We start from the raw sequence: 115,343 nt of genomic DNA, 5'->3' as shown, positions 1-115,343 counted from the left end.
CATTTTTTAAGCCAGGCAAAATCTCTGCGAGATTCAACTCCGGCCAAACCAGGTCCTACTATTTGTTCGTTAGTAGCAGCATGACATTGGGCACAGTTACCTTTAAATAATTGTTCTCCTTTTGCTGCATCGCCTCCCCCAGCAGGAGCTGCTGTAGTAGCTGTTGAATCTTGTGCAAATGCGTTGCTGAAAGAAATTGTAACAACAACAGCAAGAGCTAAAAGTGATTTATAAAAATTACGAATCATATTATATGTAAGTAGTATAACCTAATTTTCTGACTGCAAAACTACGCCACGATTGTTTTCAATCAAATAGGTTTTTTAACTTTTTTTATTTTTTACAGTAATTTAGAATAATTTTAAATAAAAACATAAACACCTGATTACAAGTAATTTAACAAAAAATACCATTCCGCAATTCACGTATGGTGATAGAGCTGGAATGGTATTTTTGCAAGATTATACACGCATCTGAAACGTATATTCATCAGTGATTGTTAGTTTTTTTTAGTTCAGGTAAGGGTTTATTCCTGGTGCAAATATACAGCCAAGCACTCGCTATTACAATAGTTCCGGTTAATTTTCTACTTTTTTAATCTTTCTCTCTTTTTTTATCAGCATTTTTCTTCACTATAATTCTGCTCAACTCATTCAATATAAATATTTTGTATTTTTACTAACTATTATACGTTTACTGAATTTTAAAGCATTTTTAAGGAAAAACTAATATGCCGCTCATCTACAAAACCGATGTAATACCCACTTCCGAACAAATTATTGAGCTATACGAAAATGCCGGATTACCCAGACCTACGCACGATACTGAACGAATTGGCAAAATGTATGCCAATGCCAACTTAATAGTTACAGCCTGGGATAACGAATTGCTGATTGGTGTTTCACGTGCAATTACCGACTGGGTATGGTGCTGTTATCTGGCCGATTTAGCTGTACGGAAAGACTATAAAGCGTCTGGTATCGGAAAGCAATTGGTAAAACTTACCAAAGAAAAAGCAGGCGAACAATCAATGGTTTTGCTGCTATCAGTACCAACAGCTATGGAGTATTATCCGAAAATAGGAATGGAAAAAGTGGATAATGGCTTTATCATTTTCAGAGAAAAATAATTTTTCACTCCGACTTCACATTTATAAAGAAGCAATAATTCCACAAGCAGCTTTGAAAAACATCAGCCCATCAATGATAATGAGGTAGAAAAATATATTCCGCCTTTCCTTCAAAGCATAACATACGCTTATCATAGCTACAAAAGGCAGTACATTCAGGATAAGTCTTGTTTGTGAGAAATGGTTAAAAGTACCAAAAATCAGAAAACTTATTAATCCGGCAATGGTTAAAGGCAGAATAATACTAAAAATAGTAAACCTGAGCCCTTTCTTTACCACAAAGGTTTTAACATTATGGTTAGAATCAGTAGCATAGTCTTTAATATCAAACATAATACACAAGACAGATACAAACATGAAATTTTTCAGCAGTAACCACCACCCTATTGGACTGATACCCTGCCCGCTCTGGTGGGTAAGGTTATAAAAAATAATAGGTGCAATGGTAATAAGCCCTGCCCATGTAAAACCTATGACAAAAGGTTTGAGCCAGCCTATTTTTCTTAAATTGTATCTGGGTAAGAAACTAAGACCATAATAAAATATAGCAGCTAATGGCGTCAGTAATAAAGGAATTAGTTGATTGAGGCGAATATGCCATAACTCGTGCCAATAAGTATAAACAATATAGAGACCTACGATGATACCAAGTAACAGGCAAAATAACTGACTGTATTTAACAAAAGTCTTATGCTGAATATACCAGTTAGTTCTTGGATTTTTAGACGAGCTTAAAGCGGGGTCGGTAATGTAAGCTAATGTATAAAACCAGACTGTAAGCGCAAAGACCAGTCCATAATAATAGGGTTTATTCAATGGATATTCCTGTTGCAAGGCCGCTTCTATTGAAAGCGCTACGGCACATATCCCATAAAAATAGTTACCAAAGAAAAACCCTTTTATCACCGACTGAAACATCTAACCCATTTTAATAATCCGACTCTCTGCTAACGCATCTGAAACCTTTTTTGTTTCGGATTTCAATGCCTCTACTTTATAAAACGGTTTCTTAATCGTTTAGCAATCTCCATAGGTCGCTCTGCTTTCATTTCGTTCGGCTGAATCATAATCCTGTTATTTGTGTGTGAACATGAAATATTCTTTTATTCATTGATTGCTCTATTGATCTAAATAGGGGTTGTTTCTGCTACTTTCTGTAAATCTTTCCAACCATACCCTCCATGAAATTGCCGGTTAGCACCATACAATCTTTTTCCGCCCATAGCCTCATGAAACCCACAGGAAGGATTTTCGGGAACGCCAAACAAAACCATTGAAGCAATGCCATTATCAAGGAAACGCCTGGAAACATGCCCTACCAATTTAGCACCAAAGCCTAATCGCTGATAGTTTCTTAGTACATAAATCTTATTGAGTTCGCCTGCATAATCAGGCAGGTCTCCTGAGGCATATGGCTTGCCTTTGGCATACCCTATCAGCCGATTTGTATGGGTATTTTCAATAACAAAACAAAACCACCCCTCATTTGTTCGACTGAAAAAATCTTTCCAGTGCCGATGGATATACTCACGGGATAGTTTATGTTTTGAATTAGAATAGGTTTCGTACCAGGTCTGGATATGCAGGGTTACTAAATCATCAATGTCTTTCGCAACTGCTTCACGGATGATGAAAGATGAAAGCGTTTCTCCATTTTTGTGGAGCAAACGTTTATTGGTACTACTGGACGGTCGTTTAAGCCCCAGTATAAACCGAAGAACGGAGTTTGTAAAGTTTTTCATAATTTGTATTTTAGCTATACGTAAAAATACAAATTTTTGGAAAAAGGAAACATTATTCCCTATTATTATTAATTACAGGTTGCCATTCTTTTTTATCAATAGTTGTTGTATCAACTGGCCATCTGAAATTGAATAGCGGCGTAATTGGCTTTAAATACAATATGTCATAATCATTATCGGTTGTTGCGCCACAGTCAAAACTTCTTTTTACGATTTTTTCATTTCCATTTGTTTTAATGTACAAATCACGGACTTCACGATTTTTACAAAGACCGATAGCAAATATAGAAAAGGCTATAATAGAAATGATAAGAATCGGAATTGTTATAAGTGCCTTAATCCATGTTTTTAGATTGGCATTTTTAAGATAGAAATAAATCATAAGCCACACGAATATTGCAACTACTAAACCTAAGTTATGATAGTATTTAAAGGCTTCTCTGAATTGAAAGGATTTGAACTCAACAGGAATTAAAAGGCTTATTACTTTCATTGAAAAAAGTATAAGACATAGACGGTCAACAATATTACTGACTGCTATTTTTGAAATTTTGCTTGACATAAGAAGAAGTCACATCTAATATAGAAAGTACTTCAATGTAGCAATTTCTATCATTTCAACTCATAGAATTTTCAGATTTATTTGATACCTGAAATCACATTTACTCGCCCCGTTAGCAATAGTATCAGTGCGTATCATGGATAACCCTGCTAAACTGGTTGTATATTTATCAACCTCGCACAAAATTGAGACGTATTTCTGGTAATTATGTTTTTTGAAAAGTTTACAGATACCACATTCTATAATATCAACGCCATAGCCCAAGCCGTTTGTCTGTTTTTTATCGGTAATAATATGGGCAACAAAACCTTCAGGGTTTCCTCTCTGCCCGACCTTTTTTGCAAAAGCTTTAATCATATATCTGCCAAAAGTGGTTCTTACCAGTTTAACGGGTAATTTTTTTAAAACCGCCTGCCACTGGGTTTTAGGGCGTAGATATTCTGTAATGGTAAAAAGAGCTACTTCTCTTATTTTTTCAAAACTTTCCCCTGCTTTATCTAATACTATAATTAATGCCAGAAAATAAGCTGATAAATCAAGTCGCCTGTCCATCGGATTAGCTGATGTTTTAGCAAAACTGACGTCTTCTTTTAATTCCTTGTATTGGGCATCAATATCGTCTGCTAATTCCTTGGCATATTTTGGATAGAAGCTATCAAGTGCTTTTCTGAAATAGCGTTTATAAGGTGGCTCTTTTTTGAGGTATCTAAAAAGACCTACCGAACCAGCTATCAGAGGTAATATAAACAGGTATTCATTTTTCCATAAGCCTTGTTTAGCTAAATAAGCACCCACACTTAAAATAATCAGCCATTTGATAACCACATAACCAATGGCAAAGAGAATGCTTTTTTTTGATAGTGTTTTTATTGAATGTATCATTGTTTCATATTTTTCCACAAATATAAAAATAAAATTTAGATTAATCTAAATTTTATTTTAGTCAAACAACAACCACATAAAAACTGAACAACAAAAAAGGGAACATACCGTTTGGCACATTCCCTTTCTACATGTATCACGATTTTTCAAATCGTCCATACGACTAACCGCATAGAATTAATGTATATAAATCATACTCTGCGGATTAATATTCCATTGGTATTTCTGAGCCTCACTAAAGTTCTTAAAATCCATTCTTTCACCTAAGATAATTTCTTTATATGCCTGAAACATCTGTCTTGCGGCAATCATCGGAGACATTCGCCCTACTCCTGTACAAAGTCCGGGAATAGCAACTAAATTAATTCCAGGCTCATTTTTAGCTTTAATTAAAATAGCCTTCATTGCCAGATAAGCATTGACAGAGGTATCAATATTAAAATTCATCGGCACACGCATAGTAGGCGCAGAAATCAGGAAAGGAATAGTACTATCGCCCGTTTCCAGTACAATAGCCTGTCCAACCAAAAGCTCGCCTTCGGGCAGGTCTTTGATGCGTTGTTGTAGTTTTTTCTCCAAATCCCAACCGAATCTTTCTGAGAGGGCATAGTCAAGACCTCCGTCCATGAAACCAAAAGAATTAGCAGGGCTCACAATGGCATCACATGCAAGTTGTGTAATGTCTGTTTCAATAATCGACACATTTGGTTCTTCTCCAAAAAATGTATTCCAGGCACTTATCAGCCTGTAGTCAACAGCAGCTAAAATAATTTTCATTGTATGATAAATAGTAAAGTTTTCCATTGCCCGCGCAGCATGGTAGCAATGGTTTTATCCTTCAAAGATAACATAAAGACTTTAAGCCAACAAAAAAGGGAACATACCGTTTGGCACATTCCCTTTTGCGTATGCAGTTTGACGAACGCAAATGAGATTACGATGTCGGATATTTCTTCATGATTTTGCTGACACCCTTTTCAATCTGCTTGTCGATTTTACGATCATTCAAGGCCGCTGAAATACTTCCCTGCCAAACCAGTTTATTGGTTTTAGCATCAATGGCATCAATCACTAAAGTACCTTTGGTATATGAATAAGGTGCAGAATAACCTCCACCATAATATCCCATATTATATGGTACTATAAATCTACCCACACGGGTATATCCAATCATCGGACGCATTGGACTGTAAAAACCACGAGTGGTTTCTTTCTCAGTATCAGTATGGAACCTCAACAACAAGTCCGGTTTCTTTGTATTGATATTCATACCCTTCTTCAACAAAATCTCATCAACGTTTGCCTGAATATTTTTAGTAATCAGGTGATTGTTGTATTGCGGATTCTGTGTCTGAATATCCGGTTGAATCCATGCAAACGAACGATAATCACCGAAATCAGCAGTTGGGTCTTTATGTGTACTTACCTGTGCTTTTGCGCTTGAAATGCCTAACCCAATCATCCCGATGAGTAAGGCCTTTTTAAACAGTTCCTTCATCTTTCCTTTACTCTTGAAATTTATTGTAACGCTTGGATTTACTATATTATATTAACATTAAACTATACTATATTAACGAAATTTAATCCAAATCAGTTTGTTGATTAGCTCATTATTCTGTTAAAGAATGTTAAAAAACAGGGAGGGAAAATGCCTCTTTTTCCTACACCAATTATCTTTAACCTGAACAGGATTTGAATTTGTGGAAATATACTTTTTAGACAAAAAATAGTCAACTTGGTTTAATACTGATTGGTATAATTTATAAAGATTTCTTTACTTTATTTTTATCATCATAGTGGTTTCAGGCAAAGCATATCGATCCTAAGCAGTTTCATGAATCCTCATTTTGAGGTCTAAATCGTCAAATTTCATCGGGGTATGCTTTAACTAAAAAATCATCATCTTTTATCTCAACAATATATAATTTATCAAAACCCTCAGTCAGGTCGGGTACTTCCAATTTTTTGTAAGTCCCTCTGATGCCAACTTCGGGGATATTTTCTTTACCCTCTCTAAAAGCATTTCTGTATAAGGCATCTTTTACATCCGACTTAAAATAGTACCCTATCACTTTATATTTACGCTGCCTGGCTGCCAGAATATATTTCTCTCTTTCTGCTTTAGTCGGATTGGTGTTATCTACCACAAAAGCCTGTTGCGTGCTCAGACACGCTTGCAGAAATACATCTTCCCGGTGGCGGTTTTTCAATAAATCAAGTGATATATGTACGTGAGTTCTGAAAAAATGTTTCTTGTAGAAAGTGGATTTACCTGTGGCCTGTATCCCACAAAATATAATGGCTTGCATGGTTTTAGTCACTTAGTCTGATACTATAATAAGTCAAAGATAAGTCTTAAAACCAATTCTTTTGCTACATATAATAAATAAAAAATCAGTTTATATAATCAAAATAATTAATTCCTTAACAAAACTAATAAACTCGTTTCAAAACTAAAAAATTAGTTATACATTTACTGAGATTCAAACTCTTATTAATATGTTAAAAATCTACCTCACCATCACTTGGCGAACGTTATTAAAGCATAAGGCTATCTCTCTGATTATGATTATTGGGCTGTCTTTAAGCATGGCAGCTTTTATGCTTATTACCCGATATGTATTTGATGAACTAAACTACGACTCGTTCCACGAGAATGCCGATAGGATTTATCGGATTCGTCTCAATGATTTCAAGAATAAAGTATTGACTAATAGCAGTGCTATAAGCTATTATGCAGAAGGACCTGCTATTAAAGAATCAATCCCAGAGATAGAAGATTTTGTGCGTTTGCATCGGGCAGAGGGTATGATTAATTATCGAAAATCCACCGGAGAGTCAGTGAGTTTTCAGGAGAAAAACGGGTTTTATGCCGATGCTTCTTTTTTCAGGGTCTTTTCATTCCCTTTAATCAAGGGCTCTGCTAATCATGTATTACAAAGTCTTCAGTCGGTAGTTATTTCGGCATCAATGGCCAGAAAATACTTTGGTCAGGAAGACCCCATTGGAAAAGTATTACAATTGACCTCTGAATGGCAGGGAGGAAACTATATAATAAGTGGTGTATTTGCCGATGTGCCTGACAATAGCCACTTCCATTTCGATTTTATTTTTGCTATCCAGAATCTGCTTAAAAACGACCAGTTTGTCAATGGTGGTTGGTATTGGACAAATTTTTATACCTATCTCCTACTTAAGCCCGATACTAAGGTTAATTCAGTAGAAAAAAATATTGCAACTGTTATTGAAAAACATCTCGGCCGCCTGTGGAAGAGATACAATATTCATCAGACCATGACCTTGCAGCCGCTCCGTGATATTCATTTGCATTCGCTCAGTGCTTCAGAAATAGAACCCGGCGGTAAGATGGAAATACTTTACGTATTAATAGCGGTCGCCTTATTGATTCTTGCCATAGGCTGGCTTAATTATATTAACCTTTCTACTGTGATGGGTATGGAAAGAGGTAAAGAGGTGGGTATCAGAAAGACATTAGGCTCAGAGAAACAACAATTAGTAGGTCAGTTTTTATTAGAATCATTCATTTTTAACTTGCTTGCCCTACTAATAGGCATCGGGCTTTTTCTGATTGCTACCCGATTTGTTACTCAGTCAGATTTTACTATTCTTTCTCAACCTGTCTTTTACCTGGCAATCCTAATCGTATTTTGCTTAGGGTTTATTTTATCAGGCATTTATCCGGCACTTGCGCTGTCTTCTTTCAAACCTATGATGGTTTTAAAGGGTCGCTTATCCACTAATTCCTCAGGTAAATTATTCCGTAAAGGCTTAGTGATTTTTCAGTTTTCAGCTTCTATTATGCTGATTATCTCTACCATTGTTATTAACCAGCAAATAAAATTTATGCAGCAGCAGGACTTAGGTATGAGTATCGACCAAAAACTGATTATCAATACGCCCAAAATATTACGTACTGGCAGTTTTACTAATGATATAGCCTTCTTTAAAGACCGGATTTTAGCTAATGCAGGCGTAAAAAATGTGACGGCTTCATCTTCCGTTCCGGGTCGGGAAATATTCTGGACAGCAGAATACCAACGTTTCCATGAAGCAGCCAATACTTTTAAACTCTGTCATATGGTAGCTGTTGACGAAGAGTTTATTGCTGCTTATGACATTAAACTACTGGCTGGCAGAAACTTTATGAAAGAAATAATTTTAGATGATAATACCGTCATTATCAATGAAACAGCTATGAAAGCTTTTGGTTTTGCAACACCTGAAAGTGCATTAAATCAGGAAATTGGTGATGTTTTACCTAAAAAGATTGTAGGCGTAGTAAAAGACTTCCATCAGGAATCATTGAAAAGCAATACGAAGCCGATTGTCTTTCAACATATTCCGTGGAATAGTGCCTATTTAACACTTACGGTACAAAGCCAGGATATAAAAAACACGTTATTTTTAATTGAAGAAATCTATAAAAATGCTTTCCCGAATAATGCTTTTGAATATTTCTTTCTTGATACTTATTTTCAGCAGCAATATGAGTCAGATGAACAATTAGCCACACTCTTTAACTGGTTTGCAGGTTTAGCTATTTACATTGCCTGTTTAGGCTTGTTAGGATTAGCCATGTTTACAGCCCGTAGTCGCACCAAAGAAATAGGAGTCCGAAAAGTATTAGGGGCTACTGTAGGCGGTATTGCCCTACTACTTTCAAAAGATTTTCTGAAACCTGTTCTTTGGGCAGTACTTATTGCTTCTCCACTGGCCTGGTATGCCATTCATTGGTGGTTACAAGGTTTTGCTTATAAAGTGTCTGTTCAATGGTGGGTATTTGTTGCAGGAGGAATGACCGCTATGCTGATTGCCATATTAACCATAAGTTTCCATAGTATTAAATCAGCTTTGATGAATCCGGTGAAGACGTTGAAGAGTGAGTAACCCCCAACCGCACGGCGAACCGTCCCTAAAGGGGAGTTTGGGTAAAAAATATAACTGTAAATTAGCTAAAATCCTCCTTTAGGTAAGGTCCGCCGCGCGGTTAGAGGTTTTTCTGGGTATTGATAAAGACGTCCAGTTATTATCAAGAACCATTTTGCCTATGAATACAATCTGCCCGATATGATAAGGATAATGTGCTAACTGGCGGTTAATGGCTTCAATAACCGAATGCCCTTCGTTGCGGATATAAATTACTTTGCCCAAATCATCTGTTGTTAGAGTGTCTAATGCTTTAAATAGGCAATTCCAGCCTGCATTCCATTTAGCCAATAGTTCTTCTCTTGTAGTTATATCATTTTCAAACTCGGTATCTCTTTGTCGCCATGCTTTCTCTCCATCGCTTGTCAGGAAATCTGTCCAACGTGATAGCATATTACCGCATAGATGTTTTACAATCATGGCAATACTATTGCTTTCTTCATTATACTGCCAGAACAACTGCTCATCTGACACCTGAGCAAAAGTTTTTTCGCCCAATAGTTTATAATATTCAAACTGCTTGCGGGTGCTGTTGAGGTAATCTGTCATAAGATATAAGTTAATAATTAATGATTCAACAAGTAACCCCATTATCAAAATTGCCCTTATTCTCAATTCTTCTACTCATTTAATAGCTAAAGGCTATCATTTATGATAATAAGTCTATACCAATATTATTCAGGATTATCTTTAATCTAAAACAGCTGTAACCGAATAACCTTTTGCTTTCAATAAAACAATCAACCCATTCTCTCCTGCCAGATGACCGGCACCACGGCAATTACTTTAACCCATTCCCGGAAATCTTCCATAAGAGTGAATGTTGAAGCGTATCTTGAGAAAAACCTTTCAGCGTACACAGGCAATAAATAATAATCAGTAAGTATAACCTCATTTATAATAATTTATCAATTAAAAATACTCAGCAGTATTGTTCTATCTTTTCTGATAACCACCGTTTTGCAAGGTTTTAGAACAATAGTTCTATTAGTAACATCAGGAAGAAACTATCCTAGCACAACAAAATAATCAGCCCATAAAAATACACATTTCTCCCTTCTAAAAAATATTTAATTCGAAAGATGTAACGATAAATAAAAATCGAAGCCTTCTTTCAGAATTAACTTTTTTTAGGTATATATTTAAGGGTTAAATCATATCCCGACAATCATGAAAAAAATAATACTACTGTTGCTATTAGTTTTTGAAATCAACTTATTGCTGGCCCAGGAAAAAGTAGATAATCTATTTACGACTCCTGCGTTCACCAATGTTCAGACACTCAATAACGAAACAAAGCAATTCATTGACAATCTGGCAAGTGCACGACTGTTGGCAATTGACCAACCCAAATATAATCTTCTTTTAAATAAGAAAAATGCTTATACGATAAGCATTCCAACCCAAAACAGAGGCAATATAGAGGTAGAATTAACTCCTGCCACTATTACTTCACCTGCTTTTAAAGTCAGAACTCAGGATGGAGAAATACCTTTTAAGTTACCATCCTGCTACTGGGGAAGAGTATTGGGGGTTGATAAATCTTTTGTAGCCCTTACCATAACCGATACGGGTATTGAAGGAATTATTGATACAGAGAATTATCGGTTTACAATAGGAAAAATAAAAGATAATTCAACCAACTTACATATTATTTATGAAACCAATGATATACCTGTTAACCAACCATTTGAGACAGAAGAACCGATTGAGGTAGATACAAGTCTCCTGAATAAAATCAACAAAAAACTTACTAATGACTCATTGAATAAGCAAACAAATAATACAAGTTATGGATGTAGAATGATAGAAATCTACATGGAGGCTGATTATAGTACCTATCTGGATTTGGGGAGTAATACAAATAATGTAGTAAATTATGTCGCAGCGATTTTTAACAATGTAGCGAAGTTATATGTTAATGAAGGAATAAGTATTGTTTTATCCAACCTTAGCATCTGGACAACTACAGACAGATATGTAAATGCGGGAAATAGTTTACAAGCCTTATACATTTTTGATGGTTATAGTTTTACAGGCGATTTGGCTCATCTGTTAAGCACCAGAAGTCTTGGAGGTGGAGTAGCATATATCAGTAGTGGTTCTTCTGTCTATGGCAATATGACCACCCGGTCAGTTCTTCAATCATGCTCTCCGTATTATGCTTATGGGGTGAGCGGTAATCTCAATACTGCTGTTGTAAATATTCCGACATACTCTTGGAATGTAGGTGTAATTGCTCACGAATTAGGACATAATTTTGGTTTACCCCATACACACTCATGTACATGGCCGGGTGGAGCAATTGATAACTGTGGTCCTTCAGCAGGATACTATGAAGGTTCTTGTAGCCCCCCGGACATACCTTATAATACAGGTACTATTATGAGTTATTGTCATATCACTAATACTGGCATTAACTTTGCATATGGGTTCGGCACTAAACCCGGAGATAAACTGAGAGCCGAAGTAACAGCAGCTACCTGCCTCGGAACAACTGTTATTACTGCTCCTACAGTTACCTCAAAAAGCAGATGTGGCGCAGGTTCTTTAACTCTAAATGCTGCGAACTGTACCAACGGAACCCTTAACTGGTATGCTTCGTCGGTCAGTACTACCGTTTTAGGTACAGGTACGAGTTTTACTACCCCTAATCTTACTACAACAACCACCTATCACGTAGAATGTCTTGTTCTTGCTTGTTCATCAACCAGAACCCCCGTTACTGCCACCATTACTTCTACACCTGCGGTACCAACCACAACAGGCAACAGCCGATGCGGAACAGGAACAGTAACGCTTAATGCCGGAGGATGTTCAGGAGGGATCATCAATTGGTATGCAGCATCAGCCGGAGGAAACTCATTAGGTACAGGTACCAGTTTCATTACTCCCAGTATTTCTTCTTCTACTACCTATTATGTGAGTTGCACCGTTGGCTCATGTGTGTCAGCCAGCCGGTCAAGTGTAATAGTTACGGTTACATCTGCTCCTGCCGCTCCAACGGCAACGAATAAAAGCAGGTGTGGTTCGGGTACCGTTGCATTAAGTGCTTCGGGTTGTTCAGGAGGTACGATTAATTGGTATTCAGCCGCAAATGGGGGCAGTTTATTGGGCTCCGGAGCTAATTTTACTACTCCGAATATTTCGGCAAATACTACTTATTATGTTGGCTGTACTCTCGGGAACTGTCTTTCTAACAGATTAGCTGTAACTGCTACCATTATTCCTGCGCCTGCTGTTCCGGGTGCAACAGACAAAAGCAGATGTGGCGCAGGTACTGTTGCCTTAAGTGCTTCGGGTTGTTCAGGAGGTACGATTAATTGGTATTCAGCCGCATCAGGAGGGAGTTCTTTAGGGTCGGGGGCAAACTTTACTACCCCTAATCTCTCTGTTACAACCACTTATTACGTGAGTTGTACTATTGGCTCATGTGTGTCAGGCAGAGCACCGATAAAAGCCATAATCAGCACTAATCCGGCAGCCCCGGGTCTTACATCAGGAAAGAGATGCGGAACCGGCACAGTAACACTTATGGCAACAGGCTGTTCAGGAGGCACAATTAACTGGTATAATACCCTTTCCGGCGGTAGTTCTTTAGGTACAGGCAATAACTTTACTACCCCAGGTATCTCTACGACAACTACCTACTACGCAAGCTGTACAGTTGGCCTTTGCACATCAGGCAGAGCAAGTGTAGTGGCTACAATAAATACTCCTCCGGCTGCACCCGCTACTACAAGCAGAAGCAGATGCGGGGCAGGAACAGTAACTTTAAATGCTTCCGGTTGTACGGGAGGTACTATTAACTGGTATGCTGCTTCATCCGGCGGTAGCTCTTTAGGTACAGGCACAAGTTTTATAACACCGGGGCTTTCAAGCACAACTGCTTATTATTCAAGCTGTACGGTTGGCACGTGTACCTCAAGTAGAACCGTTGCCACAGCTACGCTTAATATTAATCTCAGTTTTGCTAATATTAATCAACAAGCAGGTACTTATGCAGTTTCTCAAACCATCACAAGCAAAGCTAATGTAAGTACACTTACTAATTACTTTGCAGGAAAATCAATTACACTTTCGCCAGGCTTTCAGGCAGGAGCAAGTGAAGTATTTATTGCCAGAATACAGGATTGCCAATAAGATTATCCGGTGCTTTCGTTTTTGATGAAAGTACCGGAGTTTAAACAACTTCAATTTATACAATTTTACAAATACTCAAAAACAATAAAAATACCCTCCAACGATACTCCTTTCTCTTTCTGTATAAACCCGTTTCTTTCATAAAATGCCACGCCTGCTTCATTTTTTTGCAGACATTTAAGCCTGACCGGAGATTGCAGGTTTTCAAGCATTACATTCAAAAGCATCGTTCCTATACCTTGACCATGATATTCGTTGCTCACATATAAATGGTGGATAAAATTATCTGGCTCATAGGCCGAAACAAAACCTACTGCGGTTTCATCTATACGGGCAACCAAGGTAAACTCTCCTGCTGTATCGGTATCAAAAGCAGATAACTCGTAATGACTAGTATCGAACCAGGTAAATGTTGCCTGACGGACTTTCAGATATAGTTCTCGTAAGGCGGGTAAATCATAGGGTTGCAGCGTTGTAATGTCTATTGATAAAGTGCTGTTCATTTAATTGTTAAGGTGTGACACCCAAATCTATTATGGTTTTTTGAATTGTCAAATACCTGATTTAAGGAATATTTAAAATTAAGGGCTGTCAGGCTCTTTCCAAACTATTTTACTTATCTTGCTTCATCTAACACGCAACAAATATGCACGAAGAAACACTCAAGGAAATGGCTCGCCAGCTAAGACAACCGCATGGCGAACACGCTGCTGAAGTAGGCGAAAGAATGAACAAAGGGAATCAGGAAATAAATCTGCTAACGATACAGACACTTGATGCCCAAGCCAATGACGTGATTCTTGAAATTGGTATGGGCAATGGATTCTTTGTAAAAGATATTCTTTCTTTAGCTCCTGCTATTCATTATATCGGTTGCGATTTCTCTGAACCAATGGTTGAAGCAGCCATTCTTCTCAATAAAGAATTTATCAACAATAGTCAGGCGAAATTCTTTGTGGCTTCTGCTGATGCTCTCCCTTTTGAGTCGCCTACCTTCAATAAGGTTTTTACAGTCAATACCATTTATTTCTGGGATAATCCGGCATCGGTACTTCATGAACTCAAAAGGGTATTGAAACCACAAGGCCAATTACTGATAGCCATCAGGCCTAAAGAAATCATGGAGCAATATGCGTTTACGCAATATGGTTTTACTATGTATACGAAAGAAGATTTAAGCCTTTTATTGGAAGAAAATGGTTTCAAGATAATTCAGGCAATAGAAGCACAAGAGCCTGACCAGGAAATTAATGGCGAAACTATTAAGGTAGGTTCATTGATTATTTGCGCTGAGAAAGCCTGAATTTCGATCCATTTTTAGCATAAACAGGTTTATCTGATAGTCAGTTTATCGTTTTCATTGACCTTTCTCAATCTTTCTTTTGTCTCAATATTAAACCTAAATTTGCTCTGCTGGTCTAACAGAAGCTATCTTCTTATTGAAGCTCATTTAAACCAAAGAAATTTATGAAACAGTTAGCCACTGCAACGCTATTAGGATTAATTATTACTATTTTCTCATGCCAGACTAATGACCCTACCCCTGCTACTAATGATTTTTCATCAGTTGATGCATTTATAGAAGAAAATGCTTCGGCATACGCCAATCAGGTAGTAGTATTAGTATCACAGAACGGGAAACTGATTTATAAAAAGGAACATAATCTGACTACGAAAGATGCTAAAGCTATTGCCTCTGCCTCCAAGTGGTTATCAGGTGGGGTAATTATGTCTTTGGTTGATGAAGGTAAATTATCTCTGAATGATACTGTCGGTAAATATTTGCCCCTATTTACAAAATACAAAAAAGGGAATATTACTATCAGACAATTATTCTCTCATACCTCCGGCTTCCCGGGTGATTCTCCTGAAGGCTACGAGTACAATACTTCTTTCACCTTAGCCCAAGCGGTTGACACTCTGGCTACTCATACAGCAACTATACACGCACCGGGTACTACTTTTAATTATGGTAGTATAGGTATGCACATTGCCGGAAGAATCGCCGAAATAGTTTCGGGCAAATCATGGCAGACGCTTTTTAATGACAAAATTGGTAATCCTTGTAACCTGACAGTCACTTATCTTTCACTCCGAAACCCTATTATTGCCGGAGGAGGTTTTACAACTGCCGAAGATTATCTGCATTTTTTAGAGATGATAGCTAACAAAGGCATGTATCAGTCGAAAAGAGTACTGAGCGAAAATGCCATTGCCGAAATGCTGAAAGACCAAACCAATAATGCTACCATTGAGGGTACGCCATATCCGGCTAATCCTTATTCTATTTACAAAAATACAGGTATCAGGTATGGTATGGGCAACTGGCTTGATGTAGTGGATTCTAATGGTACTGTCTGGGAAACAAGTAGCCCGGGCTTATTTGGCACCCATCCCTGGCAGGATAGTAAAAACAAAATAGCAGGTATTATTTTTACTAAAACTGACCCAAAAATAAGTAATATGGTTAGTCTGCAAATCAGAGAAAAAATCAGAAATATTGTGGAAGGAAAAACAAATTAAAACGCTTCGGTATTTTAGATAAACCCATGCAATCAGTGCTCATTACAGGCGGAACAGGAACATTAGGTCAAGCCATCAGCAAACAACTCCTTGAAAAAGGCTACTCAGTTCATATACTAAGTTCAAGAGAAAAGTCAGAAGTTGCCTTTTTTACCAGCATCATTGAAGGGGATTTAACCGACCCATCAAGTTTAAAAGCAGCCGTTGAAAGTGCTGACATAATCATTCACTGTGCCAGCGACCCAAGAAATGCACAGGCCGTAGATATAGAAGGCACTAAGAATCTTTTAGCACAAATTGACAAAAAGCATTGCAAAAACTTTATCTATGTATCTATTGCGGGAGTAGATAAAATCGATTATCCTTACTACCAAACCAAATATGCAGTCGAAAAACTGATTGAGGCATCAGGTTTACCCTACTCTATTCTAAGAGCCACCCAATTTCACGATTTGGTATTGTATAGACTTATTCAGGTTTTTGATAAAGGAGTTGGATTACCTATACAAATTCCTGCCAATATGCGGTTTCAGTCTATTGATAAAACAGACGCTGCTTTTGCAATAGTTGCCTTAGTAGTCAGTCAGCCAACTAATGCCCTTACTACCATCGGCGGGCCGGAGGTATTAACTTTAGAAGCCATGATACAAGCTTATTTTGCTCAATCAGGCAGACATGAAACAATAGAATATATTGCTCCCGCTATGGCTTTTCATCAAGTATTCACAACAGGTATCAATTTGTGTCCTGATAATGCAATAGATGGGATAAGATGGAAGGAGTATCTGAGAGGCCTTTTTGTATAACGATTTTTCAAATCGTCGCTCAAGCTATTCCGTACAGACGGTTTGAAAAATCGTCATACATCAAAACAAAAGCGGACTATGAGTTAATCATAATCCGCTTTGTCATTTGAAGCTAAAAAATCATTAGTTCGGATAGCCCGGATTCTGTGGTTTCAGATTCGGGTTATTCAACATTTCTTGTCTGCCAAGTGGCATTAATAAATGTTTATTTGCTAATGCTTGTTTCGAGCTTGGGTTTACGTGTCCTACAAAGTTATCAAAACCATTAGTTGCTTCGTTATATACTTTTCTCAGACGTACCATGTCGAACCAGGTGATTCCCTCATAGCACAGTTCATGCCAACGCTCTCTCCATACAGCCTCTCTGAAAGACTCTTTAGAAAAAGTACCTAAATCAGCTGTAGTTAATTTTGCTCTGTCTCTGATTCTCTTGAAGGCATCATAAGCCGATTGGCTTGGGCCACCTACTTCGTTTTGCGCTTCTGCATAAATCAACAATACTTCTGCATAACGAATCAACGGTACATTCAGGTTATTGTTACGAGTACCTGCTACACCAGCAGTTCCGTTAGCAGTCATATTGAAGTGCTTGAAGATATAAGGAGCTCCTAACTCAAACGGAGCACCATTACCATTGGTGTAATAAGAGGTATAAAAATATCCCTCCTGGTTTTTAGCACGCAGATCTCCCGGTTCATAAGAGTTGTAGAACTGGGTTGTAGGTACAGTACTACCAGTACCAGATGGGCCATTGTAAGTAACAGGCTTAAAGTTAGGATACATATTATCCATAGGGTTACCCGCTACTACTGTGTTGTACTGCACCATAAAGATATGCTCTACCGTATTTTTTAAACTTTCCTTATGTACATCGTAGTAAGTAGGGAAAAGATTGATACTTGCAGGATTGGCATTAGCATAAGTAATTACCTCATTAGCCTTATCTGCTGCCAGTTTATAATGAGCAGCTCCTTTGTTAAGTGGGAATCCGGCCATTGTTAAATACACCTTTGCCAACAAAGATTTTACAGCGGCAGTAGAAACACGTCCGTTTGAGTTCATCCAAGCTAACCCTGCACCTTCAGCGGCAGTCAAATCGTCAACAATCAGTTTATAGATTTCTTCTTGTGGCGCACGTCCAGGAAAAAAGTCTTCTGAAGAAGCTGTCTGAGGCTTAGTAACCAGTGGCGCATCGCCCCACAATCTTACAATGTTGAAATAAGCCCATGCACGAAGAAACTTCGCTTCACCTAAGATTTTGTTTTTCTGAGCAGCGTCCATTGGCGTAATCGGTGGTACTTTCTCTAATACCTGATTTGCTTGTGCAACTACTTTATACAAGCCATTCCAATAGTTAATTACGTGTTGCGTATTACCATCATATACCAGACCATAAAGGTTGTTAAGGTCTGAATTCTGCGCTGTTTCGGTAGTAGAAGTACCTGTGGGTGCTTCTAACAATTGCCAGGTCGATGAGAAAATACCTGCACCGTCAAAAATTATACGCATGTCAGCATAAGTTGCGGCAATAGCTGCTTCTGCATGGTCAGGTATGGTATAAAAACTGGTTGGTGTTAAGTTAGAAGGCGCATTCTCCTTCAGGAAGTCAGAGCAGCCAACGGCGCTGAAAAGCATTGCTCCGCTGACAAATATTTTGCTAAAGTTTTTTAATATATTCAATTTCATATTCAAAAATTCTTTAAATTAATTAAAATGTAAGCTGTAAACCTGCCATATAAACAGTTGGTTTAGGATAATTATGCCACATCATCCCTTGTGAGAATGCGCTGCTACCATCACCCTGGTTGGTTGGTGTTACCTCTGGATCCTGAATAATCTTATCAGTTAATAATAAGAAGAAGTTCTGTGCCGAAGCATACACTCTTAAACGGCTTAGTTTTAATTTGTTAATTACAGTACTTGGGAAATTATAACCCAACAACAAGTTTTTACCACGTAAGAACGAACCATCTTTAATCCACCAGCTATCTACGTTGGTTACGTATCCTGCTCTTGTATCGCGTATCTGAGCAATCATTGAATTCTGGTTCTGAGGTGTCCATGCAGTCAATACAGAAGAATAACTGTTGGCTAATGCCTGACGATCTTCGCTGGCATGAAGGTTCATCATCATTACATCGTTACCATAAGAATATTGTAACTCCAATGTCAAGTCGAAGTTTTGATAACGGAAGGTGTTAGTAAAGGCTCCCCAGGCTAATGGACTACCATTACCAATAATCGAACGGTCGGCATCAGTAATCGCTTTGTCACCATTTACATCAAGGTATTTAATATCACCCGGTAAAATAGTCAAACCATTTCTGTAGCTGGTAAATTTCGCTGCTTCTTCTCTTTCTGCTTCGCTCCATACACCTAAACGTGTCAAGCCCCAGAATGAACCAACTGGTTGACCTATACGGATGATATTGGTCTGGTTAGTAAAGTTAGGACCACCTACTCCGAATATATCAGACGGCGTTGCCAACGAAAGTACTTTGTTACGGTTGAATGAGATATTGAAGTTACTTGTCCACTGGAATCCACCTCTTTCAATGTTCACTGTATTCAAGGCAAACTCAACACCTTTATTCTGCATTGAACCTACGTTCTTTCTGATAGTAGCATAACCACTTGTACGAGGTACAGGGGCATCTAACAACATATCAGTAGTTTTTCTATAGTAGTAATCTGCTTCGATTGAGATTCTGCCTTTGAATAAACCTAACTCGATACCTACGTCAGTTTGTGCAGTTTTTTCCCATTTCAAATCAGGGTTAGCCAAACGGCTGATACCTGTACCCGATACTCTTGTATCACCTATGACAGCAGCATAGGTAGAGCTTAATAATGACAATGACGAGTAAGGAGGAATTTCAGAGTTACCTGTTAATCCATAACTTGCACGAAGTTTTAAGTTAGAGATAATCGGGTTTGTTTTTAAGAACTCCTCATCTGAAACTTTCCATGCTACTGCAGCAGACGGGAAGAACGCAAATTTATGGTTTTCACCAAATTTGGAAGAACCATCAGCACGACCTGTTACCGTAAACAAATATTTGTTCATCAAAGTATAGTTGATACGACCGAAATACGAATTGAAAGCATTTCTTGAGGCATCAGACTCAACCTGAGGGTTCGTACTACCTGCGCCTAAGTTATTAAAGCCAAAATAGTCGGTTGAGAAACCACGTACAATTGAAGCAATTCTGAAGAAATCAGTTTGTTGCCATGAAATCCCTGCTAAAGCTGTCAAAGAGTGATTTTCGTTGATTTGCTTGTTATAAGTCAGGTAGTTTTCCAATGACCAGAAACTTTCTTTTCTGTTACGGGCAGATGCTGTACCCTGTGCACCGATTTCCAATGTTCTGGTACTTGACTCATTTTGTTCCTGAGTCATTACGTTAATACCAAATACAGTACGCATTTCTAAACCTTTTGCCAAGGTAATGTTTGAGTATAAGCTACCTGTAGTAGTTTGTGTATTCAGGATATATTTACGACCCATCAAGCGGTGCACCGAACTCATGGTACCTTCAGCAAACGGATAATCCCTGTTGTTGGCATAAGTACCATCTTCATATTTCACAGGCAAGAAAGGGAAATCTTCCACAATTTGTCTGGCAACTGCATCATTAATGTCAGCCAATCTTTCAGTCTGGTTGTTGTAAGCTAAAGTACCTCCGATTTTCAACCACGGTTTAATTTGGTCGTCAACAGTAAAACGAGCTGAATAACGTTTCAGATATGTAGTTTTAACCAACCCCTGGTCATCACGGTAGCCTAAAGAAAGGGCATATTGTGCACGGTCATTACCTCCCGTAAAACCTAACTGGTGATTTTGTGAAAGTTTGTTTTGAGTAGCTTCTTTCAACCAGTCAGTATCATATTTCGGATTACCATTGGCGTCAAAAATTCTTGGGTCAGTACGACGTAATTTAGGGTTCAGATACGCCCATTTACCAGCTGCCCAACCAACAGGGTCAAATTTTGCCATATTAGCCCATGCAAGATCTTCGGTTGCTAAATATTCTTTCGCATTCAAAACTTCCGGTCTGTTTGGCCCGATGGTATTTACGCTCAAGTCTGTGCTATAAGATACCTGGCTCTGGCCTGCTTTTCCTTTTTTGGTTGTAATCAAAATTACACCATTGGCACCTCTGGCTCCATAAATAGCTGTAGATGACGCATCTTTCAGTACCTCTACTCCTACGATATCATCAGGACTGATATAGTCAATAGCAGAGGTGAACTGCGCCTGGTTTCCTTGCGGAAGCATTACACCATCAACCACATATAATGGATTGTTAGATGAGTTGATTGAGCTAAAACCACGAATACGGATATTTGCTCTACCACCTGGACGACCAGAGTTGGTATTTACCTGTACCCCGGCCATTCTACCAGATAAAGCCTGGTTTAAAGAGGTAGAAGGACGCTCTTTCAACTGTGCTTCTCTTACTGAACCTACTGCACCTGTTAAGTCAGATTTTTTCAACGTACCATAACCAATTACGATAGTTTCATTCAAAGTCGTTGAAGAAGCAGTTAATGCCACATTGATTTCTGACTGGTTCCCAACTGCTACTTCTTTTGTTTCATAGCCAATATACGAAAATACAAGTGTAGCTCCATTCACTACACCAACAGAAAACATACCCTCACCATCTGTAATCACACCTTTAGTTGTTCCTTTTACTCCGATAGTAACTCCCGGCATTCCCGACCCATCAGTAGCATCTGTTACCTTGCCTTTGATTTGTCGTTCTTGTGCGTAGATTATACTCAAACTCATAAACAGCATGAGCATGCTCAATAGGTACTTTTTTCCCATAATAGAATTGTTTTTTAGTTTTAATAAATACGAATTTGAATTAAGGAGATATAGACACAGAAGTAATGCCTCTATGCACTTGTAGCGCTTGTAGTTAGTGTGGACACGCAAAAACATCAGGTTAAAGGTTAGGTTGCTGGTTATAAAATCAGGTGATCAGTAAAATGTCCGTAAAGCAACATAAAACATCAGCAAAATGCAATATCAATTATAAAAAAATTTTTTAATGTTAAGTTTTTTATTAAAATTATTAAAAAACTATGATTAAACGGGTATTTTTATAAAGATGGGTTAGCGCTTAACTACATGACGTGAGATTAAGAAAAAGTGCTTGCTGCATAGCAACAAGCTTTTTTTATTAACCTAATTTTATTCATAGAATAAAAGTCTTTCAGAAAGATATTTTGCCAAAATCACAAGTTTTTGATTTAAAAAAGACTTGTTTCATCCTTAAATATCTTGTAAATATTTTTACGAAAAATTTCACTATTTGCAATCCCCAAAAGTATATACAAAAATTAAAGTATGTAATCAATATTATACCGTCAGCCCTGTTTTGTCGATAATTCAGGTAAAACTTCAGGATAGATACGCACAAAAAAGCCGCTTAACTACTTGTTAAGCGGCACAAATAAATATTTCTTGCCCTGTATTATTGCCCGCACCCACCAATATATGCTCTGAAGGTACTCCCGTTCTGGGCTTCAAAGCCTGCCTGTAGGGTAATAGAATTACCTGCATTCATAGTTACAACCGAGGCAGCTAAAACCTTGGTGGCCGTATTGTTTTGGGTTAATATAACAGTAGCAGCATCATATTTACCAGGCTGTATATTGCCTGCTAAAGTCCGGTTGTTGGGGCAGGGCACTCCGGTTTCATCAACTAATATATTATCTAAAAATAACCGGTTCCCGTTGCCCCCCACATCTTCAAAAACAATCTGAACCGCCCGCCCTGCAAAGGCAGATAAATTGATTGTCTCCTTTCGCCATTGATTACAAGCCGTGGGTGTAAACAATGAGGTCTGGTCAGGAGCCGTCGCCAGGTCGCTGCCTGCCTTGTCATAAACCAGTTGTTGTGTGCCGTCGCAGGCAACCACCCATACCCGCAAACGGTCAGATTTAGAAGCATCGTAGCGGGCATAGGCTACATCAAAAGTAAGCGTGGCTACATCCATATTGGTCATGTCAATAATCCGTCTCAATCGGTCTATTCGTCCGGTATTATCAATAGCACGGTTATTAATCATAGCCGCATTGGCATGACAGGTGGTACTGAGGGTAGTCCACGCTACAGCATCATTGTTCAGGTTCTCGTTCATCCAGTTAGCTAAATTCGACACAAACTTCTCGTTTACTGCCTCGGCTATCTGTTTGGCAGGGTCATTCGGAAAAGCGTCATAAATATCTTTTACCCCATCATTATCTGTATCTATCAGTTTAATATGATTCAATAAGGTACTCAGTGCCTGTGGTGCGTTGGCTGGTGAGACATTCCCGGCCTGATTCAGGGTACTTTCACCGTGGCATGAGGTACAGGTGCGTACTTCTCCCGGTCTGGCACTCAGCCATAAACGTTCCCGCACAATGCCCTTGTTGTTCTGGTCTGTCAGCTGCCAGCTAATGGCACGTTTGGCAGGCACTACCATAGCTGCCGAGCCATCAGCATGGATATTGGTACTGCCTTGCGCCCCTGTAGTAGGCGGATTATACAACATGGCTGTAGGATCGTGCATAAACTGAGCAATGCCTCGCCTGCCGGGTCTTGGATTATTGATTCCGCCAATCCCCCGAATCTGGTCTGCCTGTAAAAACTGCAAATGTTTTACTTCATAGACTGGCGAAGGCATAGCAGGATTAACAGTCTGGTGTGCAAAGCCTGATACTTTAAGATTAAAGGGTTGCTGGTGGTCTTCATCATCACGGCTGGTTACATCACGTATAGCCAAAACAGCCAGGTTATTGCGGCGAAGGAATTTGCGGAAATCATGCAGATTTACCCCGGCGGCAGTAAAAAGTGCCTGTTCTGATGGGGCTACATGCTCAGGACTAATAGTTGGATTTACAGGGCGAGGTCTTGCCCTTACTTCAACCGGATAGGTTTCCCATAAAACACCATTAAAAGAAATCATTTCGTCAGGGCTCCACCATGTTACACTTTTAGTAATTCCTGCGCCTGTGAGTGCACTGGCATTAGCAATAAAATAGCCACTTGCCGTAGAATCTAATAGTCTTATACGATAATCATAGCGGCTGATAGGTACCGTTGCTGTTCCTATATTTGAGTCATGCTTTGGCGAATGAGAGTGAGAGGCTATTAATTTCCCATCAGAAAGTGGAATGGGGTTACGATACATTCCCGAATGATTAGGTGATGGAGGGTCATTATCATCGGCAAATCTTGTAGCCGGATGTGTAACATACTGAAAGGTAATCTGTTCAGGGTGCCTACCCGGAGGCGAATTCACTTTTACTACCATACCCGACCCATGTGTACCAAACTCTGGTGATTCAATGCCATAATATAACCCGGGAGTAATGGGTGATTCCTGAATATGAAACATACTCCTGATGGGTGTAGGACTAATGGGTGTATAAAAATCTGTCAGATTGGGGTCGTTTGTAAAATTCTGGGTCATATAATTCCCCATCTCGTGCCTGCCCAGGTGGTTGAGCATCTCTAATTCGCTACCATCTTCATTCATCATCCACGGATTAAATATATTAAAATTCTGTGGATTGGTATTGGCCCATTGAGGTAGCGCCAATAAATCATCACGGCCGGGTCGAGGCTCAGGAAAAACTTCTATATCCGTCGAATTAGCATACTTGGTAGCCTCGGCGGTTTCGTCTGAATAATTAAAAGTCCCATACACCGGAGCTTCTGTTGCATCGGCATCAGCCTGCTGGTCTCGTTGCAGGTGATCCCATCGGGTAAAAACCACACGCCCGGCACGGTCAATCATAGGGGTAAAATCACCTGAGGGTGAATGGGTAAGCATTTCAAGCCCATCGGCCATTGAGCAAGCCTTAGGGTCAAGCCGCCAGATACCCGTTACTATGGCTGAAGACTCATATTCATCATGCTGCGGATATAAATGAGCCGCACCATTGCGTGGCCTGTCTGATGTAAAAAGAATACGGTCGTCGGTTCCATAAATTGGCTGAACATTATTATAATTAGTCGGTTGGTTGGGTAATTTTGTAATAACAGGCGTTTCATTTTGCCCCAAGCCCTTAATCTCATAAAGCTGCCAGTAATAGGTATTTACCTGATAACGGGCAGTAGCAGAGCCAATTACCATACTGAATAGCGCTTTTGTACCATCCCAATGCACAGATGGGTCTCTTACCGCAATTGAAGTAGCACCCTGAAAACCCGTTTGCCCATATCCTGCTGCCTGAGTCAGGTTTTTCAAGGTTCCATTAGGGTATCTGATATAAAGGTCGCCCCCTCTTGGAGCCGATGAAGTACGGCCGTGATGATTACCGAAGGTTTCTAAAGAGGTGGCAAACCCGTCAGGTTCCGGAATCTGTGTACAGAAAATGATCGGATTAGGCAGTGTTTGTGCCTTAATTGGTAAAGTGTAAATAAATAACAGGCTAATAATAAAAAATCTTTTCATGACTTGTTTTATTGGAGGCTTAGGAAAAAATCAATATCAAAGTTTAATGTTTTGTATGACAATGTTTTAAAAACAGCGGTTAATTATATGAATTTTTTACTAAGCGGTGATTTTAAAGGAATGAGGTCAGTTTTGGGCGGAATCGTAAGGAATGTGGTGTGTAATAAGGTAGAAATAGCTTCACCAGCGCTATGCCTCCTATGGCGTATTACGTATTTCTCCGATAAGAATACGCAAGCATAAAGTACTGCTCTGATGAAGTTTTTCATGGCCTGAATTTTCATCAAAGAAACAAGACAGAATTATAAAAATCAATCACGGCAAACCGTGATTTTTTAGGCAGAAAAAAGTGAGTTATCAGAAGCTATATTTAAATGACTGATTATATAGGGCAGGCTCCAATCACGCTTAACTGTAAAGTACATTTGAAGAATTGTACTGGCGAAAATAAAACTTTTATTTTCTACGAATTATCTCCTCAATCATTTTCTCATAAAGTCTGACAAAACCTTGACAAACTATGGGTTGATTTTAAGTGCAAGAAATAATTCCTTATCTTTGAGCAAAGATTTATTACTTAAATGCCTGAACTATGAGTACACTATTGATAAGGTTAATGCCCATAAATTTGGTTTGTACGCTACTCATTTTTACTGCTTTTTCGGGCATTATTCAATCTCATTCCTTAGTATTAGGGCAAACTTTCCAGCAACAAAAAACCATATCAAAAAATACACGCTCTCATACTATTTTAACCAATAGCAGCTCAGACACCACCTTCGTGCTTAAAATAGAAAATGATAAGCGAGTAGTTGATGGTGCCCTGAAAACCAAACTAACCCGTGAGGTAAAAGCGGCTATTGCCAAATATCAGCTAAAGAAGCCCTATAAAATTGCTATGGGCTTTACCAAAGGCGCAAGAGATGTAGAAACTTTTCTTTTCGGAGAACAGATTTTTTATACGCTGGCTGAAAGCGGTTTTTCTATTACAGGTACCCCTCTTGATATGCCCGAGGAAGCACCTAATGCCATACCACAGATAAAGGTAATAAACAATACTATCTACGTTGTCCTTTCTAAGATGTAAAATAAGCAATTATAACTTCAACTTTACGCTTACTCCTTGTCTTAGCGTATTATGAACTTCAGCTACCTTATCTACCTGATTGATTAGTTCAGCTATTTCTGCCGATGAGTGTTTGTCTGCCTCAATGCTCACTTCATAGATAATATGCGATGCTGGCTCTCCCTCTTTACCAAATTCACCCGATACACTTACTTCTACGTTTTCAATATCCATTTGTCGGCGGGCGGCTTCACGGTAAATATCATTACAAAAGCAGGTGGCTAAAGCTAAAAAAAGCAATTCGCCACCATTTACCGCCGAACCACGCCCTGCTGATTTGACTGGAATACTGATACTTTGCTGATTGCCATTTGTTTCTACAGTAATGGTGTTTTCTTGTGAAGTATTTCTGATGGTGGCTGAAATAGTCATAGAGGTTTTCGAAACTTAGTAAGGAAATAGACTGATAGTAAAACTAATAAATCCTGAGTACTTTGCAAAAACTGCCTGAACTTATAATTTCTTGATTTTATCAGGGCTTAATCGAATAAAGTTAAATTTGCGTCATTCAATCAATCCTGCTTAAATTGATGGCTTAAATGCAGAACGAAAATATGAAATTTCTTAAAATTTACTTATTAGCCTTTTTACCTATTATCAGTTCCGGACAAAATACGCACCAACCAACTAACAGTAAACCTTTTGTATTAGGACAAATCGATGAAATTCAGTCAACACAATTAGCTGAAACAAGAATACTGAATATTTATCTGCCTGAGGGATACGCACCCGAAGATACTACCCGATATAGTGTGGTATATCTTTTAGACGGCTCAAAAGACGAAGACTTTATCCATGTAGCAGGTTTGTATCAGTTTAATTCTTTTCCGTGGATTAACCGTGTATCGCCATCTATAGTAGTAGGTATAGCTACTGTTGACAGGAGGCGGGATTTTACCTATCCAACCACTATTCAGAAAGACAAAGAAAAGTATAAAACCACAGGTGGTTCTGATAAGTTTATTGCTTTTTTAGAAAAAGAACTACAACCCTATATTGAAAAGAAATTTAAAGTCACTCAGTCTAAAACCATTATCGGGCAATCTTTGGGAGGGCTATTGGCTACAGAAATTCTATTAAAAAAGCCCGCTTTGTTTAATGAATACATTATTATAAGCCCCAGTATCTGGTGGGATAATGGCTCTTTATTAAATATCAATTCGGCAATTTTACAAGAGACCTTTAAGCAACAAACAAAAGTCTATATCGGTGTTGGAAAAGAAGGGCTTACACCTACTGAAATGCCGAGAGTGATGGAAGTAGACGCTAATCTTTTAGCTGAAAAACTACGCAGCAGTAAGAGCAAAAACCTGAAAGTCTATTTCGACTACCTGCCTGAAGAGAACCATGCCACTATCTCGCATCAGGCTCTTTTTAATGCTTTGCGATTATTGAATCCTATCGTTAGAGAGTAAACGTAATGTTTATTTTTAATAGAAAAACTAAACAAAAAAGACACGCCTTACACGTGCCTTTTTTAAACCTATGCCCCATGCCCTTAGCCCTATACCCTATCATTCCGACCGCAACGATTTTACGGGATTCATCAAAGCGGCTTTAATGGCCTGGAAACTGACAGTCAACAAAGTAATAAGCAAAGCACCTGCTCCGGCTCCTACAAAAATCCACCAAGATATATCTGCCCTATAATTGTATCTCATTACCCATTGATTCATAAAATAATACGCTATCGGAGAACCAATAAGCAAGGCAATACATACCAGCATCACAAAATCTTTAGATAGTAAAGCCCATAAATGAGCTACAGAAGCACCCAATACCTTTCTGACACCAATTTCTTTGGTTCGCTGTTCGGCTACGAATGACGCTAAACCAAATAAACCTAAACAACTGATAAGTGCCGCCAGAATAGTAAAAAACAGTGCTAATTTACCAATCCGTTCTTCATCGCCGAATTTTTTGCCATATAGTTCATCAACAAAACTATATACAAACGGACTTTCAGGATTATGTTTTCTGAAAACAGCTTCTACCTTACTAAGCGACTCTGAGGTAGGCATATCAGGAGAAAGTTTAACCAGAATCACATTCACAGAGCGGGAGTCAACAATGAAAAAAGAAGGAGCTACAGGACTGAAAGGATTTTCTTTAATCATGTCTTTAATTACCCCTATTACCTTATATGCTCTACCGTTTGTAGTAACTATTTCATTGAGAGGCTCTTTAAAACCCATTAATTTTAAAGCAGATTCGTTAAGAATCATCGCTGCTGAATCTGTAGAAAAAGTTCTTGAAAAATCACGACCTTGCAGAATCTGCCAACCAATTGTTTTTCCGTATTCGTGCGATACAAGATTAGCCATTAAGAGCGGTTTCCCTTGTTGGCTTTTGCCTTTCCACGATATATTGGTAGTGCCTCCTGACTGAGTGGTAATAGAACCTGCCGAAACACCGATTTCGTAGACTGCTCCTGTCTGCTGCAAATCGCTCTTTAATACTTTAAAATGCTTATAAAGCTCGGGGGTATTCATATTTACCTCAATCAGTTTATTGCGGTCATAGCCTACAGCACGGTTTTTAGCATATTGAATCTGACGAAAAACGACAACTGTACCAATAATTAAAGTAACTGAAACAGTAAATTGCAGTACCACTAATACCTTACGTGGGACAGACGCAAACCGCCCCGCCCTGAAAGTGCCTTTTAATACCTTAACTGCTTGAAAAGATGATAAGTAAAAAGCAGGATAGCTTCCTGCAACTAAGCCGGTAATAAGGCTAAACCCTAACCCTGTCAACCAAAAGAAAGGGTTTGTCCACAAAATGCCCACTTGCTTATCGGCTACCTGATTAAATACAGGCAATGCCAATAAAACTATGCTGATAGATAACACAAAGGCAAACAACACTACTAAAAAAGACTCGCTGAAAAACTGCATAATCAATTGCCCACGAACAGACCCAACAGCTTTACGGATACCCACTTCTTTGGCTCGTTTCTCAGAACGGGCCGTACTCAGGTTCATAAAATTGATACAGGCCAACAAAAGAACAAATGCCCCAATGATACCAAAAAGCCAGACAAATTCTATGAGGCCACCTGTATTTACTCCATCTTTAAAATTAGAATATAGATGCCATTTGCTCATGGGGTGTACAAAGAACTCTGGTCTGTAAGCAGGAGGGTCTGCTCTGTTTACTCTGATGTCTTTAATTTTTGCTGAAACCTTGTCAAAATCTGCGCCCGGTTTCAGTTGGGCATAAATCTGATACGAATTTGAGTCCCATTCATCTTTGTCTCTTCTTACATTTTCCCTGCTTGCCTCATACAAACTCCACGGAGCTAAGAAAAGTACCTCTTTAAAACTTGTATTGTATGGAAAATTCTCATAAACACCTACCACTTTTACACTCTCTTTATTATCAATTTTTATGACTTTATCCAAGGGGTTTTCCAAGCCAAAGAGGTCTTCTGCCAAAGACTCTGAAATCAATATGGCATTCACATCTTTCAAGCCATTTCTGTTACCCGTAATCATTTTTACGGATACCATATCTACAAAAGAGGGTTCTACATAATTACCGGTTTTCACCAGTTTTTTCTCTCCCGATGCCAATATCAATGAATGAGTATTTGAAGAAAGGCTGACCGCTTCAAAGTCGGGATACTTGTTTCTAAGCTCTGCCGCCAACGGAATAGGCATTACATCATAAGTGGCTTTTTCTACATCAAATTTTACAAACTGAAACAGATGCCCCAATCGGTCATAGTTACTGAAATGCTTATTATATGACAATTCATCATGTACCCATAACCCTATGAGCATAGTTACGGCCATACCTGCAGCCAGGCCAAAAATATTGATAAAAGAATAGCCCTTATATTTGAGCAGATTCCTGAATGCGATTTTAAAATAATTGCTAATCATAATTTGTATGTATAAAGGGGGTGATAATTCTTTGTTCCTTTTAAAAGCGAATGGCCTTATAAACCCGAAAACACTTTTGATATATTCCCGTCTGGCCGTTTTCTCGCCAAACAATCTCAGATTTTTCTCAAATCGCTCATACAAATCCCCCTGCACCTCTTCTAACAGATAAGGCGCACAAAACCATTCTAACAATTGGTCTGCCCAGCGGGGTGGCGTTGGTTGTTGCATACCCCTAACCGTGCGACGGTCGCCCCTAAAGGGGGATTTTTTAAAAATATTCATATTTCCTTTCTCAATTTCCAGTTATTACTGTGTAATCTGAATAAACCCTCGTGCGTAAGCAACTCCCCTTCAGGGACGGTCCGCCGCGCGGTCGGGGGCTACTCCGTCTTCAAAGTCTTCACCGGATTCATCAGTGCGGCTTTGATGGCCTGATAACTTACCGTAAGTACGGTAATAGCCATCGCTCCTATTCCTGCCAGTGCAAAAATCCACCACGATATTTCGGTATGATAGATATATTTCTTCATCCATTGACTCATAAAATAATAGGCTATCGGTGAGGCAATGAATAGCGAAATAATGACAATTAATACAAAGTCTTTTGATAACAAAGCCCATAAATTGCTTACCGAAGCTCCTAATATTTTGCGGATACCAATTTCTTTAATCCGTTGTTCAGCCACAAAAGAGGCTAAGCCAAATAAACCGAGGCACGAAATGAAGATAGCCAGTATAGCACAGAAATTGGCTAATTGTCCGATGCGTTCTTCAGCCGCAAATTTTTTAGCATACTCTTCATCTAAAAATTTGTATTCAAACGGAGCAGTAGGAACCAGTTTTTTGAAAACGGCTTCTATTTTCGGTAATGCTTCAGATGCGCTCACAGCCGGATTAATTTTGATATTGATAGTATTGGGTCCGCCATGACCTTTTATCATAAAAATAACCGGACTTGTAGGTTCATAAGGCGATTCCATAACCATGTCTTTAATCACACCCAGAATTTTGTAATGCACTCTATCTCTTTTCTGAAACTTCCAGCTTACATCCTCTCCTATCGGGTTTGTTAAACCCATATATTTAACAGCCGCTTCGTTCACAACCATACCTGATGAATCTGAAGCTAATTCACGCTTAAAATCACGCCCTTGTACAAACTGCCATCCTATGGTTTTGCCATATTCGGGTGTTACAACGAGCGTACCAAGGCTTTCGGTCTTGTCTTCGGTTTTACCTTTCCACTCCAATCCATCATTATTAGACCATATTCCGGTAGGTGCACCCATCGACTCTGACATTTCAACTACAGCCCCGGTACTCATGAGTTCGTTTCTCAATAAATCATGTTTCCCATAAAAATCACCTGATTTCATGCCTATCAGAATCACTCCCTCACGGGTATAACCCACCGGGCGGTTTTTAGCAAACTGAATTTGTTTGAACACGATGAGTGTACCGATAATTAAGGTAACCGAAACCGTAAATTGCACGACCACTAAAACCTTGCGAGGCACAGAAGCAAAACGCCCAACTCTGAATGTGCCTTTCAGTACTTTTACAGGCTGGAAAGATGAGAGATACAAAGCAGGATAACTCCCTGCCAGAAGCCCGGTTAAAAGAATGAATCCTGCACTGATTAGCCAGAAATAAGGATTAGTAAAAGGTACCATCATTTCTTTAGCCGCTAATTGATTGAACCAGCCCAAGCCAAGCAATACAAATAAAAGCGATAAAAAGAAGGCAAAAACTACGACTAAAAATGATTCACTAAAAAACTGCCAGATGAGTTGTACCCGCATAGAACCAATGGCCTTACGTACCCCTACTTCTTTGGCACGTTTTTCAGAACGAGCCGTACTTAGATTCATAAAATTGATACAAGCCAATAGCAGAACAAAAGCCCCTATAATACTAATCAGCCACACCATCCGCAAAGGTTCAGGGTCAACCTGTCCGTATTTATAATTGTATAAATGCCAGTCGCTCATGGGCAATAAAAACACCTCCGGCTTTCGCTCAGCCTGTTCCTTGAAAGCCTCACCTAAATTGTTTAAAACAGCATTTTTGATATTAGCACTGGCCTGAGCAAAATCAGTTTTATCGTTTAGCTGGGCATAGATTTTAATAAAGTGATTGTCCCAGTCGGTCGTAGCTCTTTCTCTTATCCATTTGTTTTGTGCCACCCACAAATCGAAAGGAGAAATAAATTTCACCTCATTGAATTGCGCATTCAGAGGTATATCTTCATATACTCCGGTTACTTTTACATTGATTTCATTATTGATTTTTACTACTTGATTGATAGGATTGCTATCGCCAAAAAGTGCCTGTGAAGTAGAGGCAGAGAGCATAATCGAGTTAAGGTCTTTCAGACCATCCCAGGTGCCGTATTGCATTTTCAAAGTCAGCATTTCAGGAGCTGAGGCACTCATAAATAATCCTTTGCGGGCTACCTTATTTTCTCCGGCTGTCAGAATATTGTCAACATTCCAAGAAGTAGCCATAATATGCTTAAAGTTGGCCTGATGATTGGTCTGGAGTTCAGTCAATAAAGGGTATTGCATAGAGGTACTGATACCAACCCCATCTTCATCTACTTCTCTGATTCTTACCTGCGCAATTTTGTCATAGTTCTGGTGATTCTTGTTAAAACTGAATTCATCATAAATCCAGAGACCAATGAGCATAGCTACGGCCATACCTGTAGCCAGGCCAAGAATATTAATAAATGAATACCCCTTGTATTTGAGCAGATTCCTGAATGCGATTTTAAAATAATTGCTAATCATAATTTTGTGATATAATGAAGGTGATACTTCTGTTTGTCGTTTCAAAGCGAAGGGTCTGATAAAACTTAAAACCCCTATGATGTATTCTCTACTGGCTGTTTTTTCTCCGAATACCCGCACATTTTTCTCAAATCGCTCATACAAATCCCCCTGCACCTCTTCCAACAGATGAGGCGCACAAAACCATTCTAACAATCGGTCTGCCCAGCGGGGTGGTGTTGGTTTTTGCATAGTATTTTTGCTTGGGGTAGAGGGCATGGAGCATGGGGAATAAACCAACTCCTTGGCCTCTGCTAATTATCTGGGTAAAGCTGACAAAATTTTTAATGGAATTGACTCCCACATACGGTTTCGTAATAAACGGATTTCGTCTAATGTGCGATTTCCCAAAGCTGTCAGTGTAAAGATGCGTTTTCTGCGTCCTCCCCTCTCAGCAGTAGCTTCTCCCATATGTGAAGAAACCATGTATTTTTCTTCTAATCGGTGTAAGGCAGCGTGTACTGCACTGACACTTACCGACCGCCCTGTTTGTTGCTCAAGTTCTTCGGTGATTGAGACTCCATAAGCCATATCACCCATTATCGCAACTGTTAATAAAACTATTTCTTCAAATTCACCTAAGTAAGTTCTTTTCATACAATTTCATTATTTCAACTTTTGTAGAACATATAATTCATACCTATCATACGGGCTTTATATCTGGTAAATAAAATTATATCAACTTTTGTAGAACAAATGATATGCCAAGCCGGAAAATCCCCCAAAATGCGGTATTTTGAGTATTCTTAGCAAATTGAGGTGTCCGAAATCGTACAGTTGGCTTGTCCGAAAGCGTACGGTGAGGGATATTTTATTCTAAAGCTGACGCTATCAAACAAAAAATCCCACCACTCAAAGCGGCAGGATTCTATATATATGACTCAATGTTTTATCCTTATTTATCCGGTTCGGCAGTATCTTCACTTTTCTTCCCCGGCATCACAAAACCTTTTACCACATCACCAATCACAAACCCAAAATAAGCACCGATAGGAATCATGGTCTGCCATTGTGATTTGAGCGGACAAGTACCCGTAATACAACCTATTTCTTTCCAGTACAAATACCCTCCTACTGCGCCTAAACCTGTACCAATCCACGCTAAAAATTTCATATATTTTATCATTTGTCAAAAAAAGATATGAGTACAATTATACGAAAAGTCTTTTAATTAGTCTTATGTTGAAACAAAAAAACACTTTGAGATTGAAATAGAGTTTTAAGGAGATGCCGTATTTCTTCTGACTAACGGGTGATTGAAACCACCAACCTGATTTTTTATGACTGTATAATTAGGTAAACTTTCAAACAATTGTGTGAGGTTTTTGAATCCGAAAGCTCTGGGGTCAAAGGCAGGGTCTATTTTTCTGATAGTTATTCCCACTTTCGAGATATGTGTTTCTGTATCTTCGTTTACTGTAATATCAAACGCTTTATCAATAAGTGAAGCAAAGGGTGGCATAACAGGCGTATGATTTTTGCTTTTCTTTCTCTTTTTCTCTTTGATGCTTGTAACAGGTGACGTTATTTCAAGAGCGATGTTCTCGCAATAGGTAAATATTTCGCACGACTGCACAAATGCCATAGGTGTTTTCTTCTCCCCTATCCCCATCACAAAAACCCCTTCTTCTCTTATTCTTTTTGCCAGACCTGTATAGTCACTATCGCTTGAAACAATGCAAAAACCTCCTACTTTTCTGCTATGCAAAATATCCATCGCATCAATAATCAATGAGCTATCAGTAGAGTTTTTTCCGGTTGTATAGGCAAATTTCTGAATAGGATTGAATGAGAAATCATTCAGGCTTGTTTTCCAACTGTTTAGTGAGGTGTTTGTCCAGTCTCCATAAATTCTTCTGATAGTAGCCTTACCGTATTTTGATACTTCTTCAATAATTTGTTTCAGCAACTTTGGTTGTGCATTGTCAGCATCAATGAGTAAGGCGATATTGATAGAGCTTGGTAAATCCATCTAAATAGTTTATATGAGACTTATGGTGATAATTTTATTCCTTGAAAACCGAAATATTTATGATACCTCCTTTAGGAGAGAAAGAAGAATTATACTTGAGTTTTGCCTTATTAAGGAGACCGACAAAGCGCTTCAGTTTATCGTGTATAAGATCTCCATAGATTTTAATCATTAAACAAATCTTGCAATCGCTCTCGACAATTTCCTGCGGGCTGATTTCGCTTTTCTTCAGGGCGTACAGTATCTGAGCCTGAAAGGCTTTCTTTGTGGTTTCTTTTTTCATGGCAATGGTTTTCTAATGGCTGTCAGAGAATTTCTTCCCTGGATATAAGTAAAGGTAAACAAAAAACCATACAAAGCAAGCCAATCCAGATAATTCTATCTCTATTATAGGTTTTTCTTATCGAGAGGTGTTAAATAAAAACCTATTCCATAGAAAGAAAATCAATAGGCAGATGTGTAAAATAATAATTGCCATTGATAAAACAAACCATTTAGGCATTTTATCTATCTTTACCCGCATGAGTAATTTATCAACTATCCCTCTTTTTGAAAAACTCCAGCATGCACAGAATATCCTTATCTCCGGTGCAGGAGGTGGTTTTGATATTTACTGTGGCTTACCGCTCTATTTTGCTTTAAAAGCACAAGGGAAAAATGTAGTGTTAAGTAACTTATCTTTTACCTGGCTCTCCAATACCTCTGCCACAGAAGTATTTCCTTCCTGTTGGGAAATCAAAGCAACCAATCAGGTATTGAATGGTTATAATTATTTTCCTGAGAAATTTCTGGCAGAATGGTTCTTAAAACAAGGTGAATTAATCAGGATTTATGGCTTTGAAAAAACCGGAGCCAATACCTTAAAAAATGCTTTTAACTGGATTAAAGATAAACATCAGATTGATACGATAATTCTGATAGATGGTGGTACTGACAGCCTTTTGCATGGCGATGAAGAAGAATTAGGTACACCTACAGAAGATAGTTGCTCGCTGGCAGGGGCTTATGGTTCGGCAATACCTCATCAATTTTTAGTTTGCTTGGGTTTTGGAGTAGACCATTTTCATGGTGTTTCACATTATCTTTTTCTTGAAAATTTAGCTACACTTATCCGAACCGGAGGTTTTTTAGGCACTTTTCAGTTAATGAAAGAAATGGCTGAATTTGAGAAATACAAACAAGCAGTTGCCTACGCCAATGCAAGAATGCGTTTGCACCCAAGCATTGTTTCTAACTCTATTATCAGTGCCATTGAGGGCAATTATGGTGATTATCATGAAACAGACAGAACTAAAGGAAGTGAATTGTGGATAAATCCGCTGATGGGAATGTATTGGTGCTTTCAGTTAGAAAATGTTGTACAACAGCTTAAATACTTCGATTATATCAAATCCTCCGATACATTCAATCAGTTGAAAGATGGATTAGCTCAGTTCAGAGATACCCTCACTGATTTTCGGGACAATAGGAGGATACCTATCTGAAACCCATAAAAACGAAAAAAGCCCCTTTGCAGGGGCTTCAGGAATATTTAGGCAATAAGGTATTTAAAGAAATACTATATTGGTTGTGTCTGTTATCAGAACAATTATTGTCGTTATTGAGTTCCTTGTCTTCTTTTAGTCAAAGGTCAGGGAGTTCTTATTACTGCCAGTTTCTTCATCAGATCTGTTTTATTGCCTTCCGGTATCTGGATAGGACTCTCCTGATTTCTCATATAGAGATAATCTCGTTCGATACGCTCTATACAGTTAAGATTAATAAGCAAAGACCTTGACAACCGATAAAAATTAGGCGTAGAAAAGTATTGTGCCAGATGCCCTAAATTCATTGAAAACAGATAAGGATTAGTTTCGCTTATCATATAAACTTTTACATAAGATCCATCGGCTTTCAGGTATAGTACCTCCTGTTTAATCAATTTTTTCAAGCCCTTATCAAAGGGTAGAAAAATAGCTTCGGCTACTATAGGGTTAGAATTGGCAGTACTATTGGCTTTGTAATTATGATAGGCTAATTCTATCTGCAATGCCAGTTCATGATGCCGAAAGGGTTTCAGCAAATAAGCCGCCGGAGAAGTATCTTTGGCTCTCTGAAAAGTCTGACTTTCAGAGTTGGCTGTCAGATAAATAATTGGCATAGCATGCAATTTCAGTAATTCTGATGCGGTTTGAATGCCGTCATAAACCGAGTCTTTTAGTATAATATCAACAATAGCCATATCAGGTAACTGTTTTTTCAACGAAACAATGGCTTCATCAGAATTTCTGGCTATGGCTGTAATCGTATGCCCTGCTTTCTCAAGCGTTTCTTTTATGTCCACTCCTGTCATTACTTCGTCTTCAACAATCAGTATTTTCAGTACACTCATAGCAAAAAATCGGGTTTAAATTTCATGGTAAAGGTTGTGCCAGCAGAAGAGTTAAAGTTGTATGAGCTACGTAGTTGTGCAACCTGCATCTGAATCAGTTTCATACCGAATGATGTTTTAGCTGCTCCGGCAGATAAATTATTTTTCAATCCGGAACCATTATCTGCTATGGTTAATAGAAGTTCTTCTTTTTCTTTACTGCAAGTAATGGTTAACCGGGGTTCAGGATTATCCGGGAAGGCATATTTACAGGCATTAGTCACTAATTCAGTAATAATTAAACCAATAGGCAAAGCCTGGTCGGCGTTTAATTTTACAGGGGTAACTTTATAAGCTAATTCAACATGCTCATAAGCAAAGGTCTGCAATACTACTTCTACTATCTCTTTGATAAAATCGCCAAGATTAATTATGGCTAAGTCTTCTTTGTCATATAATTCCCGATGCAGAATAGCCATCGACTCTATTCTCAGCAGATTGTTCTTGGTGGCCTGTTTACTGGCTTCGTCAGAAAACTGATTGGCTTGCAAACTTAAAAGACTCGAAACCGATTGCAGGTTGTTTTTTACCCGATGATTTTGTTCGCGTATAAGCACCGCATTCCGCCTACTGATTTGTTGATTTTTGCGCGATAGCCTAAAATAAAAGAACCCTAAACCGACAGTTAATACCAACAGAGCCACAAGGGTAAATAAAAACAATTTTTGCGTTTGCATAACAGCAGTTGTCAAGCCAAGTTCTTCGTTCTTCTTTTTCAGCAAGGCTTCCTTTTTCTGTGTTTCATACTCTATTTCTAATCGGGTAATGGCTCCTGCCTGGTCAGCCAATAACTCTTTACGCTCTAAATCCTTTAAATTCTCTAAATGCTTAAAGGCTTTCTCCCATTGCTTTGTAGCTTTATAGTAATTCATATAAACTGTTTCCAGATTCCGAATCCAGGCATAGTTATGCAAATGTTTTTCTTCATAAAATTTTTGTGCTTCAGCTAAAATCCGGGGTACCTTTTCTTTCTGATTAAAAGCCAGATATGCTGAAGCTAAGAATAACATGGCAGATATTTTCTCGTTATCTTTCTTAAAACGGGTAAATTCGGCTAAAGACTGCTGAAAATAAGCAATGGCTTTAGGGTCTTTTTTAAATTGTAAAAGTTTTCCCAACGAAATACGGATATTAGCCAAAGCAATACTGTCTTTTAATACGACCGACAACTTCTCAGCTTTTTTATGATAAAAAAAGGCACTATCAACACTGAAACGTAAAATTTCTTCCTGATTTGATTTTTCTTGTAAGGCTTCATCTGCATACAGTTCTCCTATGCTCGTGTAAACACGCATCAATCCTATATTGGATTTAATACGTCTGAAAATACCTTCGGCAGTTTTTAAATGTTTAAGCGCTTCATCATAATGCCCTTGTCTTTGTTCTTTCTCTCTGAGTCTGATATACAAGCGACCCAGTTCGTACGAATCACCGAATTTTTCCTGAATACGGAGCGATTTCATGAACCATACGTGAGAGGTGAGATAATTGCCGGCACTTAATTCAACTTTTCCTAATAAATAATAGGCTTCTGCAATCTGATGAGAGTCTTTTTTCAGGGTTGCTACTTTCAGAATACTATCTGCATAGGCTATTTTTTCAATATCTTCTGTTGAATAAGTAGTTTTTTGAGCCATAACAGCCTGATACCCTGAAAACAGGCTCAAGACTATGACCCAATAAAATACTTTACAGAAAAACATAAAAAATAAATTATTGGCCAAAACTAAAGAAAAAAAATGAATGGAAAGATTTTCGTATGGAGAAACCCGATTTTGACAAAGTAAAAAATCGCTTTCACAAAGTGTTGGTTGACTGACATGCTTTTGTTCCTGTATTTTAGATGTGCTATACTATAGAACCCAAAACACTGCGTTGCTAAAATTATTATCTATCGCACTCTTTTTTACAACCTAATCATCAGAAAACGGAACTGTTATTTTAGAGGGAAGAAAGCAATTAGTAATAGGCTGATAAACATATAGTGAAAAAATGTAAGACAAATGATAGGTCTTCGATTGTAGTGACTAAACATTTCTATTTTTACAAAACCTTGATGCAAATACGTATCAAGGTTTTTGATTTTAAGAGCTATCAAGTATTTATTACTTCCCTCGCCACTCTTTCACCCGAAAGAACAGCACCTTCCATGTAGCCATTCCAGACCTCAGAAGTTTCAGTACCTGCCCAATGAATATTCCCTACAGGTTCACGAAGTGCCTTGCCTACTGTTGTCCATACGCCCGGCGGCATCAATCCGGCATAGCAGCCACGGGTAAACTCTTCTTCTACCCAGCTATGGTCGAGGTATTGAACAGGATTACGTGCCTTTTCTCCATAAAATTTAGCAAACGTATCTAAAGCAGAGGCTTTGCGTACTTCCGGCGAAAGTTGGGCAAACGCCTTGGCCTGACTCCCTAATACAAACCCCATCATAATACCTTTGCTTCCGTCTTTAGGCGAATTATCGAAAGTAACCGTTACATAGCCATTATTAGTGGCCGATAGCCCGTTTAATCCGGCTTCACGCCAGAATGGTTTGTCGTAAATGGCATAGGTTTTCCAGACCGTACCCATTGGCATACGCTGAGTGAGTTGTTCCCGGTTAGCAGGCATGAGTGGTGAGTAATGGATACGGCCTGCAAGTGTTGGGGGCAATGCTACAATTACTTTTTTAGCCGTCAGTTCAAACCCATCACCCTTTACAGTTACCTGATTGTCTTGCTGACTGATGGTCTGCACAATACTATTCAGTCGGATATATTCTTTAAAAGTTTCGGCTAATCTTAAAGCAGGTTGAGAAGCCCCACCTACTAATCTTTCTTCCTGCGCTCCGTTTTTTACATTCATCAACATATCTAAATCCACACATGATTTGGTATAGAACAAGGCATGCAACATCGAAATTTCGTTAGGGTCTGCTGCCCAGATAGCTTCTGCCGCTAATTTGAACATGACCTTCGCCGTTTTAAACGACATTTGTTTATCCATCCAGCTTGCCAACGTCATCGAATCATAGTAAGCAGCAGCAGGCGTATTCCAGGGATCCTGTAAATCAACTGTTTTAGAGAGTTTATTCAGCCGTTTAATGGCCATATCCAGACTCAATAAAGAAGGTATTGGCAAAGGCGGAATAATACCTTTATAATGCTTTAGTTTATTGTTATAAAGCAAAGTGCTTTTTCCCTCATCATAAGTCCTGAAAGTCTGTACCCCAAACTCTTTAGCTAAGGCATACATCCTGTCTTGGGTGGGTCCTACCCATGCCGCTCCTAAATCTACGTAAGTACCATCTTCAAAATATTGTGTATGCACCCGCCCTCCTACCCTGTTTCGGGCTTCTAACAGAATTACTTTTTTACCTGCTTTGAGTAGTTCACGGGTAGCGGTGAGTCCGGCATAGCCAGCTCCGACAATGATGGTATCGTAGATTTGCATAGAGGTTGAAGATTGAGGACTTGACCCGAATTTGAGTATTTTATTCTTTTCTGCAAAAAAATCAGGAATCTTTTATGGAAAAAATTCAATTACTGCATCAATAGGGCAAAAACCTAATTTTTTGTACCTATGAAACAATCTTTCCAACTAAATACCGAGAATCCCTGTCAAGAACAATGGGAGTCTTTTAAGCCCACAACCACCGGAGGTTTCTGTGGTTCTTGCCAGAAAAATGTAATAGATTTCAGTAAAATGTCTGAAAGCCAGTTAGTGGCCTTTTTCAAAGACCGTCTGAACTCCGCTCAAAATCTTTGTGGTCGTTTCAGAGAAGATCAGTTAAGGAAAAACTATGTCATTGAGGAATGGTTTCCGACATGGAACATACAAAATGATCAGGTGCAGTATGAGATTCCGGTAGCTGTTATTACCCAACAGAAACAAGCCATCAGTTTACCCCTGATTCGGCACATGAAAGTAGTTCGCAATATGGCTGCCGCAGTATTGACTTTACTTTATATTGAAGAAGGAATCGGGCAAAAAAGGGTATTATCGGGGCAGGTAATAGATGCAGAAGGGAAAGAAGCATTACAGGGGGTCTCGATTAGTGTTAAAGGCACAAAAAGGGGTACTGTAACAGACAGCATAGGTAATTACAGAATTTCAGTATCTGATAACGACACGCTGATTTTCAGTTTTATTGGCTATGAATTTGAGACAAGAAAAATATCAGGTGAAACAAAATTTATAAAAACAGAATTGACCCCAGCAGTGATGGGATTTTCAGAAATTGTAGTGGCAGGCTATGCCTCTACACGCAAAACAATGGGAACTGGAGGTGTTTCTCTGTACTGCGACTTTGAGAAGCCTCAACCTCTCAAAAAATACGCAAGTAAAATAACTGTTCATGGCAATGCTGTACAAAATGGAGAATTGATATTAGTGGCTGAATTAGTGGCTTCAAAGGATTCAACCGGAAATTCTTTTGAGCGTACCAATGACGAAAAATGGTTCAGCCAAAATGGATTTCAACAGATAACAAGTGTTCAACTATATGATTATTCAGGCAGGGTTTTTCAGGAAAGATTTACTAAGCTCAATGACGGGATGATAAGTATTGATGTAAAAGACCTTCCGCCAGGAGCTTATGTTGCCCGTGTTGTTTATAAAAACGAAAGAAGCCTGACCGAACAGGAAATTTCAACCACAAGAGTACTGATTGAGAGATAATAAGACTGTGATAAAGAGGTTTGTTCTTAACGCATGGCATAAGGCAGTAGATTACTTTATGCCAGATTTCACACAACTTTAATTTTTAAAATAACTACTGAAATACTGCTGTGGCTAAAAATGTGGTTTATAGTTTTGATAAGCTGATTAAAAAGAGTGGGGAGGTTGTCTTCCCACTTCTTTTGTCAAGTAAAGAGCCTTCACCACTTATCTCTTCTTTACAAACGGCAATATATTTTTGATTAAGATTTCGAAAGGCAACTTTGATTTCCATGAACCAAAACTATTGCCCGTAAACGCTACGACCAAGTCCAGGTCTGGAATAATCATAAAATATTGTCCACCGTTTCCTGAAGAAAAAACCACATGATAACTGAATTGTTCAGTAACCATTTTTTCATTATACCAATAATACCCATAGTAAGTGGGTTGGGGAGAAACATTTTTTGTTTTTGAAATCTGCACATTCGAAAAGTCTTCAATTTTAGTAATTGGCTTTGTTGATTCCTCAATCCATTTCTTCGAGATAATTGGCTTATTGTACCACATTCCTTTTTTTAAAACTAATTGTCCGATTTTTTCCATGTCAATGGGTTTCATATAAAAAGAGCCTGCCGTCATGAAGTGGCCAACAGGGTCTTTTGTCCATCGGTAATTTGTTATGCCTAAAGGCTTAAACAAAAAAGTGGCGGCAAATGTAGCCAGGGGCATTTTGGTTGCCGATTCAATAATGCCACCAATTACCATTGGGGCCGATGAATTGTAATCCCAGTGAGTGCCGGGTTTATGAGCCATAGGTAGGTCTAACGAAAATTTAAGCCAGTCTTTGCTTTGTTCCATCTCATCTTCACAATCTTTGGTGCTATTCCATTCTTCACAGTCAAAGCCGCCTTTCATTTCCAGCAAATCTTTTATGGTCATGTCCAATTTGTTGTGTTCTAAATTTTTGAATGAACGATATTGCGGGAAAAATGAATACACTTTTTCGTTGACATTTTTGATATACCCTTTATCAATAGCAATACCCATCAGCAGACTAGTAATAGACTTGAATGCAGAACGGACATCGTGTACAGAATTTTCTGTTAGCCCATTAAAATAATGTTGATAAATGATTTTATTATGCTGAGAAATAACAATGCCGTCGATGTTAGGATACTTACCTTTCTCAATCTCCCGCATGGCTGTATCCGGAAATATACTTTTGTTTTGTGAAAACGCTGTAAACGCAATAGTAATGGCAAAGAAAATAGGCAATAGATTTCTCATAAGTTGGGTTGTGTTCGTTTTTCAGATGGTTTGTGTTAGCGGCTTCATAAAGGTTTGTATATAATCACTATACGTTTATAAGAATCAAATATTACTACTGGAGGAGCAAAAAATTTAAGTAGAAATTTTGATAAAATTGAGTTGAAAAGTTGGGAGAGCATTTCCTATACTTTTTTGTATTTCACAGATATAGAATATATTCAGGCATACGATGAGTAAAATAATAAAACTCTACAAATTTTGACAATTTGAAAAATTATAATATATAAACCAAAATAAAGGGTTTCTCTATACCTCTAAGATTTATACATAAAAACTTAAACGTTTTTGATTATATCAAAAAGTCTTCGTAATTTTGCACCCCGAAATGGAATCCTAAATTTAGCTTGGATAAAAGTTTCTAAACAAAATTGTCTGATTATCAGACCCTTAAAAACATTTTGATAAAAATATAAAAAAATGGCACGCGATTTAAAATTTACAAGAAACATCGGTATTGCTGCCCACATTGACGCAGGTAAAACAACTACCACTGAGCGTATCCTTTATTATGCTGGCGTGAGCCACAAAATCGGTGAGGTACACGATGGAGCTGCTACGATGGACTGGATGGAACAAGAGCAGGAAAGAGGTATCACCATCACTTCAGCTGCAACTACTGTAGGCTGGAATTACAGAGACCAAAAATATCACATCAATATCATTGATACCCCTGGTCACGTTGACTTTACCGTTGAGGTAAACCGTTCATTACGTGTATTAGACGGGTTAGTATTCTTATTTAGTGCGGTTGATGGTGTTGAGCCACAATCAGAAACTAACTGGCGTTTGGCTAACAACTATAACGTAGCTCGTTTGGGCTTCGTTAATAAAATGGACCGTTCAGGTGCCGACTTCCTTAACGTATGTAAACAAGTGAAGGAAATGTTGGGTAGCTATGCCGTACCTCTTCAATTACCCATCGGTGCTGAAGATAATTTCAAAGGTGTAGTTGACCTGGTTAACTTCCGTGGTATCGTTTGGAACGAGCAAGATAAAGGTATGACTTTCACTGAAGTACCAATTCCTGACGATATGATGGATGAGGCTACCGAATACCGTGAAAAATTATTAGAAGCAGTAGCTGAGTTTGACGATACTTTGATGGAGAAATACTTCGAAGATCCGAATTCAATTACTGAAGATGAAATTCTGGCAGCACTTCGTCAGGCGGTTATCAGCATGAAAATCGTTCCGATGCTTTGCGGTTCTTCATTCAAAAATAAAGGTGTACAAACCATGCTTGACTACGTGATGGCATTGTTACCTTCACCTTTAGATAAAGAAGCCATTAAAGGTACAGACCCTAACACAGGTGCAGAAGTAGTACGTAAACCTTCGGAAAGCGATCCATTTGCTGCCCTTGCGTTTAAAATTGCTACTGACCCTTACGTAGGCCGTTTGTGTTTCATCCGTGCTTATTCTGGTGGTCTGGATGCCGGTTCTTATGTATTGAACAACCGTTCTGGCAACAAAGAGCGTATCTCTCGTATCTTCCAGATGCACGCCAACAAACAAAACTCTATTGAGCGTTTAGGTGCCGGTGATATTGGTGCGGTAGTAGGTTTCAAAGACATCAAAACAGGTGATACCCTTTCTGATGAGAAAAACCCTATCGTGCTTGAATCAATGGTATTCCCTGATCCGGTTATCGGGTATGCGATTGAACCTAAGAAAACAGCTGATCAGGATAACTTCTCTAAAGCAATCACTAAATTGATTGAAGAAGACCCAACTTTACAAGTTGAATCAAACGAAGAAACAGGTCAGACTATCATCCGTGGTATGGGTGAGCTTCACCTTGAAATTATCATCGACCGTATGCGTCGTGAGTTCAAAGTAGAAGTAAACCAGGGTGCACCACAGGTAGCTTACAAAGAAACTATCACTAAATCTATCGAACACCGTGAGGTTTACAAGAAACAATCGGGTGGTCGTGGTAAATTTGCTGATATCGTATTCGAAATCGGACCACGTGAAGATGGTAAACAAGGTTTAGAATTCGTTAATAATATTGTAGGTGGTATCATTCCAAAAGAGTTTATCCCTTCAGTACAAAAAGGATTCGAGCAAGCGATGGTAAATGGCCCGTTAGCCGGTTTCCCGGTTGACTCAATGAAAGTTCGTTTGTTCCACGGTTCTTACCATGATGTGGATTCTGACTCACTTTCTTTTGAAATGGCAGGTCGTTTAGGTTTCAAAGAAGCTGCTCGCCAGGCTGGTCCTAAATTATTAGAACCAATCATGGCAGTAGAGGTTGTTACTCCTGACGAATATACAGGACCTATCACTGGTGACTTAAACCGTCGTCGTGGTATGATGAAAGGCATGGATACAAAAGCTGGTTCGCAAGTAATCAAAGCTGATGTACCTCTTTCTGAATTATTCGGTTATGTAACTGATCTTCGTACGATGTCATCAGGTCGTGCCACTGCAAACTTGACGTTCTCTCACTATGAGATTGTTCCTCAAAACATTGCAGACGGTGTAATTGCAAAATCGAAATAATAAGATTTAGCTTATTAGTCTATATAAAAAGCACCTGCTTCGGTTTCGAGGTAGGTGTTTTTGTTTTTGAGAATTGCTATCAACTCATCTCATATACAACCAGATATAAAACCCATTCAAACAAAAAGAAGCTAAGAGATTTAACCACATCACATGGCGAAAATCAGCTTGTCCACTATCTTTTAATACCTGTAAAAACCACCAACTGAAATAAGCCAGGGTTGGTAGATTAAACAAGAGCAATACGATAAAGTCTGATTCAGGAAAATAAAGGAAGAACAAGCTGAATGCTACAGTAAAAACCACAGCCGTAAAAACAAAAGTACCTCTGATACCCAGCAGCATACTCATGGTTTGGTCTCCTCGCTTACGGTCTTCCTCATGCTGATAGACCTGTGTGATAGGATAAATTGCCCATAACATCAATGTGCTGATAATGGCAGGCAATAAATGCGGCTGTAGAAGTTCATCATTATTACTCACAGCTAATATAATAGTATAATAAGTAAATGCCCCTTGAAACAAGCCCACAATAAACCAACTGACAACAGCATATTTTTTCAAACGTACTTTATCATCGCTATACGCTTTTGATACCATGCTATAAATAAAAATCAATAAGGCAAAAAGTGGGTTCACCAACAGAAAGCCTAAAATAATGGCAATGGTATCAATTATCCAGGCCACCCAGAAGAGTTTATCATCTACCGCAGGAGGTTTTTCCAAACCGCCAATGCTTCCCTCATCTTTATCAAAATAACTATTATAGGCGTTACTGGCTGTATAAATAAGTAGATGCAGAATAACAAACACCCATATAGCCTTGGTTTTGTCAACGATACTTGCCTGACTGATGGCAAACCAGTAAACAGGCATCAGAAAAAAAGAAAACGGAATACGCAGGTGTAAGAGAATATCTTTAGCGGTCATAAGCTTATCTTTTTCGTAAAGATATTCATTTCTCTCAGGGAATTGCAGATTTTGGGGGAATTATTGGCGTATCACCTGATATGAGTTACATTAAAACAGCTATAAAACCAAATCAGTGCACTCAAAGTATTCTGAATGCACTGATAAACTATAAATAACATTAATTTACTTTTAAAATAGCTCCCGCTTTTACATCCAATACCGCCCCCGAGCCACTGTCTATTGTTTTACATTGACCTGTCTGACCTAAATTGATTGTAATTTTATGCGCAGATTTTATATAAACATCTTCTGTCGGTAAAGGGATACGCCCACAAGCCCAGGTACTTAAATCATTCCAACTGCCTGACTGAGCCGTGAATAATTTTACGCCATTATTACATGTTATACTAAATGTTGTTGCACGAGGTGCCGACCATTGTCCATAGGAATCTAAAGCACGAACATAAAATACATGATTCCCTACAGGCAAAGCACCAATATCCAGATTAGACATTGATGTAATATCTTTCCCCGGATTTGGCGTATAGGTAAGGTTAATACCATTGCCCTGACCGGGGTCAGCATCAATATAATATTCTAACTTTACAATCTGTCCCCCTGTTTGTCCACCGGGATTAACTGTAGGCGACCATACCACAAATGGCTGAACATGAGTATTTGACCATCCTGCCACACCCGTTCTGGCTCTTACACCTAATAAATAATAACCGGGAGCCAGATTACTTGGAACTGTAATGGGTATTATAACTGCTTCATTGGTAAGGGTTACATCTACATTGGTACCTGCACCAAAGCCCGGGTCATTCCCCCAGAAATACTCTATGCGGGTAATCTGATTCTGGGAACCAGAAGCAGTATTTACACTTGGGAAAACAATAACTGGCCTACATTCAGTAACAGACCATCCTCCTGCTCCAGTTCCTACCCTAACACCCATCAGATGAAAGCCGGGCGTAATCCCATTAGCTGAAAAAGTAGGTGTAGCCGTGTCATTACCATTGTTGACAAAAGCTACCCTAGTAGCCAAACCAACCCCCGGGTCATTATCAAAAAAGTATTCTACGTTTGTAATGACTGAACCATCGCCTGTACTTGTAGCTCCTCCGTTGATAATCATGGGTACGCTCGCCGCAACCGACCAGCGATTTAATAAAGCATTTGACCCCGAGGGAGTTCCGGCTCTGACACATAAAAAATGAAAGCCAGGTGTAAGATTGGCAGGAACTGTAATATTAGCGTTAAAAGTAATATTATTCCCATTAGGGTAGCCCGTTATAGCAGTGCCATTGCCTGCTCCAGGGTCTGTAGTGAAAAAATATTCAAAATTACTGAAATTTTGTCCCGAACATATCCTACTACAAATCAACAAAAATATGATTGCGCTTTTTTTCATAGACCTGTCAGTTTTGAACTTTGGCTTTTATTTGCACCTGAAAAGTCTGCCCTGCGGCTGCACCCGATGGTGCTGAAAGCTGATAAATATTAGGCCCAACCGGAAAACCTTGTAATACATAAGGATCGCTTCCACCAAAAGCTCCACAATCAGTACCATCGCTACCTGCTCCTTTGGCAGGAGAAGTATTTAATAGCATATAACGACTCTCATTAGTATAGCCATTATTGCTTGGATAACCCACAAAAACAGTACTCCAATCTGTTATTTTTTTATTTGATGCATCAGTGGTTGCAAAATGCCCGTCTGTTATAACATTGTTTGTAAAATTGGAATTAGTTCCAATATTTCCAGTATCCGTTGTTACAACAATATTATTAATAAAAAATACTTGATAGCTGGAAGAATAAGGTTGATATCCTAAATCATCTATAATCGTATTATTAATGATTTGCCCTGTATTATAATATGAACTGATACCTATATAACCAACAACAATATTATTACCAATATAAGCATTAGAAGTACTCTCAGAAAAAGCAATATAACTTTGGACAAAATTTTGTTTTATAGTTACTCCTGCTACATAAACACCCCCTATTGTAGGATTGAATCCAATGGATATGATATTAGCAAGGTTGCGTTGAATAGTTACACCACTGGCTCCTATATTAAGGTTTTGACTAATGCTCATACCTGTTACAATAGAATTTTCCGAACCACTTGCTAAATTAAGGTTAAGAATCGTCGCTGTGCCTAAGTTTTTAAAATACCCCGGCCCTATTAATGCTACTCTTTTACTAACCGTAATATCTCCGTATCCACCGGGTTCAATTAAAAAGGCTGTTCCGGCAACGGCATTGTCTATGGCTGTCTGCAAATTTGTGCCTGCTGTGATTCTTACTACTGCCTGAGAAAAAGCAGCAGTTGAAATAAGCATCATACAAATAAGAAAGTAAAGATTTTTTTTCATGGGATACATGATTAAGGGTGTTTTTAAATGAAAGTAGTAATTGAGACTATTTTGAAGCTATGCTATAAAGCCTCAGCAAAAATGTTTTGAATGCAACTTCAAAAGAAAGTATTTGCTGAAATCTTAAATCTACTTACTGCTCAACACCGGAAAAATGTAAACAAAAACCCTATTATAGCTGACGAAAACTGACTAACAAAAACAACGTATATACCGATAAAAAAAAATACAGAGTTTTAACTTTTAAAGTCATGAATTTTACCAAAATTTGTTAATTCCGTCATAGTACTCACAACATTTGCCTGATTTAAATGCGCTTAAAACTCTACCTGTATTTTTTATTTACATTCATTGTTTTATCGTTTCATAGTCTTTTTTTAAAGGCGCAGGAAAATATTAAAAAATCTCAGTTGCCGGGAGCAAATGATTATATCAGACTTGAAAAAACTAAAAAAGAATATGAGGAAACTATTTTAAAAGGAGATTCCTTAGAGGTAGCTGATGTTTGTTATAGATTGGGGAAAAGATACCTTAGCATAGGAGATTTCTATACTGCCGAAAAATGGTTTACAAGGTCGCTACGAATTTTAGAACCTTTAGGCTATTCTGAAAGTCTTGGAAAAGTATATGGTTTCATGGCTCATTTTTTTATACAAAATAAACAATACGATGAGGCCATGCAAGTTATTCAGAAGTCAGCAATCAATTTTCGTAACGTTGGTGCTTACGAACGCCTCATGGGTTCTTATACTATGTTAGCAGGTATTCATATTTGGGGAAGTGAAGCAAAGCTAAAACAGCCTCAGAAGTATAGTAAATTTTCTTTAGATAGTGCTATATATTATCGTAAACAAGCTGATAAGATAGGTAAGAAAATCAATTATCATGGTAATGTAATTTATAATAGGAACCGTGTTCATTTGCAAAATGACTATACTTCCACTATCAAGTATCATAAAAAAATACATAGCGTTTTTATTAAACAAAAATCTTCTCATAACTTATTTGTTAACTCTACATCTTTGGGAGAAATCTATTTATCTATACGTAATTTTAATGAAGCTAAAAAATGGATAGATATAGCCTCTTATATAGTTGATACTGCTAATCTTGGGAGCTATGAATATAAAATTACACTATTTAAATTATACTTAGAGCTAAATAAGAAAACTCATAACTATAAAGAAGCCCTTAAATATTATGAACAATACCATGAACTGAATCTTTTCTCCTTAAATGCCGACCGTGATGGAGCGGTTTCCCGCCTTAAAATAGAATATGATACCCAAAAGAAAGAGGCGCAACTCAAAGAGCATGAGAAATTCACTAAAATCGCTATAGCAATTGGAATTTTTACTTTGTTTACAAGCATCATCTTCTTCTGGTTTTTCAGAAAATACAGAACCCTCAGCAACCAAAATGCAGCTTTGGTCTCTGAGCAAAACCATCGGGTGAAAAATAACCTGCAACAGGTTATCAATCTGCTTAGTCTTCAATCATCTCGTATAGACGACGAAACCGCTAAAAAAGCACTTTTGGAAGCTTTACTCAGGATTGAAGCTGTTTCTATTGTGCATCATCGGCTTTATGATGGTGCCCGCCTCATTGAAATTGATCTCCCTGCTTTTATTTCTGAATTAGTAAAAGGAGTTTTGAGAAGTTATGACTACCATGATGTCTCTGTAAATTACGAGATAGATAGTAGCTGGCTACATGTTGAGCAGGCTTTACCCATGGGACTCATTATCAATGAGTTAGTTACCAACGCCTGTAAATATGCTTTCCCGAATGAACTCAATCCTCAGTTAACCATTCAGTGTTATGAAAAAGATAAGCAGATACTACTTCGGGTTACTGATAATGGCCCGGGATTTGAACACGCTGGCGAGAAAAAGACCTTTGGTCTGAAACTGATTCAGCTATTTGCTGAAAAATTAAAGGGCAAGGCCGATTTTGAAAAAGGCGGTACTTCCTTTTCTTTAAGTTTCCAGAAACAAAGCAGTAGAACAACAAAAAACATGACCTACCATAACGCATGAATCAGATATTACGCATTATGATTGTGGAAGACGACCCACTTACCCAGTTTACGATTGAGGAAAATCTCACGAAGGCAGGATTTGTAGTGTGTGGCAAGGCACATGATTATTCATCGGCTATTCAGGTAATGAAAAAAGAACTCCCTGACCTCGCATTAATTGATATTGACTTTGGAGGCAGCCAACCGGACGGCATTGAAACAGCTAAAGAATTGCTGCGGATCAAATCGATACCTTTTATTTATCTGACAGCCTTTACAGAATCTGAAACTTTTAAAAAGGCAAAAAAAACAAATCCATTAGCCTATCTTCATAAACCATTCAGACCCAGTGAATTGACGATGCAGATTGAGTTGGCGATACATAACTTTTATCAGGGGAATATGCCCGAAATAGTTTCTATGCCCGACCATATTTATGTACCCGATGGCCAAAACAAATTAGTGCGTATCAATTACAAGAATATTTTCTATATCAATGCTGATAAGGTTTATACCGAATTTTTTCTGACTCAGGAAGAGTTTCAACGCATTTACCCTGATAAAAAATATCATGTCCAGAACCCCAATGTTTTTACTGTTGGATTCGGTCATTTGCTCACTTTTCTGCCTGATAATTTCTTCAAACTCTCTCGCTCCTTGGCTATTAATTTAGAACATCTCAATAAGATTGAAAACAACCAAATATTTGTTGGGCCCCACGAATTACCCTTGATTGAAGGCGGGCGTAAGCTATTGATAGAACGATTAAATGTAATTCGCTCCAGAAAAAAGAAGTAGATGAGCAATCAGCTCTGACAGTATAAACCGCTGATTTTTGTTTAAAAAATGACAATTGTACAAATATTGCTTTGAGAACTAAGCGGATATTTTCTTGCTTCCTACGCTCAAAATTTGTTTTTTTAACCCTGTTTTTAAAACCGGCGTGTGTTTTACTTTCAACCTTGATTATGTATGAAAACTAAAATTCTCATTTTCTGCTTATGGTGCGTGTCTTTTATGGTTTATGGGCAGAAAAGCAACAAAACTACTGAAAAACTCTCTGATGAGGCCTTGTTAGACCTCGTACAAAAACAAACCTTACGTTATTTCTGGGATTTCGGACACCCAACCAGCGGACTTGCCCGTGAGCGCAGCAATACCAATTTTGGTTATGGACACGAAACCTGTACCATTGGCGGCACCGGATTTGGTGTAATGGCTATTATTGCAGGCGTAGAACGTGGCTGGATAAAACGGGAAGAAGGTGCCGAAAGAATCAGGAAAATTGTCAATTTCCTTTTCAAAGCACAGAGTTATCATGGTGCCTTTGCTCACTGGATGGACGGCGAAACAGGCAAAACCATTCCGTTTGGGAGAAAAGACGATGGAGCCGATTTAGTAGAAACCGCTTATCTTTTGCAGGGTCTTCTGTGTGCCCGACAATACTTTACCAAAGATACTAACACCGAAAGAGACATACGTCAGAAAACCACCTGGCTATGGGACGAATTAGAATTTGACTGGTTTACCAGAGAGTCGGTCAACCAGTTGTACTGGCATTGGAGCCCCAATAATGGCTGGGCGATGAATTTTGAACTGCGTGGCTGGAACGAAACCCTCATTACCTATATTTTAGGAGCATCCTCTAAGCGTTATCCTATCACACGTGAACACTATATTAAATGCTGGGCGCAAAGCGACCACTTTAAAAACGGCAAAGAGTTTTATGGCGTAAAACTCCCTTTAGGTTTTGATTATGGTGGGCCTTTGTTCTTTTCTCAATATTCTTTTCTGGGTCTTGACCCTCGGGGTTTAAAAGACCAATATGCCGACTACTGGCAACAGAATCTGAATCATACATTGATTAACTATAAGCACTGCGTGGCTAATCCGAATAAGTTTAAAGGATATGGCGCTAATTGCTGGGGATTAACAGCCAGCGATAACCATGAGGGCTATAACGCCCATGCACCCGACAACGATTTAGGGGTTATTACCCCTACTGCCGCTTTATCGGCATTTCCTTATACACCTAAAGAATCAATGGCGGCTTTGCGCTATTTCTATGAAGAGAAAGGTGATAAACTATGGGGAGAATATGGTTTTAAAGACGCCATGAATGAATCGAAAAACTGGGTTGCGGAATCTTACCTCGCTATTGACCAGGGGCCAATTGTGGTAATGATTGAGAATCACAGAAGCGGTTTATTCTGGAAATTGTTTATGGGTATCCCTGAGATTCAAGAGGGGCTTAAAAAATTAGGGTTTGAAAGCCCACAGATTAAGTAATCTATAATTTATACCTCCTCTGAAAAGGTCTTAAACATGAGCCATCCTGCATTCTGAAGTGGCTCATGTTTATCTTTTACTCAACCTGCTCAATCTGGTCTATTATTTCCGAAAAATTGCTTGCACCCCAATGCTCCGCATACTTTCCATTTCGTAGCCTGATAATGTCAATGATATTAATTGCTACTGTTTTACCTGAAGCCGCAATCCCCATGATTTCTCCGGTGTGGGTTGCCTTGATTTGCTTACGGGTAGTTACTAAATCTCTTTCTGCCACCTGTTCCAATATTTCAACCTTCAGGTCAGGGAAACCCGTTCTTAAAATATTCTGTAAAAAATAAATCATGCTTTCAGGGCCGTTAGGTGTCCCTGCAGGGGCCGAATGATTAATAACATTATCAGCTACTAATTCCTTGAAAGTTTCCATGTTTCCTTGTTCAATAAATTCTTTATTGAAACGTAGAACAACGGCTTTGTTTTGTTCAATTATTGATTGCATATTCTCTGATTATTAAATGTGCTGCAAAATTATAGCACACACATTCAGAGTTTTAAGGCTGTTAGTTCATAAAACGTTCTTAAGCGTTCAATAACTGTGTCTGATATTCTTTAGGTGTTTTGCCAAAGGTGTGTTTAAAAGATTGCGAGAAACTTGAGTGATTTTCATACCCTACCTGATAAAATACTTCACTGGTGCGTATATGATAATTTTTGAGTAAATGAGCGGCTTTTTCCATCCGACGTTGTAATATCCATTTATTAGGCGGCATACCATATAGTTTCATAAAACGTCGTTTAAAGGTTGATAAACTGGTATTACATAAAAAAGCTAATTCTTCCAGAGTCAGGTTATTCATCAGATTAATTTCTACTATCTTTTTCAGGGCTATATCGTCAAAATTAGTTTTGCGTTCAGGCTGAAAAGACAGGATAATCTGCGGGTATTTTTCCAGAAGATACAACATCAGTTCTTCAAATTTCAAGAGTTTCATAGCTTCTGAAACCGGCCTCTGATTTTTCAGCATCAGTTTCAGCGAATCTATATAATGATATACAAAATCATCTTTTACCAAAGAAATATAAGGCGAATGGCTGAGTTGCGCAGTGGGTTGATTAATTTGGCATATTTTACATAAAATTCGGTAAGTACCTCATCATTAAAAAAGATTAAGATACTTCTGAAAACTGCCTGTTTCGATAAATCCATTGAGGCAAGGCAATTACCTGAAGACAGAAAATGAAATTCATTTTCGTATATGTTCACTAATTTTTCAGCAAAATGTATTGTTTTCTCTCCACTGATTACAAGACTTATAGCATTTCTGTGTAAAATACTTCTCCCTTTAAAAGTACCCATTTTTGCTTCATAGTCATACATGATAATAGGGTCTGATAAGAATGATTTATCAGAGAAAATATCATCAGGAAGATTATAAACATCTGCTTGTTTGCTCATGCGTAAGAGAATTAAGTTCAGGAAATATATGCTACAAACGCTTCCGAAAACTGCTTTACCTGATGCAAGGTTTCTGCATGGACGATTTCACCCTCATTATTAACCTTTCCTTTAATACCGCTAATCAGTAACAAAGTATCTTCCGTAAAATCTACCCCTAAAGTTCGCATAATTAATTGCAACTGCTCATGCCCTTTTTCACCTGATGCCGACGCTGTAATAATACCCAGAGGTTTATCAGTAAATACCACTGTTGAAACTGTCCACTCTAAAGCATTCTTCAAACTTCCCGGAATACTGAAAACATATTCGGGCGTACAAATGATTACCCCGTCAGCTTCGGCAATTTGTTGTCTGAAATCTGTTACCACAGGTGCTACCTCTGCATTATCTAAGTCAGGATTAAAATGTGGCTGGTCTGCTATCTGATTAAAAATAGTGAGGTCGATGTGCTCTTGCATGACTTCTCCTATCTTTTTCAATAGCCGCTCATTACTTGAGTGGGCTTTGGTGCTTCCTAAGATACCCAATACTTTCTTTTTCGCCATGTCCATTACATCTTATCTCCCTTTACCAAAAGCATTGACTGAACTGATTCATTTTTCAGGTGAATAAATTTCAAACGCCCATCATCTTTCATATAAGCCTGTAAATCACTTTCTGACTCAAAGGTTACAAAATGTATTTCATAAGGTTTTTCACCTTCTGCTACTATATAAGCGGAGTCGTCAGGTCTTACTCTATAAAGTAATTTGCCGTTGAATTTCTCTATTAAGGGCAAAACATGGTCTTCAAACTCATGAAAAACGGCTTCTTTGCCTTCTTTTACAAAAATTAGTTGGGTAATGTAAATCATCTTATAAACTTAATTTGAATTGGTTGATATACACTATTATAAATTTACTTCATCACAAACTCATGCTTCCCTCCTGCGCCTTCAATCCATGTGTCTTTTACAGCACCTGTACCTTCAAAGCGATACTGTAAACCCACAATTCCGGTTGAGTTATGGTCAAATGTGAGCGTATGCGCTTTCTTATCATTCACAAAAAAGGTCATTTGCTTGTTACGGGTTTCAACTCTTAGTTTCGTCCACTGGTTTAAATCACAACCAAAGCCTGATAAATCGGCATCCGCACTTGTTAAAACCGTGCCACAGGCAACTAAATTAATATTACCTACACAGGCTTTGGCACATAGGGGTATAATAATAATATCATCTTTACACTGAATCAGCACCTGTACTTTCTGGCAGGCACCTGTGCCATCTGAAAAATCATTTTTCAGGAATGTTTCAAACGTAAAATTATCGTTCATTAACTCGCCTAAATCAGTCTGGTTAAAAAACCTGATTTTAGGTGCTTCGGGCTGGAGCGATAGGTTATACTTTTTCAGCAAGTCTCTGTCTATGCTTATTTCATCTCCTTTCAGTACCTCCGGTTTAGCAAAATACAAGGGCATCTGGGCTTCTTTCTTTGACTCTACCAAAGCCAGCCAGTTAGCGGTTTTAATCTGTAAATCATGCTCTTTTACTATCTGCTTATTTACTATCAGCTTTGTTCTGAAAAAACCCGGGTAATAATAAATAGCCGAATGGTTATGTGCATTTCTATCTACTTTTTTCCTGCGCTTCATATCCCATGTCTGTACAATAAATACCGAATCGTTGATATTGGTAGCCGTAGCATCATAGGTAAAAATCACCGAATTGGGCACGCCTTCAGTCACAATTTTATTAGCTTTAAAAGCAAATTTAGAACTATCTAATAGTGGTTCTTCTTTCTGTACCATAAAAGCAATCAGACTGATAATAGCCAGTGTACTGATAATACCATAAATAAAATACCTCCGTTGGTTTTTAGTAACCACAACAGGTTCAGGCGCAATCACAGGTGATACCGGAGCATCGGAGACTGTTGGTTGCGGCACAATACTCTTGGTAAATCCTCTCCAGTTGGTAAACCCGATAAACTGGGCTAATGTATTGAGTGTAGTCAAAGACGGAGAACTGTGGTAGCTGGCTTTGCCGAATATTCTTTTAAGAGTAGAAACACTTATCTGTACGTTTGTCTCGGCAAATATCTGTTCGTTCAGCCTTTCAAAATCGTAATTCAGCCACAAGGCACTACTCCCCCAGTTCAGCTTGTCTTCAATGGCTTTTTTGCATTTTTCTATATTTTCTGCTTCTGAATACTCCATGTAATGATTCAAAATTTAGGTTTGCACAAACATGAACCTGTTTTGGTACATCTTTGGTCAAGTATTAGCTTTTTCTTTCCTACAAATTTGCCAAAAAAAATCAATCTAATGCAATTCCTGGCAACACATTATTCTCACATGAATTCCTCAATAACTATGAAAAAAATATTAATACTCCTGCTCCTTACTGTAGTAAGTAATGCTTTTGGTCAAAGCAAACCACAAAAAATAGACCTGAAAGAGGGTGCCAGGTGGTCGGTATATAATCGGCTCATGCCTGTGTGGAAAGATACCATTGTGCTTGGCAAAAACGATTCAGATGGCATGATGGTATTCAACGATTTTCAGATGAACAATGGTAGTATTGAATGTAATTTGAAAGGACAGAATATTTTACAGCAGAGTTTTATCGGTATTGCATTTAATATTCAGGATGATAAAACCTACGAGCATATTTACTTCCGCCCGTTTAACTTTATGAATCCGGATACTGCCCGTCGGAAACGGGCTGTACAGTATGGCAGTCTGCCTGCTCATCCCTGGTCTAAACTACGTGAGGATTCGCCGGGCAAATACGAAAATAAAGTAAATCCCGTACCCGACCCTGATGGTTGGTTTCATGTCAGAATCGTCATTGAAAAACCTCTGATAAAAGCATTTGTTAATGAGGCCAAAGAACCTTGTCTGGTGGTAGAAAGTCTGGCAGCCAATTCAGCAGGTAAAATCGGGTTATGGACAGGACCAATGACGCTTGGTACGTTCACAAATCTGATTGTTACGCCTGCTGAAAAAAAATAAGAGGATAGCTTAAATGATAGGTATTGATAGCAGTCAATACACCCTAACTGACTGCTATCAAAGAAATTTAGATGTGATAGCTGAAACCAGACATCTAATACTCACAAACCTCATACCTCACCCATTTGTCTTTTTCCCAACCGGAAGCCGGAATTCGAGCGTAATCATTAATACAGATGGTAGAAATTCTGTTTTTATAGCATAACAGATAGACTAATTTAAGATTCTGACTAATGTTTAAGTTCTCTAACCGATTAGCCGAACAATTCAGGTAAAATAGGTCTTTGTTTTTGCCTACTCCTAAATAAGTAAGGTTATTCGCCTGACAATACAGATGCAAAAGTTTAGCATTTTTGCTTACATCCAGGCTTTCTAAACGATTGTTGAAACATTGCAGATGAACCAGTTCGGCATTGCGGCTTATATCTAATGTTGATAGCGTATTAGACTGACAAAAGAGCGAATAAAGCATCGTATTCTTACTTATGTCCAGATTAGTCAGTACATTATCCGAACAGTACAGGTATTGTAGCAATTCATTTCTGCTGAGGTCTAATTTCCATATATTATTAAACGAACAGGATAGTTCTGTTAACTTTCTGTTCTGACTCATATCTATAATAGTCAGTTTATTAAAAGAAGCACTTAGTGTTTCAAGGTCGGGATTGTTATCTGTAATCAATGACGTTAAAGTATTAGAGAAACACCAGAGTTTTTTCAGAGCCTTGTTGCTTAAAATATTTAAACTATTTAAGTTGTTCATCTGGCAGTATAATTCTTCTAATGCCACACAGTCTCTTATCTCCAATTCATTAATTTCATTACTATGGCAGTCGAGGTATTTTAATTGGGTATTGTAATTCAGATAAAGCTGTGTCAGACGATTCCCCTGACAATCAAGAAAGCTTAGGTTTGAGAAAGCACTAATGCCTACGAGGTTATTAATTCCTTTACCCGCTATAATCAGTTCCGTTACACGCAATGCCGCACTTCTTGCCAGCAGTCCATCTTTCTTGTCATCTATTTTCTGTCTGATTAGCTCGTTTTCAAAAGCCGAATCAGGAATAGCTACATGGCTTGAGGCTGTTTGAATAATAAATTTTACTGTTGTCTGGCCTCCCTTTCCATCTTCGGCGGTAATGCTCCCTTCAATATCACTGCCAAAGGGTAGATTATTTAATACGTATTGGGTTTCTTTAATACCCTTTATATTCTTTCCCCGATAAGCTACGGTATAGCTTATTTCATCATTATGAGGGTCTTGTGCAGGTGTCCATCTTAAAAAAACAGTTTTCCCGTCACTTTGTAAAAAAGTGCCTACTTCAAAACTGCCGGGAGCATGATTAGGAACCAAATCCTGTTCCTGCCCACAGGCACCTGTCATAAATGCGATGATTAACAGGTAAAAAATATATCTCATCAGTCATTGATTTTATGCTTCTGACTGACCTTTAATTGTTGAAGTTGGACGCCACACGTATATAACTCCCTAATAGTTATTTTACGGCAAAGTTTTTCTCAACCAGCAAAGTTTGGTGATTGGTTTCTCAATACTTGAAAGTAAACAAGCAAGCAATGCTTAATTGAAGAGGCAATAAAAATTTTAAACTACCAAGCGCTCAATCAGTTCACGACGGCGACGAGGTACGTCAATTACTATTCCGTTTTTAAGATGCAAATTGGCATTTGAAGAGTCATAATACTGAATACAATCCCGATTAATGAGATAACTTCTGTTTACTCTCAGAAAATTTTCCTGCTCGAAAAAGTTTTCGTACTTTTTTAAATTAAATCCTGAAATCAGCGTCCGGCCACAGCTTAAGAAAATCTGGGTATAATTGATGTCGGCCTGAAGGAAGAGAATTTGCTCCAAAGGAATGTTAGCAATTAGTTTCATACGCTAATTCGTAGACACGAGTTTTCAGCAAAAACTGTTTCTACTGATGAAGTTTTATATTTTATTTTCCTGACTTAAGTTCTTACTAACGGTGAGCAGAAGAGAGATATTGTTTTTTCTTGACAAATTGCTTTCAAGCGGAAGTAATACGAAAAGGAGAAGCAAAAAATAATGAATGCCTTACAACTTTAAGAATAAGTCATTCATTATTTTGCAGTTTGACGGTTTTTGCCATTAGATAAACAATTATCAGTACGAATTTGACCCAACCTGTGTACTGTAATTGAAGATTAATAACTAATCTTAATCATTAGACGGGTTTGATAAGTCAAGGTAACAAGTCTTTAATTTTTTTTATTGAAAAGAGCAAGCTAACCACTCAATTTTATACCACAGATACCATTTCTTCACAAGCGGCTGCACATTTACGGCAAGCCTCTGCACAAACTCTGCAATGTTCCATACCCATACTGGCATGTTTTTCGCACTCTTTTGCACAAGCATTACAAACTTCAATACAACTCGTGCAATGATAATAACTATACTCGCTTCCCAAGCTCATGAGGTCAGCGGCTGAACGACAAATAACCGCACACTCTAAATCAAGCTGAATACAGTGTGCCAAGTCTTTCACCTGAGCTTCTTTGAGACATTCTGTAGCGCAGTGGCTACAGGCAATTGCGCAGGAGATACATTCGTCTATGCAATGTTGAAATCTTTGATGTGCCATAACATTATCTTTTTTACATAATTACAAAAAAGATATGCCATGACAATGAAAGCAGTTTCTGTGTGATTTTTTACCCCAAAAAAAGGGCTTGCATTAAAAACACAGAAGTTTTCCAATCAGGAACAAATCATTAATGAAAACATCTTTTTAACACAAAAAGCCCTTATTTAAAGGGTTTTTTATCCTAAAATGTCTATTAACTTCGTTTTGCATGAACTTTTATTGGTTTTTACGAAGAAAATTTGTAAAATTTGTTGTCGATCTAGGGCATGTAGATTGACAAGCAAAAGTTATATTAAACTCAGAAAATCGTAGGATTTTATCTTACGATTTTTTTATATCTGTATATACGAAGGTTCTTTAAAGTTGGATTTAAAATATTTATATTTTTTTAAAAAAATTTTCAGGCCCATTAAAACTCCCAGATTTAGCAGTTTCTTTCTCAAAAATCACGGCAAACCGTGATTGCCCATTCCATAGGCATTATCTACATTTATGAGTTCATCAGACACAATTTTTAGCTATGAGATATTTCTTTATTTTTCTACTTCTGACAGGCAGTAAAACTTTTGCCCAATCTACCACACTTTTGCCCAACGCCACCAAAATAGGCAATGTTTCGGCTTTAAGTACTTGCAATTCATCAGTCAGAGGCACACAAGTGTTCAACACGACCAATGGAAAAATGTATTTCTGCAATGGTACTGCATGGGTAGATATGACAGGTGGTGGCGGTGGAGGCAGTTTCTCTTTGCCTTATAGTGGAAGTGGTAGCTCTACTTCTCCCACAAGTCTGTTTGCGTTAACTAATAATGGCTCAGGGCGTACGATGGATATAAAAAATACAAGCACCGGATGGGCATTAAATGTTGAAAGTGTAAACAACAGGGCAATAAATGCAATTAGTGAAGGCTCTTATGGCGTTTACGGAAAAAGTAATACTAACATGGGAGTTGCCGGAATCAGTTCATCAGGTGTTGGTATCTATGGTTATTCTGATACCGGTTTTTCTGGAGTTTTTCAGACCAGAGCCAATGTTGGCACCAGATTGTCAATCGGTCAGCTTACGTATGCACAAACCATTGCCCGGCTACACATTAAAGCTGATGGCAATGGCGGCTGGGGACAACATCTCAGAATGGAGAACGGGAATGATACAGGTTATGGAGAAATCTTACACGATACAGATGGCATGAAGTTCAGGAATTTTCAGGCGAATGAAAGTTTCATTTTCAGAAATTCGGCTAACAGCAATGTATTCAGTATCAATAGTAGCGGTAATATTTATGCAGACGGTAATGCCTTTATTTCAGGTGGTGCTGGCGTAAACGGTACTTTAAGTGTAGGCGGTAACTCATTCCTATATGGAAATGCCGATATTTCAGGCGAACTGACGGTAGATGCGCATACCATTGTGTTGAATAATACCGCCTCTCCTTTTATTATTTTACACGAAACCGAGGGCTACTCATTCTCTTTAGCTGCAAACGCAAGTATCATAAGTACACTTTCCTACGAGGCTTTTTCAGGCATACCCACGGTATCAGTTGCACAGGTAGAGAACGGCACGGGTGGTTGGGATAAAATCCTGACTATTCCTTATAATGTTACTGCTACTTCTTGTAGTATCAGGTTTACCAATGTAAGCAGCAGTGCAATTAGTGTATCAGGTACCTGGCATTTTACTGTTATTGGCCCTAAATAAACCCCTATTTGTATTATTCTAATAAATATCGAAATAGTTATATACCTGAAAAGTACATGAAAAACAGGCAGTTATGCTTGTGTTGCCATTAGCATAGCTGATAAAACATTCATCGGGTAATATCCTATGTTCATCAGCCTAAATCTTACACTTATCCTTTTTCCGTTTCAGGAGTTAGTTTTCTGACGCAAATTTGTATCGTTAAAAAACTAAATCATGAAAAAAGTTACACTAAGTATTATTTTTATTGCTTCTATTTTTACTTCATTAACTCCTGCTATGGCGCAGTTCCCGATGGGGGGTAGTACTGCTCCAAAGACCTTGCAGGACCAGACTCCCAAAGGAAATAGTAAAATTACAGGAACAATCGTCGATTCAACAACCAATAAAACTGTTGAATTTGCCAGTATTGCCTTGCTTGACAAAACCACAAGTAAGCCGGTTGATGGCACAATGGCCGATGAAAAAGGTAAATTTACTATGAGCAAAGTAGCCGCAGGCACGTTTAAATTACAAGTTACTTTTATTGGATATAATACAAAGTCGATAGATGTTACTCTGGCAAAAGGTCAGGAATTAGACTTAGGCAATGTGGTTATTACCAGCAGTGCCAAACTGCTGAATGAGGTAACAGTAACCGGACAAGCGGCATTGATTGAAGAAAAAGTTGACCGTCTGGTTTATAATGCCGAAAAAGATATTACAGCCAAAGGTGGCGATGCCGCAGATGTATTGCGTAAAGTACCTTTATTGACTGTTGACCTTGACGGTAACGTATCTTTAAGAGGTAGCCAGAATATAAGAGTTTTAATTAATAATAAACCAAGTACTATTATTGCCAGCAGTGTAGCTGATGCCTTGAAACAGATTCCGGCCGACCAGATAAAAACCGTTGAGGTAATTACCAGCCCATCAGCAAAATATGATGCTGAAGGTTCGGGTGGTATCATCAATATCATTACTAAAAAGAATAATCTGCAAGGGTTAAGTCTGAATATTGATGGTGGTTTAGGTAACAGAGGGTCAATGTTAGGTTTAAATGGCAGTTACAGAAAAGGTAAAGGTGGCGTAACCTTGGGCGGTTTCGGACGTAGTATTTACAATACTATTACCAAAACCTCACTTGACCAGACAAGTATTGTGAATGGTGTTTCAACTTTAACCAAACAAACAGGTGATGGTTCGAGCCACGGCTTATTCGGACAATATAACTTAGGTTTTGACTACGATTTAGCCAAAAACCAGAGCTTAACAGCAGGTGTGCGTTATGGTGTACGTAACTTTTCTAACCAGCAAGACCTTGTTACAAAAATATATAATGATGGTATTCTCAACTCAGATGCCAGTTCAAGAAGATATGTAGATGCCGACAACCTTTCAGGAACTGTTGACGTGAATCTGGATTATCTGCACACCTACAAAAAACCTCAGCAAGAATGGAGTATCTCAACTTTGTATAGCCGTAATGACCTGACTAATAATTTTGATGCAAACCTGATGAACCCTGAAGGCCAAACATCGGGCCGTCAGCGTAATATCAATACAAACCTTAATCAGGAGTTTACATTCCAGAGTGATTATCAGACGCCCATCAAGAAAAACCAGATGTTAGAGTTTGGTGGTAAGGGCATCTTCCGTGAGGTAACCAGCGATTATAAATTCCTGTTTGCAGGGCCAACCGGTAACTTCTCTACTGAAATCAATCAGCCACAAGGTGAACTGACTTACCATCAGAATATTGCGGCGGCTTATAGCTCTTATACTTATACTACCAAGAAACGTTATACAATAAAAGGGGGTTTGCGTTACGAACACACATTTATTGATGCCAGCACAAAAGAAGGAGGGCCGATTGGAGTAGGCGATTACGGAATATTAGTACCGAGTATCAATGCTTCAAAAACCATTAAAGGTACAACCGTAAAGTTGGCTTATAACAAACGTATCCAACGTCCGGGTTTACAACAGTTGAATCCTAACTTTAACTCTGCTAACCCACAGAATATCACCATTGGAGACCCAAGTCTGAAACCTGAGATAACTGATAACTTTGAGTTGACCTTGAGCAAAAACATCAAGAAAACTTTTATCAATGCTTCATTCTTCGGACGTATTACCAACAATGCCATTTCGCAGGTACGTATTCCGTCTGATACCCTTGAAGGTGCAATCATTACTACCTTTAAGAACATTGGTCGTCAGCATTCGTATGGTACTAATATTTTTGCTAACGTGGCAGTAACCTCGAAGATGAATATAGGTATATTTGCCAATATTCTTCATACAACCTTAACCGGACAGGTGTTAGGAATAGATAATGTTACACAAAGCCTAACCAATTCGGGCTTTAACGTAAGTGGCGGCTTGTTTTCACAGGCTACATTCAAAAACGGTTGGGGAGCGCAGGCCTTCGGTTTTATGCAAGGAAATCAGGTACAGCTACAAGGTAATCAGGGCGGATTTGCCTTCTATACTGTAGGTATCAAGAAAGACTTTAAAAACAAAAAAGGTAGCATAGGTCTTGCCGGAGAAAACTTCTTTAACAAACGATTCAACATCAGTTCAGAATTGAAATCGGCACAGTTTAATCAGGTAAGTAATATTTATATGTACAACAGAGGTGTACGTTTAACATTCAGCTACAAACTTGGTAAAATGACTGTTGATGCTCCTAAGAAAAAAGCTCGCTCGGTAAATAATGATGATGTGAAGAGTGATGGACAAGGTGGTGGCCAACAAGGCGGTGGTACACAGGGAGGTGGTACACCAAGATAATACTAAAAGAGTACTCCTATCGTTGATACTCGTCAACGATAGGGAATTGACAAAGAACCTTAATAAACTTACGAATAAACTTTAATTGAATCAAAAATGAAAATGAACAAAATTTTTGCTACCACAGTAGCGGCATTTATTTCGGTTAGCAGTTTCGCTCAGACCGTAGATGAAATTGTAGACAAACACATTGCAGCTATAGGCGGAGCCGATAAACTGAAATCTGTTAATTCTATTGTTACAGAAACTTCATTGTCTGTAAACGGGATGGATATTCCAATGGTAAATACTGTACTGGTTAATAAGGCTTTGCGTTCAGAATCAACTGTCATGGGTAATTCGATGGTAACAGTCATTGATGGTACATCAGGCTGGATGATTCGCCCAACGATGATGGGAGGAACTGGTGAGCCGGAAAATTTACCTGCAGACCAATTGAAACAACAAATGGGTCAGCTCGATCCGTTTGGTCCGCTTTTTAATTACAAAGAAAAGGGCAACAAAGTTGAACTGGTAGGTACTGAAAAAGTTGATAAAAAAGATAATTATCATTTAAAAATCACTACTAAAGATGGTGATGTAGTAGACCAATATATTGATGCTAATACTTTTTTAGTAACTAAGTCAAAAGCAAGTAGAAATGGGCAAGAAGCAGAAATAAGTTTTTCTGATTACAAAACTGTAGATGGCATTAAAATAGCCCATGCGATGGATATATCAAGTCAGATGGGTAACATTGCATTTATTACCAACAAAGTAAAAATCAATGGTTCTGTTGATGAAAAAATATTCAAAAAACCATAATTGCAGGTTATATTAATATAGCGGATATTGGGGTTAGAAAAGCGAACAGGCTTCTCTAACCCTTTTCAATTTTCTAAAGCCAACGTTTATCTGTTTTTATCCGCCAGCGAGGCTATAAAACCCCAGTTCTGGTGTTGAAATCTACCCATTGAATTAAAGCCCTTGCCAAATACAAAAGCATCACCTTCAATAACAAAGGTCAGTTCATTATCGCCCTTTTTCATATCAAGCACAATACAATTTTCATAATTGTTCAATCGGTCAAGTTTGTATTTGGCATAATTAAATACTTCTTTGCCATTCAGAAAAATCTGGAGTTTTCCGGTAAAATCAAAATACAATAATTGTGGCTTATCTGCTTCTGAGGTAACCGTTCTTTTGGCAAAAACAGTTCCGTTCGGGTACTCAAAATACCGTTTCAGGTTTACCATTTCATCATTTTTCTGATTGATTTTATTCCACGTTTTCATTTTTTTCACATCTGTATATTCATACGTTTTATCACGTGGCAACTGCTCAGAAATACTCCAGTCGGTCATCGGATTAGGTATTTCCTGAATATACACATTAGCAAAATAAGCTTCGCCAAACATACTTCTCAGCAGAATATTACCACTATCAGTATCCGTATCAATCAGTGTTAAGGTCATATCTGCTTCTTTCTTGTTATTCACGAATACCCTCATAATTTTATTCCGCACCTCTATGGCTGCATGAAACCATTCCATTGCAGCAATATCAGTTTTAGCTTCATGAATCGGATAATGATACAATACCCAGCTTAACCCTCCATTATAGATAGGAATATACTGAATGGCTTCCTGTGTACCGCCATAGCCCGGTCTGAAATACAAAAACTGGTAGTTCTGCTCGTTTTTTACATGAAAACCAACGCCTGCCATTACTTTGGCGGCTACATCAAACTCTATTCTGAAATTCTGGTAGTTTTTAGACTTGTTAATAACAATGGCTTCTTTTTTTCCATCCAGTTTTACACAGGCTTTTTCTTTGTATGTTTGTTCTGTTAAAGTAACAGGCTCATTGTTTTCCGAGAAAGCCTGCCAGTCTTTCAGAGTACTCTGGGCTTTTAAACTGAGTGAGAAGATTGTAAGCGCATAAACAATAAATGATTTGATTCTGAGCATTTTCATAATAAATTCAATTAAATTTTGAGTAATATTTTTTGATACCGCAAGATGGCCGACTGGTTTAAAAATTAGGTTTACGATATTGAATTGTTTTACAACTGTTTTACGATTATTTTGATAAAACCCTGATTATGAGCGATATAAACTCAACAGATAAAGAGTTATTAGAAACACTAAAAAAAGAAATTACACAGAAAGCAGGACTTGGCCGGATTGAAAACCGGACACAGAAAGACTATGAGTTTTTAGGATTTTTTATTGAAGAGAAATCAGGAGTAAAAATCAGCCTTACCACTATCAAACGCATCTGGCGAAATGAATACAACCGCCTGCCACATATTGCTACTTTAGATGCCCTAAGCCAGATTGCACGTAATAAAGACTGGTTGGCTTTAAAACTGGAATCTACGAAATTGACTGATGAAAAAAGCAGAGTAGTTTTAACTGAAAATATTGGTACAGATAGTAAACATCTCACTGAACTACCAAAGCAAAGATTTGCTTACTTATGGGCAGCATTAGGTTTACTATTGGTTTTGTCTGTCGGATTTTTTGCCTTTAAAGACAAATTCCTGAAAAAATCGGTTCCTGCTTCTGCCATTCAGTTTTCGGCAAAAACATCGGTCAATAACGTAGTACCCAATACAGTAGTGTTTACTTATAATGTAGATTCAGTAGATGCTAAAAAATTCTATATCCAGCAATCATGGGATACGAGGCGGAGAGTAGAGGTAACCAAGGGTAACCATCAACAAACTGATATTTATTACCTGCCAGGGTATTATATGGCAAAACTCATAGCCGATGATTCTATCATCAGAGAGATTCCGGTGCATATCAAGACCGATGACTGGGTGATTGCCGCTCACCAGAATACTATTGAAAACAAAATACTTCTTTCTAAATACTGGCTTCCTGATGGCATTGTTGGTGTAAGAAGTAGCATTTTAACCAGTCATAAAATTGATATTGCCGAACCTTTTATCCTTACTTTTCACCACAGCCGGGATTTAAAAATAGATGGCAACAACTTTGTATTCTCGTCTGATTTCAAGATAGATTCAACCGGAATTGTGTGCCCTGCTACAGCTTTACTACTCAAAGGCGAACATGAGTATATGTATATCAATCTCAGTGCAAAGGGTTGCGAAAGCAATCTTAACATGAATATTGCCGAAAGAAAATTCGACGGCAAAAATATAGACTTGACTGCTTTTGGTACATCTGTTTACAACTGGCAGCATATCAAAGTTACTAACCAGAATCAAAAGGTAAGCATTCAACTAAATGGTAAGGAAATCTTTCAAACTACCTATGCCAAATCTCTGGGCGAGTTGAAAGAAGTAGGTTTCATTTTTAAAGGAAATGGTATTATTAAAGAAGCACGAGTTGACAAACGCTGAATGCCCTCCAAAGTCAAAACAGGTAAGGTTGACCAAAGCTAATTATTACATCCGCCAGTCTCTGCCTTAAATATTGTCCCTTTTTCTGCCTTAAACCCTGGAGACAGATTTATGGTTGCCGATTGGTAGGTTGCCGTAGTACCTGTACCATAAATCTGGTTAGCAGCATTAATAGACCCTCCGATAGATAAGGTCTGTATGGTCTGGCCCCCGGCCATAATATCATTAAACGGGTGATTAAGTGTTAGTGTCTGTTGACAATTACCCACAATACTGATTAAATAATCTTCTGTTTCACCTGCCTGATAAGGCCCACAAGAGGTAGATGCCTCTTCTTCTCTGGTTATGATTATTCTCATACGCGTATATGGCTGCGTAACTGCGGTGTCGGGAATGATAAATGACCCTGAGATTTGCCCTCCTTCAACTGAATCAGTTGTCATAAACACTCTATCCGGTGTTTCAAAAATACCATTTTTATTAAAATCTATCCAGATAGAGACATTCACATAAGGCTGTCCTCCATGACCCGGATAGATAGTGAAATTTTGTGTTTGTCCTTTTACAAAATTACGAATCGGCTTAAAATATAGCATCTGTCCACCCGGAGGTGGACAACCTGACATCAATGTAAAAAAAGTATTATTAAAACTAACTGTCTGAATCTTTATCTGCCAGCTTTCACAGGGATAAGTATAGTTCACCTTACAGTACTCTACCGGAGGTTGGTTATTGGTAGTAAAGGTCGCCATAGTAAAAACAGAACAATCGACCTTTACACGCCAGTCGTACACAGTATTTGCCAGAAGGCCTGTAATCATAAGCCCCTCTTCAGTAGTTGTTTTGCTTGTCCATGTATTAGACGAAGCAGGTTTGTATTCCACTGTATAATCGCCCTCTCCTACCAGATGCTCCCATAAAAGGTGCGCTGTGTTCCGATAGATATTAATAGCTTTAAGATTAATCACAGGTTTTGTATTGCCCATACAGGCCTGTACTCTTTTTCTTATCAGATTGCCGGGCAATATCCCAAAACCATTATATAAATTGATACTCCCTGCTATATCGCAGTAACTCATAATAGTGCCTCTTACTTCAGGGAATGGACTCAGACTACACCAGGGCTGGCCTGGTACCTGCTCAATTGTCCAGCAATTATCAAGCGCACCACAAGGCCATTTACAACTGTTTGTATGTGACGAACCCATATTATGACCTAATTCATGAGCTATTACTTTGACAGGCCTTGAATAAGTAGGTAGTTCTACTACAGTATTGCCTACCTCGGTAGTAACAGACCATCCTTTGCTACACAATACATCTATTCCACCCATGCCTCCCCCTAAAGGACGAGCTGACAATAAATGAGCAATATGTCCATTAAAATTTCCATTCAGATTATCATTTAAGTACATACCAAAGGCATGATATACCTGTTGAAAAGTAGCGGTCCAGGGTGTCATAAAAGGCTCATCAGTATCCCAGATTTTAAGTTCCGACACCTGCACTGTTATCAATTCGCGGTCATATAAAACTACTACCTGTGCAAATAAACGGGTTACGAAATCGGTGGCAGTTACCATGCTAGAATCCTGTTCTTTGTATATCTGGTAATCGGCTTCTAAATAAATCTGTACCGGATTACATGCTTCACTACTGTCACGAACGGGAGGCACACTACAGGAATTTGATTCTGCTACCTGTCTGATACTTTCTTCACTGAAACCACACTTGTAAGCATGTTTCTGAAGCAGGTCTTTATCGTTATATAATACATGTTTTTCCGATTTTTTGAGCTTACCTAAAACATAGGTACCATCCTGATTAGAAATAAAGCCGCTTATTTCTCTATCGCTAATGCTTATGGCAACCAAAGAATTGGGGTCTCCTTTAACAACGCCTTTGTAATGTGTAGCTTTGGTGAAAGGCACTTCCTGATTTGCCGCATTTACTACCTTAAACTGCGGGCCATATATATTGATGGGAATTAATTCTAACTCAAAAGCATTTCCATTAGAAGAGGGAACAGATAAGTTTAAAAAGGGAATCTGTTTTTGTGATAATCTGACTAATTCGGTTTTGTTTACTGAAAACTCTACAGCCGAACTGTTTGCCACAAAACTATTCTGCCTGACAGAAGTAGTAGGCGAATAAAAAAGTTCAGAAGATGTTGAAGGAATAAGGCGGGTTTTGGCAGAATTAACTTCTTTGTATATTTTATGATGCTGTGCGTGGCCACAAAAAACAAGCATTAAAAGGCTTATTAGTAAAGACCCGGTCTTCTTCATTGGATAGGTTGTTAAAATAAATGAATTAAAGGTTAATACATTCACTCATAGATTCATCAGTAAGAACAACCATCTAAACTATACGCAGGAAAAATACTGTAAAAGATAAATGTAAAGGAAATGACAGTATATGAAACCGCTATTATTATAATGATGTTGTACCTAAAATGCTGCGAATCACGAAGTTATGGCATATAATTGAGTCTTTCAACAATTCATAAAATTATTTCAGGTATTTATTTCAGCCTGACCTGACGAAATTTTTAAACACAAATGATATATATACCTACACCGGAAGAGTTCAGCTATAAAGAGTTGATAAAGTTCTTGTCTCGCAACGAAAAAGAGTGCCTGCACAGCATTAAAGAGGACATTATATTTAAGGTTTTAGACATAGATCAGGAGTTAGTTTTATTCTCTGTTTCATTTGATAATGGGCTCATAGCAACTATCCATACCGATAATCAATCGGCTGCTGTTCAGGAAAAAGTCAGAACTTATATCGAAGACTGGTTCGATTTAAAAGCAGACCTGAAGACCTTTTATGAAGCAGTCAGTCAGGATGCCACTTTATCTCAACTTTGCCGGAAGTATTATGGTCTCAGAATGGTAGGAATGCCTAATCTTTTCGAATCGTTGGTATGGTCAGTTATCGGGCAACAAATCAACCTTAATTTTGCCTATGCCTTAAAACAGCGATTGGTACACAACTTTGGCAAAAGCATTGTATTTGAAGGGGAAACTTTTTATGCCTTACCCACTCCCGAAATATTGGCATCACTGAGTATTGAAGATTTTCAGCCTCATCAATTCAGTCGGGGTAAGGCGCAATACATCATTAATATTTCAAAGGCATTTGCAGAGGGCATATTGTCTCAGCAGCAATTATCTGCACTTACTTACGATGAAATCAAACAACACCTGATTGCAATAAAAGGTATAGGCAACTGGACGGCCAATTATTCGATGATGAAAAGTCTGAAAAGCTATGATGCTTTTCCGGTAGAAGATGTAGGATTACACAATGCTGTAAAAAATCAATATGGCTTAGCCACCAAACCAAGTATTGCCGAATTAAACCAGATGGCTGTCCAGTGGTCAGGTTGGCGTGGATACGCTACATTTTATTTCTGGCATTCTTTACTCGGATAAAAAAAATAGCAGATGCCCAACACATCTGCTATCGTACTCAATTATATTCTCAACGGTTTAATTACTACAACATTTCTACTGGCTGAATCTCTTTCTTTTCGTCAGGCAATATAAATTTCATAGCATTTTCTACTTGCTCAGGTAGTAAAGCTATATCTAATACCTCCTGTACATAATCTACATAATGAAAAGTCAGCCCTTCTGTATAGCCCGCTCCTACTTCTTCTACATCTTTACGGTTTTTATAACACATTACAATTTCCTTGATACCCGCACGTTTAGCCGCCAGGATTTTCTCCTTGATTCCACCCACAGGCAATACTTTTCCTCTGAGGGTAATCTCACCTGTCATGGCTAAATTTTGTTTCAGTTTTCTTTGTGTAAAGATAGAAGCCATTGAGGTAACCATCGTAATACCTGCCGATGGGCCATCTTTAGGTACAGCGCCTTGCGGCACGTGCACGTGTAAATCGTAATGCTGGAAAATACGGTAATCAATCCCTATTTCATCAGCGTGCGATTTCAGGTAAGATAAGGCCGTTACTGCCGATTCTTTCATCACATCGCCTAACTGTCCCGACAAAGTTAATTGTCCTCTGCCACGGCTCAGGCTCGACTCGATAAACAGAATATCCCCTCCTACCGATGTCCAGGCCAAACCTGTTACAACACCTGCGGTTTCATTGCCTTCATATAAATCATGGTCAAATACGGGTGCGCCTAACATCTTTTCTACATGCTCGGCTTTTACCAGTTTAGGGTATTCTTCCTGCATGGCAATAGCTTTTGCTATTTTTCTCACCAAAGTTCCTATTTGCTGTTCCAGACGTCTTACACCCGATTCTCTTGTATAACCTTCAATCACTTTCTGAATTGCCTTATCATCTATTCTCAGATCTTTCACTTTAATCCCATGTTGTTCCAATTGCTTAGGCACAAGGTGTTTTTTGGCAATTTCAATTTTCTCTTCTACGGTATAGCCCGAAATCTCAATAATTTCCATCCGGTCTCTCAAAGGTGGCTGAATAGTATCTAATGAATTGGCCGTAGCGATAAACAATACTTTCGAGAGGTCATAATCAACCTCCAGGTAATTATCTTTAAAAGATGAGTTTTGTTCAGGGTCTAATACCTCTAACAAGGCTGATGATGGGTCTCCACGGAAATCACGTGAAACCTTATCAATTTCATCTAATACAAATACAGGGTTTGATGATTTAGCCTTTTGCAGGTTCTGAATTACCTTGCCAGGCATAGCACCTATATAGGTTTTTCTGTGTCCACGAATTTCGGCCTCGTCATGCAAACCACCCAAAGCCATACGCACATAATTACGCCCCAGAGACTTGGCAATTGATTTGCCTAAGGAAGTTTTACCCACACCCGGAGGGCCATACAGGCACAGGATAGGAGCTTTCATATCGCTGCGCAATTTCAATACGGCCAGATACTCAATGATACGCTCCTTCACTTTATCTAAACCCGAGTGGTCGGAATCTAATATTTTTTTGGCACGTTTCAGGTCAAAGTTATCTTTGGTATATTCGTTCCAAGGCAATTCTATCATGGTCTCTGCATAGGTAAGCGATACGCCATATTCAGGTGCCATTGAGTTCATGCGAAGAATTTTATTCAATTCTTTGTTAAAGTGCTCGTTGGCTTCTTTGCTCCATTTCTTTTTTGCGCCTTTCGCCCGTAGCTTTTCAACCTCCTGATCAGGAGTTTCGAGCCCTAACTCTTCTTGCAATACCTTTATTTGCTGACGCAGATAGTACTCTCTTTGTTGCTGGTCTATGTCAAGGCTTGCTTTGCTCTGTATATCACGTTTGATTTCCAGTACCTGAATCTCCTTCATCATGTGTTCAAGCAGTTTATGTGCCTGCTCACTTCCATCAAAGGTTTCTAACAACAATTGTTTTTCATTGATTTCGATATTCAGGTTTGACGACAGGAAATGTGTTAAGAAGCTCGGGCTATCAATATTACTGATGGCCATCTGGGCATCCTTCGGTATTTCCGGGTTCAGGCTAAGAATTTTGTAAGCCGCTTCTTTCAGGCTTTGAATCAGCGCTTTTACCTCTTTCTTGCGAACACTCGGGAAATTATCAGGAATATATCTTACAGAAGCTGTTAAATGGGGTTCTGTCTGGTTATACTGCAATACTTCAAAACGACGACGTCCCTGAATAATCACGGTAACGTTACCATCAGGCAATACAATCATTTTCAAGATGGTAGCAATAGTTCCCACTTTATATAAATCTTCCGGTGTCGGTTCGTTAGGCGTATGGCGTATCTGCGCTATTACACCGATGGTTTTATCGGTACGATAAGCCTTTTTAACCATTTTAATGAATTTTGCACGGGTAACCGTAACAGGTATAACAATACCGGGGAACAAAACAGTGTTTCTTAAAGAGAGCAGAGACAAGTCTGTCGGCAAATTATTTTCATTCTCCATCACTTCGTCAGGCGAAGCGATTTCAATCATTTCTACGTTTTCTACGTCTTGGCGTGCCATAACAAGGCTGGAGATTAGTTCACGATTCATGTACCACAAATTTAGATTCATCTTTACGGTTCCTTTTATACGAAGGAATCCTTATACTTTACAGCAAATAATTAATTATTATAAAAAACTAATCCCTCTGCATACTTCCAAACGGCCGAGAATGATGTATTCTGGCCTGCCAGATTGTCAGAGTGAAAGTACAAAACGTTTTGAATAATAAAAAAAAATATTCGTTTTTTTTATAGTTCAAACCTGATGCCAACCCATGAAGTATGGCATTATGGCATGAAAACGCCAAAAAACTATTAAATCTTCTTTCGTTTTGAAAACCTTGCAGGATTATTGGCTATTTTTGATTTATTTTGATTTCTATTCTGACAAAAATGTAAACTCATGAAAAAAGTATTGTTGCTCGCTTTTCTACTTATCAACACCTTATCCACATTTGCACAAAAGACTCCCGATTTTCTTACTAACTATAACCAGCGTTGGGTAGATTCTGTTTTCAGTACCCTTACTTTAGAAGAAAAAATCGGTCAGCTTTTGATGCCACGTGGCAATACCTCTGGACAAGGGTATAATTTTGATAAGCTCAAAAAATGGGTGCAAGACTATAAATTGGGTGGCCTGGTATTTTTTGCGGGCCAGCCTACTACACAAGCCCGTATCGTCAACGAACTACAAGCCATGTCGAAAGTACCGATGCTGATAGGTATGGACTTGGAATGGGGCTTGGCTATGCGTCTGGATAGCACTGTTCGTTTCCCCTATCAGATGACCCTCGGTGCTATGCGCGGCAGAGAGTCAGATGTCAGGGAAATGGGTGCCGAAATTGGCCGCCAATGCCGCAGAATGGGTGTACATATCAATTATGCCCCTGTAATAGATGTTAACAATAATCCCAATAACCCTGTTATCAATTTTCGTTCTTTTGGGGAGAATAAATATGATGTTACCAGCAAAGCTATGGCTTATATGCAGGGCATGAATAGTGAGCGTATTCTTACAACAGCCAAACACTTCCCAGGTCATGGCGATACAGGCGTTGACTCACACTATGATTTGCCACTGATTGCGCATGATAAAAAACGCCTTGATGATATTGAGCTATATCCTTACCGTATGTTGATGAACAGTGGTTTAAGTGGCGTCATGACCGCCCACCTCAGCATTCCCTCTTTAGATTCAACCAAGAATTTAGCCTCTACTCTATCTAAGAAAATTGTAACCGATTTACTTCGTGATGATTTAAAGTTTAAGGGGTTGGTATTTACTGATGCGATGGATATGCAAGGGGCAGTAAAATATTTCCCGAACGGGCAAGCCAATGTAAAAGCCATTCTGTCAGGTAATGATGTACTCGAAACTTTTGAAGATGTGCCTGCTGCGATAGCCGCAATCAAAAAAGCCATTGAAAATAAAGAAATATCAATGGAAGAGATTGATTTTCGGGTAAAAAGAATTTTGATGGCAAAATCATGGGTTGGACTTGACCGCTACAAACCGATAAAGATTGAAAATCTGATTAAAGACCTGAATACTACCAATTCTGATGTATTGAATCGCCAGTTTGCCGAAGCATCTATTACTTTAGTGAAAAATGAGGAGGGTATTCTGCCTGTAAAAGATTTGACTAAGAAAATTGCCGTAGTATCTATCGATGCCAGTCAGGCAACTACTTTTCAGAAAATGGCGGCTAACTATACAGCAGTTGATAATTTCATGATTCCTGCCAATGCGGCTGATTCTACCATTAGCAGAGTAATAGAGCAAAGTAAAAACTATGACTTGATTGTGGTTGGGGTGCATCTGAACAATATCCGTCCTGCGGCCAAATATGGTGTAACCGATGCCAACAAAAAAGCAGTAAAAGCTTTGGTCAACACAGGTAAAGCGGTGGTTACAGTATTCGGCAACCCTTATGCACTTGATAAGTTTGAAGAATTAGAAAAAGCAAAAGCTATTGTAATGGCTTATCAGTTAACCAGCTACATGGAAGATGCTTCGGCACAGGCTATTTTCGGGGCTATTCCATTTATAGGCAAATTGCCTGTAACGGTTAATGAAAAATATCCTTTAGAACTGAGCATTCAAACCAAAGCCTTGGGTCGTCTGGCTTATGGTGTGCCAGAAATGGTAGGTCTGAATAGTGAGGTTTTTAATGCCAAAATGGATTCAGTAGTAAATTTAGGTTTGAGAGAAAAAGCGTATCCGGGTGCCGTATTAGAAGTTGCTAAAGAAGGTCGTGTGATTTACCACAAAGCCTTTGGTTATCATACTTATGAAGCCGCCAAAACAGGGGGTACTTATAACGATTTGGTGCTGCGGGCAGATAATAAGAATGATGTAATGGATGAAAAGGTAAAAAACACCAGTTCTAATTTGGTATTGAGTGCACCAGGTAATACCCTATCAAGCGGGAAGGTAAAACTGACAGATTTGTATGATTTAGCGTCGGTAACTAAAGTAAGTACTTCCTTATTGGCTGTGATGCAATTGATGAGCGTAGACAAGTTTAATTTAGACAAGACTTTCAAAGATTACTATACTGAATTTGACAATTCAAATAAAGCCAATTTAAAATTCAGAGATATGCTTACCCATAAATCAGGTTTAAAAGCGTGGATACCTTTCTGGATGGAGGCGATTGATTCGGTGAAAAGCGTGAGAAATAGCCCGGTATTTAAAGAAAAATACGCAAGCAAATATAGAAAGAAGCTATTTATGAGTAAAAAGAAATACAATGCTTTGCTGATGAAAGCCATTAAAGAAGATAAAAATTTGTGGAAAGAAACTCTTTCTTCCTCTACATTAGTATTGAAGAAAAATACGCTTTCAAATAAACCTTCTGATGAATTTCCTGTACAGGTAAGCGATAGCTTGTGGCTGCATAAAGATTGGAGAGAGAAGATTTTCCAGGCCATTGAAGATTCTCCTATAAAACCCGAACAAGGTTATGTATATAGCGATTTGCACTATTATACTTACCCTACCTTTATGCCTCGTATTACAGGCGTACCCTGGGAAGAATATCTGAAACAAACCTATAAACAATTAGGAGCCAATTCTCTTACTTATAATCCATTGCGTTTCTATCCGAAATCTCAGATTGTACCGACCGAAAGAGATACCTTATTCAGAAAAACGTTGATTCATGGCCGTGTACATGATGAGGGCGCAGGTATGTTAGATGGTATTTCGGGTCATGCAGGTTTGTTTGGCAATGCCAATGACCTTATGAAACTGATGCAGATGTATTTGCAGAAAGGTAGTTATGGCGGTACCCAATTTATCAAGCCGGAGGTAGTAGAAGAATGTACCAAGTATCAGTTTCCTGAACTGAAAAACCGCAGAGCCATTGCCTTTGATAAAATAGATTTCAATCCGAAAGTAGCTAATGGCCCTACGCTGGCTACCCCGGAAAGCTATGGACACTCAGGCTTTACAGGTACGTTTGTATGGGTTGACCCCAAATATAATTTCGTTTATGTATTCCTGTCAAACCGTGTATATCCAACCCGTGACAATGTTAAAATCAGCAGTCTGAATATCCGGACAGCCATAGGTGATGAAATTTATAAAATAGTGAAGTAATAAGGCAAATCTTTTCGTATGCCATATACGTAAGGCACTATTTCTTAGAAAAATGCAATATCTGACCTACAGAAAGTTTGCCGATATAGAGCTTTTCAAATTTGGTTACGCTCCCATCGGCAAACCGTGGTTTAATGTGTACTGTTTTATTTTAGATAATGTATTAATTGATACCGCACAGGCACATTGTGAAGAGAAAGTAAGAGCTACTTTTCAGCACAAAAACATTGAGAAAATTTTGCTGACACACTTTCATGAAGACCATTCGGGAAATGTAGCAGCATTAGCGCATGGGCATCAGGCAGAGGTATTTGCCCATCCATTTACGCAAGAAAAAGTGAAACAGGGCTTTGATTTATACTTGTACGAAAAAGTCCTTTTCGGTCAGGTAAAGCCTTATACAAAGCCTATATACGATTTTCCGGTAATTATTGAAACTCCACACCATAAACTATTGCCCATTTATACACCCGGGCACTCTGACGACCACACCGTTTTTTTAGAACCAGATAAAGGCTGGCTTTTTTCAGGCGATTTATTTGTAGGCATCAAAATCAGGATTTTCAGAAAAGGAGAGAAATTCTGGCAACAGGTAGAATCTTTTAAAAAGGTGCTTCAATATGACTTTGACGTGCTTTTTTGCGGGCATCATCCCAGACTAAAGGACGGAAAACAACAGATGCAGGCCAAATTACAATATTTTGAAGACTTTGGCGGAAACGTAAGAAACCTGCATCAAAAAGGACTATTAGTAAAAGAAATCATCAAAGCCATGAAACTACGAGAGAATCATCTGGTAAGAATCTTAGTCTCAAATGATGTATCAGTGAGATATATGGTAGAAGCGGCTTTAACAATTGAGTGAATGAGTGATTTTGTGATTGAGTGATTAATTCGTCTTGAACTTTGATTTAGCTGATTGACCTGATTACACTGATGATTTAGCCCCCTCATCAGTGCGCTATCATCTTATAGGCATATTTAGTAATCATAAATCATAGTTTCAAACAAAATCAGGTCAATCAGTTAAATCATAGTTCAAGATAACAGACAGCTAAATCAAAGTTCAGACAACAATCACTAATTCGCTCAATCACTCATTCACTAAATAAATTATCGCAACCTGTAAACTTAATCTTCAAAAACCATGAATCGTAGAAATTTTGTACACACTACGGGCTTAACGCTTGGTGCCCTTACTTTATCAGGCAAAGAATTATTAGCCGCTATGCTTGCCCAGAATCCCTATAAAATGAAGGATTTACGGGGTGGAGTGGGCGTTTTTACTGAAAGAGGCGGCACAATTGCCTATCTGGTTACACCACAAGGCATGGCCGTAGTAGATTCACAATTCCCCGAACAGTCCACCCATCTGATTGGCGAATTGAAAAAATTATCAGACAAACCCATTCAACTCTTAATTAACACTCACCATCATGGCGACCATTCAGGAGGTAATATTGCATTCAAAGGCATTGCCGAACACGTAGTAGCCCATGCTAATTCACTGAAAAACCAGAAGGCATCGGCAGAGAAAGCCAAGACAGAAGACAAACAACTGTATCCTGACATGACTTATACCGATACATGGAAGCAAAAAGTTGGTAAAGAAACTATTAAGGCACATTACTTCGGTGCAGGACATACCAATGGCGATAGCTTAATTCATTTTGAAAACGCCAATATTGTACACATGGGCGATTTGCTTTTCAATCGTCGTTATCCATTTGTTGACCGTTCGGCAGGTGCTTCTGTGAAAAGCTGGATAAGTGTATTAGATAAAGCCCTGAAAACTTTCGATAATCAAACCTTGTTTGTATTCGGTCATGCCTTTGACCCTGAGAAAATTACAGGTAACAAAGACGACATCAAAGTATTTCAAGATTACCTTTCTAAACTATGGAATTTTGTAGAAGCCGAAGTTAAAGCAGGTAAATCTAAAGAAGAAATTCTGAAGGTAACAGCTATTCCAGGTGTAACAGAAATGCAGGGCGATGGTATCCAGAGAAGCGTACAAGCTACTTACGAAGAGATAATCGGAGCCTAAAAAATTCTTAGAATTAACATAAACAAAGCTTAGAAAAGTACAAAAAATGATAAATTTCAAAATTTTATTCTAAAAAGTTTGCATTTAAAAAATCGTTTCACTTACATTTGTATAGAAATGATTCGCATTTAGCGAAGATTCGCAAATAGAGAAGTTTATTCATGAGTACAAATAAAGTCATTATCGTGCCAATTATTCTCCTGCTAAACAAGTAGGTGAAGAAGGACGCACGACCATAGCCCAAGCCTTCTTCACACAGTGGAGAAGGCTTTTTTATGAACAGATATTATTTACGACTTATATACAACAGCAATAATCACAATGACCGTTTTAAACAAATTCAGCCGGACACTCACGCAAGAAGTAACAAACCCTGCTGCTCAGGCCATGCTTTATGCCATTGGCTTGACAGAAGAAGACATGGCAAAGCCACAGATTGGTATTGCCAGCACAGGTTATGAAGGGAATCCCTGTAATATACATTTAAATGGGCTTTCAGTTCATGTAAAAAAAGGTGTGCAGGAAAATGGCATGGTGGGGCTGATTTTTAATACCATTGGGGTATCGGACGGGATGACAAACGGAAACGATGGCATGAGTTATTCGTTGCCAAGCCGTGATATTATTGCAGATTCGATTGAAGATGTAGTTTCGGCGCAATGGTACGATGGTGTGATTACAGTAGTAGGTTGTGATAAAAATATGCCTGGTGCTATGATGGCGATTGCTCGCCTAAACCGCCCTGCTATATTGGTTTATGGAGGTACAGTAAAATCAGGACATTATCATGGACAGAAATTAGACATTGTTTCAGCTTTTGAGGCATTAGGTAAAAAGTTTGCCAATAATATTTCTGACGAAGATTATAAGGGAGTCATACAAAACTCAATTCCGGGTCAGGGAGCTTGTGGTGGTATGTACACAGCCAATACAATGGCTTCGTCTATCGAAGCTATGGGCATGAGTTTACCCAACAGCTCTTCTTACCCTGCGACACACGAAGGCAAAAAAGCAGAATGTGTAGCTATCGGTGCAGCCATGAAAAACCTGTTAGAAAAACAAATTCTACCACGTGACATCATGACCCGCAAAGCCTTCGAAAATGCGATGACAGTTGTGATAGCGCTGGGTGGTTCTACTAATGCCGTATTACACTATATAGCTATTGCCTCTTCGGCAGGTATCCAATTTACTTTAGATGATATTCAGGCTATTTCAGACCGCACGCCATTGTTAGGTGACCTGAAACCATCAGGCAAATACTACATGGAAGACATGATGGCCATAGGCGGTGTACCGGCAGTAATGAAATATCTCTTGAAAGTTGGCTTGCTTCATGGCGGTTGTATGACCATTACAGGTAAAACAGTTGCTGAAAATCTGGAGGAGGTTATGGATTTAGATTTCACTACGCAAAATATGATTAGACCTGTTACTGACCCGATTAAAGCTACCGGACACTTACAGATTTTGTATGGTAATCTGGCTGAAAAAGGAGCAGTAGCTAAAATTACCGGAAAAGAAGGTGAAAGATTTGAAGGTATTGCCAAAGTATGTGAGCGTGAAGAAGAAGTAATTGAGTTTTTGAGCAAAGGCGAAATCAAACCGGGTCATGTATTAGTCATTCGTAACGAAGGTCCAAAAGGTGGACCGGGAATGCCTGAAATGTTGAAACCAACCTCGGCGGTAATGGGTGCAGGTTTGGGTAATTCGGTAGCCATGATTACCGACGGTCGTTTCTCTGGTGGTACTCACGGCTTTGTAGTAGGCCACGTTACACCTGAGGCATTTGATGGCGGTACGATTGCGCTGGTAAAAGATGGAGATAAGATTACGATTGATGCCGTTGACAATCAATTGATTCTGCATGTATCTGACGAAGAACTGGCCGCACGCAGAGCAGCATGGCAGCCAAAAGAATCGCCATTTACGAGAGGTGTTTTAAGAAAATATATCAAGAATGTGAGTTCAGCCAGCGAAGGCTGTGTAACAGACTTATAATCAAGAATCTATGATAGACGATTTTGTAAAGAAGTTTGCCCGGAAATACCTGAATATGGAAGTTCGTCGCTTCAATGTCATGAACTCTCCGTTTGCCTTAATCAAACATTTATTAGCCTCTCATAAGGTTGATTTACTATTAGATGTAGGCGGATTTGTCGGGACTTACGGCCAGGAGGCAAGAGAGATGGGTTATAGCGGTGAAATTGTATCTTTTGAACCCATTAAAGCCAGTTTTGAAAAACTCAAAGCCAAAGCAGACCAAGACCCGAAATGGATATGTCATAATATAGGTTTCGGGACAAAAAATGAAGAATTGGCTATCAATATTGCTGGAAACTTTGCCAGTAGTTCATTGTTAGGGATGCACAAAAATCACACAGATTTAGCACCTGATACTGCCTACCAGTCAACTGAAACAATTCAGATTAAACGATTAGATGAGGTAATTACGCCAGAAATAGCCCGACAATACCAATCAATCTATTTAAAAATTGATGTACAAGGTTACGAATTAAATGTACTGGCAGGAGCCACAACCCTATTACCTTATATTAATGTGATTCAGGCTGAGATTTCATTTGTACCACTTTATGAACAAGGCCCTTTGTACCATGAGGTAATCAGCAAATTAGATGAATTAGGTTTTGAATTATTTACGATTCTACCCGAACTGAAAGACCCTAAAGACGGAAGGCTGATGCAGGGTGAAGGCATTTTCGTAAGAAAACAAAACCATTAATAACGGACTTACAACAATCAATGATACTTTAAAAACCATTCTGACATGGGAAATTTATTAGAAGTAGAAGCTAAACAAGAGACTTTCGCTATCAGTCTTGAGCAACCCCAGAAGAAAGATTTTCTTTCAGGAGCACAGGCCATGATGGAATGTTTGTTAGCCGAAGGAGTAGATACCATCTTTGGTTATCCGGGTGGTGCTATTATGCCAACTTACGATGCCCTCTATGATTATATTGACCGCCTGAATCATATTCTGGTACGTCATGAACAAGGAGCAGGGCATGCCGCACAAGGCTATGCACGTGTCAGTGGAAAAACAGGTGTTTGTCTGGTAACTTCGGGCCCGGGTGGTACCAACCTTATTACACCTATTGCTGATGCTATCATTGATTGTACCCCATTGGTTTGTATTGTAGGTCAGGTAAAATCAACCTTATTAGGTACTGACGCTTTTCAGGAAACTGATATGATTGGTGTTACTACACCAGTTTGCAAATGGAACTATCAGATAACCAGTGCCGACGAAGTGCCTGAAATTATGGCTAAAGCCTTTTACATTGCCCAAACAGGTAAGCCTGGTCCGGTAGTAATTGATTTTACCCGTGATGCACAGGCCAATAAAATGACTGAAAAATTTGAATACAGGAAAGTTAATAAGCTGGTTACCTATCGCCCACGTATTGTTCCCAAACAAGACCAGATAGAAAAGGCAGCAGAACTGATTAATAAAGCCAAACGCCCTTATATCTTATTCGGGCACGGTGTACTCATTGCCGATGCAGTACAGGAGTTACTGGAATTTGTAGAAAAAACAGATATGCCTTGTGCAAGTACCTTGTTAGGACTTTCGGCGATGCCTATCGACCACCCGAATTATATGGGTTGGTTGGGTATGCACGGCATGTATGCGCCCAATGTCATGACCGACCAATGCGATGTATTGATTGCGATTGGAATGCGCTTTGATGACCGTGTAACGGGAGATTCTACCAAATTTGCCAAGCAAGCCAAGATTGTACATATAGAGATTGACCCTTCTGAAATTGAAAAAATTAAGAAGACCGAAGCACCAGTGGTAGGTGATGCCAAAGAAGCCTTAAAAATGCTGATGCCTTTGGTAAAGAAAGGAGATTTTACAGGCTGGAAAAATGAATTCAGAAAATTAGATGCCAGAGAACACCAGAAAGTAACCTTGCGTGATTTGAAAGGTGAGGGCAAAATTAAAATGGCCGAAGTAGTAGCCATGCTTTCTGATAAAACCAATGGCGAAGCCTGTATTGTAGTTGATGTAGGTCAGCACCAGATGGTGGCGGCCCGCTATTATCAGTTCCGCAAGCCGCACTCTTACATTGCATCAGGCGGATTGGGCACAATGGGTTTTGCCATTCCGGCTTCATTCGGTGCCAAAATGGGTGCGCCACACCGTGAGGTAGTAGGTATTATAGGTGATGGCTGTTTTCAGATGACTATTCAGGAGTTAGGTACGATAGCACAGAGTGGCCTTGCCGTGAAAATGATCATTCTGAATAATAATTATCTGGGTATGGTACGCCAATGGCAGCAATTGTTTTTCGATAACCGCTACTCTTTTGTAGAGTTAAAAAACCCTGATTTCATTACCATTGCCAAAGGCTTCGGTATAGAGGGGCATACTTGTTCAGAAAGAGAAACCCTGAGCGATTCGTTAGATAAAATGCTTAAATCAGACAAGGCTTATCTTTTAGAAGTATTAGTAGAAAAAGAAGAAAACGTTTTCCCAATGGTTCCGGCAGGCACCAGCGTTTCGGAGATACGATTGGAATAATGATGAATAACGAATGGCGAATTAGTGAATAAAACTTTTTGTCATTCTTCTTATTCACCATTCGCTATTCACTAATTCACGATTATCATTCATGACAACATACACTATTTGCGTATTTACCGAAAATAGCATCGGATTACTCAACAAAATCACAATTATTTTTACCAGGCGAAGAATCAACATTGAATCTTTGACTGTTTCGGAAACTGAAAGAAAAGGCATCTCTCGTTTTACGATTGTTATCAAACATGATAAACGGGAAGAGGTAGAAAAACTCGTTCGTCAGATTCGTAAAATCGTAGAAGTGGCGGCTGTTTTCGGTTATCTCAACGAAGACATCGTTTACAACGAAATTGCCCTCTACAAAATCTCGACCCCTATTGATGGTAAGGTAATCGATGTTGAAAACATCAACAAAGTTCATAAAGCATGGGTCGTTTATTGGGGGCTTGATTATGTGGTTATTGAAAAAACAGGTACAGAAAGAGAGATTTTCGACTTTTTCAAGTATATCAAACCGCATGGCATTATCGAGTTTGTACGCTCAGGAAGAGTAGCCGTAGGTAAAACTCCACAAGGTTTAATAGAATACCTACCTGAGGAAATTGCCGAATGGGAGTATTATTTATGATGTCATTTTGTCTGAACTATGATTTAACCGCGCGGCGTCCGCTGATTAAATGATTTCACTGAAAAAATGTAATGGTTGTTTTTTGATTTAATAAAACGTTTCATGGTAAATGTAATTAATTTCATGTGAAATAGACTATATATTTTGTAAGAAACAAATCAGCGCAATCATATAAATCAGCGGACGCCGCGCGGTTAAATCATAGTTCAGATAAAACAACCAAGACAATGATAGACGATAAATACAAATCTCCTCTATTACATCAAAAATCATTGGCTGTGCGATTGAAGTTCATAAAGTTTTAGGGAATGGTTTTCAGGAGGTTATCTATCAGAGAGCTTTAGAAGTAGAGTTTCAACGAAATAATGTTTTTTTCAATAGAGAATTTGAAATGCCCATACTTTACAAAAATGAATGTATTGGCACAAGGAGAGTAGATTTTTTAATAGAGGGGAAAGTAAGTGTTGAACTAAAAGCGATTGTCAAATTAGAAAATGTACATTATGCCCAGGCTATCAATTATTTAGAAGCTTATAATCTTGAAGTAGGTTTGCTAATAAATTTTGGTAGCGAAAGTTTGGAAATGAAAAGATTAATGAATTCAAAGTATAAATCATCATGAGTTAGTCTTGAATTTTGATTTAACTGATTGAATGATTTCACTGAAAAATAAAATATTTAAAACAGGAGTTAATCATTGAAGTAGCCTTTGTGTAATTCTGTCCAATAACTAATCAGTGTAATCACAAAAATCAGGTAAATCACAGTTCAGACAAAATCAGACAAATAGTAATAACACAAAACAAAACAATAAAATGGCAAAGTTAAATTTTGGCGGTGTTGAAGAAGAAGTAGTAACCCGCGAAGAGTACCCTCTTGAAAAAGCAAGAGAGTTTTTGAAAAAACAAACCATCGCTGTAATTGGCTACGGTGTACAAGGTCCTGGTCAGGCAATGAATATGCGTGACAACGGATTTAATGTAATTGTTGGTCAACGTCCTGGTAAAACCTACGACAAAGCAGTAGCTGATGGTTGGGTACCGGGCAAAACACTTTTCAACATTGAAGACGCATTGAAAAAAGGTAATATTATCTGTTTCCTTTTGTCTGATGCTGCTCAAATCGCTTTGTGGCCAACCGTTAAGAAATACCTTAAAAAAGGTAAAACTTTATACTTCTCGCACGGTTTCGGCATTACTTATAGTAAAAAGACTGGTATCAAACCTCCTAAAACTGTTGATGTTGTATTAGTAGCTCCTAAAGGTTCAGGTACATCACTTCGTCGTTTATTCGTAGAAGGCAAAGGTTTGAACTCAAGCTTTGCAGTATATCAGGATGCTTCAGGTCATGCACGTGAAACAGCCATTGCAATGGGTATCGGTGTAGGTTCAGGATATTTGTTTGAAACTGATTTCTACCGTGAGGTAACTTCTGACCTTACAGGTGAAAGAGGTACTTTGATGGGTGCTATTCAAGGAATTTTCGCTGCTCAATACGAAGTATTGCGTGAAAATGGTCACTCACCATCAGAAGCTTTCAACGAAACAGTAGAAGAATTAACACAATCGTTGATGCCATTAGTAGCAGAAAACGGAATGGACTGGATGTATGCCAACTGTTCTACTACTGCGCAACGTGGTGCTTTAGACTGGTGGAAACCTTTCCATGATGCAACCAAACCTGTATTCAAGAAATTGTATCAAAGCGTAAAATCACAAAAAGAGGCTGCTCAATCTATCGAGCGTAACTCTCAACCTGATTACCGTGAGAAATTAGAAGTAGAATTAGCAGAATTACGTGAGTCAGAAATGTGGCAGGCAGGTGCTACCGTACGTAGCCTGAGACCAGAAAGAAACTAATTCTTTATTTAATAAGATTAAGCATGGAATGAGTAGGTAAAAACACCTACTCATTTTATTTTTTATTACATTTGGCAAAAATTCGGGTAAGCTATTAAGCGTTACCTGTTCATTTAAAAGAAATTAAAATAGGTTAAACACTCATTTAACCAATCACCAGCATCAACAAAACCGTGTCAGAAAAAACATTAATCTTTCCAGACATAGACAATATGTATGTCGCAGCCGAAAGGCTTGAAGACGTAGCTACACATACGCCATTAATGCACAATTTGAATCTTTCAGAACGTTATGGAGCCGATATTTACCTCAAGCGTGAAGATTTACAGGTAGTGCGTTCTTATAAAATCAGAGGTGCCTACAACAAAATGGCAAGCCTGTCTAAAGAACAATTAGATAAAGGAGTGGTATGTGCCAGTGCAGGCAACCATGCCCAGGGACTTGCTTATGCCTGTAAAAAAATGGGTGTAACTGGTACCATCTTTATGCCTACGACAACGCCTGCCCAGAAAATTAAGCAAGTGGGTATGTTCGGAAAAGAATTTGTAAAGATTGAACTGGTAGGTGATACCTACGACGATGCCTATTTTGCCGCTAAAACTTTTTGCGAGGAACAAGATGCTACATTCATTCATCCGTTTGATGATTTACAGGTCATAGAAGGGCAAGGCACAGTTGGGCTTGAAATCTTTAAAGACTCTAATTTTAAAATAGATTACCTTATTTTTGCCATTGGTGGCGGTGGTTTGGCGTCGGGGGTATCGACTGTTTTTAAACAGTTATCACCTAAAACCAAACTGATTGCTGTTGAGCCGTTGGGTTCGCCAACTATGAAGAAATCTCTGGAAGCCGGACAAGTAGTAACCTTAGATGAGATAAATAAGTTTGTTGATGGCGCAGCCGTAAAACGTGCCGGAAACTTAACTTTTGAAGTCTGCAAGCAAAATCTCAATCATGAAATCATTCTGATTCCTGAAGGAAAAGTATGTACTACCATTCTTGAATTGTATAATGAAGAAGCCATCGTTGCCGAGCCTGCCGGTGCTTTATCAGTTTCTGCTTTAGACTTTCTGAAAGATGAAATTAAGGGCAAAAACGTAGTTTGTATCATTGGTGGTGGAAATAACGATATTACCCGCACCGAAGAAATCAAAGAGCGTTCTTTGTTGTATGAGGGTTTAAAACATTACTTCATCATACGTTTCCCACAACGTGCAGGCGCTTTTAAAGAGTTTTTGAACGATGTTTTGGGACCTACTGATGATATTGTGCTTTTTGAATATAATAAAAAAACCTCCCGTGAGCGTGGGCCTGCATTAGTAGGCATTGAATTAAAAAACAAATCAGATTATCAGCCATTGGTTCAACGTATGAAAGACCATAATATCCAGTTTGAATACATCAACAAAAAACCTGATTTATTTGAGTTTTTGGTTTAAACAGGTTTATAGTTTAGGACGGAACCTGATTCCGCCTTACCTTTGTAATTCAAGAAGCCCTTATTATTTGAATGTATTGGATATTTCTGCTCCTTTTTCTTTTGTTCATCTGGCAAATCCACCGAAATGCTGCCTACATTTCTGAAAGCCTGAGCGATTACGGTCTCAAATGGTTTCTTGGTCTGGTTTCGTGTATTATTCCAACAGGGTTCTTCTTAGCAAAACTCAATCTGATTAATCAACCTGTCTATTGGGGTGCATCGGCAAATGTAATAGCTACTTTATTCCATGTTCTTTTCAGGCAGATAGCCAATAATCATCATTTTAATCTACAAACAGGTTTCCAAGGCTTACAACAAAAGTTAGCAACCAACTGGCTTAATCAGCCTGTTTTAAATAAGGTTTCTTTTGGTATTCTTTTATTAGCAGTATTCATTACAGCTATCATAAACCTGATTATTTCATTTGTTACCTTCCCGAACGAATGGGATAGTATGACCGGACATCTGGTTAAATGTGCTTACTACCTGCAAAATGGGAATATGGACCGCTTGCAGGGCACTACCTGGACAATTGATTTTTATCCGAACTCATTGCCCACATTGCAGCTGTTTTTTTATCATGTATTAGGTGAAAAAGGGTTTAAGGTAATTCATTACCTCTCCTATTGGTTTTTTGCTTTATCCAGCTATGGTATTGCTTATAAAATCTCCAAAAACTTTATTGCTTCGCTTTTTGTAGGTCTGATTACGCTTTTACTGCCAACAGCTTTAGTTCAAGCTACTACTACTGAAACCGATATAGTACTAAGTGCTTATTTAGGTATTTTAGCTTATACATTGTTTTCATTCAAACAAAAACCTACACCACTCAATATTATTCTAATTGCCTTAATTGCAGGTGTATGGATTGGGCACAAGGTTACCTTTTTACTCATTGCTCCGGCAGCTTTTGCTGTGGCAATTTATACGGTTTTACGAAAAAAAGAGTTTTATAAAAACATCAATCTCTTCGTAAGTAGTTTCTTGATTAGTATTGCTATATATGTACTGCCTACAGGCTATATTGGTAATATAAAGGAGGTAGGAAAATTCAGCTTGGGTAGCCTTTCGGCACCGCCGATGGTCATGAAATGGCATGGAGTTGAAGAGTATACCGGGAAAGAAAAAATCAAAAATATTGCCTTGAACATTGGTCGCTATTCTTCTGATTTTCTGAATCTTGATGGCCTCCGAAGCACAGACATTGGCAAAAAAATTAATGATATATTCCGATATATTCCTGATAAAATTTTGGGCAGTTTACCTATAGAGGGAGAAAAATTTACAGTAGTATCCTATTTTTCTTTCGACCATCCTATCCGTTTTTATATTGAACGCCCTTATTGGGGTATTATCAGTTTTGGAATGGTATTACCTGTTGCGCTGATACTCTTTTATCATGCTATCAGAAACTACCGCACCATCACTACTATTCAGAAAAGTTTGTTGATATTGGTAGCAGCATCTCTATTACATTTTCTTTCATTAAGTTATTCAGCACCTTACGACCCTATTAAAGCAAGATATTTTCTGAACATGGCGGTTTGGTGTATGCCCTTGTTGGCGGCATTTTATGTTTTGTCTGAAAAACATAAAATCTGGCAATACTGGCAATTGCTTTGCTGTTTAGTAGTTGGGGTTTCGGCTGTTTGTAGTATTTTATTTACACGTGTTCATCCGATATTTACTGAAAGAAATATCTTTAATATGTCTCGAATGGAACAGGTAACCATTGCCCGTCCGGACATTTATGAAGCCTATAAACGATTTGACGAACTCGTACCTAAAAATGCCATTGTTGCCTTAGGTACACAACAAGAGCACGAAGACTTTGAATATCCACTCTGGGGAGAGGAGTTTAAACGCAAGCTGATACCTATTCATCCGTTCCGTAGCAGGGTAAAACCTATACCTGCTGAAGCTGAATACCTGTTTTATTCTAAAGGTGTGCTGCCCTATCAGCAAGGTGATATTGCTTTAGGTATAGGCGATGAGCACAATGATACTCCCGTAGAAGAAAGTGCCTTTTTTCTGCGAAAATTAAATCCTCAAACTGTAAAAACTAAATAAGTTATGACTATCGGAATCATGCAGCCATACATTTTTCCCTACATTGGTTATTTCCAATTAATCAGTGCCGTTGATAAATTTATAGTGTATGACGATGTAGCTTATATCAACAAAGGCTGGATAAACAGGAATAATATTCTGATTAACGGAAAGGCATCTATGTTTACACTCCCGTTGATTAGCGCCAGTCAGAATAGGTTAATCAGAGAGATTGAAGTAGATAATCTGGAAGCATGGAGCAAAAAGTTTTTTAAGACAATAGAACAGTCTTATAAAAAAGCACCTTTTTATCAGGAAACTTTAGCCATTCTTAAACAGGTTTTTCAGTCTAATCCTGCAAATATAGCCGAGCTTTGTACCACAAGCCTGAAAGCAACCTGCCAATATGTAGGTATTTATACAGAAATTGTGGATAGTTCGGTTGTCTATAATAACCAACATCTGAAAGCACAGGAACGTATTTTAGATATTTGCTTGCAGGAAAAAACTGACCATTACATCAATCCTATCGGCGGAATGGCTATTTATGATAAACAACTTTTTGCCGATAATAAAATCTTACTTAATTTTATCAAATCGAAGCCCATTCAGTATAAGCAGTTCAGCCATGAATTTGTACCCTGGCTTTCGATGATTGACCTGTTAATGTTTTGTCCGGTTGAGGCGATTCATGCGTATTTAAAAGAATTTGAGTTGGTTTAAACAAAAATCCCAATGGCAAAAGTAGTAGTTTTCGGTACTGAATTAGTGGCAGAATTAGCCCATTATTACCTCACACATGACTCGGAGCATGAAATTGTAGCATTCACTAAAAACAAAGCCTATATCAAAGAAGGCGAAACTTCTTTCTGTGGCATACAATTGGTAGCCTTTGAAGATGTTCCCGAACTTTTCCCTCCTGCAGAATATAAATTCTTTGCCCCATTGAGCGAACGCAAAATGAACCAGATTCGGGCAAAAGTATATGGCGAAATTAAAGAGATGGGTTACGAGTGTATCTCTTATATAAGTTCCAAGGCAACTGTTTTAACCGAACAGATTGGTGAAAACTGTTTCATATTAGAAGACAATACTATTCAGCCATTTGTAAAAATCGGCAATAATGTAGTATTGTGGAGTGGTAATCACATCGGTCACCACGGCGAAATAAAAGACCATGTCTATTTTACTTCTCATGTAGTATTATCAGGTCGTTGTGTGGTAGGTGAATACTCATTCTTTGGTGTGAATGCCACCATCCGTGATGGTTGTACCTTAGGCGAAGGCACACTAATAGCTATGGGAGCCAACCTAACCAAGGCCAAAACCGAGCCTTGGAGTATCTGGAAAGGTAATCCGGCCGTAAAATCTGAGGTTTCGAGTAAGGATATTAATTTGTAAGTTCTAAAAGGATTTTAAAAGATTCCTAGTAAATAAATCGCACAAAAAGTTACCCAAATGGTAACTTTTTGTATTTTTGTTACGTTAATATACTATTATGAGAATTATTGCAATTAAAACATTAAAAGAGTTTATCGACAAATATCCTGATTCGCAAGCGAGTATTCAGGAGTGGATAAAGAAAATGTCTAAAGGCAATTATAAAACACCGCAAGAAGTTATTATCGAGTATAAAGATGCTGATTTTGTTGGTAATACTCGTATAGTATTTAATATCTCACGAAATAAATACAGAATGATTGTAGCATTTCGGTACGATAAACAAATATGTTGGATAAAGTTTATTGGCACTCATGCCGAATATGATAAAATTGATGCTAGAACCATAGAATTTTAATTATTATGTTATGGAAAATATAACTATTACCCCAATCAAAACGGCAGAAGAATATACTACTGCAATGAATAATATCAGGCAACTTTGGGATTGTCCTGAAAATAGTAAAGAGGCTGATCTATTGGAGGTTCTATCTATTCTGGTAGAGGATTATGAGAAAAAACAGTATTCGATCACTCCACTTGACCCAATAGAAGCTATAAAATATAAAATGGAAGAAGAAGGATTGAATCAAAAAGATTTAGTAAAATACTTTGGAAGCAAAGAGAGAGTATCGGAAGTTTTAAATAAAAAGAGGCCTCTCACTCTTAGGATGATTAAAAATCTATATCATAATTTGGGGATTTCTGCTGATAGTCTTTTAGCATTATAAAATCTATTTACACTTTTTCACCAAAACCATAGGATAAACTAATCCATAGAATCTGCCTTTTTCCTATGGTTTTTTCAGCAAAAATCTTGAACTTTGACGCTTTAACATAGATATAGACCAAATAATGACTCAATTTTTTGACCAATTGATTTGCCCTAAAACCAGAACTAAATTGGTTCTTTCGGCCGACGGCAAAACACTTCATAATACCTCTCAGGAAGAACCCCTCTCGTATGATATACACAACATTGTAGATTTAGTTTATCCAAAAGAACTTTTCGAGCAAGACCGCAAAGAGCAAGTAGCTTATAACGATGCCCACTTGCGTTATGACCGTGGCGTATCATGGGTATTCCAATCTTTACATGCCAACGAAGCAGCCACACGCAAAACCATGATTGGTATGTTGAAGCTAAAACCGGGTATGAAGGTATTAGAAGTTGGGGCTGGTACAGGAAAAGATTCAGCATATATTATTGATAAAATCACACCGGGCGGTCATGCCGTTTTATCTGATTTATCTCCTGCCATGTTGGGTCATGCGAAAGAGAAATTTGCCGATAAGAAAGACGTAACGATAGATTATTTCATTGGGAATGGTGCTTACCTGCCATTTGAAGACAATTATTTTGATGCTGTTTTTCATTTTGGGGGCATTAATACGTTTTCAGAAAGAGCCAAAGCATTCGAAGAATTCAACCGTGTGGTAAAAGTGGGTGGCAGAGTAGTTGTGGGCGACGAAAGCGTAGGTGCATGGCTAAGAGACCAGAAAACCTATCAGATATTGATGGATGCCAACCCCATGTTTGCCGACCAGGTCCCTCTACAAGATTTACCAAAGAATGTGAAAGACGTAAAATTGCAATGGATTTTTGGTAATGGCTATTATGTATTAGAATTTAAGAAAACCAAAAAAGCTCCGACAGTTAATGTAAATCTTCAAATTCCGGGGAAAGATTTTAAGGATAACTGGAGAATCAGAGCTGAACGCAACCGTAAGGCGAACAAATAACCGCCCCCCCGCCCCTAAAGGGGAGCTAACACAAAATACATTCAGGCTATGAAGGAGAATATGTTTTATGGGGCTGGGAATATTATTTTTGAAAAGGCTGCTAAATTGAGAGCGAACCCTACACCGATGGAGGAGCATTTGTGGCATTTTCTTTCTAATAGTCAGTTAGGTGTTAGATTCAAAAGACAGCACCCGATTGACAATTATATAGCAGATTTTTACTGTCACTCTCTTAAATTAGTAATTGAAATTGATGGTAGTGTTCATAACACTGAAGAGCAAAAATTAATAGATAAAGAAAAAGACGAATTTTATAAATCGGTTGGAATTACAGTGTTGAGAATTACAAATGAAGTTTTAAGCCGTTCCACCGAAGAGATATTAAATATTATCAAAAGAATGATAAACGAAGATAAAAGCCCCCCTTTAGGGGCTGGGGGTGTGGCTCCCATTTGGCAAAAAAAAGGGGTAATCTACAAACCAGATGGTACTTTGGCACATAGTCGTTCGCATGCACAAGTGCCTTATGCTTACAAACATAAAGATTTTTTGAGAGTATATTTTTCATCAAGAGACGACCAGGGACAATCACGTCCGACATTTATTGATGTGGACTATGACGACCCGACTAAAATCCTTTATATCCACGATACTTTCGTATTAGATTTAGGCGGGCCGGGCGAGTACGACGAAACAGGAGCAATGCCATCCTGGTTTGTACCGCAATCAAACGGAGACATCTGGTTGTATTATACAGGCTGGAATCGCACCCACAACTCTTACCGTCTGTCTATGGGGTTATCTATCAGTACTGATGGGGGAATTACCTTCAAGAAAATGTTCCGTGGGCCTATTATGGATAGATCAATCCACAATCCTATCTGGGCAGCGCAGCCATCGGTTATGTACGTAAATGGTCGTTGGATGATGTGGTATATTTCAGGACAAAAATGCGAGTACATACATGGATACCCTGAACCCTATTACGATTGCCGTGTAGCAGTATCTGAAGATGGTATTAAGTGGGAACCTACAGGCGATATAGCTCTGCCATTTGATGATTTTTTACACGCAGTAGGTCGCCCAAGTGTGTTTTTTGAAGATGGCATCTTCAAGATGTATTATTCTTATCGACATACCAGAGATTACCGCACCGACCGCAACCAAAGTTATCGTTTAGGTTATGCCGAATCGAAAGATGGTTTCCAATGGGAACGTAAAGATAATCTGGTAGGAATTCATAAATCAGAGAATCCGAATGATTTTGATTATGAAATGATAGATTATGCTTATTGTTATGAACATAATAATAAAAAATATCTGTTATACAATGGTAATGGGTTTGGTAGAGCAGGCTTTGGCTATGCTATTTTAGAGAAATAAAAGCTATACTGATAAAAATCATTTTATAGGCTTACTACAGCAGTTTATTTTGACCTATTATTTAATTTTTTGAATGGATTATAAGCTATAGTAACAATGAAAGAACAATTTAACAAAGACGGCTATATTATTCTGAAAAATTTCTTTAGCAAAGAAGAAATCAATCAGATATATACCGAAGCCCGTAAACTTTTTGCCTTGCAGATTCAACGGGTATTGGGCAAAAGTGTAGATATTGATAATAAAGATGAGTTTGAGCAAGCCATGTTTGATTTGTTCGAAGCCGATTTCAATACTTTTGTTAATACTGGTAAACAAGCACAGCATTTAATATCTCTGCACCGTTTAGGTACAGAATCTAAATTGATTAACTTACTAAAATCGCTGGGTTACGATTTTCCCATGATTGGGGTACGTCCTGCCATGCAGTTCAATAGTCGCTACTTGTCAAAAGGTGGTAGCCATTGGAAATTAGGGGCACATCAGGACTGGCGCACAGGTCAGGGTTCATTAGATAGTATTGTTATGTGGTTTCCGATGGTAGATTGTGGTGAAGCATTAGGTTCATTACAGATTTTACCTGGCAGCCACAAAGATGGCTTACTGAAAGCGGATACATCGGGTTATTTAGGCAGTATTCAGGAAGATTTACCAGAAGATGCCTATATCCAGACCGAGTTTGAAGTGGGGGATTTACTGGTTTTTTCGGCGTTTTTGGTACATCGTTCAGGGAATAATGTTACGAATAATATCCGTTGGTCTATCCAGTTGCGTTATAACAATATGGCAGAACCAACCTTTCAGGAAAGGGGTTTCCCGATGCCCTATATTTATAAACCGGAGGCAGATCTGGTAACACCCGATTTCCCAAAGAAACAGCAGTTAGAAACGGTCTTTTCCTGATAGAAAAGAACGTGTAGAAATACAAGTGAAACGCTTATGAATGAATAAGTTATAAATTTGTAAATATTAAAACAATACCTTGAAAAAATCGTTCTTTCAGTAAGGGCGATTTTTTTGTTGTAGATGATTGGGTTAGTATTAAAATTTACAAAAAAATTGCACAACTTTTGACAGAATCAGGAGATAATTCATACATTTGTTTGACAATCGTGCTTTAATAATAACTATAAATCATCTATCGGAATGGCAACCAATACCTTTCGCCACCGTTCTGCACCTGCTGTGCCCAAGGCTCCACGCAAAGCCGGGCTTTTCGAACGCATCAACACATGGCTTAGTAACCGATTCAATTTAGGGGATTCTCTTCCTACCGAAACACTCAAACGCATTGTCTGGTTAGGTGTTCTTTGTATTTTCTACATTTATGTTCAACACAGTTACGAAGGTTTTATCAAAAAAATTGAGAAAACCCGTAATGATATGGAAGAAAAACGTGCTGAGTATATTTCGCAGAAATCACGCTATATGTTTGCCAGCAAACAATCTGAAATTGCTAAAAAGCTAACAGATAAAGGGCTGGAAGAAAACATTACACCCCCTAACAAAATAGTGGTAAAAGAGTAATTAAATCCAACTAACAAAAAAATCATGTCAGCGAAGCCCTCTATCCGTGAAGAAATTCAATGGCGAGCCAAACTTACTTTCGGTTTAATATTTCTGATAGGCTCGCTTATAGCTGCTCAGATATTTGTTGTACAGGTATTTCAGAAAAAGAAATGGATGAACAAAGTTGCGAAAGTACAACGCAAACCTATGCAGATAAAAGCTACCCGTGGCAATATTTATGCTACTGATGGCAGTAGTTTACTGGCTACGTCGGTACCCCGCTATCGTGTTGGTTTAGATGTATCCAGAGCTAAAACCAAGTTTTTTAATGACCATTTAGACTCATTAGCCAACTTATTATCAGACTTCTTTCAGGACCGTACGCCCAATCAGTACAAAGAATTAATCTTGAATGCCCGAAAAAGTAGAAAAGTAAAATTTGTGGCTTTTGGCGACCGCCTGGTTGATTTTCAGGAAATGGAAGAAATCAAAACTTATCCTTTTTTTCGTGAAGGCAAAATGAAAGGGGGTGGTAAGTTTGAACAACTGAACCGTAGGGTAATGCCTTTTGACGATATGGCCTTGCGCTCTATCGGAAAACTTGACCGTGATACCCAATCGAAAGGAGATTTCGGAATCGAATTCAGCTTTAATAATTATCTGGCCGGAAGAGACGGTGTAGGGCTTTTTCAACGGTTAGCCGGAGGTGCATGGAAACCCATAGAAGATACGCCGGAAGTTCGCCCGGAAGCAGGGCAAGATGTAGTAACTACCATCGATGTTAATTTTCAGGATATTGTTGAGAGTTCTCTACGAAATCAGGTAATAAGTACCAATGCCAAGTATGGTTCAGCCATAGTCATGGAAGTGGCTACCGGACAGATTAAAGCGATTACGAATCTTTCACGCAGGACTAAAAAAGGTGAGACTTACTATACCGAAGACTTCAACTATGCCGTAAAAGGAGGTACCGACCCGGGTTCTACTTTTAAACTGGCAAGTATGGTGGCTATTTTAGAGAAAAGTAAATTAGGGTTAGATGCTCCGGCTGCCTATTGCGGCGGTTCTATCATGCATAATAATATTGAAATGAAATGTTCAGAAAAACACGGCAATCAGACTGTGAGACAAGTATTTGAACATTCGTGTAATGTAGGTATTTATACCCTGGTTAAAAATTATTTTGGTTTCTCAAGAGCCGATAACTTTGTGTCCTACCTGAGCAATTTCAGATTAGACAAGCCTGTTGGTTTTCAGTTGAAAGGCGAAACAGAACCCATCATTAAGAATGGAAAAAGTTCTACTTTCAGTTCTACAACCGTCCCCTGGATGTCGATAGGCTATGAAAGCCGGCTGACGCCTCTGCAAATGCTTACTTTTTATAATGCTATTGCCAATGGCGGACACTGGGTACAACCTTTTATTGTGAAAGAAATAAAGGAGGCCGACAGAGTGATAGAGAAATTTGAAGGCCGTAAAGAAGAAGGTCAGATTTGCTCAGACCGCACCATTAAGCTGGTACATGAAATGATGAAAGGTGTCGTAGAAAATGGAACAGCCCAAAATATCAATACAGGGTTCTGTAAAGTAGCCGGGAAAACAGGTACCTCTCAGAAAAGGGAAAACGGCTATGTACAGGGGCAATATTATACCGCTTTTATCGGTTTCTTTCCTGCCGATAATCCTAAATACAGTTGTGCTGTCATTATCGACGAACCACAAGGGACAAACCTTTACGCTCGTGATGTGGCGGCTCCGGTATTCCGTACCATTGCTGATAAAATCTTTGCTTATGATGTAGCCATTCATCCGGCTAAAAACAAAAACAGCAATGTACAGAAAATTGAAACACATGAGCAAAGTGGCTATGCAGAAGATTTCAGAACTGTAGCAGAAACACTGGGGCTACAAAATGCACCCGGTAATGCTGGTTGGGCAAAAGCTGTTAAAAATGGTAATAGCATAGCCTGGCGTGTAGTAAGTGATAATACCGATTTACCTAATGTAGAAGGCATGACCCTACGTGATGCCATATACTTACTGGAAAATAAAGGTTACAAGGTAAAATATTCAGGCATAGGCAAAGTGGCTGATGTAGCATTAGAACAACCCAAGACAATTTCCTTGGTTTTGCAGTAATAAAGAATTTCCTTATTTCTAAAAACCCCACGATTAAGCCAATTGTGGGGTTTTTATTATCTTCTGTGCAATCTTTTCAGCGTGTACCCGTGAGTTTTCTATAAATAGGCTATGGGTATCCATACCGCCACAAATTACCCCTGCCAGATACACGTTTTTCAGGTTGGTTTCCATTGTATCATCATTATATTCCGGCTTCATGATTTCATCTTCCGATAAATTAATCCCTATTTTTTTCAGGAATGCCAGATTAGGTTGATACCCCGTCATCGAAATCACCCAGTCGTTTGCTATCGTCTCTATACCATTGGGGGTTTGTATATCTACTTCATTTTCCCGTATCTCTGCAATTTCAGCATTAAAAAATGCTTTGATAGACTCTTCTTTAATTCTATTCTCGATATCAGGTTTAGCCCAGTATTTTACTCGTCTGCCTATTTCGCCTTTCCTGATAACCATTGTTACCTCGGCGCCCTTACGCCAGGTTTCCAAAGCGGCATCAACCGCCGAGTTATTGGCTCCTACTACCAAAACTTTCTGGAAAGCATAAAAGTGCGGGTCTTTGTAATAGTGGGTTACCTTTGCTAAGTCTTCACCCTTTACCCCCAATTTCTGTGGAATATCATAAAAGCCCGAAGCAATAATAATATGGTCGGTTTCATAAGTATTCTTTTTGCTGATTACCTCATAACCTTCTGTATCTTTTGGCATTACCTGCAATACCTCTTCAAAAAGCCTTACGTTCAGACGCTTATGTGCTGCTACCCGCCGATAATATTCTAATGCCTCGCTACGGGTAGGTTTGGCATTATTTGATACAAAAGGCACCTCTCCTATCTCTAAACGTTCAGAGGTACTGAAAAAAGTCATATTCGCAGGATAGTTATATAAAGAGTTAACCAGGCAGCCTTTTTCTAATATTACATACTTTAAGCCCGCCTTCTGGGCTTCTAAACCGCACGCAAGCCCTATCGGGCCACCGCCTATAATAATTACATCGTACTTTACTGGATTCATGCACAATTCCATTGTGGATATTAAAATATGGGTATCTACTAATCGTTTAACAAAGATTTAATTAAAAATCGTTCTTTTCATTAATAAGTATGCTAATTTTGAATGTATTTTCGTTAGTAGTGGCATAGATTATGCAGGCTGAACGTAGGATTTAGCGAAAATGGAACGAACACCCAAGCATTTGCGTTTGCAAAACAGGATATTTTATGGCTAAATAACCTATACATTATCTTTAAATTTATTCAATTTTCTAATGGCAGTATTAACAATGATTGGGCAACTTTTGCTTGCCTTAACAATTCTGGTCGGGTTACATGAGTTTGGACACTTTATTTTTGCTCGTATCTTTGGTATTCGTGTAAATAAATTTTATATATTCTTCGACTTCCTTTTCCCATTACCTAATGTGCTGAACTTTGCCTTGTGGAAAAAGAAAGTAGGTGATACCGAATATGGTTTAGGTTGGTTTCCATTAGGTGGTTATGTAGATATCGCAGGGATGATTGACGAAACCAAAGATGCTTCTCAGCTTTCTTCAGAACCTCAGCCTGATGAGTTCCGTTCAAAACCAGCCTGGCAACGTCTGTTTGTGATGTTAGGGGGTATCATTGTAAATATCATCTTAGGGATTTTGATATTCTGGGGAGTAAAATTTGTATGGGGCGATGAATACTATTCAAAAGCAGAGGTAAACAAGGCAGGGATTTATGCTTATCCGTTAGCCCAGGAAATCGGATTAAAGAGCGGCGATAAAATCATGAAAGTTAATGGCGCAGATTATGCCGATTTTGGTGAAGTGCGTGCCGCTTTGATGCAGGAAAATACCGAATTTACAGTAGAAAGAGCCGGAGAAATTAAACAAATACCTGTTCCGAATAATCTGATTGATAAGGTAGCGACTAAAGTTCCTTTTATTGAGCCGATAATGCCTTTTAAAGTGGGAGAAGTAACTAAAGACTCCCCAGCAGAAAAAGCCGGACTAAAAGAAGGAGACAAGATTGTAAAAATTGATAGTACGCCAGTTTCTTATTTTCAGCAGTTTCAGACTGAGCTGGAAAAATACAAGAATAAAAAAATTGAATTAGTAGTTGAGAGAGGCGGTCAGCAGGTAAAACTATATCCCGTTGTTTCAGGCGAATCTAAATTGGGTTTCAGAGCAAACTCACAATTAGTGGCAAGTACCCAAAAATATAACTTTGGCGAAGCCTTTGGTGTAGGTGCTACAGAAGCATTGTCTGTAATTCCTAACCAGATTAAAGGTTTCGGGCGTATTTTTAAAGGACACATTTCTGCCGGTAATGCAGTAAGTGGTCCGGTAGGCTTAGCCCAATGGTTTGGAAGTTATTGGGACTGGGAAAGATTCTGGGGACTAACAGGTCTGCTTTCGATGGGCTTAGCCTTTATGAATGCTCTTCCGATTCCAGCCTTAGATGGTGGTCACGTAGTAGTTTTATTGTACGAAATGATTACACGACGCAAACCATCAGAGAAGTTTATGGAGCGTACCCAGCAAGTAGGTACATTCATTTTATTGACACTGATGGTATTGGTACTCTTCAACGATACTTTTAAGGCATTGTTTAGATAATAGTTTTATCGGGGTAGAATAGCGTTTCATTCTACCCCGATTCTTTTATATATTTTCATAGAATGCAGTTATTACACTTCATACTCTCTTTCGCACTTCTTATTTTTCCGTTGCAAGTTCAGAAAACAGAAAAAGCAACGGCTTTACACGCCTTTCATACTTCGCTTACCGAAATACAGTATAATCCCAGAGAGAAGTCTCTTGAAATAACCATTCGCTTGTTTACCGACGATTTAGAGAATGCCCTCACTAAACTCAACAATGGGCAAAAAATAATGGTTGGTGGCAAGAATGATAACAGTGATGCCTTGTTAAGCAAATACATTCAGCAACATTTTGCTATCATTAATCCGCAAAAGCAGAAAAAACCTATCAACTATTTAGGCAAAGAAATAGAAGGCGATGCTACCTGGGTATATGTCGAAATACCGGATAGCCAGGCTGTAAAAGACCATGTTATCTACAATGATATAATGCAGGAATTATTCGACGACCAAACCAATCTGGTTAATTTCTTCTATACAGGTCAAAAGAAAACCTTTCTTTTCAATTCAAAAATCAAGAGTACTACCATTGAGTTTTGATTTTTCGGGTAGAGTTTAATACCTTTAAGGATTCAACCTCATCTGTAAAATCGAACATGAAAAATCCACTATTGGCCTTTATTCTAATGGCCTTTTGTTTCACTGCACAAGCACAAAAAAACAACCCTGAAAAAGAAGAATGGCAACAGCTATTTAATGGCAAAGACCTGACAGGATGGGACATTAAAATAGCCGGACAAGAGTTAAACGACAACTACAAGAATACTTTCCGTGTTAAAGACGGCATTCTGCAAATTGCGTATGATGAATACGAAGAGTTCGACGGAAAATTCGGTCATCTCTACTACAATCAGCCTTTTTCTTATTATAAACTGCGTTTTACCTATCGCTTTGTAGGCAATCAGACCAAAGGCGGTGCTTCGTGGAATGTCAGAAACAGTGGTGTAATGCTTCATTCGCAATCAGCAGCCAGTCTGTCAAAAGGCCAGGATTTCCCTGTTTCATTAGAATTGCAGATGTTGGGAGGCTTGGGTAAAGGCGAACGCCATACAGCTAATCTTTGTACGCCAGGTACACAGGTGTATATCAAAGGAAAACTTAATACTCAACACTGCATTGACTCATGGTCGAAAACCTATGATGGAGACCAATGGGTAACCATAGAAGCCCTTGTGCTGGGAGATTCATTAGTACAACATTTGATTGATAACCAGGTAGTTTTTGCTTTTGAAAAACCACAGGTAGGTGGTGGATTTGTAAGCAAAGACTATGGTTTCAAAGAGGCACATATAGACGATGCCTCCGCACAGGAATGGTTAAAGAAAGACAGTACGCCATTAGCAGAAGGCTACATAGCCCTACAAGCCGAAAGCCACCCGATAGAGTTCAGTAAAGTAGAATTATTGAACCTTAAAGGTTGCATGGACCCCAAAGCCCTCAACTTTAAATCTTACTACCTGAAAGCGGATAATTCTTTGTGTAAGTATAAGAAATAATCACGCTATACAATACTACTATATTTAGCTTGTCTTTTCCTCAATCCATAGATAATTCACTATATTTGGGTAATAGACAAGCTAATGACAAAATGAAATCTAAACTAAACTTCACCCTACTACTCTTTTTTATTACGCATATCTGCCTGGCACAAAAAAACTTTACTAAAGGCAAAATCTTCACTTTTAACAAAGATACGCTCAGCGGATATATTGATTATAAAGAATGGATTAAAAGCCCAAATCAGATTTCTTTCAAAGACGACCCTACTCAACCTGCACGCACTTACACAACCTCTCAGATAGCCGGATTCAGTATTAACTCCAATAAGGAAACCTATCATACTTTAAAATTTGAGATTGAAAATCTTCCCAGAAGTAGCAATAAAATTGTCTATTTCAATATGAAAGAATATACTAATCGTATCCGAAAAATAGAATCTATCAATGCCTTTGTCAGAATAGCATCTGATGGTAAAGCTATCCTTTACCATTATGTAGATAAAAATTCTGAACCTCACTTTCTGATAAAAAAAGACGATTCGCTTACGGTACTTGTCTATCATATTGTTGAAACCAAGCATCATTCTGCCAAATTCACCGAATTCCGCAGTCAGCTATCAAAACTATTAACCGAATCTTGTAAGCCGCTTTCTATCTATCACACAGAATATTATGTCAGTAGTTTAAGGAAGTTGATAGATAGCTACAATAGTTGCTTCAGCGGAGCAGTACAAACGGTTTCGCCACAAAAAGATAAAGGCAGATGGGAGTATGGTATTATGTTAGGAGCAGGCTATACAAAAATGAAACATGCCATGGCTAATCCTTTCAGATATACCGAAGTTCAGGGAGATGCACGCATTACTCCCGTGGGTGGTTTGTTTCTCAACTATGTTTTTGCCAGAGGTAGAGGCAAATATGCGCTCCTGAATGAATTACACACCTATCAGACAAAAAGTTTAACCACTTATGATAACGAGCATTTTCATTATGATATGCGCTATTTAGGTCTGCAACATTTATTTCGTTATACATTTTACGTAGGCAAGCCCTCTGTATATGCCCTGATCGGCTTTTCTTATGCCACTATTATTAAACAGAATAGTACACTTACCCGCAGAGATGGCTCTACCGAAGAGTTAGTTTATCTACCCTGGGCCATCAGAAACGATGAGCAAAGAGCCATTGTCGGGGTAGGTATGAGTCAAAAAAGGTTTATGCTTGAAGCCCGGTATTATAGGGGAAATGGCTTCACTACGGGTGCAAATGTTACTATTCCAAACAACAGGCTTGACTTACTACTGAAATATAATTTTGGCAAAATAGCTATACAATAAGTTTAATTATTCCGGCTTTTATCAGCTTATAAACCCGTTTAAAGCTTGCTGTTTTCTGAATCCTCAACCTATAAAAAACTATCCGATGTGCCGTAGCTGTTAACGTATAGTTATAAATACTTAAATCTGTAAGAATCAGGCATTTAGTTGGTAAAATGTAAAATTTTACGTTTATTCGCTATTGAATAAATTTTATTCAGATTTTGAGTAATAAAAGTATTATTTCAATATCTTTGAATAAGGGAATGCTGGATTTATGAGAACTAAACTAACAACCACACTCTTGTTAATCTTTATTGCCAAATTTTGCCTTGCTCAAAGAAACTTCATCAAAGGGAAATTAATAACGGCCGATAAAGATACCCTGAGTGGCTTTATTGATTATAAAGAATGGATTAAAAGCCCTCTTGAAATTTTTTTCAAGAGAGAAATGAACCAACCCAGTTTTGTTTACAGCAGCACTGAGTTAAGTGGTTTTATTATAGATTTTAATCAGGAAACCTACACTTCATTAAGTTTTGCCATTGAAAAACTCCCCAGAAATGGCAGTAAGATTGTCTTCCCGAGCTTAGGTGCTTATTATAACAGAACTAAAAGACTAACCCAGAAAAATGCTTTTGTGCGGGTACTCTCTGCAGGCAAGGCAACGCTGTATCATTTTGTAGATAAAGATTCAGAAGAGCATTTTTTAATTAAACAGAACAATACCTTTGAAGCGCTGGTATACCATATTATTGAAACAGGAAACCAGACCGCTAAAATCAAACAATATCAGCTACAATTATCTGAACTGTTGGCCGATGCCTGCAAAAAACTTCCGGTTCAGAATACTGACTACTATACCAAAGACATAAAAAAGTTGATAGACAGTTATAACGATTGTTTCAAAATAATTCTGAAACCTGAACTGGCACAGAATAGCCGTGGCAAGTGGGAATATGGCGTAGCAGCCGGAGCAGGGTACTCTCGTATCAGACACATTATATCTACCTCTACCCCGCCCAATTATGTATATGTACAAGGCAATGGCAATATCACCTCGGCAGGAGGGGTATTTCTGAATTACGTTTTTGCCAGAGGGAGAGGAAAATTCGCTATTCAGAACGAAGTTCATACCTATGCACTGAAAAGCACAGCTACCGACGTAGAAAGTCGTTTCCGGTATGATATTCGTTATTTAGGCATACAGAATCTGTTCAGATATACTTTTTATATAGGCAAGCCCTCTATTTATGTTTTAGGAGGTATATCAAATGCTTTTATTGTAAATGACAGAAGTGTGGTAGAGGACATTGACGGAGGACAGTCTGAACTTGTATCGTCGTTTGACAGAAAAAGCGAACAAGGATTAATTGCCGGGCTTGGCGTAAGAAGTAAAAGGCTTATGATAGAGGCCAGAGCCTGCTGGGGCAATGGCTTTTCGGCCGATATTTTAAGTATTGCTCCTACCAACAGATATGAACTATTAGCCAAATGGAATTTCGGTCAGGTTCAGCCCTGATTTTTACTCCTTACATAATTCGCCAATACGTTTTTTCAGAAAATCTGCACTAATCCATTTCACGTTTCTTTCGCTGCTAAAGAAAAAATATTTTAAATCGGGTGTCAGGTATGCACAATACTCATAAGTATTTGTATTAAAAGGCTTACCCATATTTACTCCTCTTAGCCATTTTTTATCTTTCCCCAATTGAGAGCCATATAAATCTGCTTCCCCGTATCCGTCAGGTCTGTTTTCTGATTTGAATATCATAAAATCTTCGCCAGGCGAAATACATGGGTCATGGTCTGAATAAACAGAATTAATAGCTGGGCCAAGGTTTTCGGGTTTGGTATATTGCCCGTTCACATATCTGCTTATATAAATATCTTCCATGCCAAGGCCACCAGCCCTTGCAGAACCCAGATACATATTGCCATTGCTGGCAAAAGACATATAATATTCTACACTATCAGAATTAACAACTGCCAGGTTTTCAGGGGCAGACCATTGTCCCTCAGAGAGTGGTTTCACATACCATATATCAAAATCTGATAAGGTATCTTTTACCGTTTTAGGTCTGTTTGAAATAAAATAGAGTTTGCCATCAGGCGCAAAAGCCGGGTCTGCTACTGAGTATTTATCCTGACTGAAAGGAGCAACTACAGGCTCTGACCACCCCTTACCATCGTAATGAGTTACATAAATAGTCCAACGTCTGTTTTCTGACCTTGTAAAATAATAGGATTTGCCATCGGGCGAAAATGCCGAATTGAAATCTATGCCCTCTTTAGAAACGATTCCGGGCAAAAAAGTACGTGCAGTAGAATCAGGAAATGGTTGAGGGTATGGGATATTAACAATACTTTTTTGATTAGTTGTACAACTAATACAACCAATAACAGCTAAAATCAGAACGAAGTATGTGCCTTTCATTAGTGAATCTCTGGTTAAGTACCGGGATTCAAAACAAAATAAAAATATCAGAATTTCAATAAAAGAAGCTTTATAATTTTATCTCCGAATCAGACTAACAACCCTTCTGTAAAGCTCTTCCATTGAATTTTACTTCCACCTAAAATTCCCCCAAAGGCTACAAAAGTATTCCTGATTTTATCCATCAAACTTAGTTCATCTAAATTAGGTTTCTCATTTCTGCCATGTACTTCGGCACTTATCTTATTGTTTTCTCTTTTTACAATAAAAGTACTGGTAGCCATGTCATCAAAAAAATGTGCTATTTCTGTATTATGCTTCTCAGGATTTGATGAGGGTCTTACGCGTATGGAAATAAATTCCTCATGAATTTCCTCATCTTCAAAAATATCCTCAATTATTACCCAGTCAAATCCATCACCTGTATGATTCATCGGGCCCGGAATATCAATTCTGATGAAGTCTCCGATAGCAGGCATTCGCTCCACTTGTTCGCCTCGGCCATTCACTAAGCCAAATACAGTTTTTTCTTCTGCGGTTACTTTGTGCCAATGATTAATAGCCAAAAGCCTGTCTTTAGCTACCTGAAAATGGGCTTTAGCTAGTTTTTCAGTAGGGAAAATCCTTTCAGAAATGGTATCGTATGCGGTACCTTCCCGTTGTGCCGGAACAATAGTTTTCATGATTTATCTTATTATCTATTTTAAACCTTACAGCATAATTTCACTATAAATACCTATATTTATCAGATATATACGCTTACTAACTTGTATAAAAATTTATGCCAGCGAAAAGAAAACCACTTTGGATTTTTGAGAAAAGCAGCCAGTTTTCTATTCAGGATATAGAAAATGTGCTGTTTGATATTGATGAGGGGTCATTTTCAGGAAATGATATGCCTTTCATTTATACCAATCAGATGAGTTGTCATATTAAAGAAGAAAATGGCAGATTCATAGTACATTTTCATGATGGTCATAAAGAATTTGTAACAGTAGATACTACTAACCACCAGCTGACTATACAGGGTGAGTGGTGGTATAAAGGTGTATATACCCTGAGTCAGGAAAATAACCATACAAACATCTCTTCTCAGGTATTCAATGTCGCCCGTAAAGGTCGTTGGATGGCTTCCCTGATGGCATTGTTCGAAAAAACCACCCATGAAAAGAATTTCCACGTATTTGTTGAAAGAATCGAGGCGGCTATTAAGCGTAGAAAATAATATTTCCCTTAAATGAAACTATTGGTTAAGATTAGTTTTCCCTGATTATTGCTCTCAGGTCTTCTACACTAAAATAGCTTAATACAGATGCGGTTTCGCTATCTGTTAAAATATATTAAATCATCTATTCTCATTTTGATATACAAAGATTAACAATGACTTTTATAGCCGGAATCGGAATAACAGCTTACAGTTGAACGGTAGGCAATTTAAAAAACATGATTCTGCTATAGCAAGAATGAGGATAAAACTACAGGCAATTTGGGTATATTACAAAAGCATTAGTCCGTTTACTTTACTGGCGAGTTTTGGACTATTATATACTTATCATCAGTTTCAGGATGGTAAGTCATTGTTTATATTTTCTAAAACAATGACCTTGATTCTGACAGCTATTCTCTTAAAATTCTTTTATCGGATTGATGAATTTCCCTTCTATGAAAACCTGGGTATCAAACCTAATCATCTGATTCTGACAGTACTTGGCTTTGACTTAACTTTATTTGTCATACTCTTAAATTTAACAGACCTACTATGACAAAAAACCTATTAGAAGCTGACAGTGTCTATCTTGAATATAATACCCGTACTATTCTTTCAGATGTATATGTAAAAGCCGAAACCGGCAAAGTAACAGGCTTTTTAGGCAGAAATGGTTGTGGCAAAAGCAGTCTGATGCGCATTATTTTTGGCTCATTAAAAGGCAATTTTCAGTCTGTGAGGCTTAATAAACAATACCAGGAAAGTTTGTTAATGGTACCTGATGCTATCCGATATTTGCCTCAGAAAACCTTTATTCCTAAACAACTCAGCATTGATGAGATATGCCTCATCTTTCAGGTTTCATTCAATTCTATTATTCAGGAACTTCCGGTTTTCGAAAAATATCAACATCAAAAATTAGCTACACTGTCAGGTGGTGAAATACGTTTATTTGAAGCCATCATTATTCTCTTGTCCAATGTGAAGTTTGTTATATTAGATGAGCCTTTCTCGCATATCATGCCCTTGCATGTTGAAAAATTAAAAGAAGTAATCAATAGAGAAAAACATAAAAAGGGAATTATCATTACTGACCATCTTTACAAGCATAATATGGAAGTAAGTGACGATTTGTATTTAATCAGAGAGGGGAAAACATTCAGAATAAACACTCACGATGATTTAGTAAGACATGGTTATATTTTAGAGTAGTAAAAATATAGCAGGTTTTTTATGCAAATCAGGTTTCTGTTTTTTCCACTCTCTAACAGACAACGTTTTAATCAATTCATCTTCGGCTGTTATATCAGCGGCTATACAGAGCATGGTTTCAGGATGCAGATTTTGCAGGGCATCTTCTAACAGCTGATTGTTTCGGTAAGGGGTTTCCATAAAAATCTGTGTCTGCTGTTTGGTTTTAGCCGTTTGCTCCAGATTTTTAAGCGATTTTATTTTGGTGGCTTTATCAATAGGCAGATAGCCATGAAAAGTAAAACTCTGCCCGTTAAAGCCTGATGCCATTAATGCTAAAAGAATAGAACTCGGCCCGACCAACGGTCTGACCTTATAACCTAACTGATGCGCAAACCCAACCGCTACTGCTCCAGGGTCAGCAATACCCGGACAACCTGCTTCGCTGATAATCCCGGCATCGGCATTCAGTTTTTTTAATTGTGCAAGGGTTTGTTCCTGCGGGGTATCTTTATTTAACTCATAAAAAGTCAGGTCATCAATTACTTTACCCAATTTCAGGCTGCTGATAAAGCGTCGGGCTGTACGTAAGTCTTCTACAAAAAAAGTATTCAGGTTTGTTACTACTTCTATAATCTGAGGTGATAACACACTATTTTGCGTATCAGGAGCCAGTATAGTAGGTATTAAAAAAATAGTCATAATATGTATCACGATTTTATGTATCACGATTTTTCAAATCGTCTTTTTTTATACGATTTGAAAAATCGTGATACATATTACAAAGTAAAATACTTTTCATTAACAAAAGTCCAAGGATAGTCCTCCCAATTGTTAACTATCCCTGCTTTTACAGGATTCAACAAAATATAATGCATAATCCTTTTTAATTCTTCATCATTCCTTACAGCACGGTCATAACTTTCACGAGCCCAAAATGCTCCTTCTCTATCCAACAGTTGATTGGCTTTATTAGCAATATATCTTTTCCATGAGTGCATAATTCCGTACAAAGCTCTGTCTTCATTCAACCAAAATAACAAATGAACATGATTCGACATGATAGTAAAGCATATCATTTCGTAGCGTTTTGTATGGAAATGCAAAAAAGTATCATATGCAAGTTGCGCAATTGTAGGAGTTTTGAACCAATGATGTCCAGTAGCTTGAGAGTCAAGCAATTGGTCAAATTTTCCAAAATACCTCCTATTTTGCTCGTCTGTTAATAATGATTTCTTTTCAGTCGATAATTGTAATTGATTGATATGAATAAGGCTTTTATCGTGTTCATGGTGAAGTTGTTCAATTATTGATTTAGGGAGACTATTTGCTAAACGAGTTGTAACAAAATAAGCCAGCTCATTAGTTGGCTGAAAATGTGGCAAATATCTTCTATACTCCTCCTTAATTTTATACATTTTACTTTTCTTTCATACGATTTAAAAAATCGTGATACACTTTCAGATTCCACATAGAAAGTGCCACTAAAATCATATAAATCACAGATATAGTATAAGACAGATAGATAAAAAACTCATGGTAATTAATACTTTTCTGAAAGAAATTCTTGTAGAAAAGCACTAAGATACTTCCCAGGTAAGCATAATAATCGGCAAAGGTAATCATAAACCCAACAGTACCTGATTCTTTAAAAGCGGCAATCATCCGCTCAAAATACAAGCTGTTGCACATAGCATAGGCCATATATAATCCTAAGCCTAAAAGCGTCAGCCAACTAACCGGAGATAAAATACCTTGTTGGTATAATAAAGTACTTATCCCAATTAAAGCACCCCCTAATAGCATCACACATTCGATAATAACAAAAGCCTTGTAGTTATTCTGCACCCAACGCATAGCTGCCATCATCACTAACACCGTAATAGCAATGGGTATTTCTGTCTGCGTAAAAATGGCTGAATTATTTCCGTAACCTAAAGTCTTCCATATCTCCGGAGCAAAATTATCTCTGAACTCCCGAAAAGTTGTGAGTAGTATATAAGATATGACAAAAATAGTTAGGCTTAATGTAAATTTTTTAATAAATGCCCGTCTGTCTTCTTTCTGCATAGGTTTACGTTCGGAGCGACTGGCTTTATCTGCCATATTTGGTGGAGGTATCTGCCCCATTAACCACACGCATAAACTAAAAGGAATGAGCATAATGGCACAAGCCACAAAAGGCATCCAGAATTCGCTCACCTCTAAAGTAGTCATTACCCATTTGCCTATACTTTTGGCAAAACCTGACCCCATAATAAAAGAAGCGGTCAGCACAGCTACTAATAAATCGGTTACTCGTCTACCCTCTAAGAAACCAAGCATAATTCCATAAACCATACCCAAAGGCAAGCTGGCAAGAAAAATAAAAAACAGGTTATAAGGTGCAGGAACTAAAGCAAAAAACAGATAGCATAGCCATGATAAAAGAATAATGATTATCAGGTTTCTGGCCCGGTTAGCGGGTTGCATTTCAGAAACATATTTAATACCCAATCCTTTAGAAACCGCAAAACCTAATACCTGTGCCGTAATAATGAGTATTTTATAATTAACCCCAAAGAAAAAAAGTTCTTCGTATGTAGCGGCTGTATAGGCACGCCTGAAAGGGTAAAAAAGCAGGTAGGTAAAAAAAGCAGCAAGCGAGGTAAATAGCGTAAAAGGTAAAGAATTATCAGCCAGATAGGCTTTTAGTTTTTGCATAATGTTATGAAGCATAGGGTGATTCAAAGCTCTTCTGAGACAGAATCTTAGAAGATTAATGAAATTTTCATAGATGTATATTCATGCAAATTTGAGAATTCCGATGTAATTACCTAATTTTACATCAAAAAATTAGCTTTTATTCTAAGCCAAAATACATGAGAGAGATACAATTTAGAGAAGCCCTGCGCGAAGCCCTTTCAGAAGAGATGAGACGTGATGAAAACGTTTTTCTGATGGGTGAAGAAGTAGCCGAGTACAACGGTGCATATAAAGTAAGTCAAGGTATGCTTGATGAATTTGGCCCTAAACGTGTGATTGATACCCCCATTGCTGAACTTGGTTTTGCAGGTATAGGTGTAGGCGCAGCAGCCAATGGCCTACGCCCGGTTATAGAGTTCATGACTTTTAACTTCTCATTGGTAGCCATAGATCAGATTATCAACTCTGCGGCAAAAATGATGGCCATGTCGGCAGGTCAGTATATTTGTCCGATTGTATTCCGTGGGCCAACCGGAAATGCCGGGCAATTGGGTGCACAGCACTCACAAAACTTTGAAAACTGGTTTGCCAATACGCCCGGTTTGAAAGTAGTAGTACCTCATAACCCTTATGATGCCAAAGGTCTGTTAAAATCATCTATCAGAGACAACGACCCTGTTATTTTTATGGAGTCGGAAGTAATGTACGGTGATAAAGGCAATGTACCAGAGGAAGAATACCTGATTCCTTTAGGACAAGCCAACGTAATGAAAGAGGGTTCTGATGTAACCATTGTTTCATTCGGCAAAATGATTCCAAGAGTAGTATTACCTGCCATTGCAGAATTAGAGAAAGAAGGTATCAAAGCTGAGTTGATTGATTTGCGTACCGTGAGACCAATCGACTACGCAACTGTCCTTAACTCTGTAAAGAAAACCAACCGCTGTGTGGTAGTAGAAGAAGCATGGCCATTGGCAGCTATTTCTTCTGAAATTACCTACCATTTACAACGGTATGCTTTTGATTATTTAGATGCCCCGGTTATTCGTGTAAACAATATGGATATACCACTACACTATGCCCCAACACTGATTGAGGTTACTTTACCCAATGTAAAGCGTACTATTGATGCCGTAAAAAGCGTGATGTACAAAAAATAAGACAGACTTTGTGCATAAAAATAAATAATCCCCGGAGCGATTCGGGGATTATTGTTATCGGCCTATTCTGACACCAAATGTCGTCAGATTCTGTGACCACTTGTCTGATGATTCGTAAGGAAGAAAACCATTGCGGGAATCCCGCCGTTGAAAGAAATTGTTTACATCTCCTTCTAAGAATAAACTGAAAGCCTTATAGCCTATATTGAGTAATAAGCCATACCGATAAGGGTTATCGCTGCTTCTGATAGGCATTTTTGCTTCTCTTTGGTTAATGGCCTTGATTTCTGAAAGAATCTGGCTTCCGCCTATCAACCGCCCGATATAAGCCCCAAAGCCAAAATGAAAAGTCTTCTGGTTGTCTGCGCCATAAAAATTAATCGTTGGATTAATTTTAAAGTTGGCATAAAACAAAGATTGGTTAGCTGTACTTTCCGGATTTCTCTTGACATTATCTGAGTTGATGTAATTCTCTACTGTATAATAATTGCCATTAGAGGCAGGGCGATAAATGGCTACGGTATCGTACACACTCGTATTGGTATTATTTACCCGTAGCAGATACGAAGTTTTTTTTGTACTCACACTACTCAGATAATACCAGCTTATATCAAACCCATAACGTAATATTACTTCTTTGTGCCCTGTGCGGATAAAGCTTTCTTGTCTGGTAAGACCTACCGTGAGGTTTGGAGAAGCTAAAGTTCTATATCTGAAAAGTTCATCGCTGTTTTTAAATGCGGCACTTCCTCTTTGCAGGTATTTGACAGAAGTAAAACCCAAAGAAAAATTCAGATAAGTATTCCGGGTCAGTCTTTGCCAGGGTGTAAGTCCCTCTAATTCACGTTGCCGGGTAGCTTCTTTGGTATAATTATTCCCTTCATAATCTTGCCTGATACTTCGTCTGACATTCGAAGGCATTTCCTCTAAGTCCTGATTCATCTGTTTTACGATTCTGTTTAAATCATATTTTTCCAACGCTTTCAGGTCTTCTTTGCTTTCTCCCCACAAAACAATTCTTTTTCGTTTACCAATGTTTATTACAATCGAATCAATTTTGTTTTTCTCAGTAATCCCGGATGCGTAAGTATCTGTACTTATCACAATAAGCAGCAACAAAAAAATCTTTTTCATGTGGAAGCAGGTCAGTATTCTAAAAAATACATTCATAGCAAATATACACGAAACTGTTTCCGTAAGTATATTTTAACGAGTATAATAGCTTTTACTTAATAGTAGAATCAGCCGGCATTGTTTCATTTTTGAAACTCTGTTTTACAAATGCCCATATTTTATTGGGCTTATTAGGGTCTGTAGCCTCAGGGGTTTTCTGTTCTTGTTTAGCCAAACGTTCATGGCGTTTTTTCTTCTTTTCTTTCGGCGCTATCACATAATCTTCATGGTCTTCCGGAATCTCCAGAATAGCTACACGCTCACGTTTAGCAGGTGCAACAGCGGGCTTCTCTGCTACTTTATTAGGTCTGAAAATAATCGGAGCATCAAAAATAACCGGACGTACAAATGCAGGTTCGTTTCTGGATGTTACATTATTATAACTAAACTCCTGCTCACCACCTTCTGTGGTTACCATGTTATCAAACTCTTCATTGGGTACTTCATTTTCAGTAATTGCTTGAGGCTCTACCTCCTCTACAGGTTGAATGACTCTTTTCTGAACCGGACGTGCTGATGTATTTGAAGCAGTGTTTTCGGGTGGTTCCGGCAAAGGCGTGGCAGTAGGAGTTATAGTCATAACCGGTTGTGCAGAAGTAGTAGCTACTTGATTTTTCACATTAGGGTTACCGGTAATAGTATTTCTGTTTTCAATTAAAAGATAGCCTCCAAATAAACTCACCATTACAATGCTTGCCGCCACAGCTCCCCACCAGAAAGGTGTCATTTTCTTTTCCTCTTTCTGCTCAATACGTTGCCATACCTCACTTTTACTCCACTCGGGAGTAAAGTCAGAATTGTCGAGATTTTCTCGGATTTTACTATAAAATTCCTCTGCTTGCATGACTTTTATCGGTCATTAATATTTTCTTTTGTAATAATTTTCGGGCATGATTCAACTGCGACTTTGAGGTTCCCTCACTGATATGCAGTTGTTCAGCAATCTCTTTGTGCGTGTAGCCTTCAATGGCGTACAGGTTAAAAACCGTGCGATACCCATCTGGCAATTCGGCAATCAGCCGATAAATCTCTTCCGTTGAAATCTTATCTAAAACATTATCATCAATCGGGATTTCAACTGCTTCACTCTCAGGCATCAGATGAAAATTTGATTGCCTGCGCAACAACATCAATGCTTCGTTTACCACAATTTTTTTCATCCACGCTTCAAAAGACCTTAGATTATCAAATCTGAAATTGATAATCCCCTCAAAAATCTTCA

The 115,343-nt window shown here is 38.4% G+C and carries 98 protein-coding genes and 2 pseudogenes (2 of these 100 cut by a window edge); 51 read left to right on the top strand and 49 right to left on the bottom strand.

The window, feature by feature from the left end; translation table 11 throughout:
- A protein-coding gene (locus tag EWM59_RS02065) for a c-type cytochrome (RefSeq protein ID WP_130019281.1) crosses the window boundary here: on the bottom strand, nt 1-248 show its beginning. 1,000 nt of this gene lie to the left of the window's left edge; only the first 248 of its 1,248 coding nucleotides appear in the window; it begins with the start codon at nt 246-248; the stop codon falls past the left edge of the window.
- 482 nt (nt 249-730) lie between these two features.
- Here EWM59_RS02065 and EWM59_RS02060 point away from each other — a divergent pair, with 482 nt between their 5' ends.
- Nucleotides 731-1,129 (top strand): GNAT family N-acetyltransferase, encoded by a 399-nt coding sequence (locus tag EWM59_RS02060; protein WP_130019280.1) that lies wholly within the window; start codon nt 731-733, stop codon nt 1,127-1,129.
- 21 nt (nt 1,130-1,150) lie between these two features.
- Here EWM59_RS02060 and EWM59_RS02055 read toward each other — a convergent pair whose 3' ends face one another.
- The 7 genes from EWM59_RS02055 to EWM59_RS02025 all read right to left on the bottom strand — a co-directional run bounded on the left by EWM59_RS02055 (nt 1,151) and on the right by EWM59_RS02025 (nt 6,624).
- Nucleotides 1,151-2,047 carry a UbiA prenyltransferase family protein gene (locus EWM59_RS02055; protein ID WP_130019279.1) on the bottom strand — a complete coding sequence of 299 codons (897 nt, stop codon included), beginning with the start codon at nt 2,045-2,047 and terminating at the stop codon, nt 1,151-1,153.
- A 209-nt stretch (nt 2,048-2,256) separates the two neighbouring features.
- Nucleotides 2,257-2,871, bottom strand: a complete 615-nt coding sequence (locus tag EWM59_RS02050) for a GNAT family N-acetyltransferase (protein WP_130019278.1) — start codon at nt 2,869-2,871, stop codon at nt 2,257-2,259.
- Between the two features lie 52 nt (nt 2,872-2,923).
- Nucleotides 2,924-3,364, bottom strand: coding sequence for a hypothetical protein (locus EWM59_RS02045; protein ID WP_207219931.1), 441 nt, complete (start codon nt 3,362-3,364; stop codon nt 2,924-2,926).
- A gap of 129 nt (nt 3,365-3,493) precedes the next feature.
- Nucleotides 3,494-4,315 (bottom strand): L-2-amino-thiazoline-4-carboxylic acid hydrolase, encoded by an 822-nt coding sequence (locus EWM59_RS02040; protein WP_130019276.1) that lies wholly within the window; start codon nt 4,313-4,315, stop codon nt 3,494-3,496.
- A 177-nt stretch (nt 4,316-4,492) separates the two neighbouring features.
- On the bottom strand, nt 4,493-5,092 hold the full coding sequence (locus tag EWM59_RS02035) for a macro domain-containing protein (protein WP_130019275.1): 600 nt from the start codon (nt 5,090-5,092) through the stop codon (nt 4,493-4,495).
- Between the two features lie 157 nt (nt 5,093-5,249).
- Nucleotides 5,250-5,813 carry a DUF4136 domain-containing protein gene (locus EWM59_RS02030; protein WP_130019274.1) on the bottom strand — a complete coding sequence of 188 codons (564 nt, stop codon included), beginning with the start codon at nt 5,811-5,813 and terminating at the stop codon, nt 5,250-5,252.
- A 364-nt stretch (nt 5,814-6,177) separates the two neighbouring features.
- Nucleotides 6,178-6,624, bottom strand: coding sequence for an AAA family ATPase (locus tag EWM59_RS02025; RefSeq protein WP_130019273.1), 447 nt, complete (start codon nt 6,622-6,624; stop codon nt 6,178-6,180).
- A 190-nt stretch (nt 6,625-6,814) separates the two neighbouring features.
- Here EWM59_RS02025 and EWM59_RS02020 point away from each other — a divergent pair, with 190 nt between their 5' ends.
- Entirely contained in the window at nt 6,815-9,223 is a 2,409-nt protein-coding gene (locus EWM59_RS02020; RefSeq protein WP_130019272.1) for an ABC transporter permease, read from the top strand.
- Nucleotides 9,224-9,301: 78 nt separating this feature from the next.
- Here the strand turns inward: EWM59_RS02020 and EWM59_RS02015 are convergent, their stop codons facing one another.
- The gene (locus tag EWM59_RS02015) at nt 9,302-9,811 is read right to left on the bottom strand and encodes a DUF1572 domain-containing protein (RefSeq protein WP_130019271.1); all 510 of its coding nucleotides are present in this window, start codon (nt 9,809-9,811) and stop codon (nt 9,302-9,304) included.
- 621 nt (nt 9,812-10,432) lie between these two features.
- Here EWM59_RS02015 and EWM59_RS02010 point away from each other — a divergent pair.
- Nucleotides 10,433-13,405 carry an Ig-like domain-containing protein gene (locus tag EWM59_RS02010; RefSeq protein WP_130019270.1) on the top strand — a complete coding sequence of 991 codons (2,973 nt, stop codon included), beginning with the start codon at nt 10,433-10,435 and terminating at the stop codon, nt 13,403-13,405.
- Between the two features lie 65 nt (nt 13,406-13,470).
- On the opposite strand, the gene EWM59_RS02005 is transcribed toward EWM59_RS02010, so the two are convergent.
- Nucleotides 13,471-13,908 carry a GNAT family N-acetyltransferase gene (locus EWM59_RS02005; protein WP_130019269.1) on the bottom strand — a complete coding sequence of 146 codons (438 nt, stop codon included), beginning with the start codon at nt 13,906-13,908 and terminating at the stop codon, nt 13,471-13,473.
- Between the two features lie 143 nt (nt 13,909-14,051).
- Between EWM59_RS02005 and EWM59_RS02000 the strand changes: the two genes are divergently transcribed.
- From EWM59_RS02000 to EWM59_RS01990, 3 genes are all read left to right on the top strand, one after another.
- Nucleotides 14,052-14,708 carry a class I SAM-dependent methyltransferase gene (locus EWM59_RS02000; RefSeq protein ID WP_130019268.1) on the top strand — a complete coding sequence of 219 codons (657 nt, stop codon included), beginning with the start codon at nt 14,052-14,054 and terminating at the stop codon, nt 14,706-14,708.
- 164 nt (nt 14,709-14,872) lie between these two features.
- Nucleotides 14,873-15,928 carry a serine hydrolase domain-containing protein gene (locus EWM59_RS01995; RefSeq protein WP_130019267.1) on the top strand — a complete coding sequence of 352 codons (1,056 nt, stop codon included), beginning with the start codon at nt 14,873-14,875 and terminating at the stop codon, nt 15,926-15,928.
- 26 nt (nt 15,929-15,954) lie between these two features.
- Nucleotides 15,955-16,734 (top strand): SDR family oxidoreductase, encoded by a 780-nt coding sequence (locus EWM59_RS01990; RefSeq protein ID WP_130019266.1) that lies wholly within the window; start codon nt 15,955-15,957, stop codon nt 16,732-16,734.
- Nucleotides 16,735-16,857: 123 nt separating this feature from the next.
- On the opposite strand, the gene EWM59_RS01985 is transcribed toward EWM59_RS01990, so the two are convergent.
- The 3 genes from EWM59_RS01985 to EWM59_RS01975 all read right to left on the bottom strand — a co-directional run bounded on the left by EWM59_RS01985 (nt 16,858) and on the right by EWM59_RS01975 (nt 25,193).
- Entirely contained in the window at nt 16,858-18,420 is a 1,563-nt protein-coding gene (locus EWM59_RS01985; protein WP_130019265.1) for a RagB/SusD family nutrient uptake outer membrane protein, read from the bottom strand.
- A gap of 22 nt (nt 18,421-18,442) precedes the next feature.
- The gene (locus EWM59_RS01980) at nt 18,443-21,544 is read right to left on the bottom strand and encodes a SusC/RagA family TonB-linked outer membrane protein (RefSeq protein ID WP_229239261.1); all 3,102 of its coding nucleotides are present in this window, start codon (nt 21,542-21,544) and stop codon (nt 18,443-18,445) included.
- A gap of 676 nt (nt 21,545-22,220) precedes the next feature.
- Entirely contained in the window at nt 22,221-25,193 is a 2,973-nt protein-coding gene (locus tag EWM59_RS01975; RefSeq protein WP_130019263.1) for a 3-coathanger stack domain-containing protein, read from the bottom strand.
- 87 nt (nt 25,194-25,280) lie between these two features.
- Between EWM59_RS01975 and EWM59_RS27525 the strand changes: the two genes are divergently transcribed.
- Both EWM59_RS27525 and EWM59_RS01970 read left to right on the top strand, forming a co-directional pair.
- Complete coding sequence (locus tag EWM59_RS27525) at nt 25,281-25,436, top strand: hypothetical protein (protein ID WP_165372085.1); 156 nt, start codon at nt 25,281-25,283, stop codon at nt 25,434-25,436.
- 349 nt (nt 25,437-25,785) lie between these two features.
- The gene (locus EWM59_RS01970; protein WP_130019262.1) at nt 25,786-26,280 is read left to right on the top strand and encodes a hypothetical protein; all 495 of its coding nucleotides are present in this window, start codon (nt 25,786-25,788) and stop codon (nt 26,278-26,280) included.
- A 9-nt stretch (nt 26,281-26,289) separates the two neighbouring features.
- Here EWM59_RS01970 and EWM59_RS01965 read toward each other — a convergent pair whose 3' ends face one another.
- Nucleotides 26,290-26,691: an OsmC family protein gene (locus EWM59_RS01965; RefSeq protein WP_130019261.1), complete on the bottom strand. Its 402-nt coding sequence runs from the start codon at nt 26,689-26,691 to the stop codon at nt 26,290-26,292.
- Between the two features lie 182 nt (nt 26,692-26,873).
- Here EWM59_RS01965 and EWM59_RS01960 point away from each other — a divergent pair, with 182 nt between their 5' ends.
- Nucleotides 26,874-27,734, top strand: a complete 861-nt coding sequence (locus EWM59_RS01960) for an alpha/beta hydrolase (RefSeq protein ID WP_207219930.1) — start codon at nt 26,874-26,876, stop codon at nt 27,732-27,734.
- Between the two features lie 99 nt (nt 27,735-27,833).
- On the opposite strand, the gene EWM59_RS01955 is transcribed toward EWM59_RS01960, so the two are convergent.
- From EWM59_RS01955 to EWM59_RS01930, 6 genes are all read right to left on the bottom strand, one after another.
- Entirely contained in the window at nt 27,834-30,494 is a 2,661-nt protein-coding gene (locus EWM59_RS01955; protein WP_229239256.1) for an ABC transporter permease, read from the bottom strand.
- A gap of 98 nt (nt 30,495-30,592) precedes the next feature.
- Nucleotides 30,593-33,235, bottom strand: a complete 2,643-nt coding sequence (locus tag EWM59_RS01950) for a permease prefix domain 2-containing transporter (RefSeq protein WP_130019259.1) — start codon at nt 33,233-33,235, stop codon at nt 30,593-30,595.
- A 66-nt stretch (nt 33,236-33,301) separates the two neighbouring features.
- Nucleotides 33,302-33,640, bottom strand: coding sequence for a PadR family transcriptional regulator (locus EWM59_RS01945; RefSeq protein WP_130019258.1), 339 nt, complete (start codon nt 33,638-33,640; stop codon nt 33,302-33,304).
- A 298-nt stretch (nt 33,641-33,938) separates the two neighbouring features.
- Nucleotides 33,939-34,157 carry a hypothetical protein gene (locus tag EWM59_RS01940; protein ID WP_130019257.1) on the bottom strand — a complete coding sequence of 73 codons (219 nt, stop codon included), beginning with the start codon at nt 34,155-34,157 and terminating at the stop codon, nt 33,939-33,941.
- Between the two features lie 105 nt (nt 34,158-34,262).
- Nucleotides 34,263-35,015, bottom strand: coding sequence for an NYN domain-containing protein (locus tag EWM59_RS01935; protein ID WP_130019256.1), 753 nt, complete (start codon nt 35,013-35,015; stop codon nt 34,263-34,265).
- Nucleotides 35,016-35,049: 34 nt separating this feature from the next.
- Nucleotides 35,050-35,298, bottom strand: coding sequence for a hypothetical protein (locus EWM59_RS01930; protein WP_130019255.1), 249 nt, complete (start codon nt 35,296-35,298; stop codon nt 35,050-35,052).
- A gap of 172 nt (nt 35,299-35,470) precedes the next feature.
- On the opposite strand from EWM59_RS01930, the gene EWM59_RS01925 reads away from it, so the two are divergent.
- Nucleotides 35,471-36,499: a DUF1152 domain-containing protein gene (locus EWM59_RS01925; RefSeq protein WP_130019254.1), complete on the top strand. Its 1,029-nt coding sequence runs from the start codon at nt 35,471-35,473 to the stop codon at nt 36,497-36,499.
- Between the two features lie 146 nt (nt 36,500-36,645).
- Here the strand turns inward: EWM59_RS01925 and EWM59_RS01920 are convergent, their stop codons facing one another.
- From EWM59_RS01920 to EWM59_RS01910, 3 genes are all read right to left on the bottom strand, one after another.
- A complete protein-coding gene (locus tag EWM59_RS01920; protein ID WP_130019253.1) occupies nt 36,646-37,386 on the bottom strand; it encodes a response regulator in 741 nt (246 codons plus the stop codon).
- Nucleotides 37,383-39,062 (bottom strand): histidine kinase dimerization/phosphoacceptor domain -containing protein, encoded by a 1,680-nt coding sequence (locus tag EWM59_RS01915; protein WP_207219929.1) that lies wholly within the window; start codon nt 39,060-39,062, stop codon nt 37,383-37,385. The genes EWM59_RS01920 and EWM59_RS01915 overlap by 4 nt, the downstream gene beginning before the upstream one ends.
- 457 nt (nt 39,063-39,519) lie before the next feature.
- Complete coding sequence (locus tag EWM59_RS01910; protein ID WP_130019251.1) at nt 39,520-40,863, bottom strand: flavin monoamine oxidase family protein; 1,344 nt, start codon at nt 40,861-40,863, stop codon at nt 39,520-39,522.
- 129 nt (nt 40,864-40,992) lie between these two features.
- On the opposite strand from EWM59_RS01910, the gene EWM59_RS01905 reads away from it, so the two are divergent.
- On the top strand, nt 40,993-42,090 hold the full coding sequence (locus EWM59_RS01905) for a T9SS type A sorting domain-containing protein (protein ID WP_130019250.1): 1,098 nt from the start codon (nt 40,993-40,995) through the stop codon (nt 42,088-42,090).
- 207 nt (nt 42,091-42,297) lie between these two features.
- Here EWM59_RS01905 and EWM59_RS01900 read toward each other — a convergent pair whose 3' ends face one another.
- The gene (locus tag EWM59_RS01900) at nt 42,298-43,359 is read right to left on the bottom strand and encodes a serine hydrolase domain-containing protein (protein WP_130019249.1); all 1,062 of its coding nucleotides are present in this window, start codon (nt 43,357-43,359) and stop codon (nt 42,298-42,300) included.
- Between the two features lie 459 nt (nt 43,360-43,818).
- On the opposite strand from EWM59_RS01900, the gene fusA reads away from it, so the two are divergent.
- Nucleotides 43,819-45,906, top strand: a complete 2,088-nt coding sequence (gene fusA / locus EWM59_RS01895; protein ID WP_130019248.1) for an elongation factor G — start codon at nt 43,819-43,821, stop codon at nt 45,904-45,906.
- A gap of 84 nt (nt 45,907-45,990) precedes the next feature.
- On the opposite strand, the gene EWM59_RS01890 is transcribed toward fusA, so the two are convergent.
- The 3 genes from EWM59_RS01890 to EWM59_RS01880 form a co-directional block, all read right to left on the bottom strand.
- Nucleotides 45,991-46,836 (bottom strand): UbiA family prenyltransferase, encoded by an 846-nt coding sequence (locus tag EWM59_RS01890; RefSeq protein ID WP_130019247.1) that lies wholly within the window; start codon nt 46,834-46,836, stop codon nt 45,991-45,993.
- Between the two features lie 160 nt (nt 46,837-46,996).
- Nucleotides 46,997-48,232, bottom strand: a complete 1,236-nt coding sequence (locus EWM59_RS01885) for a hypothetical protein (protein ID WP_130019246.1) — start codon at nt 48,230-48,232, stop codon at nt 46,997-46,999.
- Between the two features lie 7 nt (nt 48,233-48,239).
- On the bottom strand, nt 48,240-49,205 hold the full coding sequence (locus EWM59_RS01880; RefSeq protein WP_130019245.1) for a right-handed parallel beta-helix repeat-containing protein: 966 nt from the start codon (nt 49,203-49,205) through the stop codon (nt 48,240-48,242).
- A 311-nt stretch (nt 49,206-49,516) separates the two neighbouring features.
- Between EWM59_RS01880 and EWM59_RS01875 the strand changes: the two genes are divergently transcribed.
- From EWM59_RS01875 to EWM59_RS01865, 3 genes are all read left to right on the top strand, one after another.
- On the top strand, nt 49,517-51,244 hold the full coding sequence (locus tag EWM59_RS01875; RefSeq protein ID WP_130019244.1) for a tetratricopeptide repeat-containing sensor histidine kinase: 1,728 nt from the start codon (nt 49,517-49,519) through the stop codon (nt 51,242-51,244).
- Nucleotides 51,241-52,023 (top strand): response regulator, encoded by a 783-nt coding sequence (locus EWM59_RS01870; protein WP_130019243.1) that lies wholly within the window; start codon nt 51,241-51,243, stop codon nt 52,021-52,023. Before EWM59_RS01875 ends, EWM59_RS01870 begins: the two co-directional genes overlap by 4 nt.
- Nucleotides 52,024-52,197: 174 nt before the next feature.
- Nucleotides 52,198-53,514, top strand: a complete 1,317-nt coding sequence (locus tag EWM59_RS01865) for a glucoamylase family protein (RefSeq protein ID WP_130019242.1) — start codon at nt 52,198-52,200, stop codon at nt 53,512-53,514.
- Between the two features lie 76 nt (nt 53,515-53,590).
- Here EWM59_RS01865 and EWM59_RS01860 read toward each other — a convergent pair whose 3' ends face one another.
- The 6 genes and pseudogenes from EWM59_RS01860 to EWM59_RS01835 all read right to left on the bottom strand — a co-directional run bounded on the left by EWM59_RS01860 (nt 53,591) and on the right by EWM59_RS01835 (nt 57,169).
- Complete coding sequence (locus tag EWM59_RS01860; RefSeq protein ID WP_130019241.1) at nt 53,591-54,013, bottom strand: ester cyclase; 423 nt, start codon at nt 54,011-54,013, stop codon at nt 53,591-53,593.
- Between the two features lie 79 nt (nt 54,014-54,092).
- Nucleotides 54,093-54,371: a helix-turn-helix domain-containing protein gene (locus EWM59_RS28750; RefSeq protein ID WP_374755933.1), complete on the bottom strand. Its 279-nt coding sequence runs from the start codon at nt 54,369-54,371 to the stop codon at nt 54,093-54,095.
- Nucleotides 54,372-54,518: 147 nt separating this feature from the next.
- A pseudogene (locus EWM59_RS01850) lies at nt 54,519-54,871 on the bottom strand (hypothetical protein); the annotation flags it as partial.
- 116 nt (nt 54,872-54,987) lie between these two features.
- Nucleotides 54,988-55,518 (bottom strand): NADPH-dependent FMN reductase, encoded by a 531-nt coding sequence (locus EWM59_RS01845; RefSeq protein WP_130019238.1) that lies wholly within the window; start codon nt 55,516-55,518, stop codon nt 54,988-54,990.
- 5 nt (nt 55,519-55,523) lie between these two features.
- Complete coding sequence (locus EWM59_RS01840; RefSeq protein WP_130019237.1) at nt 55,524-55,826, bottom strand: DUF1330 domain-containing protein; 303 nt, start codon at nt 55,824-55,826, stop codon at nt 55,524-55,526.
- A 44-nt stretch (nt 55,827-55,870) separates the two neighbouring features.
- Nucleotides 55,871-57,169: a hypothetical protein gene (locus EWM59_RS01835; protein ID WP_130019236.1), complete on the bottom strand. Its 1,299-nt coding sequence runs from the start codon at nt 57,167-57,169 to the stop codon at nt 55,871-55,873.
- Between the two features lie 156 nt (nt 57,170-57,325).
- Between EWM59_RS01835 and EWM59_RS01830 the strand changes: the two genes are divergently transcribed.
- A complete protein-coding gene (locus tag EWM59_RS01830) occupies nt 57,326-57,967 on the top strand; it encodes a hypothetical protein (RefSeq protein WP_130019235.1) in 642 nt (213 codons plus the stop codon).
- A gap of 94 nt (nt 57,968-58,061) precedes the next feature.
- Here EWM59_RS01830 and EWM59_RS01825 read toward each other — a convergent pair whose 3' ends face one another.
- The 3 genes from EWM59_RS01825 to EWM59_RS01815 form a co-directional block, all read right to left on the bottom strand.
- Nucleotides 58,062-59,387, bottom strand: coding sequence for a fibronectin type III domain-containing protein (locus tag EWM59_RS01825; protein WP_130019234.1), 1,326 nt, complete (start codon nt 59,385-59,387; stop codon nt 58,062-58,064).
- Between the two features lie 183 nt (nt 59,388-59,570).
- Nucleotides 59,571-59,864 carry a LytTR family DNA-binding domain-containing protein gene (locus tag EWM59_RS01820; RefSeq protein ID WP_130019233.1) on the bottom strand — a complete coding sequence of 98 codons (294 nt, stop codon included), beginning with the start codon at nt 59,862-59,864 and terminating at the stop codon, nt 59,571-59,573.
- 385 nt (nt 59,865-60,249) lie between these two features.
- On the bottom strand, nt 60,250-60,594 hold the full coding sequence (locus EWM59_RS01815) for a four-helix bundle copper-binding protein (RefSeq protein ID WP_130019232.1): 345 nt from the start codon (nt 60,592-60,594) through the stop codon (nt 60,250-60,252).
- Nucleotides 60,595-61,117: 523 nt separating this feature from the next.
- Between EWM59_RS01815 and EWM59_RS01810 the strand changes: the two genes are divergently transcribed.
- From EWM59_RS01810 to EWM59_RS01800, 3 genes are all read left to right on the top strand, one after another.
- On the top strand, nt 61,118-62,299 hold the full coding sequence (locus EWM59_RS01810; RefSeq protein WP_130019231.1) for a hypothetical protein: 1,182 nt from the start codon (nt 61,118-61,120) through the stop codon (nt 62,297-62,299).
- A 216-nt stretch (nt 62,300-62,515) separates the two neighbouring features.
- Nucleotides 62,516-65,074, top strand: a complete 2,559-nt coding sequence (locus tag EWM59_RS01805) for a TonB-dependent receptor (protein WP_130019230.1) — start codon at nt 62,516-62,518, stop codon at nt 65,072-65,074.
- 96 nt (nt 65,075-65,170) lie between these two features.
- Nucleotides 65,171-65,878 carry an outer membrane lipoprotein-sorting protein gene (locus tag EWM59_RS01800; RefSeq protein WP_130019229.1) on the top strand — a complete coding sequence of 236 codons (708 nt, stop codon included), beginning with the start codon at nt 65,171-65,173 and terminating at the stop codon, nt 65,876-65,878.
- 86 nt (nt 65,879-65,964) lie between these two features.
- Here EWM59_RS01800 and EWM59_RS01795 read toward each other — a convergent pair whose 3' ends face one another.
- Nucleotides 65,965-67,029 carry a 3-keto-alpha-glucoside-1,2-lyase-like domain-containing protein gene (locus tag EWM59_RS01795; protein WP_130019228.1) on the bottom strand — a complete coding sequence of 355 codons (1,065 nt, stop codon included), beginning with the start codon at nt 67,027-67,029 and terminating at the stop codon, nt 65,965-65,967.
- Between the two features lie 128 nt (nt 67,030-67,157).
- On the opposite strand from EWM59_RS01795, the gene EWM59_RS01790 reads away from it, so the two are divergent.
- Entirely contained in the window at nt 67,158-68,429 is a 1,272-nt protein-coding gene (locus EWM59_RS01790) for a hypothetical protein (protein WP_130019227.1), read from the top strand.
- Nucleotides 68,430-68,467: 38 nt separating this feature from the next.
- Here EWM59_RS01790 and EWM59_RS01785 read toward each other — a convergent pair whose 3' ends face one another.
- A complete protein-coding gene (locus EWM59_RS01785; protein ID WP_130019226.1) occupies nt 68,468-70,717 on the bottom strand; it encodes a GEVED domain-containing protein in 2,250 nt (749 codons plus the stop codon).
- A gap of 273 nt (nt 70,718-70,990) precedes the next feature.
- Here EWM59_RS01785 and EWM59_RS01780 point away from each other — a divergent pair, with 273 nt between their 5' ends.
- Complete coding sequence (locus tag EWM59_RS01780) at nt 70,991-71,869, top strand: DNA-3-methyladenine glycosylase family protein (protein WP_130019225.1); 879 nt, start codon at nt 70,991-70,993, stop codon at nt 71,867-71,869.
- Nucleotides 71,870-71,933: 64 nt separating this feature from the next.
- On the opposite strand, the gene lon is transcribed toward EWM59_RS01780, so the two are convergent.
- Nucleotides 71,934-74,390, bottom strand: coding sequence for an endopeptidase La (gene lon / locus EWM59_RS01775; protein ID WP_229239255.1), 2,457 nt, complete (start codon nt 74,388-74,390; stop codon nt 71,934-71,936).
- Between the two features lie 384 nt (nt 74,391-74,774).
- Between lon and EWM59_RS01770 the strand changes: the two genes are divergently transcribed.
- The 6 genes from EWM59_RS01770 to ilvB all read left to right on the top strand — a co-directional run bounded on the left by EWM59_RS01770 (nt 74,775) and on the right by ilvB (nt 84,571).
- On the top strand, nt 74,775-77,975 hold the full coding sequence (locus tag EWM59_RS01770; RefSeq protein WP_130019223.1) for a serine hydrolase domain-containing protein: 3,201 nt from the start codon (nt 74,775-74,777) through the stop codon (nt 77,973-77,975).
- Between the two features lie 52 nt (nt 77,976-78,027).
- Nucleotides 78,028-78,840 carry an MBL fold metallo-hydrolase gene (locus tag EWM59_RS01765; RefSeq protein ID WP_130019222.1) on the top strand — a complete coding sequence of 271 codons (813 nt, stop codon included), beginning with the start codon at nt 78,028-78,030 and terminating at the stop codon, nt 78,838-78,840.
- A 282-nt stretch (nt 78,841-79,122) separates the two neighbouring features.
- Complete coding sequence (locus tag EWM59_RS01760) at nt 79,123-80,022, top strand: MBL fold metallo-hydrolase (protein ID WP_130019221.1); 900 nt, start codon at nt 79,123-79,125, stop codon at nt 80,020-80,022.
- A gap of 321 nt (nt 80,023-80,343) precedes the next feature.
- On the top strand, nt 80,344-82,023 hold the full coding sequence (gene ilvD / locus EWM59_RS01755) for a dihydroxy-acid dehydratase (RefSeq protein WP_130019220.1): 1,680 nt from the start codon (nt 80,344-80,346) through the stop codon (nt 82,021-82,023).
- A gap of 10 nt (nt 82,024-82,033) precedes the next feature.
- Nucleotides 82,034-82,765 (top strand): FkbM family methyltransferase, encoded by a 732-nt coding sequence (locus tag EWM59_RS01750; protein WP_130019219.1) that lies wholly within the window; start codon nt 82,034-82,036, stop codon nt 82,763-82,765.
- Nucleotides 82,766-82,810: 45 nt separating this feature from the next.
- A complete protein-coding gene (gene ilvB, locus EWM59_RS01745) occupies nt 82,811-84,571 on the top strand; it encodes a biosynthetic-type acetolactate synthase large subunit (RefSeq protein WP_130019218.1) in 1,761 nt (586 codons plus the stop codon).
- A gap of 54 nt (nt 84,572-84,625) precedes the next feature.
- Here ilvB and EWM59_RS28540 read toward each other — a convergent pair whose 3' ends face one another.
- The gene (locus tag EWM59_RS28540) at nt 84,626-84,754 is read right to left on the bottom strand and encodes a hypothetical protein (protein WP_262709103.1); all 129 of its coding nucleotides are present in this window, start codon (nt 84,752-84,754) and stop codon (nt 84,626-84,628) included.
- Between EWM59_RS28540 and ilvN the strand changes: the two genes are divergently transcribed.
- The 15 genes and pseudogenes from ilvN to EWM59_RS01675 all read left to right on the top strand — a co-directional run bounded on the left by ilvN (nt 84,702) and on the right by EWM59_RS01675 (nt 98,804).
- On the top strand, nt 84,702-85,202 hold the full coding sequence (ilvN, locus tag EWM59_RS01740; protein WP_229239260.1) for an acetolactate synthase small subunit: 501 nt from the start codon (nt 84,702-84,704) through the stop codon (nt 85,200-85,202). The two genes, EWM59_RS28540 and ilvN, sit on opposite strands and share 53 nt — an antisense overlap.
- Nucleotides 85,203-85,443: 241 nt before the next feature.
- A complete protein-coding gene (locus tag EWM59_RS01735; RefSeq protein WP_207219932.1) occupies nt 85,444-85,824 on the top strand; it encodes a GxxExxY protein in 381 nt (126 codons plus the stop codon).
- Nucleotides 85,825-86,017: 193 nt separating this feature from the next.
- Entirely contained in the window at nt 86,018-87,061 is a 1,044-nt protein-coding gene (gene ilvC, locus EWM59_RS01730; RefSeq protein WP_130019216.1) for a ketol-acid reductoisomerase, read from the top strand.
- Nucleotides 87,062-87,273: 212 nt separating this feature from the next.
- Complete coding sequence (ilvA, locus tag EWM59_RS01725) at nt 87,274-88,500, top strand: threonine ammonia-lyase (RefSeq protein WP_130019321.1); 1,227 nt, start codon at nt 87,274-87,276, stop codon at nt 88,498-88,500.
- Nucleotides 88,501-88,571: 71 nt separating this feature from the next.
- Nucleotides 88,572-90,611, top strand: a complete 2,040-nt coding sequence (locus EWM59_RS01720) for a hypothetical protein (RefSeq protein WP_130019215.1) — start codon at nt 88,572-88,574, stop codon at nt 90,609-90,611.
- Nucleotides 90,612-90,614: 3 nt separating this feature from the next.
- The gene (locus EWM59_RS01715) at nt 90,615-91,313 is read left to right on the top strand and encodes a WbqC family protein (protein WP_130019214.1); all 699 of its coding nucleotides are present in this window, start codon (nt 90,615-90,617) and stop codon (nt 91,311-91,313) included.
- A 12-nt stretch (nt 91,314-91,325) separates the two neighbouring features.
- Nucleotides 91,326-91,991 carry an acetyltransferase gene (locus EWM59_RS01710; protein WP_130019213.1) on the top strand — a complete coding sequence of 222 codons (666 nt, stop codon included), beginning with the start codon at nt 91,326-91,328 and terminating at the stop codon, nt 91,989-91,991.
- Between the two features lie 97 nt (nt 91,992-92,088).
- Nucleotides 92,089-92,388, top strand: coding sequence for a type II toxin-antitoxin system HigB family toxin (locus EWM59_RS01705; protein WP_130019212.1), 300 nt, complete (start codon nt 92,089-92,091; stop codon nt 92,386-92,388).
- A 10-nt stretch (nt 92,389-92,398) separates the two neighbouring features.
- On the top strand, nt 92,399-92,761 hold the full coding sequence (locus EWM59_RS01700; protein WP_229239254.1) for a helix-turn-helix domain-containing protein: 363 nt from the start codon (nt 92,399-92,401) through the stop codon (nt 92,759-92,761).
- Nucleotides 92,762-92,885: 124 nt separating this feature from the next.
- Complete coding sequence (locus EWM59_RS01695) at nt 92,886-93,773, top strand: class I SAM-dependent methyltransferase (RefSeq protein WP_130019211.1); 888 nt, start codon at nt 92,886-92,888, stop codon at nt 93,771-93,773.
- Between the two features lie 48 nt (nt 93,774-93,821).
- Nucleotides 93,822-94,166: pseudogene (locus tag EWM59_RS28325) on the top strand (endonuclease domain-containing protein); the annotation flags it as partial.
- A gap of 57 nt (nt 94,167-94,223) precedes the next feature.
- Nucleotides 94,224-95,156, top strand: coding sequence for a glycoside hydrolase family protein (locus tag EWM59_RS01690; RefSeq protein WP_229239259.1), 933 nt, complete (start codon nt 94,224-94,226; stop codon nt 95,154-95,156).
- 96 nt (nt 95,157-95,252) lie between these two features.
- Nucleotides 95,253-96,059 (top strand): phytanoyl-CoA dioxygenase family protein, encoded by an 807-nt coding sequence (locus tag EWM59_RS01685; protein ID WP_207219928.1) that lies wholly within the window; start codon nt 95,253-95,255, stop codon nt 96,057-96,059.
- A gap of 243 nt (nt 96,060-96,302) precedes the next feature.
- Nucleotides 96,303-96,683 (top strand): FtsL-like putative cell division protein, encoded by a 381-nt coding sequence (locus EWM59_RS28190; RefSeq protein ID WP_130019208.1) that lies wholly within the window; start codon nt 96,303-96,305, stop codon nt 96,681-96,683.
- A gap of 24 nt (nt 96,684-96,707) precedes the next feature.
- Nucleotides 96,708-98,804, top strand: coding sequence for a penicillin-binding transpeptidase domain-containing protein (locus EWM59_RS01675; protein WP_130019207.1), 2,097 nt, complete (start codon nt 96,708-96,710; stop codon nt 98,802-98,804).
- Between the two features lie 33 nt (nt 98,805-98,837).
- Here EWM59_RS01675 and EWM59_RS01670 read toward each other — a convergent pair whose 3' ends face one another.
- Entirely contained in the window at nt 98,838-99,821 is a 984-nt protein-coding gene (locus EWM59_RS01670; protein ID WP_130019206.1) for a YpdA family putative bacillithiol disulfide reductase, read from the bottom strand.
- A gap of 253 nt (nt 99,822-100,074) precedes the next feature.
- On the opposite strand from EWM59_RS01670, the gene rseP reads away from it, so the two are divergent.
- The 5 genes from rseP (at nt 100,075) to EWM59_RS01645 (ending at nt 105,790) form a co-directional block, all read left to right on the top strand.
- Complete coding sequence (gene rseP, locus EWM59_RS01665; protein ID WP_130019205.1) at nt 100,075-101,409, top strand: RIP metalloprotease RseP; 1,335 nt, start codon at nt 100,075-100,077, stop codon at nt 101,407-101,409.
- A 62-nt stretch (nt 101,410-101,471) separates the two neighbouring features.
- The gene (locus EWM59_RS01660; protein ID WP_130019204.1) at nt 101,472-101,993 is read left to right on the top strand and encodes a DUF6702 family protein; all 522 of its coding nucleotides are present in this window, start codon (nt 101,472-101,474) and stop codon (nt 101,991-101,993) included.
- Between the two features lie 56 nt (nt 101,994-102,049).
- A complete protein-coding gene (locus tag EWM59_RS01655) occupies nt 102,050-102,949 on the top strand; it encodes a 3-keto-disaccharide hydrolase (protein WP_130019203.1) in 900 nt (299 codons plus the stop codon).
- A gap of 92 nt (nt 102,950-103,041) precedes the next feature.
- The gene (locus tag EWM59_RS01650; protein WP_130019202.1) at nt 103,042-104,289 is read left to right on the top strand and encodes a hypothetical protein; all 1,248 of its coding nucleotides are present in this window, start codon (nt 103,042-103,044) and stop codon (nt 104,287-104,289) included.
- Between the two features lie 256 nt (nt 104,290-104,545).
- The gene (locus EWM59_RS01645) at nt 104,546-105,790 is read left to right on the top strand and encodes an outer membrane beta-barrel protein (RefSeq protein WP_130019201.1); all 1,245 of its coding nucleotides are present in this window, start codon (nt 104,546-104,548) and stop codon (nt 105,788-105,790) included.
- Between the two features lie 3 nt (nt 105,791-105,793).
- Here EWM59_RS01645 and EWM59_RS01640 read toward each other — a convergent pair whose 3' ends face one another.
- Together EWM59_RS01640 and EWM59_RS01635 are read right to left on the bottom strand one after the other, a co-directional pair.
- Nucleotides 105,794-106,705, bottom strand: a complete 912-nt coding sequence (locus EWM59_RS01640) for a TolB family protein (protein WP_130019200.1) — start codon at nt 106,703-106,705, stop codon at nt 105,794-105,796.
- 89 nt (nt 106,706-106,794) lie between these two features.
- The gene (locus tag EWM59_RS01635; protein ID WP_130019199.1) at nt 106,795-107,388 is read right to left on the bottom strand and encodes a hypothetical protein; all 594 of its coding nucleotides are present in this window, start codon (nt 107,386-107,388) and stop codon (nt 106,795-106,797) included.
- 98 nt (nt 107,389-107,486) lie between these two features.
- Between EWM59_RS01635 and EWM59_RS01630 the strand changes: the two genes are divergently transcribed.
- The 3 genes from EWM59_RS01630 (at nt 107,487) to EWM59_RS01620 (ending at nt 109,124) form a co-directional block, all read left to right on the top strand.
- A complete protein-coding gene (locus EWM59_RS01630) occupies nt 107,487-107,930 on the top strand; it encodes a hypothetical protein (protein ID WP_130019198.1) in 444 nt (147 codons plus the stop codon).
- 238 nt (nt 107,931-108,168) lie between these two features.
- Entirely contained in the window at nt 108,169-108,468 is a 300-nt protein-coding gene (locus EWM59_RS01625) for a hypothetical protein (protein WP_130019197.1), read from the top strand.
- The gene (locus tag EWM59_RS01620) at nt 108,465-109,124 is read left to right on the top strand and encodes an ATP-binding cassette domain-containing protein (RefSeq protein WP_130019196.1); all 660 of its coding nucleotides are present in this window, start codon (nt 108,465-108,467) and stop codon (nt 109,122-109,124) included. The genes EWM59_RS01625 and EWM59_RS01620 overlap by 4 nt, the downstream gene beginning before the upstream one ends.
- Here EWM59_RS01620 and EWM59_RS01615 read toward each other — a convergent pair.
- From EWM59_RS01615 to EWM59_RS01605, 3 genes are all read right to left on the bottom strand, one after another.
- Nucleotides 109,116-109,805, bottom strand: a complete 690-nt coding sequence (locus tag EWM59_RS01615; protein WP_207219927.1) for an SAM-dependent methyltransferase — start codon at nt 109,803-109,805, stop codon at nt 109,116-109,118. The genes EWM59_RS01620 and EWM59_RS01615 overlap by 9 nt on opposite strands.
- Before the next feature lie 77 nt (nt 109,806-109,882).
- Nucleotides 109,883-110,521, bottom strand: a complete 639-nt coding sequence (locus EWM59_RS01610) for an REP-associated tyrosine transposase (protein ID WP_130019195.1) — start codon at nt 110,519-110,521, stop codon at nt 109,883-109,885.
- Nucleotide 110,522: 1 nt separating this feature from the next.
- Complete coding sequence (locus EWM59_RS01605; RefSeq protein WP_130019194.1) at nt 110,523-111,806, bottom strand: DUF5690 family protein; 1,284 nt, start codon at nt 111,804-111,806, stop codon at nt 110,523-110,525.
- A gap of 158 nt (nt 111,807-111,964) precedes the next feature.
- On the opposite strand from EWM59_RS01605, the gene EWM59_RS01600 reads away from it, so the two are divergent.
- Complete coding sequence (locus EWM59_RS01600; protein WP_130019193.1) at nt 111,965-112,948, top strand: pyruvate dehydrogenase complex E1 component subunit beta; 984 nt, start codon at nt 111,965-111,967, stop codon at nt 112,946-112,948.
- A gap of 54 nt (nt 112,949-113,002) precedes the next feature.
- On the opposite strand, the gene EWM59_RS01595 is transcribed toward EWM59_RS01600, so the two are convergent.
- The 3 genes from EWM59_RS01595 to EWM59_RS01585 form a co-directional block, all read right to left on the bottom strand.
- The gene (locus EWM59_RS01595; RefSeq protein ID WP_130019192.1) at nt 113,003-114,082 is read right to left on the bottom strand and encodes a hypothetical protein; all 1,080 of its coding nucleotides are present in this window, start codon (nt 114,080-114,082) and stop codon (nt 113,003-113,005) included.
- 91 nt (nt 114,083-114,173) lie between these two features.
- Nucleotides 114,174-114,965, bottom strand: coding sequence for a hypothetical protein (locus EWM59_RS01590; RefSeq protein WP_130019191.1), 792 nt, complete (start codon nt 114,963-114,965; stop codon nt 114,174-114,176).
- On the bottom strand, nt 114,943-115,343 hold the 3' portion of the coding sequence (locus EWM59_RS01585; RefSeq protein WP_130019190.1) for an RNA polymerase sigma factor. 154 nt of this gene lie beyond the right edge of the window; only the last 401 of its 555 coding nucleotides appear in the window; its start codon lies beyond the right edge, outside the window; it ends in the stop codon at nt 114,943-114,945. The genes EWM59_RS01590 and EWM59_RS01585 overlap by 23 nt, the downstream gene beginning before the upstream one ends.

This window comes from Emticicia agri (assembly GCF_004168285.1).
Lineage (GTDB): Bacteria > Bacteroidota > Bacteroidia > Cytophagales > Spirosomataceae > Emticicia > Emticicia agri.
Note: the sequence above shows the minus strand (reverse complement) of the source record. Positions and strands in the feature narration are given on the sequence as shown.

Bases quoted from the DNA above. Each gene is read 5' to 3' on its own strand.
- EWM59_RS02060 (WP_130019280.1), top strand. From the start codon at position 731: ATGCCGCTCATCTACAAAACCGATGTAATACCCACTTCCGAACAAATT.
- EWM59_RS02055 (WP_130019279.1), bottom strand. From the start codon at position 2,047: ATGTTTCAGTCGGTGATAAAAGGGTTTTTCTTTGGTAACTATTTTTAT.
- EWM59_RS02050 (WP_130019278.1), bottom strand. From the start codon at position 2,871: ATGAAAAACTTTACAAACTCCGTTCTTCGGTTTATACTGGGGCTTAAA.
- EWM59_RS02045 (WP_207219931.1), bottom strand. From the start codon at position 3,364: ATGAAAGTAATAAGCCTTTTAATTCCTGTTGAGTTCAAATCCTTTCAA.
- EWM59_RS02040 (WP_130019276.1), bottom strand. From the start codon at position 4,315: ATGATACATTCAATAAAAACACTATCAAAAAAAAGCATTCTCTTTGCC.
- EWM59_RS02035 (WP_130019275.1), bottom strand. From the start codon at position 5,092: ATGAAAATTATTTTAGCTGCTGTTGACTACAGGCTGATAAGTGCCTGG.
- EWM59_RS02030 (WP_130019274.1), bottom strand. From the start codon at position 5,813: ATGAAGGAACTGTTTAAAAAGGCCTTACTCATCGGGATGATTGGGTTA.
- EWM59_RS02025 (WP_130019273.1), bottom strand. From the start codon at position 6,624: ATGCAAGCCATTATATTTTGTGGGATACAGGCCACAGGTAAATCCACT.
- EWM59_RS02020 (WP_130019272.1), top strand. From the start codon at position 6,815: ATGTTAAAAATCTACCTCACCATCACTTGGCGAACGTTATTAAAGCAT.
- EWM59_RS02015 (WP_130019271.1), bottom strand. From the start codon at position 9,811: ATGACAGATTACCTCAACAGCACCCGCAAGCAGTTTGAATATTATAAA.
- EWM59_RS02010 (WP_130019270.1), top strand. From the start codon at position 10,433: ATGAAAAAAATAATACTACTGTTGCTATTAGTTTTTGAAATCAACTTA.
- EWM59_RS02005 (WP_130019269.1), bottom strand. From the start codon at position 13,908: ATGAACAGCACTTTATCAATAGACATTACAACGCTGCAACCCTATGAT.
- EWM59_RS02000 (WP_130019268.1), top strand. From the start codon at position 14,052: ATGCACGAAGAAACACTCAAGGAAATGGCTCGCCAGCTAAGACAACCG.
- EWM59_RS01995 (WP_130019267.1), top strand. From the start codon at position 14,873: ATGAAACAGTTAGCCACTGCAACGCTATTAGGATTAATTATTACTATT.
- EWM59_RS01990 (WP_130019266.1), top strand. From the start codon at position 15,955: ATGCAATCAGTGCTCATTACAGGCGGAACAGGAACATTAGGTCAAGCC.
- EWM59_RS01985 (WP_130019265.1), bottom strand. From the start codon at position 18,420: ATGAAATTGAATATATTAAAAAACTTTAGCAAAATATTTGTCAGCGGA.
- EWM59_RS01980 (WP_229239261.1), bottom strand. From the start codon at position 21,544: ATGCTCATGCTGTTTATGAGTTTGAGTATAATCTACGCACAAGAACGA.
- EWM59_RS01975 (WP_130019263.1), bottom strand. From the start codon at position 25,193: ATGAAAAGATTTTTTATTATTAGCCTGTTATTTATTTACACTTTACCA.
- EWM59_RS27525 (WP_165372085.1), top strand. From the start codon at position 25,281: ATGAATTTTTTACTAAGCGGTGATTTTAAAGGAATGAGGTCAGTTTTG.
- EWM59_RS01970 (WP_130019262.1), top strand. From the start codon at position 25,786: ATGAGTACACTATTGATAAGGTTAATGCCCATAAATTTGGTTTGTACG.
- EWM59_RS01965 (WP_130019261.1), bottom strand. From the start codon at position 26,691: ATGACTATTTCAGCCACCATCAGAAATACTTCACAAGAAAACACCATT.
- EWM59_RS01960 (WP_207219930.1), top strand. From the start codon at position 26,874: ATGAAATTTCTTAAAATTTACTTATTAGCCTTTTTACCTATTATCAGT.
- EWM59_RS01955 (WP_229239256.1), bottom strand. From the start codon at position 30,494: ATGAATATTTTTAAAAAATCCCCCTTTAGGGGCGACCGTCGCACGGTT.
- EWM59_RS01950 (WP_130019259.1), bottom strand. From the start codon at position 33,235: ATGCAAAAACCAACACCACCCCGCTGGGCAGACCGATTGTTAGAATGG.
- EWM59_RS01945 (WP_130019258.1), bottom strand. From the start codon at position 33,640: ATGAAAAGAACTTACTTAGGTGAATTTGAAGAAATAGTTTTATTAACA.
- EWM59_RS01940 (WP_130019257.1), bottom strand. From the start codon at position 34,157: ATGAAATTTTTAGCGTGGATTGGTACAGGTTTAGGCGCAGTAGGAGGG.
- EWM59_RS01935 (WP_130019256.1), bottom strand. From the start codon at position 35,015: ATGGATTTACCAAGCTCTATCAATATCGCCTTACTCATTGATGCTGAC.
- EWM59_RS01930 (WP_130019255.1), bottom strand. From the start codon at position 35,298: ATGAAAAAAGAAACCACAAAGAAAGCCTTTCAGGCTCAGATACTGTAC.
- EWM59_RS01925 (WP_130019254.1), top strand. From the start codon at position 35,471: ATGTGTAAAATAATAATTGCCATTGATAAAACAAACCATTTAGGCATT.
- EWM59_RS01920 (WP_130019253.1), bottom strand. From the start codon at position 37,386: ATGAGTGTACTGAAAATACTGATTGTTGAAGACGAAGTAATGACAGGA.
- EWM59_RS01915 (WP_207219929.1), bottom strand. From the start codon at position 39,062: ATGGCTCAAAAAACTACTTATTCAACAGAAGATATTGAAAAAATAGCC.
- EWM59_RS01910 (WP_130019251.1), bottom strand. From the start codon at position 40,863: ATGCAAATCTACGATACCATCATTGTCGGAGCTGGCTATGCCGGACTC.
- EWM59_RS01905 (WP_130019250.1), top strand. From the start codon at position 40,993: ATGAAACAATCTTTCCAACTAAATACCGAGAATCCCTGTCAAGAACAA.
- EWM59_RS01900 (WP_130019249.1), bottom strand. From the start codon at position 43,359: ATGAGAAATCTATTGCCTATTTTCTTTGCCATTACTATTGCGTTTACA.
- fusA (WP_130019248.1), top strand. From the start codon at position 43,819: ATGGCACGCGATTTAAAATTTACAAGAAACATCGGTATTGCTGCCCAC.
- EWM59_RS01890 (WP_130019247.1), bottom strand. From the start codon at position 46,836: ATGACCGCTAAAGATATTCTCTTACACCTGCGTATTCCGTTTTCTTTT.
- EWM59_RS01885 (WP_130019246.1), bottom strand. From the start codon at position 48,232: ATGAAAAAAAGCGCAATCATATTTTTGTTGATTTGTAGTAGGATATGT.
- EWM59_RS01880 (WP_130019245.1), bottom strand. From the start codon at position 49,205: ATGAAAAAAAATCTTTACTTTCTTATTTGTATGATGCTTATTTCAACT.
- EWM59_RS01875 (WP_130019244.1), top strand. From the start codon at position 49,517: ATGCGCTTAAAACTCTACCTGTATTTTTTATTTACATTCATTGTTTTA.
- EWM59_RS01870 (WP_130019243.1), top strand. From the start codon at position 51,241: ATGAATCAGATATTACGCATTATGATTGTGGAAGACGACCCACTTACC.
- EWM59_RS01865 (WP_130019242.1), top strand. From the start codon at position 52,198: ATGAAAACTAAAATTCTCATTTTCTGCTTATGGTGCGTGTCTTTTATG.
- EWM59_RS01860 (WP_130019241.1), bottom strand. From the start codon at position 54,013: ATGCAATCAATAATTGAACAAAACAAAGCCGTTGTTCTACGTTTCAAT.
- EWM59_RS28750 (WP_374755933.1), bottom strand. From the start codon at position 54,371: ATGAATAACCTGACTCTGGAAGAATTAGCTTTTTTATGTAATACCAGT.
- EWM59_RS01845 (WP_130019238.1), bottom strand. From the start codon at position 55,518: ATGGCGAAAAAGAAAGTATTGGGTATCTTAGGAAGCACCAAAGCCCAC.
- EWM59_RS01840 (WP_130019237.1), bottom strand. From the start codon at position 55,826: ATGATTTACATTACCCAACTAATTTTTGTAAAAGAAGGCAAAGAAGCC.
- EWM59_RS01835 (WP_130019236.1), bottom strand. From the start codon at position 57,169: ATGGAGTATTCAGAAGCAGAAAATATAGAAAAATGCAAAAAAGCCATT.
- EWM59_RS01830 (WP_130019235.1), top strand. From the start codon at position 57,326: ATGAAAAAAATATTAATACTCCTGCTCCTTACTGTAGTAAGTAATGCT.
- EWM59_RS01825 (WP_130019234.1), bottom strand. From the start codon at position 59,387: ATGAGATATATTTTTTACCTGTTAATCATCGCATTTATGACAGGTGCC.
- EWM59_RS01820 (WP_130019233.1), bottom strand. From the start codon at position 59,864: ATGAAACTAATTGCTAACATTCCTTTGGAGCAAATTCTCTTCCTTCAG.
- EWM59_RS01815 (WP_130019232.1), bottom strand. From the start codon at position 60,594: ATGGCACATCAAAGATTTCAACATTGCATAGACGAATGTATCTCCTGC.
- EWM59_RS01810 (WP_130019231.1), top strand. From the start codon at position 61,118: ATGAGATATTTCTTTATTTTTCTACTTCTGACAGGCAGTAAAACTTTT.
- EWM59_RS01805 (WP_130019230.1), top strand. From the start codon at position 62,516: ATGAAAAAAGTTACACTAAGTATTATTTTTATTGCTTCTATTTTTACT.
- EWM59_RS01800 (WP_130019229.1), top strand. From the start codon at position 65,171: ATGAAAATGAACAAAATTTTTGCTACCACAGTAGCGGCATTTATTTCG.
- EWM59_RS01795 (WP_130019228.1), bottom strand. From the start codon at position 67,029: ATGAAAATGCTCAGAATCAAATCATTTATTGTTTATGCGCTTACAATC.
- EWM59_RS01790 (WP_130019227.1), top strand. From the start codon at position 67,158: ATGAGCGATATAAACTCAACAGATAAAGAGTTATTAGAAACACTAAAA.
- EWM59_RS01785 (WP_130019226.1), bottom strand. From the start codon at position 70,717: ATGAAGAAGACCGGGTCTTTACTAATAAGCCTTTTAATGCTTGTTTTT.
- EWM59_RS01780 (WP_130019225.1), top strand. From the start codon at position 70,991: ATGATATATATACCTACACCGGAAGAGTTCAGCTATAAAGAGTTGATA.
- lon (WP_229239255.1), bottom strand. From the start codon at position 74,390: ATGGCACGCCAAGACGTAGAAAACGTAGAAATGATTGAAATCGCTTCG.
- EWM59_RS01770 (WP_130019223.1), top strand. From the start codon at position 74,775: ATGAAAAAAGTATTGTTGCTCGCTTTTCTACTTATCAACACCTTATCC.
- EWM59_RS01765 (WP_130019222.1), top strand. From the start codon at position 78,028: ATGCAATATCTGACCTACAGAAAGTTTGCCGATATAGAGCTTTTCAAA.
- EWM59_RS01760 (WP_130019221.1), top strand. From the start codon at position 79,123: ATGAATCGTAGAAATTTTGTACACACTACGGGCTTAACGCTTGGTGCC.
- ilvD (WP_130019220.1), top strand. From the start codon at position 80,344: ATGACCGTTTTAAACAAATTCAGCCGGACACTCACGCAAGAAGTAACA.
- EWM59_RS01750 (WP_130019219.1), top strand. From the start codon at position 82,034: ATGATAGACGATTTTGTAAAGAAGTTTGCCCGGAAATACCTGAATATG.
- ilvB (WP_130019218.1), top strand. From the start codon at position 82,811: ATGGGAAATTTATTAGAAGTAGAAGCTAAACAAGAGACTTTCGCTATC.
- EWM59_RS28540 (WP_262709103.1), bottom strand. From the start codon at position 84,754: ATGTTGATTCTTCGCCTGGTAAAAATAATTGTGATTTTGTTGAGTAAT.
- ilvC (WP_130019216.1), top strand. From the start codon at position 86,018: ATGGCAAAGTTAAATTTTGGCGGTGTTGAAGAAGAAGTAGTAACCCGC.
- ilvA (WP_130019321.1), top strand. From the start codon at position 87,274: ATGTATGTCGCAGCCGAAAGGCTTGAAGACGTAGCTACACATACGCCA.
- EWM59_RS01720 (WP_130019215.1), top strand. From the start codon at position 88,572: ATGTATTGGATATTTCTGCTCCTTTTTCTTTTGTTCATCTGGCAAATC.
- EWM59_RS01715 (WP_130019214.1), top strand. From the start codon at position 90,615: ATGACTATCGGAATCATGCAGCCATACATTTTTCCCTACATTGGTTAT.
- EWM59_RS01710 (WP_130019213.1), top strand. From the start codon at position 91,326: ATGGCAAAAGTAGTAGTTTTCGGTACTGAATTAGTGGCAGAATTAGCC.
- EWM59_RS01705 (WP_130019212.1), top strand. From the start codon at position 92,089: ATGAGAATTATTGCAATTAAAACATTAAAAGAGTTTATCGACAAATAT.
- EWM59_RS01700 (WP_229239254.1), top strand. From the start codon at position 92,399: ATGGAAAATATAACTATTACCCCAATCAAAACGGCAGAAGAATATACT.
- EWM59_RS01695 (WP_130019211.1), top strand. From the start codon at position 92,886: ATGACTCAATTTTTTGACCAATTGATTTGCCCTAAAACCAGAACTAAA.
- EWM59_RS01685 (WP_207219928.1), top strand. From the start codon at position 95,253: ATGAAAGAACAATTTAACAAAGACGGCTATATTATTCTGAAAAATTTC.
- EWM59_RS28190 (WP_130019208.1), top strand. From the start codon at position 96,303: ATGGCAACCAATACCTTTCGCCACCGTTCTGCACCTGCTGTGCCCAAG.
- EWM59_RS01675 (WP_130019207.1), top strand. From the start codon at position 96,708: ATGTCAGCGAAGCCCTCTATCCGTGAAGAAATTCAATGGCGAGCCAAA.
- EWM59_RS01670 (WP_130019206.1), bottom strand. From the start codon at position 99,821: ATGAATCCAGTAAAGTACGATGTAATTATTATAGGCGGTGGCCCGATA.
- rseP (WP_130019205.1), top strand. From the start codon at position 100,075: ATGGCAGTATTAACAATGATTGGGCAACTTTTGCTTGCCTTAACAATT.
- EWM59_RS01660 (WP_130019204.1), top strand. From the start codon at position 101,472: ATGCAGTTATTACACTTCATACTCTCTTTCGCACTTCTTATTTTTCCG.
- EWM59_RS01655 (WP_130019203.1), top strand. From the start codon at position 102,050: ATGAAAAATCCACTATTGGCCTTTATTCTAATGGCCTTTTGTTTCACT.
- EWM59_RS01650 (WP_130019202.1), top strand. From the start codon at position 103,042: ATGAAATCTAAACTAAACTTCACCCTACTACTCTTTTTTATTACGCAT.
- EWM59_RS01645 (WP_130019201.1), top strand. From the start codon at position 104,546: ATGAGAACTAAACTAACAACCACACTCTTGTTAATCTTTATTGCCAAA.
- EWM59_RS01640 (WP_130019200.1), bottom strand. From the start codon at position 106,705: ATGAAAGGCACATACTTCGTTCTGATTTTAGCTGTTATTGGTTGTATT.
- EWM59_RS01635 (WP_130019199.1), bottom strand. From the start codon at position 107,388: ATGAAAACTATTGTTCCGGCACAACGGGAAGGTACCGCATACGATACC.
- EWM59_RS01630 (WP_130019198.1), top strand. From the start codon at position 107,487: ATGCCAGCGAAAAGAAAACCACTTTGGATTTTTGAGAAAAGCAGCCAG.
- EWM59_RS01625 (WP_130019197.1), top strand. From the start codon at position 108,169: ATGAGGATAAAACTACAGGCAATTTGGGTATATTACAAAAGCATTAGT.
- EWM59_RS01620 (WP_130019196.1), top strand. From the start codon at position 108,465: ATGACAAAAAACCTATTAGAAGCTGACAGTGTCTATCTTGAATATAAT.
- EWM59_RS01615 (WP_207219927.1), bottom strand. From the start codon at position 109,805: ATGACTATTTTTTTAATACCTACTATACTGGCTCCTGATACGCAAAAT.
- EWM59_RS01610 (WP_130019195.1), bottom strand. From the start codon at position 110,521: ATGTATAAAATTAAGGAGGAGTATAGAAGATATTTGCCACATTTTCAG.
- EWM59_RS01605 (WP_130019194.1), bottom strand. From the start codon at position 111,806: ATGCAAAAACTAAAAGCCTATCTGGCTGATAATTCTTTACCTTTTACG.
- EWM59_RS01600 (WP_130019193.1), top strand. From the start codon at position 111,965: ATGAGAGAGATACAATTTAGAGAAGCCCTGCGCGAAGCCCTTTCAGAA.
- EWM59_RS01595 (WP_130019192.1), bottom strand. From the start codon at position 114,082: ATGAAAAAGATTTTTTTGTTGCTGCTTATTGTGATAAGTACAGATACT.
- EWM59_RS01590 (WP_130019191.1), bottom strand. From the start codon at position 114,965: ATGCAAGCAGAGGAATTTTATAGTAAAATCCGAGAAAATCTCGACAAT.